Here is a 111,385-nt window from a genome sequence, read left to right on the forward strand (position 1 = left end):
GTGTTGCGGGAATGCGCCCGGTCGTTCAACGCGCGGGTACCGGCTCGGGTGCCCGGCGCGCTCGTTCAGCGGTCAGCACGTCCCGGCTGTGTTCGCGTGCCGGCAGGACAACGGTGTAGGTGACACCCATCGTCGGCGCGGGACCCTTATGAAATTGATCCGTGAGAGGACCATTTCCTCAGCGGTATGGGATTGATCGCTCACTGTGTGAGCCTCAGGCACCTTATTCGCGCCGAATAACGTGCCTGAGGCTCACATAGCCACAGTGGACGATCGACTCCGCCGTCAATATGGCGAAATTTCGGGCGCGAAGCGCCCGGGATTCGTGCTGTGGTCGACCGGGAAGGTGTGGTGGGCCGGGTCTGCGCTGGGGCGGCCCTTGCGGCACGCGGATGGCTGCGATCGGCCGGGACGACCGCGGCGGTTGGCTGGGCCAGCGCGGTCGGCCGGAACCGCGGCGGTTGGCTGGGCCGGCGCGGTCGGCCGGAACCGCGGCGGTTGGCTGGGCCGGCGCGGTCGGCCGGAACCGCGGCGGTTGGCTGGGCCGGCGCGGTCGGCCGGAACCGCGGCGGTTGGCTGGGCCGGCGCGGTCGGCCGGAACCGCGGCGGTTGGCTGGGCCGGCGCGGTCGGCCGGAACCGCGGCGGTTGGCTGGGCCGGCGCGGTCGGCCGGAACCGCGGCGGTTGGCTGGGCCGGCGCGGTCGGCCGGAACCGCGGCGGTTGGCTGGGCCGGCGCGGTCGGCCGGAACCGCGGCGGTTGGCTGGGCCGGCGCGGTCGGCCGGAACCGCGGCGGTTGGCTGGGCCGGCGCGGTCGGCCGGAACCGCGCGGTGGGCCGGGACCGCCGGGTGGGCCGGGACTGCGCGGTGGGCTGGGACCGCCGGGTGGGCTGGGACCGCGCGGTGGGCTGGGACCGCCGGGTGGGCTGGGACCGCGCGGTGGGCCGGGACCGCCGAGTGGGCCGGGACTGCGCGGTGGGCTGGGACCGCGCGGTGGGCTGGAACCGCGGGGTGGGGCCGGGACCCGCGGGAGGGTGGGGACCGACGGCGGGAATGGCAGGGAGGAGCGCCGGCGACGACCGGTGCCCGCGGGAGCATGCGGGCAGCGGCCACGCCGGGAGCGGGAAGAGAAGATCTTAAGAGCTGCCCGGGTGGAAGGCCCGCACCTCGACCGGCAGCGTGAGCGCCGTGGAGAGCCTGGTGGCCCAGTGCAGGGCCGCGTCCAGGTCCGGTACGTCCAGGATGGTGAGCCCGCCGACGTGTTCCTTGGCTTCCACGTAGGGGCCGTCGGTGATGAGGGAGTCGCGGACCACGGTGGCGGAGGCGGCGTCGGTGAGGCCGCCGGCGAAGACCCAGACGCCGGCGTCGCGCATGGCGGTGTTGACGATCTCGACGTCGCGCATGATGGGGTCGAGGACCTCGGGGCCGGGTGGGGGGCCGTCGGGCTGCTGGATGCTGAGCAGGTAGTGGGGCATGTCGTCCTCCTGGTAGTCGGTGTCACCACCTATACGAACGAGCGGGGGCGGGATCGACATGCGGGGGAAGAAAAAAGGGGCCGCCGGAGATCGGCGGCCCCACGCGCAGATCAGATCAACGGGCGCTGACGACGACCGTCTTCATGATCTTGTCGGCGAAGGTCTGGTTCTTGTCGTCCCAGATCGGCCACAGGTAACCGATGTAGCAGGGGATGCCGTCCAGGATGTGGCAGATGCCACGGACGAAGACGAGCAGCGGGCCGATCGGCTGGCCGTCGTTCTCGCTGATCAGCTTGATGCCGAGGGCCTTCTTGCCCCAGCTCTGGCCGGTCCGGCCCTGGAGCCAGATCTGGTTGTAGACGCTGAGCAGCACGCCGAGCAGGACGAGAACCCAGTAGATCGGGCCGGGGGTGGTCGGGGTGACCAGGCCGGTGGCCGCGTCGGTCTGGGTGCCGGGGCCGTCGATCAGGTAGGCGAGGATGCTGAACGGGGCGACGATCAGGCCGTCGACCAGCGTGGCACCGACGCGGTGGAACCAGCTGGCGTAGGACGCGGGCGCCCCGTAACCGCCGCCGTAGCCTCCGCTCTGCGGCGTGCCGTACGAGGGCTGCTGTCCGTACGCCGGCTGGCCGTACGCGGGCTGCTGAGGCTGGGGCTGCCCGTACGACGGCTGCTGCGGCTGCTGCTGACCGTAGGAGGGCTGCTGGCCGTAGTTCGGCTGCTGCTGGCCATAGCCGGGCTGCTGCCCGTACGGCTGGCCCTGGTTGGGCGGGTATGTCACGAAAAGCTCCTTGAAGGGATCAGCTCAGAACGAGCCGGTTCAATTGGAACACCCAGCTCGCCGCGGCGAGGAGAGCGACACTCCACTCCACGCGCCGTCGCGCACGTGCCCCGAGGCGATCGGGCGCCGCCAGCACCCCGGCGGCCCGCAGCGCCAGCAACGGCACCACGGCGACCGCCAGCGCCGCCAGGGCGAGCACGCCCGGGTTGGCGGCGGCCGCGCCGGCTACGTCACCGTGGACGAGCGCGACGGATGCGGTCGTCAGGCCGCAGAACGGGCAGGGCACGCCGGTCACCGCGTACGTCGGGCACGGCGCACCCAAGCCGGTCGCGGAGGTGAACGTGGGCCAGGCGAGCGCCGCGGCTCCGGCGGCGAGGCCGAGGAGGCCGAGCCGTTCCGGCACCGAGACGTACCTTGCTGTCACGTTCATCCGTCCTGCTCAGGGTGGAGGGGGCGACTGATAGTAGGACAACGATCACTACATCGGCCACCCCGATCCACGAGATCAGGTCAGGGTGCCCGGCGCAGCCACTGCTGGTTGGCCCCACCATTACAGCCGTACTGCGCAAGCCGGGCGCCGTCCGAGGCCGAAGCGCTGATCACATCGAGGCAGCGGCCGCTGTGCCGGGCCACCAGGCGTGCGTATCCGGAGCCGGCGTCCTGCACCTGCCACTGCTGGTTGGTGCCGAGCCCGCAGGCGTACTGGATCACCCGGGCGCCGTCCGCGGTGTCGCCGGACGTGACGTCGAGGCAGCGGGCGCTGTGCCGGGCCTGCACCTGGACGTACCCGTTGCCGAGGTTCTTCAGGTAGAACTGCTGGTTGTGGCCGGTGCCGCAGGCGTACTGGACGGCCTCGGCGTTGTTCGCCGGGTCCCCGTTCACGATGTCGGCGCACTTGCCGGAGTGCCGGGCCACCAGGTTGACGTAACCGCTGGTCAGACCGGTCACGCTGCCGGCGGCGGCGTCGATCGACAGCTCCGGGTAGTAGGACAGGCTCATCGTGGTCGCGGACGGGAACGAGATCGGCAGCCACACGTACTGCGAGTCGTTGACCGTGCCGCCGATCGAGTTGCCCCAGCGGTCGCCCAGGTAGAGGAACGAGTCGCCCAGCGGCAGCACGAACGTGCTCTGCGAGCCGAACGTCACGCTGTCGCCCACGTTCTGCCAGGCGCTCCACGTGCCGGTGATGGAGGTGGCGGTGGAGTAGCGCGCCTGGTTGGGGTTCCAGCCGGTGGCGCCGGAGGTGAGCATGAAGTAGACGCCGTTGCGCTTGAACAGCGCCGGGGCCTCGCGGTGGTCGCCCGGCCAGGACCGCACCAGCGCGGCCGTGTTCGTGTAGTCCGCGGTCAGCCGGTAGACGTGCAGGTCGTAGTTCTCGTTCGCCGCGGAGATCATGTAGCCGGTGCCGTCGGTGTCCACGAACGCGGTGATGTCCCGCGACATGTGCTGGCCGAGCGGCCGGAAGCTGCCCCGGTAGGTGTAGTCTCCGTCGACCGTGGCGGACACCGCGACGGCCGCGCGCGCCTCCCCGTAGTCGACGCCGTTCTCCTTGTGCATCCACATCACGAACTGTCCGGTACCCGCGTTGTAGATGACCTTCGGGCGTTCGATGTTCGCGACCTGGAGTTCCGCGGCGGACGACTGGGTCAGCACGTCGTTGCGGAACTCCCAGTTCCTCAGGTCCGTGGAGCGGTAGACCGACACGGCCCGGAACGTGTTGTCGGCGTTGCGGTTCTCGCCGAACCAGTAGTAGTAGGAGCCGTGCTTCAGGATGCCGCCGCCGTGCGCGTGCACGGGATTCCCGGCGGTGTCCCGGAACTGCACCGCGTTCGTGATCGTGACGGGCGCGGCCGAGGCGGGAGCGGGCGGGGCGAGGAGCGCCGCTGTCGCGGCGAGGACCGCGAGCGCGGCGAGGGTGCGGATACGGGCGGACACGCCGACCTCCAAGTGGGCGTCATGGGACGGTCGGATCCCAGGTGATGGACGGCCCGCCGCCCGGTGGAGGACGGCGGGAGTATCGGGGGGCCGCACCGAGGCGCACGCGGATCTCCTCCCCGTCCGGGAGGACCGCCACCACCTCGTCGCGGTCCGCGCTGACCGCCGGCGCGACGTCGGTGACCGGGCCGGCCAGCGTGACCAGTGCGACGTACACGGCGGTGCCGCCCGGGTGCGGCGCGCCGGTCAGGTACGGCGTGGCCGAGCGGGTGCCGAACGCGTTGGCGCCGGACATCCGCTGCACGCCGGCCGACGACCAGCCGTGCAGGCCCACGATCCGGCTGGTCAGCCCCGCGGGACCGACGACCTCGGCGGTACGGTCGTGCGCCCGCGCCGCGGGCGTCGACGCACCCGCGACCGCGAACCCGCCGGTCCGCGGCACCCACCCGGCCGGCGCGGTGATCCGGTCGATCCGCAGCTCGCTCGCCGCGCCGCAGAGCACGCTCGCGGTCTCCACGGTCACCTCGCCGTCCACGTACCGGGACGCGGCGAACCGGTCGGCCACGCCGATCCGGTGGATGCGCCGCCGGCGGGTGACCGGCCCGCCGCCCGGCGGCTCCAGCCCGGTGTGCCCGTCGGTGTTCCGCTCCCAGGCGCGCGTCTCCGTCTCCGGCGCGGTGTGCGTGCTGTACGCGAGCTTGGCGTAGTGCGGGTCGTCGCGCTCCGGGTCGTCGCCGAGTTCCGCCGGCACCTTGATGTGGTCGCTGCCGTGGTTGTAGAGCCGCACCACGCCGTCCGCCCGGGTGCCGCGCAGCAGCCAGCCGGGCGCGGGCAGCGCCCGGTCGACGTCGCCGCGCTCGACCGCGGCCGGCTCCTCGGTCGCGGTCCAGACCGGGTGGCCGGCCGGGAGCAGCAGCCCCAGGAAGCCCTTCGCGGCCCAGTACGGCGACGCCGGCCCCGAGTACGGCTGCGTGATCGGCGGGAACTGCCCGTGGTAGCCGAGCCGCAGCAGCCCGGCCTCGTCCGGCGCGCCCCGGTCCGCGAAGTAGCGCAGCGCGCCGGAGGCCAGCCGCCGCGTCTCGCCCGGCGGCAGCGGCGTCGCGTCCGCCAGCGCGCCGGTCCACAGCGCGGCCGCGGCCGCGTACCGGTAGGTCAGCGACCGGCCCTGGTGCATCGGCGCGCCGTCGCGGGCGAACATCAGCCGGAAGTCGTCCAGGAACGCGTGCAGCCGCTCCCGGTACCGTGCCACGCGGTCGGAGCCGGCCGCGCCCGGCATCCGCGCCCAGAGCAGCGGGTAGAGGTGCATGGCCCAGCCGGCGTAGTGGTCGTAGTGCTGGCCGGCGCCGTCGGAGTACCAGCCGCCGCCCCGGTACCAGCCCTCGATCGCGTCCAGGCCGCCGGTGATCTCGGCGGGGTCGTGCCGGCCGCCGGTGTCCGCCAGGAACTGCTCGACCACGACCTGGAACAGCAGCCAGTTGCACGGCCACGGGCGCGTGCCGACGATCCCCTCCAGCCAGCGGTGCACCGACCGGCGCACGCCGGCGTCGAGCCGGTCCCACAGCCAGGGGCGCGTCTCGGCCAGCATCAGCGCCACGGACGCGGCCTCGACGATCGGCTGCGAGTAGTCCTCGATCGGGGGCCACGCGTACCGGTGGCGCGGGTCCGTGCCGGTGGCCAGGCCCTCGGCGTACCGCTCGATCAGGATTTTCGCCCTGGGGGTCTCGCCGCGGTCGCCGGAGATGCGCATGCCGGCCAGCAGGAACGTGCGGGCGAAGCCCTCGAGGCCGTCGGAGGTGGCGCCGGCCCGGCTGGTGCGGCCGGGCAGCCGGATCTGGGCGAAACCGGGCACCGCGTACGGCACGACGGCCTCCAGCAGGTGGTCGGCCATCGCCTCCCAGTGCGCGCGGGTCCAGCCGGTGTGCGGCGAGCGGATCCGGTCTTCCGAGGGGAGCTCCACGACGGCACCTTAGTTCTCGGGCCCGAAACACTTCAATGCTTGACGAATGAAAGTCCATTGATTACCGTCCACATCCATGGATCGCCGATCTTCGATCGCCGCCATCGTCCGGGCGGTGCTCGCGGCGGGCCCGCTGCGCCGCGCCGACCTGGAGGCGCGCACCGGGCTGTCGCAGCCCACCATCGCGAAGCTGACCCGCGCGCTGATCGACTCCGGCTACCTCACCGAGACCACCGCCGGCGGTGCGCCCGGCCACATCGGGCGCCCGGCCGCCGCGCTCGACGTGCGCGCGCACCGCGCCTTCTTCGCCGGCGTCAAGGTCACCCCGGACGAGCTGATCGGCGTGGTCACCGACCTGCGCGCGGTGGTCCACGGCACCGCGCACGTGCCGCTCGGCGACGCCCGCACCCCGCCGGACGTGGTCGCCGCGATCGCCCGGCTCACCGCGCAGCTGCGCCGCGAGCACCCGGTCGGCGCGCTCGGCGTGTCCGTGGCCGGGGACGTCGACCGGGACACCGGCGTCGCGCGGTACGAGCCGTTCCTCGGCTGGCACGACGTGGCTTTGGCCGAGCTGTGCGCGGAGGCGACCGGGCTGCGCACGGTGGCGGACAACGACATCCGCGCGCTCACCGAGGCGGAGAACTGGTTCGGCGCCGGCGCGGACGCGCGGTCGTTCCTGCTGGTCGCGGTGGGGTCCGGCGTCACCAGCGGGCTGGTCGTGGACGGCCGGGTGCTGACCGGCGCGCACGGCGTCGCGGGCGAACTCGGGCACGTGCCGATCGATCGGCGCGGGCCGAAGTGCTACTGCGGGGCGCGCGGGTGCCTCGAGGCGGTCGCGTCGGAGCCGGCGCTGCTGCGGAGGGTCGCGGACGCGACCGGCGCGCCCGGGGTCACGCTGGATCGCGCCATCAGGCTGGCCCGCCTCGGCGACCCGCGGGTCGGCGAGGTATTCGCCGAGGCGGGTCGCGCGATCGGTCAGGCCGTCGGCGGGGTGATCAATCTGATCGGCCCGGAGCTGGTGGTCTTCTCGGCCGACCACCTCGACGGGTTCGCGCTGCTGGAGCCGCACGTGCGCGCGGCCGTGGCGGAGCACGCGTTCGGGGCGGCGGCGCGGGCCGAGATCGCGGTGCGGCCGCTGCCGTTCGAGCAGTGGGCCCGCGGCGCGGCCGTGGTGGCCATCGCGTCGTACGTGGCGTCCGTGCAGGTCTGAACCCAGCCCGCCGTTGACGGTCCCGGGACCGGCGAGAGGATCTAGGCTGGTCCCCGGAGCCGAGGTGCGGGGGTGGGACGCTGAGCGCACAGACGGGGGCGGGCGGCGACCGGTGGCGTAACCGGTTGTGGTGGATGTTCGCGCTCGTCGGCGTGGTCGCCACCGGGCTGTACGTCGCGGGCGTGGCGCAACTGGTCGACTTCGCGCTGATCGGCGCGGGCGCGGTGGCGGCCTGCGTGGCGGGGCCGTCGCTGCTCGACTTCCGGCCCGGGCGGGCCTGGCGCACGCTGGGCGCGGCCGGCGCGTTCATGCTGACCGGCGCGATCCTGCGGCCGCTGGTGGTGCCGCACGGGTCGGCGCTGCTGGCCGAGGCGTTCACCGTGCCCGGGTACGTGCTGGTGATCGTGGCGCTGGCCGACTTCGCGTACGGCCGGCGGGCCATCGACCGGCACTCGGTGGTGGACGGGCTGATCGTCTGCGTGGGCGCGGCGACCGCGTTCACGCTGCTGTTCGCGCTGCCGGCGATGTCGATCCCGGACCGGCCCGTGGTGCTGTCCGTGCTCGCCGCGCTGTACCCGACGTTCGACGCGATCCTCGTGCTGCTGGTGGTGATGCTGGCGTTCAGCACGGCCGCGCGCCTGCCGTCGTTCCGGCTGCTGCTCGGCATGATGGTGCTTATCTTCATCGGGGACCTGGCCTACGCGATCATCGGCAACCAGGGCGAGTACTACGCGTCCCCGGTGCTGGACCTGCCGTTCCTGCTGGCGTTCACGTTCGGCGGCGCGTCCGCGCTGCACCCGACCGCGCGGGAGCTGGTCCGCGCGGTGCCGCTGCCGGTGCAGCCGTGGTCGCTGGCCCGGCTCGCCGTGATCATCCCGGCGGTCGCGGCACCGTTCGTGCTCACCGTGGCCGTGGCGCCGCGCACCGTGCCGGAGCGGTGGATCGTCGGCACCGGCGGCGCCGTCATCGTGCTGCTGCTGATCCTGCGCGCGGTCAACGCGGTGCAGGCCAACGCGGAGGCGCAGGCCCGGTTCGAGTACCAGGCCACCCACGACGAGCTGACCGGCCTGCCGAACCGGCGCCGTCTCACCGGCATCCTGGAGGACCTGCTCGCGGACCCGGCCGGGCGCGGCGCGGTCTGGGTGTTCTTCCTCGACCTGGACGGCTTCAAGTTCGTCAACGACTCCTGGGGGCACCCAGCCGGCGACCGGCTGATCCGCTCGATCGGGCAGCGGCTGCGCGACACGCTGCCGGCGGACGCCACCATCGCGCGGATCGGCGGCGACGAGTTCGTGGTGGTCCGGCGCGGCACCGAGGCCGAGGCGCTCGCGCAGGCGCAGCAGATCGTGGACTGCGTGGAGCCGCCGACCCGGGTCGGCCCGGCCGAGGTGGTGATCACCGCGTCGATGGGCATCGTGGCCGCCACCCGCGCCGACGACGACGCCGAGTCGCTGCTGCGCGACGCGGACACCGCCATGTACCGGACCAAGGCGGCCGGGCGCGGGAAGTGGACCGTGTTCGACGCGTCCATGCGCCAGGCCGTGCAGGAGCGGCTGGAGGTGGAGAGCGCGCTGCGCACCGCGCTGGCCGAGGACGAACTGCATCTGCTCTACCAGCCGATCGTGGACCTGGAGTCCGGGCGGCCGCGCGGCGCCGAGGCGCTGCTCCGGTGGGAGCATCCGGAGAAGGGACCGATCGGGCCGAACGTGTTCATCCCGGTCGCGGAGGAGTCCCGGCTGATCATCGGGATCGGCGCGTTCGTGCTGCGCGACGCGGTCCGGCAACTCGCCGCCTGGCGGGCGGCCGGCGTGGTCGGCGACGACTTCTGGATGTCGATCAACGTGTCGCCGCGCCAGCTCACCGAGCCGGGCTTCACGGCCATGGTGGCGGAGACGCTGCGCACGCACGACGTTCCGGCCCGGTGCGTGGCCCTGGAGATCACCGAGTCGGTGATGGTGGAGGGCGGCGACATCAGCGAGGGCGCGCTGCGCGACCTGCGCGCGCTCGGCGTCTCCATCTCGGTGGACGACTTCGGCACCGGCTTCTCGTCGCTCGGCTACCTGCGCCGGCACCCGGTGACCAGCGTGAAGATCGACCGCTCGTTCGTCTCCGGCCTGGGCGGCAGCGCCTCGGACGAGGAGATCGTCCGCGCCGTGGTGGCGATGAGCGCGGCCCTCGGCCTGGCCGTGGTCGCGGAGGGCGTGGAGACCACGGAGCAGCGGGACGTGCTCGGCCGGCTCGGCGTGCGCCTCTGCCAGGGCTGGCTCTGGGGCCGGGCCGTCGACGCGCGCGCCTTCGCCGACACCTGGGGCAGTCGTGAGCAGGCGGCAGTCTCATGATCACTGCCTGAATCCGCGCTCAGAGAACGCTCTCAGATTTAGGGTTCCTTAGGGTGCAGATCCGTTGACCAGCAGATGTGCCGTTGGACAGACTCGCTTACGTCCAATTGAGCTGAGTCGCCGGCAATATGGCGACTTGTGTGGGTACGAGGCGGTTTGCACATGGCGTCCCGGAGAAAGTTCCTCGGTCTCGCGGCGATCGGCGCGGTGGCGGTCGGCGCCCCGCTCGTGGCGACGGCGATCAACTCGCGGGCGTTCGCCGCCGACGGCCTGCCGATGACGGTGGTCAACTCGTCCGGGACGTTCGGCAACGGCGAGATCTTCATGTACATCGTCGGCACCGAGCTGGCCACCGGCCGCCAGGGCTACGTCAAGCAGAGCGGCGTCTTCACGCCCTGCTCGCCGGCGGACAACGGCGCGGACGGTTTCGCCGACCTCGCGGTCCCGCTGAACGCGACCGGCACCACCACGATCAACCTGCCGAAGATGTCCGGCCGGGTGTACTTCGCGATCAAGAACAAGCTGAAGTTCAAGGTGGTCACGGACGGCGCGGGCAACAGCGCGCTGCAGTACCCGGCCGGCTGGGTGGCCAACGACCCCAGCTACACCGTGCTGCACGACTGCGTGGAGTTCACGCACAGCGACGCCGGCATGTTCTGCAACTCCACCATGGTGGACATGTTCAGCATCCCGCTGGGCATAAAGCTCACCGGCGCCAAGGAGCAGGTCACCGGCGTGCTCAAGCCGGGCGGCCGGGACAAGATCTTCGCGGCGGCCCGTGCGCTGCCGGACTTCAGCCGCCTGGTCGTCGGCGACAACCTGCGGGTGATCGCGCCCGGCCACGGCATCGGCGCGGGCCTGTTCTCGGCGAACTACTTCGACCCGTACATCGACGAGGTGTGGGCCAGGTACGCCACCACCGACCTCAGGGCCACCACCAACGCGGGCACGTTCACCGGCCGGGTCACCGGCGGGCTGTTCACGTTCGACAAGGGCGTCAAGGCGTTCGCCAAGCCGACCACCAAGGACGTGCTGTTCTGCGACGGCGCGCTGGCCGCCCCGAACGACGGCGTCACCGGCCCGGTCGCGGCGATCCTCGGCGCCGGCTTCAACCGCGGCACGCTGGTCAGCCAGCCGAACCAGCCGAGCACCGACCCGGCCACGTTCTACCGGACGCCGATCGCCAACCACTACTCGCGGATCATCCACGAGCAGACCGTGGACGGTAAGGCGTACGGCTTCGCCTTCGACGACGTGGTGGACTTCGCCTCGTACATCCAGGACACCGCGCCGCGGGCGTTCGAGGTGACCATCGAGCCGTTCGGCGCCTCCCACCCGAACCCGGGCCCGTCCGCCGTCGCGACCGCCACGGCCACCGCCACCGCGACGGCCACCGCGACCGCCGCCGCTCCGGCCGGCGCCCGCGGCGCGTTCGCCGCGATCCGGGCGGAGACCGCGGACGCGCAGGCCGGCACGCGGGTGGAGGGCAGCGCGGTGGCGTACATCGCCAACGGCGACTGGCTGCGCTTCGACAACGTGGCGTTCGGCACCGACCCGGTCCGGCAGTTCACCGTCCGGGCCGCGTCCGGTGCGCCGGCCGGCGTCTCCGGGCTGATCGAGGTGCGCCTCGACTCGCGTACCGCGGCGCCGGCCGGCACCGTCGCGGTCGGCAACACCGGCGGCTGGCAGTCCTGGCGCTCCGTCGCCGGCGCGCTCGGCACCGGCGTGACCGGCACCCACACGGTCTTCCTGACGTTCACCAGCGGCCAGCCGGCCGACTTCGTGAACGTCGACTGGCTGCAGTTCGCCCGCTGATCACGGGCACCCGCCGGGACTCGGCCGCAGTGGGCGGCGGCCGGTCCCCACGCCACGACTGTGGGCAGTGGCCGGCCCCGACGGGGTGGCGGGAGCACGTGGAGCGGGGTTGATGGCGGCACCCGGTCGCGCCGATCGGTCAGGATCGGCGAGGCCGGGTGCCGCCCCTTTTTTCGCACCCGGGTTATCTTTCTTCCTCCGGCGGTGTCCGGTCCCGGCCGGCGGCTCCGACGTCTCCCGCGAAACCGTCACCACGGCATGCGAGGAGACCATGATGAAGTACATGATCCTGACGTACGGCACCCAGCTCGACTACGACGAGATGGGTGGCGCGGAGACCGGCCGGCCCGCGTGGACGCCCGAGGAGGCGGCCGCGATGGGCGAGTTCATGGCCGCGTTCACCGCGAAGCTGGCCGAGTCCGGCGAACTGGTCGAGACGCGCGCGCTGGCCGCGCCGGTGCTCACCCGCCGGGTCGCGCCCGACCTGCGGTCCGGGCTCCCGGTCGTCACCGACGGGCCGTACGCGGAGACCCAGGAGGTCCTCGCCGGGTACTGGATCGTCGACGTGGACGGCATCGACCGCGCCACCGAGATCGCCGCCATGCTCAACGACACCCCGGCGCCCGCGCACGTCCGGGCCGGCGCGTACGCGGACGTGCGTCCGCTGATGGACGAGCGCGCCGAGCTTCTCGAGTCGTGATCGCCCCGCTCGGGGACCTGCTGCGCGAGCTGGCGCCGCAGGTCCTCGGCGCGGTGGTCCGCCGGTACGGCCACTTCGACACCGCGGAGGACGCGGTGCAGGAGGCGCTGCTCACCGCGGCCCGGACCTGGCCGGTGCGCGGCCTGCCGGACAACCCTCGCGCCTGGCTGATCACCGTCGCCGCCCGCCGGCTGACCGACCTGCTCCGGGCGGACGAGGCGCGGCGCCGTCGGGAGTGGACGTTCGTGGCGCTCCGCGACGAGCCGGCACCGCGGGACGTGGACGACTCGCTGGTGCTGCTCTTCCTCTGCTGTCACCCGGCGCTGTCCGTACCGGCGCAGCTGTCCCTGACCCTGAAGGCGGTGGGCGGGCTGAGCACGGCCGAGGTGGCCCGCGCGCTGCTGGTGCCGGAGCCGGCGATCGCCCGCCGGATCACCCGCGCCAAGGCCGCGATCCGGGACAGCGGCGCGCCGTTCCGCCCGCCGTCCCGCGCCGAGTGGGACGACCGGCTCGCCGTCGTGCTCCGCGTGCTCTATCTGATCTTCAACGAGGGGTACGCCAGCACCGCCGGCCCATCCCTCCAGCGCGCCGAACTGGCCGCCGAGGCGATCCGCCTCGCCCGGCTCGCGCACCGGCTGCTGCCCACGGACGCCGAGGTCACCGGCCTGCTCGCGCTGATGCTGCTGACCCACGCGCGGCGCGCCGCCCGGACAGCGGCCGACGGCGCGCTGATCCCGATGGACGCACAGGACCGGACGCTGTGGAACGCCGGGGAGATCGCGGAGGGCATCGCGCTGATCACCGCCGCGCTGCCGTCCGGGCCGGTCGGGCCGTACCAGCTCCAGGCCGCGATCGCGGCCGTGCACGACGAGGCGCCGGACGCCGCCGCCACCGACTGGCCGCAGATCGAGGCGCTCTACGGCCTGCTGCTGCGCATCGACGCCTCGCCGGTGGTGCGGCTCAACCACGCGGTCGCGGTCGCCATGGCCCGGGGCCCGGCGGCCGGGCTGGCGCTGCTCGACGACGTGCCCGCGGCCTCCCACCGCTGGTACGCCGCCCGCGCGCACCTGCTGGAGCGGGCCGGCGACCCGGCCGGCGCCCGCGAGGCGTACCTCGCCGCCGCCGCGCGCACCGCGAGTCTGCCGGAACGCCGCTACCTGCGGGAACGCGCGGGCCGGCTGACCGGCGAGTGAAAGCCGGTCCCGGTGGGTAACCTCCTGGTCACCCTCACACGCTGACCATCCGAGGTGGCGACCATGGCCACGGACCGAAACGGGGATCCCGTCCCACCGACCAGCCCCACACCCCCCACGGACGACGACGACCTCGACGAGGTCCGTCGTCGCGCCGCCGAGCGCGCGGGCGAGATCGAGCGTCTCAGCGCGCGCATCGACGACCTGCACGGCCAGATCGAGGCGTACCGCCGGCGGCGCGGCTCATGAGGTGCCCCGGGCCGCGTCCGGCGCCGGACGGTGACGAACCATAATCACCGGCATGAACGCACGGCAGTCGGAGGCGGACGCGCTCTGTGCGGCGCGGGACCTGGTGGCGCTCACCGCGCTGCTGCGCGCGCCCGGCGAGGCGCTCGACGTCGACCTGCGCGGCGCCACGCTGCCGGAGCTGGACTGGTCCGGCTGCCGGTTCGGGGCGGCGCGCTTCGACGACGCGCGGTTCACCGGCGCGGCGCGGTTCGACGGTGCGGAGTTCACCCGGGACGCGGTGTTCGCGCGCGCGGTGTTCGACGGGCCGGCCACGTACCGCCGCGCGCTCTTCGGCGCGGAGGCGGTGTTCGGGCGGGTGCGGTTCCGCGGCCCGGCCGAGTTCGACGGCGCGGTCTTCGGCGGTGCGGCCTGGTTCGGGCGCGGCGAGGACACGCTGTGGGAGGACGACGACGAGGGCTGGGCGTACGTGGAGCGCGCGCGGCAGCAGCCCTGGGACGAGCCGCTCGAGGCGGACCCGCACTGGCCGGTCGCGGTGCTGATCGAGGACTACCAGGACTGGGAGGAGGGCGGCGTCGGCGCGTCGTTCCGCGGCCCGGCCTCGTTCCGGGACGCCCGGTTCCGCGACGCGGCCTGGTTCTACAACGCGCGGTACGCGGCCGGCGCGGACTTCCGGGGCGCGGAGTTCGGCGCGCGCGTCCACCTCGACCATCCGGCGACCGCGCTGGCCGGCGCGTCCTGGCCCGGCGCGGACGCCGCGGTGGCGTACTGGCCGCTCGGCTGGACCGTCACGGACGACGGCGCGCTGGTCGAGGACCCCGGCACGTCGGCGCTGGCGGCGGCCGATTTCGGCGACGTGGCCGACCACGGCCTGCGGCAGCGGGTGATCGACGCGCTGTGCGCGCGGCTGCGCGAGCCGGCCGGCCCGGACGTGGCCACGCGCCGGCTGGTGCAGGCCGCGCTCGCGGACCGGCTGCGCGAGTGGCCGGGCCTGGTGGTGAACCTGTGCGGCGCCGTGCTGTTCGACGTGGACCTGACCGGCTGCCGGGCGGCCTACGCGGACGTGTCGGGGGCGCAGTTCCACGGCACCGCGCGGATCTCCGGCGCGCTGTTCGACCGGATCGCCACCGACCTCGGCGGTGCCCACGGCCGCGCGGTCTTCCACGGCGCGCACGTCTGAGGCGCCGGTGCGCGTCCTGCTCTTGGGGCGCGGCTCCACGCGGCCGCGGGGAGTGGGGTTCAGTCGTGCCAGACCGTGGCGACCTCGGGCGCGACGCGCCGGCCCTGCGCGACCGCGGCCTCCACCACGGCGTCCCAGCGTTCCGTGTCGAAGACGTTGGGGCCGATGGCGGCCATCGCGTCGTCGTCCGGCGCGATCAGCGCGACCCGGGAGCGGCGGCGCAGCGCGTCGATCTCGGCCGCGGGCGCGCCCCGGCCGCGGATCGGGGCGAGCGGCGCCAGCACCACGATGCGCCTGGCGTCGGCGGCCAGGTCCGCGTTGGTGCCGGAGCGCACGCCGCCGTCCATGTAGCGCCCGCCGTTCACCGTGACCGGCGGGAAGATCGCCGGCACCGCGCAGCTCGCGGCCACGGCCCGGTCCAGCGGCACGCCGGAGGCGCGGTCCCAGGCGACCGGGTGCCCGGACGCCGCGTCCACCGCGGTGATCAGCAGGTGCTCCGGCCAGTCGCGCAGCGGCAGCCGCCGGCCGAGCGAGGCCACGTACGGGTCCTCCTCGACCACGTCCGCGGCCAGCGCCAGCTCGCCGACCGCGGCCCGGATCGACGCCGGCTCCATCCGCTCGTCGTTGAGCAGCGTGAACACCGCCGTCCCGCGTTCCCAGTCCGGGCGGAACGGCGGGTCGACGTGGTCCAGCCGGGCCTCGATGCGCGCCGCCTCCTCCGGGTCGAGGCCGGACGCCAGCAGCGCCCCGGCGACCGCACCGGCGGAGGTGCCGACGATGACGTCGGCACCGGTGAGGTCGACGCCGCTCGCACGCAGGCCGATGGTCAGTCCGAGATGCCAGGCGATGCCGGTGAGCCCGCCGGCGCCGAGCACGAGCGCGGAGTCCATGCCTCCATGATTAACACGCCCGGCCGGCGATCGTCAGACCGCCGGTCCGGCGAGCCCGATCAGGTTTCCCTCCGGGTCGGTGACGTGCGCGACGACCAGGTCGCCACCGGGCGTCCGCTCCGGGCCCATGACCCGGGTGCCGCCCAGCGCCACCGCCCGCTCCAGCGCGGCCGGGACGTCCGGCACGCCCACGTAGAACAGGCTTCGGGGCGCGTGGTCCGGGCCGCCGCCGATGCCGCCGGGGATCGGGCCGGGCTCGGTGAAGCCGTACCGCCCCTCGGCGGACACGCCCGGCGCGGTGTCACCACCGACCGCGAACGTCCAGCCGAACAGCGTGCCGTAGTACTCCCGGAGCTTGCCGGGGTCCCGGCCGATGATCTCGAAGTGCACAACGGGATGCGTCATGTCCGCGACCGTACCATCGTGGTTGCGAAAAACAACCAGTTAGGATCTCGTCGTGCCGACCAGCCGCAGCTATCAGGACCCGTGCGGGATCGCCCGCGCGCTCGACGTGGTGGGCGAGCGGTGGGCGCTGCTGGTCGTCCGCGAGCTGCTGCTCGGCGGTCGCCGCTTCTCCGACCTGCGCCGCGCGCTGCCCCGGGCCAGCTCCAACATGCTGGCCGACCGGCTGCGCGAGCTGGAGTCGCACGGCGTGGTGCACCGGCCGCGGCCGCCGCTCTACGAACTCACCCCGTGGGGTCGTGACCTGGAGCCGGTGCTGCTGTCGCTGGGCTCCTGGGCGCTGCGCGAGGTCCCGGTGCCGGACGGGCCGCTGCACCTGAGCGCGGTCTCGATCCTGCTGTTCCTGCGCGGCTCGCTGCGCTCGCCGGTGCCGCTGACGCTGCGCGTCGACCTGGACGAGACCCCGTGGACGGTGCGCACCTCCGGCGCCGGCACCGAGGTCGAGCAGGGCGCGCCGGAGACCGCGGACGCCGCGCTGGCCACCACGCCGCTGATCCTCAACGACCTGGCCGCCGCCGGGTTCGGCGCGGCACTGGACGCGGCGCTCGCGGACGGCCGCGTCACCGCCACCGGCGATCTGCCCGCGCTGCGCGGCCTGCGGGTGGCGTGACCGGGGCGTCGTTCCCGCCGACGCCCCGGCGACTTCCCCGACGCCTCAGGCGATGACCCGCAGCCGTACGGTCTGGGGCAGCGCGGCGAGCTGGTTCACCAGGTCCGGCGTGAAGTCGATGCCGATGTCGGTGAGCAGGTAGCCGTACTCGCCCTTGGTGGCCAGCAGCTGACCCTCCACGTTCACCGCGTGCTCCGCCAGCACCCGGTTGACCTGCGCCAGCACGCCCGGCGTGTTGCGGTGCAGGTAGACCAGCCGGTGCCCCTCGCCGTGCGGCGGCAGCGCCACGGACGGCAGGTTCACGCTGAGCGTGGTGTTGCCCTCGGTCAGGTAGGTGACCAGCTTGTTCGACACGAACGCGCCGATGTCCGCCTGCGCCTCCTCGGTGGAGCCGCCGATGTGCGGCGTGAGGATCACGTTCGGCAGGCCGCGCAGCCCGGACTGGAACTCGTCGCCGCGCCCCTTCGGCTCGACCGGGAAGACGTCCACGGCCGCGCCCGCGATGTGCCCGTTCTCCAGGTGGCGGCGCAGCGCCTCGTGGTCGATCACCATGCCGCGGGACAGGTTGAGGAAGATGCTGCCCGGCTTCATCCGGGCGAACTGCTCGTCGCCGAAGAAGCCGCTGTTGCCCGGCCGGCCGTCCACGTGGATCGTGACGATGTCGGCCACGTCCAGCAGCTCGTTCAGCGTGCTGCATCGGCGCGCGTTGCCCAGCGACAGCTTGTCCGCGCTGTCGTAGAAGTAGACCCGCATGCCCAGCGCCTCGGCGAGCACGGACAGCTGGGTGCCGATGTTGCCGTACCCGACGATGCCGAGCCGCCGGCCGCGGACCTCGTGGCTGCCGTCGGCCGCCTTGTCCCACACGCCGGCGTGCATGCCGTTGTTCTTCTCGGTGAGCCGGCGGGTCAGCGCGATGATCTCGGCGAGCGCCAGCTCGACCACGCTGCGCGTGTTGGAGAACGGCGCGTTGAACACCGCGATGCCGGACTCGGACGCGGCGGCCTGGTCGATCTGGTCCGTGCCGATGCAGAACGCGCCGATCGCGGCCAGGTCCTTCGCCGCGTCGATCACGCGCGCGGTCACCCTGGTCTTGGACCGGATGCCGAGCAGCCTGACCCCGTCGATCCGGGAGATGAGCTCCTCCTCGTCGAGCGCGGAGGAGACAGCCTCGACGACATAGCCCTCGGACTCGAACCGGGCCACCGCGTCGGGGTGGATGTTCTCCAGGAGAAGGACTCGCGCCTTACCGTCGTCGATCATCGGGGTTGGTTCCTCGGTTTCCCTGCTGCGTGGTGCGGTCGACTCCACCTTAGCGAGGCCCGCATGCGGGTTTCCGGCACCGGCCGACCGGGTCCCACATTGCGGCCCCGGCACATTTGCGTGAGTCGATATAGCGTCGCCTGGTATGCGCAGCGTGCCGGCACTTGTCGCGTCGCTGCTCCCGGTCGCGCCCGCGCCCGCGCCGGCGGCGCCGCCGGTCACCCGGATCGGTGACACCGAGCCGGACCCGGCCGCGCGGGCACGGTCGCCGGCACCACCGGCGGCCCACGCGTCGCCGTCGGCACCCCGGCCTGATCGTCGACCCGCCCGGCGTCGACCACGGCGCTCCCGCATCCCCGTCGACGGCGTGCTGTCGATCCTCTACCAGCGCCGCTCCACCGGCACCGCCCCGTCCGCCATCCGCGTCCTCGACCTCCGCCTCGGCTGACCCCCGGTTCCGCCGACTCCGCCCGACCCGGTGATCAGGCGACGTCCACGGTGTTAGACAGAGATGTCACACATGTGGCGAAGGGGGAAAACGGTGAGAAAAGGACTCCGCGGGATCATGAGCGCGACGGCGACGTGCGCACTCGGTGCCGCGCTCAACGTCGCGGCGACGGCCGCTCCGGCGCGGGCGTCGGTCGCCGAATGCACCAACGGAGCGAACGGCTTCGTGAGCATTCCCTACCACCAGTCCGGGACCGTGCGCCGCTCCATCCACCTCGGCGCGAACGACCGGGCCCTGATCACGCTGCAATCGGCCACGATCCAGGGCCTGACCCGCGGATACGCCAAGATTTCCGGCAGTACCCGGGTGGGCGACCAGGTCTGGATGGACTGGACCACGACCGGCGGCAACGGCTGGCTCCAGTGCGGCCCGTGGTACGTACGGTCCGACGGGGCGCCGAACACCAGCGCCGCTCAGCGCACCGACCCGTCGTCGCAGTGGCTGTTCCGCGCCTGCGGGCTGGTGGACGGCGAGGGCGGCTGCACCGGCTGGTGGTGATCGCCGCCCGGCCCGGGCGTCAGGCGGCGTCGGGGGAGAGGTATCGCTGGGCCCACTCCGGGACGCGCTTGGCCTTCTTGTAGCGGCGCGTGACGCGGACGCGGGGGGACTCGATGCACTGGCCGCTGATCGACAGCTGCTGGAACTCGCCGTCGTCGAAGACCACGGTGATGTTGTCGGGTGCGATGGTGCGGCCGGGGTGGTCCGTCTCGACGGCGGGGGCGCCGGTGACGGGGTAGTGGTACTCGTCGGTGGTGCTCACGTGAGGGGTCTCCCGATCAGTCGAACCAGAGATTCACTCTACGACCGTCACGTGGGTCCTGGCGACGGCATCGGCGCACTCGCCCGGGCGCGCCGCCGCCGGACGAGCGCGGGCAGCCACGGGGACACCGCGACGAGCAGCGTCAGCGCGAGCAGGGGAGCGCGCCACCAGCCGGAGACCGCGGGTGGCGGCGGGCCGGGGACCGGCGTGGTCCACGGGCGGGCCGTCTTCGACCAGGCCAGGAAGGCATCGCCGATCGGGAGCAGGCCGAACGCGTACCGCTTGGTGGTGAACGACTCGGCCGGCAGCCCGGCGAACTCGCCGAACGAGGCGAAGCCGGCGGCCAGCGAGGTGTCGCCGTGGGACTGCGCGGCGCCGAGCGCGACCACGGTGGTGGAGAGGCTGATGCCGAGCGGCAGCGGGCCGGAGTCCACGTCGGCGGGACCGTCCACGCCGTGCGGATACTCCCGGACCGCGGGGCCGAGCCCGAGCGGGCGGTCCAGGAACAGCGTGCGGAACCGCAGGTACTGCTCGCGGGCGAAGGCCGGGTCCACGTCGATCAGGAACCGCTGGATGATCGCCTGGGAGGTGCCGCGCGAGCCGGTCCGCACGGGGGCGACCGCGTGCGGCATCAGGCCGGTCGCGGGGTCGAGCCGCTCGCGGGCCTGGGCGACCCAGCGGGAGACCACCGGCGCGTGCCGGGTGGTGCCGGAGAGCGTGTCGGCCAGGCGCAGCGAGGCGATCGCGACCGTGGAGTCGCAGGGCCAGGCCTGGCCGGGGTACGCCTCCAGGAACGGCGTGCCGGAGGACCGGAACGCGGCGGCGAGCGCGTCGGAGCCGGCGGTGAACCGGGCGCGCTCGGCGGGGTCGTCGCGCAGCGTCAGCAGGCCGCCGCGCAGCCAGTTCGTCCAGCCGGCGTAGAAGACGCCGTACGGCGGGGTGGCGCCCGGGTCGAACGGCGCGCGGCCGGGCGCCGACTCGACCCGCGCGAGCGCCCACGCGGCCTGGTCCGCGGCCTCGGTGACGGCGACGCCGCGCTGGCCCAGCTCCACCCAGGACAGACCGTAGAGCACGTGCAGGAAGTAGTAGCCCTCCGGGAACAGCGACTGCGCGTGCGTGGCCGCGCCGCCGTCCAGCGCCTCGCGGATGAAGGCGAGCTGGCGGCGTACCCCCGGCGGCTCCTGATCGTGGCCGTCGGCCAGGGCCGGCAGCGTCAGCCGCGCCGCACCGCCCAGCGCCAGCAGGGTGAGCAGGGCCGCGAGGACGCGGCGGATCACGAGGAGAGGTCGGCCGCGGCGGCGTGCAGGTAGGCGTCGACCGCGGCCCGGTCGAAGCCGCGCACCACCTCGTGGAACGCGGCGCCGCGCACCTCCGCGGCCACGGCCGCGCGCAGCCCCGGGTCGGCCGAGGCGCGCGCGGCCTCGATCCGGGCGGACAGCGCTCGCACCTCGCCCATGTCGTATCCGCGCAGCACCACCACGAAGTTCGGCGTGGATCCGGGCGCCGGCGGGACCGGGACGCGCCGGCGCGCCGAGTCGTCGGGGAGCCGCTTCACCACGTTGCCCAGCGCGATGAACCAGATGAGCGCGACGCCCGCCGAGATCAGGTAGCTCTCCGTGAGCACGGCGAGGCCGTACATGACGACGAAACCGGCCAGCAGGCCGACGAGGAGCACAACGATCGGTTTCACGCGCACCGCGCCAGCCTAGCGGCGCGCGTCAATCCGCGAGCAGCGCGCGCACCCGCGGGATCACCTCGGTGCCGTACAGCTCGATGGACCGGCTCATCGCCTCGTGCGGCAGCGTGCCGTTGGAGTACTTGAGGTCGAAGCGCTGGATGCCGAGCGCGCGCACGGTCCGGGCGATCTTCTGCGCCACCGTCTCCGGCGAGCCGACGTGCAGCGCGCCCTCCGCGATGTCCGAGTCGAACCGGCGCCGGGTCATGGGCGGCCAGCCGCGCTCCCGGCCGATCCGGTCCATGATCACACGCAGGTGCGGCCAGAGCGTGTCCGCGGCCTCGGCGTCGGTGTCCGCCACGAACCCGGGCGCGTGCACCGCGACCGGCAGCTCCGGCGCGCCCAGCTCGCCCAGCGCGCGGTGGTACAGCTCGACGTAGGGCGCGAACCGGGCCGGCTCGCCACCGATGATCGCCAGTACCAGCGGCAGCCGGTGGCTCGCCGCGCGGATCACCGACTCCGGGCTGCCGCCCACGCCGATCCACGTGGTGATCCGCCCGGACTCGGTCTTCGGGTAGACCTGCTGCTCCGCCAGCCCGGGCCGGACCGAACCCGTCCAGGTCACCGGGCCCTCGTCGAGCAGCCTCACCATCAGGTCCAGCTTCTCGGAGAACAGCTTCTCGTAGTCGCGCAGCTCGTAGCCGAACAGCGGGAACGACTCGGTGAACGAGCCGCGGCCGAGGACGATCTCGGCGCGCCCGCGCGACACCGCGTCCAGCGTCGCGAACCGCTCGAACACGCGCACCGGGTCGTCGGAGCTGAGCACGGTCACGGCCGTCCCGAGCCTGATCGTCGAGGTGCGCGCGGCGATCGCGGCCAGCACGATCTCCGGCGCGGACACCGCGAAGTCGTCCCGATGGTGCTCGCCGACGCCGAACGCGTCCACGCCCACCCGCTCGGCCAGCACGGCCTGCTCCACCACGTCACGGATGACCTGTGCGTACGGCAACCGTTTCCCGTCCGGACCGACGGTCACGTCGCCGAAGGTGTCCAGCCCGAATTCCACGCTCTGCTCCTCGCTCCGGCCCCTCGGCGGGGCGTCCGGGGCCAGTCAACCGCATCGGCCCCCGGCCGATTCCCGGGACCTGCACATCCAGATCAAACGCATGCACCGGTACGAACAGCGCGCGCCGGATACCGTACCGATGCAGGGGTTTTAGGGTTGTGTTCATGTCTCTCGATGTGATCAGGTCGACGCTGGGTGACCGTCTCCCCGCCCTGCTGTCCCGCTTCCAGGTGCCCGGCGCGGTGCTGGCGGTGGACGCGGGCGGCGAACGGTTCGCGCTCGCGCACGGCGTGCTCAACACGCGGACCGGCGTCGAGGCGACCACCGACGCGCTGTTCCAGGTCGGCTCGATCACCAAGGTCTGGACCACCACGCTGATCATGCAGCTGGCCGACGAGGGTCTGCTCGAACTGGACACGCCGGTCCGCCACTACCTGCCGGAGCTGCGGCTCGGCGACCCGGACGCGGCGGAGACCGTGACCGTCCGGCAGCTGCTCTGCCACACCGGCGGCTTCGAGGGCGACCTGTTCACGGACACCGGCCGCGGCGACGACTGCGTGGCCCGGTTCGTCGCCACGCTCGGCGACACGCCGCAGCTGTTCCCGCCCGGCACCATGCTGTCCTACAACAACGCCGGGTTCGCGGTGCTCGGCCGGGTGGTGGAGGTGCTGCGCGGCCGGCCGTTCGACGTCTGCCTGCGCGAGTCGCTGGCGGTGCCGCTGGGCGTGACCGCGTTCGCCACCGACGCGTACGAGGCGATCCTGCACCGCACCGCGGTCGGCCACATCCGCCCGTCCGCGGACGCGCCGCTCGCGCCCGCGCCGGTCTGGTCGCTGCCCCGGTCCAACGCGCCGGCCGGCAGCATGCTGGCGATGAGCGCGGGCGACCTGCTGCTGTTCGCGCGGATGCACCTGTCCGGCGGCGCCGGCCTGCTCTCGCCGGACGGCGTCAAGGCCATGCAGCAGCGCGCCGCCGACCGTCCGGCGCCCGGCATGCCCGGCGCCGGCTGGGGACTCGGCTGGGAGATCATGAACGACGCCGGTACGGTCATCGGCCACGACGGCGGCACCATCGGCCAGGCCGCGTTCCTGCGCGTCGTCCCGGACCGCGACGTGGCCGCGGTGCTGCTCACCAACGGCGGCGACGCGGTCTCGCTCTACCTGTCGCTGCTCCCGCCGCTGCTGCGCGAGCTGACCGGCATCGCGCTGCCCGCGCCGGCCGAGGTCCCGGCCGACCCCGCGCCGTTCGACGCGGCCCGCTACCTCGGCGTCTACTCCTCCCGCGTCGCCGAGCTCACGGTCTCGCGGGACGGCGACGGCCGGGTCTGGCTGCACGACGCGCCGAAGGGCATCTTCACCCAGCTCGGCCCGCCCGCCCCGGCCCAGGAACTCGTCCACCTGACCGGCGACACGCTGATCGTCCGCGACCACCCCGGCCTCGCCCACCCGGTCTACGCCTTCCTCGGCGACGACGGCCACGGACGCTCGCTCTACCTGCACGGCGGGCGCGCCACGCGTCGCAGGGCGGTGCGGCAACCATGATCAGCCCGGGTACCACACCGCGGGACTGCCGGGAACCGCGCGCACGTCGTAGCCCCAGCGGCGCAACGTCCCGACGAGCCGTGCGACGCCGGGCGGGTTCGCCGAATGGACGTACACCACGCCGACGTCGAACGGGGCGCCCTCGAAGGCCGCGCGTTCGAGCACCTCGACGACCGGCCAGCTGGTGTCCGTGCCGCCGAGGTCGTGGTCCAGCCACAGCTCGTCGATGCGGGCGCCGCGGTGCCGCTCCAGCAGCGCGATGCCCTCCGCGCTGGTCCGGGCGATCAGCGCGGCGCGGTCGTCCGTGAACGACCGCAGGTCGTCGATCAGGAGAGTCAGCATGTGCCGGGGGACGAGATCCGGGTGCCCGGGGGCACCCGGGGTCTCAGATGAGCGTCGCGGCCTGGGTGAGCAGTTCGCCGGTGCGCGGGTCACGGCACAGGTATCGCTGTCCCTCGTGCATCCAGCCCCAGATGTCGTCCTGGACCAGGGGCTCCTTGCAGTGCAGGCACCGCGGATCGGTCGGCTGCGCGGTCGAGCCACCGGCGCGCACGGATGAGGTGGGCGTCAAGGTCGGCTTCCCTTCGGGTCGTCTGGTCGGGGCCGTTCCATGTCCCCCCGGAGATCAGTTGCAATACCGCACCGTAGCGGATCGCGCGGAATCCGCTGACATGGGCATTGACCTCGGGCAACGTCAATCACCATTAGTGTGACCGGGGTCTCAGTTGGTGGTAATTCCTCCGCATGCCCTAGGTTTGGCCGAAGGGCCCCGCACGATCGGCGGTTACGCCGACCGGCCGGCACGAAGGAGGCGCGGCTTGTCGACCAGCGGCGTCACTGAGGCTGACAGACGGCCGTCGACCGCGACGGAGCTGTACGAGGAGGCCGAGCGCGCGCGCACGCGCGGCGACTACCGGTCCGGCGTCGCGCTCGCCCGGCGCGCGGCCGACCTCAGCGCGCGGCACGGCGACGTCGCCGGCCAGGCCGCCGCGCTGCGGCTCGCCGCGAACCAGCTCCTCCGGGTGGGCGAGCAGGAGGCCGCGATCACCGCGTGCACCGAGGCGACCGGCCTGTTCGAGTCGATCGGCGACGAGCGCGGCATCTGCGAGACCCTCACCGTCCAGGCGATCCCGTTCAACGACCTCGGCCTGCACGAGGAGGCGCTCGACGCGCTGGACCGCGCGCGCCGGATCGCGCAGCGGCTCGACGACCGCGCGCTGCTCTACTGGGTGCACAACCGCACCGGCGTGGTGCACGCGGCCATGGGCGACCTCGCCTCCAGCAACGAGTGCCTGCGGCACGCGCTGGCCGTGGTCGACCCCGGCGACGACGAGGCCCGCTTCTGCGTGCTGAACAACCTCGGCGACAACGCGGTCTACCGCATCCCGCAACTGCGCGAGCTCGGCCGCGAGGACGAGGCGGACGAGCTGCTGGAGACCGCGCTCGGCCACGTGCGCACCGCGCTGGAGCTGGCCGAGGCCGCCAACCACCCGTACCGGCAGTCGATCGTGCTGGACAACTTCGGCATGCTGATGGCGCACCGCGGCGAGTACGGCGAGGCCTTCACGCTGGTGGAGAACTCGCGCATGATCGCGCTGGCGCACGGCTACCGCTCGCTGGAGTCCGCCGCGCTGCAGCACCAGGCGCAGATCCGGCTGCTCCGCGGCGACTGCGCGATCGCGGTGCTCGGCCTGCTGGAGGCGCTGGAGCGCGCGAAGGAGGCCAAGGAGAAGCCGATGACCATGGCCATCCACCTCCAGCTCTCCCAGGCGTACGAGCGGATCGGCGACTTCAAGGCCGCGCTCACCCACTACCGCTCCTACCACGCGCTGGAGCGGGAGTCGCACAACGACGTCGCCGCGGTCCGCGCCCGGATGATGGTGCACATGTTCGAGCTGGACAACGCGCGGCTGGAGGCGGACAACGCGCGCCTGGAGTCCGAACTGCACCGCATGCGCAGCGCCGAACTGGAGCAGCAGGCGCTCACCGACGCGCTCACCGGCCTGGCCAACCGCCGCGCCGTCGACCAGCGCCTCCCGGAGCTGGCCACACTGGCCGCCGCCACCGGCCGCCCGTTCTGCCTCGCCATCGCGGACGTCGACCACTTCAAGAGCGTCAACGACCGCTTCGGCCACGCCGCCGGCGACGACGTGCTGCGCCGCCTCGGCGCGCTGCTGCGCGAGCACGTCCGCGGCATCGACCTGGTCGCCCGCCTGGGCGGCGAGGAGTTCCTGGTCGCGTTCGAGGGCGTCGACCTGCCGGAGGCGACCCACCTGGCGGAGAAGCTGCGGCTGATCATCCAGAACCACGACTGGTCCACGCTCCAGCCCGGCCTCGCCGTCACTGTCAGCATCGGCGTCGCCGAGTGCGAGGACGGCGACCACACCGCGCTGCTGCCGCGCGCGGACGCCCGCCTCTACGCGGCCAAGCGCGCCGGCCGCAACCGGGTGACGGCGGAAGGCTGAGCCGTTTTCCCGCTTCCGGCGTGGTCGCGGTCCCATGCTCCCGCGGGCACCGGTCGGCCGCGGGGCGGCCTCCCTGCCGGTTTCGTCGTGGCTCAGAGCGTTTTGCGCATCTGCTGCGTGATGACCTCGTAGCCGGACGACCGGTACAGCGCGGTCGCGGGCGCGTTGAAGCCGAACACGTGCAGCTCCATCGCGCGGGCGCCGCGGGCGCGGGCCTCCGCCTCCACACCGTCGAGCAGCGCGTGCCCGAGGCCGTGGCCGCGGTGGGCCGGGTCGACCAGCAGCATGTGCAGGAACGCGCACCCCTCGACGCCACGCGGGTGCCGGATGCCGAACCAGGCGGCGCCGACGCGCGCGCCGTCCACCTCGCCGACCAGCAGCACGTGCTCCGGCGTGTCGAAGCCGAGCGGGAGCGAGGTCCGGACGCCGTCGACCGCCTGCGCGCGGGCGGCGTCCCGGCCGACCCCGATGGCGGTCACCATCGACTCGACCATCGTGTCCACCACCGAGGCCCGGAACGCACCGAACTCGCCGGCGTGCATCGCTCGCATCGTCATCGTGGCCATCCGCCTCACCCCTGCCACCACGCTATGACGCGCCCATCCGGGACGAAAGGGCGAACTCGGCGAAACTCGCCTCCATCCGCGCCATCGACCGCACCAGCGGCATCAGCGTCAGCGCGAAGAACAGTCCGCAGGCGGTGAAGAACCAGATCCGCGTCTCGGTGGCCGAGCCCAGCCCGATCAGCGCCGGCAGCCCCTCGTACCGGGGCTCGTACGGGATCGCCCAGTCCCACAGCGCCGTGCTGAGCCCGCCGATCGCGGCCGCCCACCAGGTCACCACCAGACCGGAGGCGACCGTGTTCGGCACGAACCGGACCAGCGCGTACGCCAGCGCCCGCCACGCCTCCGCGCTCGCCAGCCGCGACCCGCGCCGGGCCGGGTACGGCGCCGGCACCGGACGGCCGAGCACCCGCGCGGCGCGGCGACGCTCGGCCGCGGCGACGCGCGAGGCCGCCGCCAGCGTCCCCGCCAGGATCGGCACGCCGACGACCAGCACCGCGGTGCCGGCGCCCAGCGCCAGGCCGGCGACGGCGCCGGCGAACGTGAGGATGCCGATCGGGAACCCGGTCAGCACGTAGCGCGTGTCGGCACCGAGTTGCCGCAGCGCGGTGTCGTTCCGGAAGGCGGCAACGGTCGCGGTCGTCATGCCGTCGACGCTATCGACCGCGGCCGCCGCACCCCATACGGCGAGCCCGCGTCCGCGGGGTAGGGCCGGCCCTACCTATGCCAGGCCGAGCGCCCGCCGCCACACCGTCTCGTGGCGCGCGATGTAGTCCGTGTCGTCGCGCCACGCGTCGCCGTGCCCGGTCCGCCAGTGCGTGGTCCACGGCTCCACGCCGAGCGCCGCCTGGTCGCGCAGGAAGTCGTGCATGGACGAGGTCCGGCGGGCCAGCAGCGGCACCAGCGCCTCCCGCTCCCCGCCGTCCAGGCCGTAGGCGTCCGCGAAGATCCCGAGCCGCCGCCCGTGGTCCCAGTCCGACCAGGTGGCCAGCGGCATGAAGCCGTGCGCCGCGTACGCCAGGTCCCACAGCCGGGAGCCGGGCGCGGTGCCGTCCCAGTCGATGAACGTCAGCCGCTCGCCGATCACCAGGTTCCACGGCGCCAGGTCGTTGTGCGTGATCAGCTCCGCCCGGTCCGGCGCGATCAGCGTGTTCCACACCGCGTCCGCCGGCGGCACGAAACCGGCCGCCGCGTCGTGCAGCTCGCGGATCACCCGCGCCACCGCCCGGACCGCCTCGTCGCCCGCGAGCAGCGGGAGGTCGTCGCCCCACGGCACCGTACCCTCGGCGAACGTCAGCACCTCCCGCCCGCGCTCGTCGAACCCGAGCGGCCGGGGCGCGTGCGCGAACCCCTGCCGGTGCAGGTGCTCCAGGAACGCGTGCACCGACCGCGTCCACGGCCCGGCCGGCCGCCGCACCGTGTCCCCGACCCGCACGATGTCACCGCTCACGTTGCCGCGCGGCAACAGGATCTCCTCGTCCACGTCCCGATCCTCCCGCGCCCCGCCACCGGTTTACGATCTCCGGATGGCCGAGCTGCGTACCGAACGACTGCTCCTCCGGCGCTGGCGGGCGACGGACCGGAAGCCGTTCGCGGCGCTGAACGCGGACCCCGAGGTCATGCGGCACTTCCCCGCGCCGCTCAGCCGCGAGCAGTCCGACGCGATGATCGACCGCATCGACGGCGACCTGGCACGCCAGGGCTACGGCCTCTGGGCCGTCGACGCCCCCGGCGGCTTCATCGGCTTCGTCGGACTGGCCCGCCCCCGGTTCGAGGCGCACTTCACGCCCGCGCTGGAGATCGGCTGGCGGCTGGCCCGGCACGCCTGGGGTCACGGCTACGCCACCGAGGCCGCGCGCACCGTGCTCACCCACGCGTTCACCACGCTCGGCATGGACGCGCTGGTCAGCTTCACCGCGCACACCAACACCCGGTCCCGCGCCGTGATGGAGCGCCTCGGCCTCACCCGCGACCCGGCCGAGGATTTCCTGCACCTCCAGATGCCCCCGGACCACCCCCTCCAGCCGTGCGTCCTCTACCGCCTCGACGCCACCACCTGGCGCGCCGGTCAGTGAGCCGGACCCGCGCGCGGCTTCGGCCCGCGGACCAGTGTGCCGGCGCCGGCCGGGTTGCGCCGGTCCGGCCACGGCCGACGGGGGCGATCGCGTGTTCGGGCTGACCCGGCCCGTGCTGGTGGCGCCGATGGCCGGCGGGCCGTCCACGGTCGCGCTGGTCGTGGCCGCGGCGCGGGCGGGCGGCCTGGGGTTCCTGGCCGCGGGCTACAAATCGCCGGAGGTGACCGCGCGGGAGGTCGGGGAGGCGCGCGCGGCCGGCGTACCGTTCGGGCTGAACATCTTCGTGCCGGAGGCCGCGCCGGCGGACGAGGCCGCGGTCCGCGGATACCGGGCCCGGCTGGAGGCGGAGCACGGGCCGCTGCCGCAGCCGCGGCTCGCCGACGACGACCACTTCGCCGAGAAGCTGCGGATCGCGGCCGACGCGCCGTTCGTCAGCTTCACGTTCGGGCTGCCACCGGCGGACGCGATCGCGGCGCTGCGCGCGTCCGGCAGCACCGTGCTGCTCACCGTGACCAGCGCGGACGAGGCGCGGCGCGCGCTCGCGGCCGGAGCGGACGCGCTGATCGCGCAGGCCGGCACCGCCGGCGGCCACTCCGGCACGTTCGACCCGGCCGGCTACCGGGGCACCGGCACCGCGGCCGAACTGCTGCGGTCGCTGCCGGCGAGGGTCCCGATCGTCGCGGCCGGCGGCACCGGCACCGCGGCCGACGTGCGCGCGCTGCTCGACGCCGGCGCGAGCGCGGTCCAGGCCGGCACCGCGTTCCTGCTCGCCGAGGAGGCCGGCACCCGGGCCGCGCACCGCGCCGCGCTCGCCGAGCGGCGGGAGACCGTGGTCACCCGCGCGTTCACCGGCCGGCCCGCCCGCGCGCTGCGCAACCGCTTCACCGACACCTACGGGCCGCACGCGCCGCTGGCGTACCCCGCGGTCCACCACCTCACCGCGCCGATCCGCGCGGCCGCGGCGGCCCGCGGCGACGCCGAGTCGATCAACCTCTGGGCCGGCACCGGGTACGCCGCCGCACGCCCCGGCCCGGCCGGGGTGATCCTGCGCACGCTGGCCGGTTGCAATTAGTCACAACCCGCCCCTGAACTGGTAGTTCTCAGGAATCATCCAGGTAAGGCCCATATGGTTGCGCGTCGAGGGGAGTACCCCACAAAGATCGCTCCGGTCAGTACGGGTGCACCCATGTGACCCCCGGGCGATCGCCGTGCCGAGATCTCGGTGCGGCGGGGGAGACCTCAGGCGATTTCGCGTGCGCCTGAGGAGGCACACCCGTGGAAGTCCTGTCCGCTCCGCTCCAGACGATCGGATCGCCCGCGCTCTGGACGGTCACCCTCGTCATCCTGTTCGGCCTGCTGGCCGTGGACTTCGTCATCACCCGCCGGCCGCACGACGTGCACATGAGGGAGGCCGTCGGCTGGACGATCTTCTACCTGGCGTTGCCGGTCGCCTTCGGCCTGATCATCTGGCCGCTCTACGGCGCCACCCCGTCCATCGAGTTCTTCACCGGCTACGTCGTCGAGAAGTCCCTCTCCGTCGACAACCTCTTCGTCTTCATGCTCCTGCTGGCCGCCTTCGCCGTGCCGAAGGAGCTGGCCCAGCGCGTCCTGCTCTACGGTATCGTCGGCGCGCTAGTCCTCCGCGCCATCTTCATCGCCATGGGCGCCGCCGTGCTCAGCACCGGCACCTGGGCCTTCCTGCTCTTCGGCGGCATCCTGCTGGTCACCGCCGTCAAGGTGATGCGGGACGCGATCCGGGGCACCGACCACGAGGTCGACATCGACGGCATGCGCAGCGTCAAGCTGCTGCGCCGCCTGATGCCGGTGACCACGACGTACCACGGCTCCAAGCTGTCGATCGTGGAGCACGGCAAGCGCACGCTCACCCCGATGGCGCTGGTCGTCGTGGCCGTCTTCATGACCGACGTGGTCTTCGCGGTCGACTCCGTGCCCGCGGTCTACGGCGTGACCGAGGACCCGTACCTGGTCTTCGCCACGAACGCGTTCGCGCTGCTCGGCCTGCGTGCCCTCTACTTCGTGCTGCAGAACGCGCTGAGCAAGCTGCGCCACCTCAACCACGGCCTCGCCATCATCCTGGCGTTCATCGGCTTCAAGCTGGTGCTGCACTGGGCGCACACGGTCTGGTCGTGGATTCCGGACGTGCCGACGCCGCTGTCGCTCGCGGTCATCATCCTCACGCTGGTCACCGTCACGCTCACGTCGCTGGCCGCCAACCGCCGCGCGGAGGCGGCGGCCGTCGAGTCCTCGGAACCGTCCCGGCCGTCCGCGCACGTCTGACGTCGCCGCATCGTGGCCGGGGCCCGGCGGCCCGCGTGCTTCGCGCGCGGGCGGAAGGCCCCGGCCACGATACGGGCGATCTACCGTGACCGATCCCGCGGGCGGGGTGGCGCCGCGGTGAAGGTGCGTGTGTACTGGGCGACGGGCACACCAGGGAGGGAGCGTCCGTGGACTACACGGAGAACGATCCGGCCAGAGAGCTCGGCGCGATCGTCGGGCGCGGGATCTGCGCGCTGCTCTGCATCGCGCTGGTCGCGCTGATCGCGTTCGGCATCTACAAGCTGGCGACGAGGAACCGCGCGGGCGCCGCGCCGCAGCCCGGCCAGCCGCCGTATCCGGGCCAGCCGCCCTACCCCGGCCAGCCGCCCTATCCGGGCGCGCCCGGCTATCCGGGCTATCCGCAGTCGTCGTACCCGGGCCAGCCGCCCTACCCCGACCAGCCGTCCCATCCGGGTCAGCCGCCCTACGATCCGCAGCAGCCGGGCCCCGGCCAGCCCTACGAGCCGCCGCCGTCGCACCCCGGCCAGCCGCCGTACCCGGGCCAGCAGCCGTACCCCGGCCAGCCGTATCCGGGCCAGCAGTCGTATCCCGGCCAGCAGTACCAGGGCCAGTCGCCCTACGACCCGCCCGGCCACCCGGGGCCGCAGTCCCACCCGTCCCAGGATCCGCCGTCCCCGGGCCCGTCCTCCGACTCCTCGCCGCCGGACTCCGGCTCGTCCTCGTCGTCGTCCTCCGGATCGTCCGACTCCTGAGGGAGCGTCACGACAGCGCGGCCAGCGCGGCGACGACCGTGGCGAGATGCGCGTCCGTGTGCGCCGCGGTCGTGGTGATCCGGAGCGAGCAGCGGGCGGCCGGCGGCACCACCGGGTTGACGTAGACGCCCGCGGCCAGCAGCCCGTGCCAGGCGGCGAGCGTGGCCGGCAGGTCCGGCATCGGCAGCGACACGATCGGCCCGGTCCCCGGCGGCACCGCGTGCCCCATCGAGATCAACGCCGCGCGCAGTGCCGCCGCCGCGGCCACCGCCCGTGCCCCGCGCCACGGCTCCGCCGCCGCGATCCGGAGCGCGGCCAGCGCCGCCGCCACCGACGACGGCGGCGCGACCGCGCTGTAGATCTCCGCGCGCGCGTGGTGGCGCAGGTAGTCGATCACCTCCGGCGGACCCAGCACCGCGCCGCCCACCGACGCCAGCGCCTTGCTGAACGTCACGGTCAGCAGGTCCACGCCGTCCACGTCCAGCGCGCGCACACCGAACCCGTGGGCGTCGTCGACGAGCAGCCGGGCCCCGTACCGGCGGCAGGTGGTGATCATCGAGGGGAGTGGGCAGGACTCGCCGCTCATCGAGTAGAGCCCGTCGACCACCACCAGACGGGCGGCGTCGCCGGACTGCGCCGCGAGCAGCCGGTCCAGCGCGGCCGGCGAGTTGTGCCGGAACCGCGCGGCGCGCCCCGGCCCCAGCGCCGCCCCGTCGTACGCGGAGGCGTGCGCCTCCGCGTCCACCAGCACCGCGTCCCGCCGCCCGGTCAGTCCCGCGATCGTGCCGACGTTCGCCTGGTAGCCGGTGGGGAACAGCAGCGCGTCCGGCATCCCCGCGTACGCGGCCAACTCCCGCTCCAGCTCCGCGTGCAGCGGCGTCCCGCCGTTCAGCATCCGCGAGCCGGCGCGCGACGTGCCGTAGGCCGCTGCCGCGTCCTGCGCCGCCCGGATCACCCGTGGGTCCGCGGCCAGCCCCAGGTAGTCGCTGGACCCGCACATGATCACGGTGCGCCCGTCCAGCACCGCGGTCGCCCCGCATGGCCCGGAGAACGCCTGGTAGTACGGGTACACCCCGGCGGCGCGCGCGGCCCGCGCCACCTCGTAGTCCCGGCACCGCGCGAAGAGATCGACCCCCATGCGTGCCAGCGTGGCACCGGCGCGCCACCGTGACCCCGGTGGCGCGCCCTGCCCGGTCAGCGCCAGACGTACGTGCCCGCGGTGGCCAGCGACCCCGCGAACGCGGCGTCGACCTGGCGGATCTCCGCGCTGTTCGGGTTCGGGTTGGTGCACGACACCGGCGCGCTGGAGCCCGACATCAGGTCCCCGCACAGCCCGGTCCGCCGGTCCGGCAGCCCGAGCAGGTGGCCGAACTCGTGCGCGGCGATCCGCGGCTGGTAGTACCCCTGGCTGGTCGCCTCGCGGCCCATGTACCAGCGCCCGTTGCCGAGCGAGGTGACGTAGGCGCGCGGCCACCCGTTGTCCGCGTACACCCGGATGTTCGGCGTGCGCCCGGCCGGGACCGGGTCCAGCCGCACGTTGGTGACGCGCGCGTTCCAGATCTGCGCGCCCTGGTGCACCACGGACGCGAACTCCTGCGCGGTGCTCGCGTCGTAGTAGAGCACGCGCACGGCGGCCTGGGCGGGTGACGCCGCGACCAGCACGCCGCCGAGCAGCAGCGCGACGGCGGCGGCCAGGGCGGACAGTCGTCGTAGGACCATCGCGGAACCTCGCAATCGGATCGATCGATGCGATCGAGTGACGAACGGTTCCTCGACGCTAACCACCGTAGAGATGATTGTGGATATATCGGTTTCGGCCTACCGTCCGTGTGATACGCCGGTAAAGCGATCAACCAGGGGGTACGCCGTGCGCGCTGTCCAGATCACCGAGTTCGGCGGTCCCGAACTGCTCACCGTCTCCGAGGTGCCGGAGCCGGTGCCGGGCGACGGCGAGGTCGTGCTGGACGTGCTCGCCGCCGGCGTCAACTACGCGGACACCCACCAGACCGAGGACTCCTACCTGGCGAAGCAGACGCTGCCGCTGATCCCGGGCGGCGAGGCGATCGTCCGCGGCCCGGACGGCCGGCGCTACGCCACGCTGGTCGGCTCCGGCGCGTACGCGGAGCGGGTGCTCGCCCGCCCCGACCGGCTGATCCCGGTCCCGGACGGCGTCGACGACGCCGCCGCGCTCGGCACGCTCGTCCAGGGCTCCACCGCGTACCTGCTGATCCATCGGGCCGCGCGCCTGGAGCCGGGCGAGTCCGTGGTGGTGCACGCGGGCGCGGGCGGCACCGGCTCGCAGGCGATCCAGCTGGCCCGCCGCGCCGGCGCCGGCCGGGTCATCGCGACCGCGTCCACGCCGGACAAGCGCGCGATCACCCTCGACCTGGGCGCGGACGCGGCCGTGGACGTCACCGGGGACGACCTGCGGGACCGGCTGATCGAGGCGAACGGCGGCGCGAAGGTCGACGTGGTGCTGGAGATGTCCGGCGGCCCGGTCTTCGACGCGAGCCTGCGCGCGCTGGCGCCGCTCGGCCGGCTGGTGCACTTCGGCATGGCGTCCCGCACGCCGGCCACGCCGGTGCTGCCGTCCGCGCTGATGCGGGCCGGTCGCAGCGTGATCGGCTTCTGGCTGTTCCACGTGATCCGCAGCCGCCCCGACCTGTACGCCGCGGCCGTCGGCGAACTGCTCGGCGCGCTGGCGGACGGCTCGCTCCGGTCGCTGCACGGCGGGGAGTTCCCGCTGGAGAAGGCGGCCGACGCGCACCGGGCGCTGCTCGGCCGGACCACCTCGGGAAAGCTGATCCTGCGGCCGTGAGGCCTCAGCGGTCGATCGAGTCCGCGGGCGCCATCACGCGCAGCGCGTTCGCGTCCAGGCCGATCCGCATCGGCGTGCTCCCGCACGGCTCGCCGTCCACCTCGACCGGCGCCGGCCGGCCGGTCTCCAGCCACAGCTCGCCCACGGCCAGGAACGGGTCGTCGCCGAGCGTGCGCCGGTGCCCGAGCGTGGCGTTCCGCGCGGTCTCCCGCAGCAGGCCGAACCGGCCCTCACCGCCCACCGGGTACGCGATCAGCAGCCGGTCGTCCGCGTCCGCGTCCTTCGTGATCGGCCGTCCCGCGTGGAACCCGCCGTTCGCCACGTAGAGCTGGTGGGTGCGGAACTCGTGCTCGCGCCCGTCCGCGCGCACCACCACGCGCATCGGCCGGTGCCCGAACAGCAGGGCGAGACCGGTCATCGGGTACGCCCAGCGCCCGGCGACCCGCTTCAGCGGCGGCGGGGCCGCGTTCATCACGGCCGCGGACAGCCCGACGCCGACGTGGTTGGTGAACGGCATGTCCCCGGCCAGGCCCAGGTCCACGTCCACCACCTTGCCCTCGACCAGCGTGCGGATCGCCTCGTCCAGGTCGATCGGCACCCGTACCGTGCGGGCGAAGTTGTTCGTGGTGCCGAGCGGCAGCAGGCCCAGCGCGTTCTCCCGGTGCGCCATCATCCGCGCGGCCGTGCTGATCGTGCCGTCACCGCCGCCGGCCACCACCAGATCGGCGCCGGACTCGCGCGCCCGGATCAGGGTCTCCTCCAGGTGGCGCGGCTTCTCCACCGAGTACGACGCGATCAGGTCGAACCCGGCGCCGAGCAGCCGCGACCGCGCGCCCTCGTAGAGCAGCCGGCCGCGCCGGGAGTGCGTGTTCACCACCAGCACCGCTCGCCGGTCCCGGTGGATGTCCTCGGTCAAGCGTTGCTTCGTCCGCATCGGTGCGCAGCCTACCCGCTGATCATCTTCGTCGCCGGGTCACACTCCCGCGGCGAAGAAGCGCGCCGCCACGATCGTGTGCAACGGGAATCCGAGCTCGGCCGGGCCGTCCAGGACATGGTGACCGAGCGACTCCTCGTTCGGGTGCGACGCCGGCAGCGCCACGGGCGAGATCGGCGGCAGCAACCCGAAGATCAGCACGGTGCCGTCCGGTGCGCTGTGCACGTCGAAGAGCGTGACCGCGTCCGGGTCCGCGACCACGCCGGTCTCCTCGCGCAGCTCCCGCGCGACCGCGTCCTGCCAGCGCTCGCCCACGTCGATGTAGCCGCCGGGCAGCGCCGGCGCACCGTACGCCGGTGGCACGCCGCGCCGGACCACCAGCAGCCCGCGGCCGACCGGCTGCACCGCGACCGCGACCGGCACCGGATTGCGGTAGCTGGTCCGGCCGCACCCGGCGCAGAGCCGCGGCCAGGGCTGGTCCGGCGCGAACGCGGCGCCGCAGAACGAACAGTGGGCGTGGGGGACGGCCATGGCGACGAGCCTCCCACGAAACGCCGGACGGGCGGCGTACCGGCTGGGATCATGGGGTGGTGAAGGCACCGGTGCCCGTCGACGAACCGCAGCGGGTGGCGGCGCTGCGCGAGACGGCGATCCTCGACACGCCGCCGGAGACGGAGTTCGACGACATCGCCGTGCTCGCCTCCGAGATCTGCGGCACGCCCATCGCGCTGGTCAGCCTGGTCGATTCGGACCGGCAGTGGTTCAAGGCCCGGATCGGCCTGGACCTGCCGCAGACCAGCCGGGACGCGGCCATGTGCGCCTACCCGGTGGCGGACCGCGGCATGCTGGAGGTGGGCGACGCCGCCGGGGACGCGCGGTTCGCGGACAGCCCGCTGGTCGCGGAGGAGGGCGTCCGGTTCTACGCGGGCGCGCCGCTGCTGATGCAGGACGGGCACGCGGTCGGCACGGTCTGCGTGATGGACCGCGAGCCGCGCGAGCTGACCGGCGACCAGCGGCGGGCGCTGCGCGCGCTGGCCCGGCACGCCGCCGCCCACCTGGAACTGCGCCGGTACGCCCGCCGCGTGGTGGCCGCCGCGGACCGGCTGCGCGAACTGGACCGGCTCAAGGACTCGTTCCTGGCCAGCGTCAGCCACGAACTGCGTACCCCGCTGTCGCTGATCCGGGGTTATCTGGAGGTGCTGCTGGACGACGACGCCGACCCGGACACGGCCCGCCGCTTCCTCGCCGTCATGCAGCGCAACGCGGACCGGCTGCTGCGGCTCATCGACGACCTGCTGCTGGTCGCCCGGCTGCACGAGGACGGGCTGGAACTGTCCAGCACGTCCGCGGACCTGTCCGAACTGGTCTACCAGGTGACCGTGGCATCCCGGCCGCTGGCGGAGCACAAGGGCATCACGGTGGTGGAGCACACCGGCGCGCCGATCCCGATCTCCGGCGATCCGCAGCGGCTGTCCCAGGCGTTCAGCCACCTCATGTTCAACGCGATCAAATTCACTCCGGAGGGCGGCCGGATCGCGGTGGCGACCAGCGGCGACGAGGAGCCGACGCTGACGATCATGGACACCGGCGTCGGCATCCCGCGCGCGGACCTGCCGTACCTGTTCGACCGGTTCCATCGCAGCAGCACCTCGGACCTGCTGGCCACGCAGGGCTCCGGCGTCGGGCTGACGATCGTCAAGGCGATCATCGACGCGCACGGCGGCACCATCGCGATCGAGAGCGAGCCGGACGAGGGTACGACCGTGTGCGTGACGCTGCCCCGGCACCCGGTGGCGCCGTGCGGGTGACCGGCCGGGTGCAGCGGCCGGAGCGGCTGGCCGCCGTCTCCGCCACCGGGCTGGCGGACCGCCGCGACGTGCCCGGCCTGGACCGGCTGGCCCGGCTCGCGTCCCGGCTGCTCGGCACGCCCACCACCCTGGTCTCGCTGGTCACCGCGGACCGTCAGGTCTTCCCCGGCCGGGTCGGGATGGAGGTGGGCGGGACCCCGCTCTCCCACTCGTTCTGCCAATACGTGGTCGCGGACGACGAGCCGCTGGTCGTGACGGACGCGCGCGCCGATCCGCGACTCAGCGACAACCTGGCCATCCCGGACCTGGGCGTGATCGCGTACGCCGGCATACCGATCCGGGTGGACGGCGAGACGCTCGGCGCGTTCTGTGCGATCGACTCCCGGCCGCGTGCCTGGACCGGCACCGACCTGGCCGTGCTGGAGGACCTGACCGCCGCGGTGGAGTCGGAGATCGCGCTGAGCCTGGCCGCCCGCGACGCGGAGCGGTCCGCCGCCGCGTTCGCGGCCGTGCTGGACGTGGCGCACGACGCGTTCGTCTCCATCGCGCCGGACGGCGTGGTCGTGGAGTGGAACCAGGCCGCCGAGGCGATGTTCGGCTGGTCGCGCGCGGAGGCGACCGGCCGCGAGCTGACCGGCCTGATCATCCCGCCCGAGTACCACGCCGCGCACGACGCCGGCCTGATCCGGGTGCGGGCCACCGGCGTCTCCGCGCTGGCCGGCCGGCGCGTCGAGCTGACCGGGCAGCACCGCACCGGCCGCCGCTTCCCGGTGGAGCTGACGCTCCAGGTCACGGCCGGCCATTCGGGACTGCGCCTGCACGGCTTCCTGCGCGACATCAGCGAGCGGCGCGCGGCCGAGGACGCGCTCACCGACCGCAACCGCCGGCTGGAGCAGGCCAACCTGCTCAAGCTCGACCTGATGGGCATGCTCTCGCACGACATCGGCACGCCGCTGGCCACCATCATCGGGTACGGCGAGGTGCTCGCCGAATCGCTGAGCGAGCCACGCCAGCAGACCATCCTGGACAAGATCCTGAACGGGGCCCGCCGGATCGACCAGCTCCGCCAGAACGTGCTGGCCATGTGCACGATCGACGCCGACCGCCTGCAGGCCCGCCGCGAGCCGGTGCCGCTGGCGCCCGCGCTCCGGGAGGCGCTGCTCGCCGCGGACCTGGCCGTGCCGGTCGCCTGCCCGCCCGGCGTCACCGTGCTGGTCAACCCGGCGCACCTGCAACAGATCGTGGTCAACTTCCTGAGCAACGCGGCCAAGTACGGCGGCGGCCCGACGCTGATCGCCGTGACCGCCGGCGAGGACGCCGTCGGCGTCTCCATCCACGACGAGGGCCCCGGCGTGCCCGCGGCGATGCGCGCGCACCTCTTCGAGCGCTACACCCGCGCGGCCGGCGTCACCGCGAAGGGCCACGGCCTGGGCCTGCACATCGTGGCCAGCCTCGCCGAGGCCAACGGCGGCTCGGTGTCGCACCGCGACAACACGCCGGCCGGCAGCGTCTTCACGCTCACTCTCCAGCCGGCCCGGCCGGAGCCCGGCCACTGACCCCGGCCAGCCACGCCTCCAGCCCGTCCAGGATGCGGTCCAGGCCGAACGCGAAGTTCTCGTCCCAGGCGGAGGCGTCCATCGGCACGGCGCCGACCGACTCGCGCCACGCCCGGTGGTGCGGATAGTCGTCGCCGACCCGGTCCAGATAGGGCGTGACCCGCTCGGTGACCTCCGCCGGCGTCAGCCCGGACGCCGCCGTGCCGGCCGAGACCGCGGCGGTGGCCAGCGCCGCCCCGATGGAGTGGTTGGTGATCACCGAGCTGGCGTGCGACAGCGCCAGCCCCTCGAAGCCGCTCGCGACCAGCAGCGCCACGATCCGGTCGCCGACGCGCAGCGCGTTCGGCCCCAGGTTGGGGCGGGTGCCCAGCAGCGGGATCGCCCACGGGTGGCGCAGCAGCATGGCGCGCAGGCCGGTGGCGTACACGGACGCGCCGATCCGGAAGCTGACGTCGCCCGGCTCCGGGACGTAGAGCTCGCCCATGATCTCGTCGACCGCCAGCTCGAGCAGCTCGGTCTTGTTCGTCACGTGCCAGTAGAGCGACGTGGCGCCGGAGCCGAGCCGGGTGCCCAGCCGCCGCATGCTCAGGCCCTCGGCGCCCTCGGCGTCGAGCAGCTCGATCGCGGTGCGCACGATCTGCTCGCGGGTGAGCGTGGGCGCGCCGCCGCGGGTGCGGGCCGGCGGCCGCAGCCAGACCGAGTCGGTGTACGGATCGGACTTCTGCGGCGCCATGCCGCCCAGTCTACGGCCGCGACACACCGGCAACAGACCTCGATGGTACGGTGTTCGAGTGACTAGTACACCGTTCGAGAAGCCGCGTGATCCACGGCGCTGGGTGATCCTCGGCGTCCTCTGCCTGAGCCTGCTCGTGGTCGTCATCGACAACATGGTGCTCACCATCGCGATCCCGTCCCTGATCAGCGACCTGGGCGCGAGCACCGCCGAGGTGCAGTGGATCGTCGACGCGTACATCCTGGTCTTCGCGGGCCTCCTGCTCACCGCCGGCTCGCTCTCCGACCGCTACGGGCGGCGGCGCGGCCTGATCATCGGCCTGGTGGTGTTCGGCGGCGCGTCCGTGCTGGCCACGCTGGCCCGCACGCCGGAGCAGCTGATCGCGGTGCGCGGCCTGATGGGCGCGGGCGCCGCCTTCCTGATGCCGGGCACGCTCTCCGTGCTCACCACCGTCTTCGCCGAGGACGAGCGGAAGAAGGCGATCGCGATCTGGAGCTCCGTGCTGATGCTCGCCTCGCTCGGCGGCCCCACGCTCGGCGGCCTGCTGCTGGAGCACTACTGGTGGGGCTCGGTCTTCCTGCTCAACGTGCCGATCGCGGCGCTCGGCATCGTCGCCGCGTGGCTGCTCATCCCGGAGTCGCGCGGGCCCGCGTCCCGGCCGGACGTGCTCGGCGCGCTGCTCTCCACCGCCGGGATGGCCGCGCTGGTCTGGGGCGTGATCAACGTGGCGTCGCACGGGTGGGCCGCGGGCCGTACCGTCGCGGGCTTCGCGCTCGGCGCCGCGCTGCTGGCAGCGTTCGTGTGGTGGGAGCGCCGGGCACCCGAGCCGATGCTGCCGCTGTCGCTGTTCCGCGACCGTGACTTCGGCGGCGCCAGCCTCTCCATCGTGCTGCTGTCCTTCTCGGCCGGCGGCATGATGCTCGCGCTCACCCAATACCTGCAGTTCGTCCTCGGGTACGGCCCGATGCGCGCCGGCCTCGCCTTCATCCCGATGCTGGTCACCACCATGGTCTTCAACGGCATCGGCGTGGTCGTCGACAGGCGGTCCGGGGCCCGCGTCGCCATCGCGGCCGGCCTGCTGCTGATGGCCGCCGGCTTCACGATCCTGGCCACGACCGGCCCGGACGACGGCTACCTCAGGCTGGCGCTGGCGTTCGTGGTGATGGGCGCGGGCAGCGGCATCGCGGCCCCGCCCGCGGTCGGCACGCTGCTCGGCGCGCTCCCGCCCGACCGCGCCGGCGTCGGCTCCGCGGTCAACGACACCGTGCAGCAGGTCGGCGCCGCGCTCAGCGTCGCCGTCATCGGCACGGTGCTGACCACGGTCTACGGCTCCGCGATGCCGGGCGACGCGGCCGAACCGGCACGCCGCTCGATCGGCGAGGCGCTCTCCGTCGCCGCCACCACCGGCGACGCGGCCCTGATCACGGCGGCCCGCGAGGCCTTCGTCGCCGCGCTCTCCGCCACCTCGTGGCTCGGCGTCATCGGCGCCACCGCCGCGGCCGGCGTGGCCGCCACGGTCCTGCGCGCCAAGCCCACCCCTCCTCCACCGGCGTCCGCGCCGGAGCCGGCGTCCGCGCCGGAGTCGGCCTCGGCGCGGGAGTAGGCCGCCGCGCTGGAGGCGGGCTTCGCGCCGGGTTCGGTTTCCGCGTTGGAGACGGGTCTTATGTCGCGTTCGGCTCCCGCGTCCAGGTCGGCTTCCGCGTCCGAGGCGGGCCTTCGCGTCGCATTCGGCTTTCGTGCCGGGGTCGGTTTTCGCGCGGGCGTCGGTTCCCGTGCCGGGTCGGCTTTCGCGCGGGAGTCGGTTTCCGTGCCGGGGTCGGCTTTCGTGCCGGGTCGGCTTTCGCGCGGGAGTCGGTTTCCGTGCCGGGGTCGGCTTTCGTGCCGGGTCGGCTTTCGCGCGGGAGTCGGTTTCCGTGCCGGGGTCGGCTTTCGTGCCGGGTCGGCTTTCGCGCGGGAGTCGGTTTCCGTGCCGGGGTCGGCTTTCGTGCCGGGTCGGCTTTCGCGCGGGAGTCGGTTTCCGTGCCGGGGTCGGCTTTCGTGCCGGGTCGGCTTTCGCGCGGGAGTCGGTTTCCGTGCCGGGGTCGGCTTTCGTGCCGGGGCCGACCTTCGCGTGGGGAGTCGGCTTTCGTGCCGGGGTCGGCTTTCGCGCGGGGGTCGGCTTTCGCGCGGGAGTCGGCTTTCGCGCGGGAGTCGGCTTTCGTGTCGGAGGCGGGCCTTGCGCCGGAGGCCGGTGTCCCCACCCGGGTCGGCTTCCGGGCCGGAGGCGGGTCTCGCGTCGGAGCCGGCCCGCGGCCGAGGCCGCGCCCGGCACACGCGACGAACCGGCCCGCCGTGATCCGGCGGGCCGGGAGGTGATCGACGCGGCCGGTCGCGGCGGTCAGGCGGGCGTGGTGACCGCCGCGTCGCGGGTGGCGGGGAGCGTCTCCGGGACCTCGTCGCCGGCCGGCGCGGAGGGGCGGGCCGGGCGGGTGGACAGCCAGCAGCCGGAGGCGATCAGGGCGAAGCCGGCCACCGTGGCGACGCCGATCGGCTCGCCGAGCAGCGCGACGCCGAGCAGCACCGCGACCACCGGGTTGACGTAGGTGACCAGGCCGGCGCGGGACGGGCCGGCCTCCGCGATCAGGCCGTAGAAGGCGAGCAGCGCGACCGCGGTGCAGAGCACGCCGAGCCCGGCCAGCGCCAGCCAGGACACCGGCCGTACCGGCGCGACCGGCAGCGCGAACAGCGCGAACGGCAGCAGCACCAGCGAGCTGATCGTGGTGGTGCCGGCGGTCAGCGCGACCGGCGGCACGTCCGCGGCCCAGCGCTGCACCAGGATGGTCGCGACCGCGTAGCCGATCGTGGCCAGCAGCACCATGCCGGCGCCGATCAGGCCCAGCCGGTCGCCGGAGATGTCCGCGCCGACCAGCACCGCGACGCCGGCGAAGCCCAGGCCCAGGCCGGCGGCCCGGCCGAGGCTGAGCGGCTCGGTGCGCAGCAGGAGCAGCGTGACCACGGCCGGCTCGATCGCGATCAGCAGCGCGGTCAGCGAGGAGCTGATGTGCACCTCGCCGTACGTGATGAGCAGGAACGGGCCGACGATGTGCACGAACGAGATGGTGGTGATCACCAGCAGCCGCCCGCGCAGCGCGGTGAGCACGCCGCGCGCGGCCGCGATCGGCAGCAGCACCAGCGCGGCGATGGCGAGCCGGCCGAAGACCACCGCCAGCGGCGACAGGTCCTCGATCGCCACCTTGATCAGTAGGTACGGCATCCCCCACAGCAGGGAGACGGTGAGGAAGAGAAACCAGGCACGTCTGTTCACGACGTCAGCCTCTCGCCGTACCGTTGTAAGCGGTAGTGATGATTCGCTGGGGTTGTTTTAAGGAGCACTGATGATCGACGTGCACCGGCTCAGGGTACTGCGCGAGGTGGCGCGGCACGGCAGCTTCAACCGCGCGGCGGTCGCGCTGCGGATGACCGCGTCCGCGGTCTCCCAGCAGATCGCCGCGCTGGAGCGCTCGGTCGGCACCCCGGTCGTCGCGCGCAGCACGCGCGGTGTGCGGCTGACCGACGCGGGCCTGATCCTGACCGAGACCGCGGACGCGGTCACCGCGGAGCTGGATCGGGCCGTGCACGACCTGGCCCGGCTGTCCGGCGACGCGGACCGGCACCTCGCGGTCGCCACGTTCACCAGCGGCGGGCAGCGGCTGCTGCCGCCCGCGCTCGGCCGGTTCCACCGCGAGCACCCGGACGTGCTGCTCAACGTGGTGGAGGCGGACACCGAGGAGAGCCTGCCGCGGGTGAGCACCGGGGAGGCGGATCTGGCGATCGCGTACCACTTCGACGGCCCGCCGCCGTCCGTGCCGGGCCTGGCGTGGACGCCGCTGCTCGACGATCCGATGTGGGTGGTGCTGCCGTCCGGCCATCCGATGGCCGGCCGGGACACGGTCACGCTCGGCGAACTGGCCGAGGAGCGCTGGATCCTCGGCTGCGTCGGCCTCGACGACATGCTCGGGCAGCACGCGGCGCTGGCCGGGTTCGCGCCGGTGATCGCGTGCCGGAGCACCGACTACGTGTTCGCGCAGTCGATGGTCCGGGCCGGCATCGGCATCAGCCTGGTGCCGCAGGTGGCGCTGGCCGCCGACCGCGGCGGCCTGTCCGTGGTGCCGCTGATGGGCCCGGGCCCGATCCGGTACGTGGGTGTGGCCACGCCGCGGCGGCGGGTGCGCCCGGTGGCGGCCGCGCTGCTGCGGGCGCTGCAGGAGACGGTCGCGGGGCTGCCGGTCGCTTGACCCGTGCCGCCATCCTGAGACGGTAGTCGATAAAAGGGGTGACGGCGATGGCGCGGTTCCTGTTCTCGGCCACGGCGCTGGCCGGGCACGTGAACCCGGCGCTTCCGCTGGTCGCGGCGTTGACCGCGGCCGGGCACCGGGTGCGGTTCATGACCGGCGCCGAGTTCGGCGACGCGATCATCCGGGCCGGCGCCGAGTTCCACCGGGCGCCGCCGGAGGCCGAGGTCGGCGACTCCAACCTGGACCGGCGGTTCCCGGAGCGGGCCGCGCTGCGCGGGCTGCGCAAGCTGCGCTGGGACCTCGCGCACCTGTTCGTGGCGCCGGCCGTGCCGGTGGCCGCGGAGTTGGGGCGGCTGCTGGCGGACGAGCCGGCGGACCTGCTGGTGGCGGACGTGCTGTGTCTCGGCGCCGGGCTGGCCGCGGAGGCCGGTGGCCCGCCGCTCGCGCTCTACGGCATGAGCGTGCTGCCGTTCCCCAGCGTGGACGTGGCGCCGACCGGGCTGGCGCTGCCGCCCCGGTCCGGCCCGCTCGGCCGGCTCCGCAACCGGGCGCTGCACGCGCTGGTCCGGCGCACCGTGTTCGGGTTCACGACCGGGCTGATGGACGCGCAGCGTGCCCGGCTCGGGCTGCCGCCGGCCGGCCGGACCGCGCTGGAGATCGCGCCGCCCGCCGCGTACCTGCAGCTCTCGCCGCCCGGGTTCGAGTATCCGCGCGGCGACCTGCCGGGCTTCGTCCACTTCGTCGGGCATCCCCGCCCGCGGCCGCCGGACCCGGGCTGGGCGCGGCCGGCGTGGTGGTCCGAGGTGGAGTGCGCGCGGCGGCCGGTCGTGGTGGTCACCCAGGGCACGGTCGCCACCGACCTCGGCCAGTTGGTCCGGCCCGCGCTGGCCGCGCTCGCCGGCGAGGACGTGCTGGTGGTGGCGCTGACCTCGGGCGCGGACCCGGCTGAGCTGGGCGCGCTGCCGGCGAACGCGCGCACGGCCGCCTGGGTGCCGTTCGGCGCGCTCTTCCCGCACGCGTCCGTGGTGGTGACGAACGGCGGCTTCGGCGGCGTGCAGACCGCGCTCGGCTTCGGCGTGCCGCTGGTGGTGGCCGGCCGGACCGAGGACAAGGCGGAGGTGGCGGCGCGCGTGGCGTACAGCGGCGTGGGGGTTGATCTGCGCACCCAGACGCCGGCGCCGGCGGCGATCCGGGACGCGGTGCGCCGGGTGCTGGCCGGCCCGTCGTTCGCGGCCCGGGCCCGCGCGCTGCGCGACGAGACCGGCGGCCAGGACCCGGCCGAGCGCGCGTCCGCGCTGCTCACGGCGCTGGCGAACGGCCGTATGTAAAAAATTGTAGACATCATGTCCAGTAGACCTTACCTTGGTGATGTCAAAGATTTTGTACATCACGGGAGGGACGGTGCCATGTCGCTGGAGGAGAGGCGGGCCTGGATCAGGCTCGTCGTCGCGGTGATCGCCTACGGGGTCTACGTGGCGGTGGTGGCCGCCGGCGCGCCGTACGGCCCGGCCCTGCTCTGGTCCGTCGGCGGCGCGATCGCGGCCGGCATCCTCGGCGAGATCCTGCTCGGCGGCCGGTCCCGCGAGATCGACGAGCGGGACCGCGAGATCGGCCGCGCCGGTGACCACATCGGGCAGTCGCTGCTGGTGGTCGGCGCGCTCGCCGGCATGCTGATGGCGATCGCGGGCTGGGACCACTTCTGGATCGCCAACGCGATCTACCTCGGCTTCGTGCTCTCCGCCGTGCTCGGCGGCGTCGCCAAGGCCATCCTCTACCGCACGGGCATGCCGTGGTGAAGCCGACCCGGGTGACGAACAGCATCCGCGCCCTCCGCTTCGCCCACGACGAGATGACCCAGGCCGACCTGGCCCGGCGCATCGGCGTCACCCGGCAGACCGTCATCGCCATCGAGCAGGGCCGCTACTCGCCCTCGCTGGAGATCGCCTTCCAGATCGCGCACGTCTTCGGCGTCCCCCTCGAGGACGTCTTCCACTACCCCTCGTCACCCGGAGAGTCGTGATGAAAGCCCTGATCAACCGGCGGTACGGAGATCCGTCCGCGGTCCTGGAGCTCGCCGACCTGCCCCGCCCGTCGCCGGCCCGCGGCGAGGTGCTGATCCGCGTCCACGCCGCCGCCGTCGACCCCGGCGTGTGGATTCTGGTCACCGGCCGCCCGCCCGCCATGCGCCTGATGGGCTTCGGGGTACGCCGCCCGAAGCACCCGGTCCGCGGCCGTGACCTGGCCGGCGTGGTCGTCGAGACCGGCCCGGACGTGACCACGCTCGCGCCCGGCGACGAGGTGTACGGCACCTGCGACCGCGGCTCCTACGCGGAGTACACGGTGGCGCCGGTGACGTGGCTGGCCCGCAAGCCGGCCCGGCTGTCGTTCGCCGAGGCCGCGGCCGTGCCGGTCTCCGGCCAGACCGCGCTCGCCGCGATCCGCGCCGCCGGTCCGCTCACCGGCCGCCGCATGATGATCACCGGCGCGGGCGGCGGCATCGGCGTCTTCGCGGTGCAGCTCGCGATCGCGGCCGGCGCGCGCGTCACCGCGGTCTGCGGCCCCGGCAAGGCCGCGCTGATGGAGTCGCTCGGCGTGGACCGCGTCATCGACTACACGCGCGACGAGGTCGACCGGGACGGCCCGGTCCACGACGTCATCCTGGACACCGCCGGCTGCCGCCCGTTCCCGCTGCTCCGCCGCGCGCTCACTCGCACCGGCCGGGTCCTGCTGGCCGGCGGCGGCCACGACGCCCCCGGCCTCCTCGGCGGCTTCACCCGACAGCTGCGCGCACCACTGCTCACCACCTTCGCCCGCCAGCGCTTCCGCCCGGTCGCCGGCCGGGAGAGCACCGCCGGCCTGGAGGACCTCTCCCGCGCCATCGACGCCGGCACCCTCACCCCGGTCATCGGCCGCACCTTCCCCCTCGAATCCGGCGCCGACGCGATCACCCACCTGGCCGGCGGCCACCCCACCGGCAAGACCGTCATCACGATCTGACGGCACCGTGCCTCGCCACAGGATTCGCCCGGCATGAGCTTCGGCACGTGCGCGCGAGGTCCGGCCGTCTCAGGCCGCGATGGTGGCGATCTCGGCGGCGGTCAGCGGGCGGTCGTAGGCGCGGACGTCGTCGATGGCGCCGCCGAACGGGGCGGTCCAGACGCCGTCGATCAGGGTGCGGCCGGCGAGGAGCGGGCCGGTGGCGTTCCAGCGGACCGGGTGGTGGACGGTGGCCTCGGGGCGGCCGCCGACGAACAGGGTGACGGTGCCGGTGGCGGCGTCGTGAGTGACGGCCAGGTGGGTCCAGGTGCGCAGTTGCGGCGTGGAGGTGCCGGTGGCGACGTCGGCGTCCGGGGCGGTGGAGTCGGTGCGCGGCAGGAGGGCCCGCCAGGCGTCCGCGGCCCGGTCGTACCGGAGGATGAAAGCACTGCCCACGGCGCCCGGCTGGCAGAGGATGCCACGGTCGGCACGGCGGTCGGTGAGGTAGGCCCAGGCCATGACCGTGAAGCTCCGGTCGGTACGCACGGCGGGACGCCCGGCACTGGCCTGACCGTCCGGGGTGGACGCGCTGAACCGCATCGCGGAGCCGGTGCCGTCGTGGCCGCCCGCGACCCGGCCGGCGGTGCCGGACAGCGTGGCGGTGTTGCCGGTGCCGGAGGCGTCGGCCAGCGTACGGCCGGTGGTCTCGTCGGCCGGCCACCAGAGCTGCAGCCCGCCGGTCACGCCGTCGGGCGGCAGCGGTCGCGCGGCGCGCAGCGGGGGAGCGGAGGACCGGGGCGGCGACGGTGCGCCGGTGGGGGCGGGCGTCGGGGCCGGCTCCAGTTCGCCGGCGAGGAACGAGCGGGTGGTGGGGATCGCGGCGACGCCGATCAGCAGCGTGCCGGTGGTCAGCGCGGCGACCGTGATGCGGCGGCGGCGCGACTCCCGGCGGTGCATGAGGTCGATGGGGGAGAGCTCCGGCGGGCCCGAGCGGTCGGCCTCCGGGGAGTCCTCGCCGGGCTCCACCTCGGCGGGGGCGGCGGGCTCGTCCTCCCGAGGATCGTCGCCCTCCGGATCGGCGGCGGCGTCCACCTGGCCGACCGCCTCGGCCGCCTCGGCCGCCTCGGCCGCCTCGGCCGCCTCGGCCGTCACGGCCGGACCGGCGGGTTCCGCCCCGGTGCGATCGGCCTCCGCCTCGCCCGCGTCCGGAGTGGACGGCTCCGTCTCGCGGCTCCGCTGCCGCCCCGGCCCGCACCCCGCGCCCGGCGCGCGCTCCACGGCCGGCACCCGGTCACCCTCGGCGGCGGACCCCAGCTCCAGCGTCCGCCGCGCGCCCGGCACCGCGGCCGGGGCGTCCAGCCACGGGTCCGGCGGCGACACCGCGAACCCGGCCGCGGCCTGCAGCTCGCGCAGCCGCTCGCCGAACTGCCGCGCCGAGTCGACCTCGACCGCGGACGGCACGCCCAGCACCGCGCCGAGCACGTCCGCCAGCCCGGGCACCGCGAGCACGCCCGGCGTGGCCAGGCCCGCGTACACGCCGAAACCCGGCTGCGGCACCGCGCCGGTCAGCAGCGCGAACAGCACCTCACCCAGGCCGGCGAGGTCGTCGCGCGGGGAGAGGTACGCCGTACCGACGCTGAAGTCGGACAGCAGCGGCCGGCCCTCCAGATCCAGCAGCACGTTCGACAGCCGCACCGCCCCGTGCGGCACGGCCAGCCCGTGCGCGTAGGCGAGCGCGTCCGCCAGCCGGACGGCCGCGGCCAGCACCCACGCCTGGTCGACCGGGCCGGTGCGCAGCAGCGCCTCGGCGAGCGTGCCGCCCTCGCCCAGGCGCATCGCCTGCCAGGCCCGCCCGGTCGGGGTCACGCCCACCGCGTGCACGGCCGCGATCGACGGGTGCCCGCCGAGCCGGCCGACCGCGCGGCACGCGTCCTGGTACGCGAGCACGGCCGCCTGGCTCCGTACGTACCGGTGAAACAGCTTCAGGGCGACCCAGCGCGCGCCGCGTTCGTCCCACGCCCGGTAGACGGTGGCGCCGCCGCCCGAGCCGATCCGATGGGTGCCGGTGTACCCGGCGGGGGTGTCGATCCCCGGACCGCTCATCACGTCCACGTGCTGCTCCGCCCTTCCGAACGTCTGCCGACGAAGGAAACGCGACACCCCGCGCTCCGGCAACGGCCCCGCAGGGTGGGGAAGGCACAATACCGGGAATGCGCCCGGAGCCCGGACAGGTCCTCCACTTCTCCGAGGACCCCGCCATCGCCCGGTTCATCCCGCACGTGGCACCGACCAGCACCCGGGCCGAGCCGCTGGTCTGGGCCGTCGACCACGATCGGGCCCCGGACTACTGGTTCCCCCGCCAGTGTCCGCGCGCCCTGGCCTGGACCACACCGGACACCACCGCCGCCGACCGCGACCGCGTCCTCGGCCCGGGCGGCGGCGATCGCGTGCACGCCATCGAGTACGGCTGGCTGGAGGCGATGCGCACGGTGCGCCTGTACGCGTACCGGCTGCCGGCCGACCGCTTCGCCCCGATCGGCGACCCGGTCCCGCACGCCCACGCCGCCCGCGAGCCGATCACCCCGCTCGGCCCGCCCGAGCCGGTCGGCGACCTCTTCGCGCTGCACGACCGGGCCGGCATCCAGCTTCGCGTGCTGCCCACCCTCCACCCGTTCTGGGACGACGTGATCACCACGACGCTCGGCTTCAGCGGCATCCGGCTCCGTAACGCCCGCCCCCGCACCTGACCGCCGCCCGGCCTGCACGCCGGACTCCGCGCCCGGCACATACCTGGCGAGGAGGTCAGTCATGCAACCAGCTGATCGGGAACCGGGCCGCACCGACGCCACCACACTGATCATGCTCGCCAACGCCGGCCTGGTCGGCGTCCCGGCCGCCTACGCGACGTCCGGCTCGGTGCTGGTCACGATCGTGGCCGCGCTGGCGGCCGCCGCCATGGTCGCGGTGCACCTGGCGCGCCGGCGCCCGAAGTCCTGAGGCGGGCGAGAAATCCGGCCCGGCCCTTGCACGTTCCGGCCGGGCCGGTGCACTACTGGCTAAGGAAACAGCGACAGGAATGCACGTCCGCGACGGACGGCGGTGACTCGGCGCAACCGTCACCTCCGCCCCGCATGCACGGCAGGCCATGGGCAACCGGCGGCAACCGGCGGCAACCGGGTGCCGACGATGCCGGGAGCATCCCGTCACTGAGGCACTCGCGAAACGGGGGAAGCGCTGATGTCGAGAGGCACGGCGCGGTCACGAGACCGACCGAGTGAACGGAGTCCAGTCCCATGGATCAACGTACGGCCACGCAGCCGGCCGCGGAGCGGCACGCCGGCTTCGACGAGTTCTACCGCGGCGAGTTCCTGCCGCTCACCCGGACGCTCATGCTGACGGGTGCCGGCCGGGCCGAGGCCGAGGACGCGGCACAGGAGGCGATGCGGACCGCGCTGCAGCAGTGGGCGCGGATCGATCACCCGCCGGCGTTCGTGCGCACGGTCGCGCTGCGCGCGCTGTGGCGCGGCCGGTCCCGGACCGGCCGGGAGATCGCCGGAACCGCCGACCGCCCGGTGTGGGCGGACGGTACCGAGTTCGAGTTCGACGCGGACACCCGCTACGTGCTCGGGCTGCTCGGTGCGCTCTCCGCGGAGCAGCGGACCGTGATGGCGCTGCGGGTCGACCAGTACAGCACGACGGAGATCGCCGCGATCACCGGGCAGCCACCGGCGACCGTCCGGTCCAACCTGCGCCACGCACGCCGCCGGCTCGCCCGGATGCTCGACCCGGCCATGCTCGGCGAGGCCCGGAGGAGGGAGGTGGAGCGATGGAGAACGACGAGCACCTCGAGGTCGACCGGCTGATCGACCTGGCCGGCGACTCGATGCTGCGGAGTCTGACGCGCGGCGTGGACGTCGAGCGGCGACTCCAGGAGCTGTACGGGATGCCGGAGCCGGACGACCACGCCGAGGCGGTCAGCGCCCGGGGCTGACAGGTGACGCGGGGTGGCCACCGGCCACCCCGCCTCGCATCAGCGGTCCTCCAGGTCGCCCTCGGTGCGCAGGTAGACGTCGCGCAGGGCGTCCAGGGTGGGCTGGTCCGGGTGCTCCCACATGCCGCGGTCGGCGGCCTCGAGCAGGCGTTCGGCGATGCCGTGCAGGGCCCAGGGGTTGGACTGCTCGAAGAACTTCTGGTTCTCCTCGTCGAGCACGTAGGTCTGGGCCAGCGTGTCGTACATCCAGTCGGCGACCACGCCCGCGGTGGCGTCGTAGCCGAACAGGTAGTCGACGGTGGCGGCCAGCTCGAACGCGCCCTTGTAGCCGTGCCGGCGCATGGCGGCGATCCAGCGCGGGTTGACCACGCGGGCGCGGAACACGCGGGCGGTCTCCTCGGACAGCGCGCGGGTGCGTACCGCGGCGGGCTGGGTGCTGTCGCCGATGTACGCGCGCGGGGCCGTGCCGGTCAGCGCGCGCACCGTCGCGATCATGCCGCCGTGGTACTGGAAGTAGTCGTCGGAGTCGGCGATGTCGTGCTCGCGGGTGTCCACGTTCTTCGCCGCGATCGACATGCGCCTGTAGACGGTCTCCATGTCGGCGCGCGCGGCCACACCGTCGAGCCCGCGCCCGTACGCGTAGCCGCCCCACACCGCGTACACCTCGGCCAGGTCCGCGTCGCCGCGCCAGTTCCGGCTGTCGATCAGCGGCAGGATACCGGCGCCGTACGCGCCCGGCTTCGACCCGAAGACGCGCAGCGTCGCCCGCCGCGGGTCACCGTGCGCCTCGAGGTCCGCCGCCACGTGCGCCCGCACGAAGTTGAGATCCGCGGGCTCGTCCAGCTCGGCCACCAGGCGCACCGCGTCGTCCAGCAGCGCCACCACGTGCGGGAACGCGTCCCGGAAGAAGCCGCTGATCCGGACGGTCACGTCCACCCGCGGCCGTCCCAGCTCGGCCAGCGGGACCACGGCCAGCCCGTTCACCCGGCGCGACGCCTCGTCCCAGGTCGGCCGCACGCCCAGCAGCGCCAGGATCTCCGCCACGTCGTCGCCGGCCGTGCGCATCGCGGCGGTGCCCCACACGGACAGCCCGACCGAGCGCGGCCACTCGCCGGTGTCCGCGCGGTAGCGGGCCACCAGCGACTCCGCCATCGCCTGCCCGGTCTCCCAGGCCAGCCGGCTCGGAATCGCCTTCGGGTCGACGGAGTAGAAGTTCCGCCCGGTCGGCAGCACGTTGATCAGGCCGCGCAGCGGCGACCCGCTCGGCCCGGCCGGCACGTAGCCGCCGTCCAGCGCGTGCAGCAGATGCGCCATCTCGTCCGTGGTGCGATCCAGCCGCGGCACGATCTCCGTGGCCGCGAAGATCAAAACCTTTTCCACGACCTCGGGGGTACGTACGGCCGCGCGCGACACCACGCCCGGGACCGCCGCCGGGTCCCACCCCCGCGCTTCCATCTCCTCGACCAGGGACTTCGCCACCGCCTCCACGGCGTCCACCTCGGACTTCGGCGCGGACCCGTCCTCGGCCAGGCCGAGCGCCTCGCGCAGTCCGGGCAGCGCCGCGACCCGGCCGGCCCACATCTGCCGCGCGCGCAGCATCGCCAGCACCAGGTTCACCCGGGCCTCGCCGCCCGGCGCCTCGCCCAGCACGTGCAGCCCGTCGCGGATCTGCACGTCCTTGACCTCGCACAGCCAGCCGTCCACGTGCAGCAGGAAGTCGTCGAACTCCGCGTCGTGCGGCCGGTCGGTCACGCCCAGATCGTGATCGAGCTTTGCGGCCTGCAGCAGCGTCCAGATCTGCGCGCGGATCGCCGGCAGCTTCGCCGGGTCCAGCGCCGCGATGGTCGCGTGCTCGTCCAGCAACTGCTCCAGCCGGGCCATGTCGCCGTACGACTCCGCGCGCGCCATCGGCGGCACCAGGTGATCGACGAGCGTGGCGTGCGCACGGCGCTTCGCCTGCGTACCCTCGCCGGGGTCGTTGACCAGGAACGGGTAGATCAGCGGCAGGTCGCCGAGCGCCGCGTCCGGCCCGCACGCGGCGGACAGGCCCACGGTCTTGCCGGGCAGCCACTCCAGGTTGCCGTGCTTGCCGAGGTGCACGACCGCGTGCGCGCCGAAGTTCGCCGCCAGCCAGCGGTAGGCGGCCAGGTAGTGGTGGCTGGCCGGCAGGTCCGGGTCGTGGTAGATCGCGACCGGGTTCTCGCCGAACCCGCGCGGCGGCTGCACCATCACGACCACGTTGTTGCCGCGCAGCGCCGCCAGCACGATCTCGCCGTCCGGGTCGCCGCTCCGGTCGACGTAGAGCTCGCCCGGCGCCGGCCCCCAGTGCCGCTCGGTCTCCTCGCGCAGCTCCGCCGGCAGCGTGGCGAACCAGGCGCGGTACTCCGCCGCGGGGATCCGGATCGGGTTGCCCTCCAACTGCTCCTCGGTCAGCCAGTTCGGGTCCTGGCCGCCGGCCGCGATCAGCGCGTGCATCAGCGCGTCGCCGTCCTGCGCCGCCACGCCGGGGAACTCGCCCACGTCGTACCCGCGCTCGCTCATCGCCCTGAGCAGGCGCACCGCGGAGGCCGGCGAGTCCAGGCCGACCGCGTTGCCGATCCGGGAGTGCTTGGTCGGGTACGCCGACAGCATCAGCACGATCCGGCGCTCCGCGGGCGGGACGTGCCGCAGCCGCGCGTGCCCGGCCGCGATGCCCGCCACCCGCCGCGCCCGCTCCGGGTCGGCCACGTAGACGGTCAGCCCGTCGGCGTCGGTCTCCTTGAACGAGAACGGCACCGTGATGATCCGGCCGTCGAACTCCGGCACCGCCACCTGCGTGGCAGCGTCCAGCGGTGACAGCCCGTCGTCGTTGCCGTCCCAGGTCGCCCGGTCGCTGGTCAGGCACAGCCCCTGCAGGATCGGCACGTCCAGCCGCGCCAGCTCGCCCACGTCCCACGCGTCGTCGTCGCCCCCGGCCTGCGCCGCCGCCGGCACGATCCCGCCCGCGCCGCCGGCCGCCAGCACGGTCACGATCAGCGCGTCGGCCTCGCGCAGCGCCTCCAGAAGATCGTCATCCGGGGTACGCAGCGAGGCGCAGAAGATCGGCAGCGGCCGCGCGCCGGCGTCCTCCACCGCGTCCGCGAGCGCGTGCACGAACCCGGTGTTCCCCGCCATGTGGTGCGCGCGGTAGTACAGGATCGCGATCGCCGGGCCGTGCGGGTTCCTCGGCTCCGGCCGTTCCAGCCGCCCCCACGCCGGTGCCGGCTCCGGCGCCGCGAACCCGTGCCCGGTGAGCAGGATCGTGTCGCTCAGGAAGTGGTGCAGCTCGGCCAGGTTCGCCGGCCCACCGTGCGCCAGGTACATGTGCGCCTCGGCCGCGAGGTTCGCCGCCACCGTGGACAGCCGCATCAGCTCCGCGTCCGGCGCCTGCTCCCCGCCGAGCACCACGACCGGCCGCTGCTGGGCCAGGAGCGCGTCGATGCCCTCCTCCCACGCCCGGTGGCCGCCCAGAATCCGGACCACCACCAGATCCGTACCCTCGGTAAGCCCGTCCAGATCCTCGACCGCGGTGCGGGCCGGGTTCGCCAGCCGGAAGTCCGCGCCACTGGCACGGGCACTCAGCAGATCGGTGTCGGACGTCGACAGCAGCAGGACGCGGGGCACCGCGGGCTCCTCCCCGGGGTCCTCGCCCCAGATCGTGACGGTTGACGCGGCGACCGGAGTCTCCTGGCTCCCGGATCGGCGCTCGCCCCGACCTTCCCGCCATCACGGCCGTGGTCGTCCTGGGGTCCGCTCCCCGGTGACAGTGGCGGGACCGCGCCGGACTCCCACCGGCTTCCTCCACCGTCGCCGCGCGCTCATTGTGCAGCCCTCCCACTCTCCCGATCCTCGCCCCCACCCGTCAAGCCACCCCCAGTGATCTTGCTCGCCCTCCCCACCCTCGCCTCTGGTCGCCTCATCTCTGATCGCCTCGCCTCTGGTCGCGTCGCCACGCCATGCGTCGCCAAGCCATGCGTCGCCACGCCACGCGTCGCCACGCCACGCCACGCCACGCGTCGCCACGCCACGCGTCGCCACGCCACGCGTCGCCTCCCGCCGCCCGACCTCGGGTGGCCTGGCCTCGTATTGCGTCGGGTCCGCCCGTTCCCGACTCGCCCGACTCCGCCTCGCATCTCTCCGCCTCGCTCAGGTCACATACGGCATTCCCGATATGCGGCCTTTGCCGATCGGGCGCGGTTGACCGATAGCTAACCGCCTCGTGGTCCACCTGCGAGTTGTATGCGGGCATTCATGTCGTGCGCGCGCTCATAAAAGATGAAATATCGGGCGCGGAGCGCCCGATCGAGACTGCTGAGCGTGTCCCGCCGAAGTGGCGGCTTCGCCCGCGTTGCGTCCTGCGCCCACGCTGGCGTGCCTCGCTCACGCTGGCGTGCCTCGCTCACGCTGGCGTGCCGCGCTCACGCTGGCGTGCCGCGCTCACGCTGGCGTGCCTCGCTCACGCTGGCGTGCCTCGCTCACGCTGGCGTGCCTCGCCCACGCTGACGTGCCGCGCCCACGCTGACGTGTGGCTCCGTTTGCCGGCGCCGTGCGCGTCGCGTCGGGCGCGCGTCCCTACGAATACGTCCCCCGTCCCCGCGCGGCGGGTGGGGGCGGTTGTGACGCACGTCGGGCTTGCGTGGCCGAACGTGAAGCGACCTCCGCGACAACCCGTAGTATCCGCCGCATGTCCCCGACTCCCGTCCCCGGCCGGCCGGCCGCGCCCGTGGTGGCGCGCACCGCGCCGTCCGGCGGCGTGGTGGTGCGCACCGGGCCGGATGCCTGCCCGACCGCGCTGCAGGTGCACGCCGCCGCGGACGGTGGTCTGGCCCGGGTGCGCATCCCCGGCGGGGTGGTCACCGCGGACCAGGCCCGCGTGCTCGCCCGCGCCGCCCGTGAGCTCGGCGACGGCCACCTCGACCAGACCTCGCGCGGCAATCTTCAGCTCCGCGCGCTCCCGCCCGGAGCCGAGACGGAACTCGGCGCCCGCCTGGCGGAGGCCGGCCTGCTGCCGTCCGCCACGCACGAGCGCGCCCGCAACATCGTCGCGTCGCCGCTGAGCGGCCTGGACGGCGCCGGCCTGGCCGACGTGCGCCCGCTGATCGGCGAGTTGGACGCCGCGCTGTGTGCCGCGCCCGCGCTCGCCGCGCTCTCCGGCCGCTTCCTCTTCGCGCTCGACGACGGCCGCGGCGACGTGGCCGCGCTGCACGCCGACATCTGCCTCGCGGCCGTCGCCGGCGGCGGGTTCGCGCTGCTCCTCGACGGCGTCGACCACGGCGTGCGCACTCCGGCGGGCGACGCGCCCGGGCTCGCGGTCGCGGCGGCCGAGGCCTTCCTCGCGGAGCGTGCCGCACAGGGCTCCGCCGGCTGGCGAATGTCCGAGATTGATCAGGGTGCGACGCGCGTCGCCGCCCGCCTCGGCGCCACCGCCGCGCCCGTGCGCGAGCGGCGCGACCCACCCGCCCCGCCGGCCGGCGTGATCGGGTCGGGCGCCGCGCTCGCCGTGATCGTCCCGCTCGGCCGGATCTCCGCCGGACAGCTCGACCTGCTCGCCGACCTCGCCGCCGAGGGCGCCGGCGAGCTGCGTTTCACGCCCTGGCGGGGCGTGGTCGTCCCCGGACCGGCGGACGCCGCCCGCCCGGCCGCCGCCGGGCTCGTCACCGGCACGGATTCCCCCTGGTACGGCGTGACCGCCTGCGCCGGCCGGCCCGGCTGCGCGAAGTCCCGCGCCGACGTCCGCGCGGACGCCACCGCCGTGGTCGCGCTCGACCCGCCGCGGGTCGCGCCGCGCGCGCTCCCGGTCCACTGGGCCGGCTGCGAGCGCGCCTGCGGCCACCCCGCGACGCCGCACGTGCTCGTGCTGGCCACGCCGGGCGGCTACCGCGTCGACGGGTCCGACGATCAGACCGCCGCCGACCTCGACCGGCTCGCCGCCGTGGTCGCCGGTGCCCGCACCAACCCGACGTACCCCGCACAGGAGACCGGCGCGTGACCGTTTACGACTATGTGCGCGACGGGGCGGAGATCTACCGCCGCTCGTTCGCCACGATCCGCGCGGAGGCGCGGCTCGACGGACTGCCGGACGACGTCGCGCGCGTCGCGGTCCGCATGATCCACTCCTGCGGGATGACCGACCTGGTGGACGACCTCGCCTACTCGCCCGGCGTGGTGGCCCGGGCCGGGGAGGCGCTGCGCGCCGGCGCCCCCATCCTCTGCGACGCGCACATGGTCGCGGCCGGGGTCACCCGCCGCCGGCTGCCCGCGGACAACGAGGTGATCTGCACGCTGCGCGACCCTCGCGTACCGGCGCTGGCCGATGAACTCGGCACCACCCGATCCGCGGCGGCGCTGGAGCTGTGGCGGGACCACCTCGGCGGCGCGGTCGTCGCGGTCGGCAACGCGCCCACCGCGCTGTTCCGGCTGCTGGAGATGCTGGACGCGGGCGCGCCCCGGCCCGCCGCGATCATCGGCATCCCGGTCGGCTTCATCGGCGCGGCCGAGTCCAAGGCGGCGCTGGCCGTACACCCGGCGGGGTGTGAGTTCCTGGTGGTGCACGGCCGCCGGGGCGGCAGCGCGATGACCGCGGCGGCGCTCAACGCCATCGCCAGCGAGGAGGAGTAATGGGCACCGGCCGGCTCTACGGCGTCGGACTCGGACCGGGCGATCCGGAGCTGGTGACCGTCAAGGCCGCCCGCCTGATCGGCGCCGCCGACGTGATCGCCTTCCACAGCGCCCGGCACGGGCGCAGCATCGCCCGCGGGATCGCGGCGCCCTACCGGCGTGCCGGGCAGATCGAGGAGGCGCTGGTCTACCCGGTGACCACCGAGACCACGAACCACCCGGGCGGCTACCGCGGCGCGCTGGAGGACTTCTACGCGGACGCGGCCGGCCGGCTCGCCGCGCACCTGGACGCCGGGCGCGACGTGGTGGTGCTCTGCGAGGGCGACCCGTTCTTCTACGGCTCCTACATGCACATGCACAAACGCCTCTCCACCCGGTACGAGACGACGGTCGTCCCGGGCGTCACCTCGATCGCCGGCGCGTCCGCGGAGCTCGGCCGCCCGCTGGTCGAGGCGGAGGAGACGCTGACCGTGCTGCCCGGCACGCTGCCGCCCGCGGAGCTCGCCTCCCGGCTGGCCGCCGCCGACTCCGCCGCGATCATGAAGCTGGGCCGCACGTTCGGCGCGGTACGGGACGCGCTGGAGTCGGCCGGCCGCCTCGACGACGCCTGGTACGTCGAGCGCGCCAGCACCCCACAGCAGCGGATCGCGCCGCTGGCCTCGGTGGACCCCGCGACCGTCCCGTACTTCTCGGTGGCGCTGCTGCCCAGCCGGGTGCACGCCACCACGGCCGCCGCGCTGGCCGGCGCCGCGGCGGAGCCGGCCGGCACCGGCGCGGTCACCGTGGTCGGCCTGGGCCCGGCCGGCCGGGAGTGGCTGACGCCGCAGGCGCAGGAGGCGCTGAGCGCCGCGACCGACCTGGTCGGCTACGGCCCGTACCTGGATCGGGTGCCGGCCAACCCGCGGCAGGCCCGGCACCCCAGCGACAACCGGGTGGAGTCGGAGCGGGCCGAGTTCGCGCTGGCGCTCGCCGCGCGCGGCCGGCGCGTCGCCGTGGTCTCGTCCGGCGATCCGGGAGTGTTCGCGATGGCCAGCGCCGTGCTGGAGGTGGCGGCCACGGAGCCGTACGCGTCGATCCCGGTGCGGGTGCTGCCCGGGCTCACCGCGGCGCAGGCGGTGGCCAGCCGGGCCGGCGCGCCGCTCGGGCACGACTACGCGGTGATCTCGCTCTCCGACCGGCTCAAGCCGTGGGACGTGATCGAGGAGCGCGTGACCGCGGCCGCCCGCGCCGACCTGGTCATCGCGATCTACAACCCGGCGTCGAGGTCCCGCACCTGGCAGGTGGAGAAGGCGCGCGACCTGATCCTGGAGCACCGGGGCCCGGACACGCCGGTGGTGCTGGGCCGCGACGTGGGCGGTGCCGGCGAGTCGGTGACCGTGGTCCGGCTCGCCGACCTGGACCCGGACGCGGTAGACATGCGTACCCTCCTGATCATCGGCTCCTCGCAGACCCGGCACGTGAACGGGACGGTGTTCACGCCGCGCCGCTACCCGGCGGGCTGACCCAGGCCACCGCCTCCGCCACCGACGCGACCGAGGCGACGCCGGGCGGCGCGGGCGGCCGGTCGATCATCAGGACCGGAACGCCCAGGTCCCGTGCCGCGTCGAGCTTGGCCGCGACCGCGGGGCTGCCGCTGTCCTTGGTGACGACCACGTCGACGCGGTGCTCGCGCAGCAGCGCCCGCTCACCCTCCACCGTGAACGGGCCGCGGTCGAGCAGCACCGACATCCGCGCCGGGAACGGCGGTGCCGGCGGCTCGACCGCGCGGACCAGGAACCACACGTCGGACAGCGGCGCGAACGCGGCCAGCGTCTGCCGCCCGGTGGTCAGCAGCGCGCGCCGCCCGATCGCGGGCAGCGCGGCCACGGCGGCGGGAAGCGACGGCACCCGGTGCCAGACGTCGCCCGGCCGCGCGGTCCAGCCCGGCCGGCGCAGCAGCAGCAGCGGGGTGCCGGTGTCCGCGCAGGCCGTGGCCGCGGACGCGCTGATCGTGCCGGCGAACGGGTGGGTGGCGTCGACGACCGCGCCGGCCCGGCGCTCGCGCAGCCACGCGGCCAGCCCCGGCGCGCCCCCGAAACCGCCGATCCGGACCTCGCCGGGCGGGAGCAGCGGCGCGCTGGTGCGGCCGGCCAGCGAGCTGACCACGGTGAGCCCGGGGAGCGCGTGCAGCGCGGTGGCGAGCCGGCGGCCCTCGGCCGTGCCACCCAGCACCAGCACCGTCATCCGATCTTGAGGGGCCGACCCTCCCGCGTTCGCGCGCACGTCACCAGGCATGCTGAATACCGTGACATCGGCAGCGACCCCACCGGACGGCACCCCCGGGAAGCTGCGCTACGGCTGGACCACCGGGGCCTGCGCCACCGCGGCCACCACCGCGGCCTACCAGGCGCTGCTCACCGGCGACTTCCCGGACCCGGTCACCATCACGCTGCCCAAGGGGCAGCGGCCCGCGTTCGCGCTGGCCACGGAGGAGATCACGCCGGGGTACGCCCGCGCGGCCGTGGTGAAGGACGCCGGCGACGACCCGGACGTCACGCACGGCGCGCTGGTCCAGGCCACGGTCCGGCGGGCGGCGCCGGGCAGCGGCGTGACGTTCCGGGCCGGCCCGGGCGTGGGCACGGTCACCAAGCCCGGCCTGCCGCTGGCGGTCGGCGAACCGGCGATCAACCCGGTGCCGCGCGCCATGATGACCGCGGCGGTGGGCGAGCTGGCGGCGCGGTTCGGCGACCCGGGCGACGTGGAGATCGAGATCTCCGTGGCGAACGGCGCGGAGCTGGCCCGCAAGACCTGGAACCCGCGGCTCGGCATCCTCGGCGGCCTGTCCATCCTGGGCACGACCGGGATCGTGGTCCCGTACTCGTGCGCGGCCTGGATCGACAGCATCCGGCGCGGCGTGGACGTGGCCCGCGCGGCCGGGCGCACCCACGTGGCGGGCTGCACCGGGAGCACGTCCGAGCGGGTCGCGGCGGAGGTGCACGGCCTGCCCGAGGACGCGCTGCTGGACATGGGTGACTTCGCCGGCGCGGTGCTCAAGTACCTGCGCCGCCATCCGGTGCCGCGGCTGACCATCGCGGGCGGCGTCGGGAAGCTGTCCAAGCTGGCGGACGGGCACCTCGACCTGCACAGCGGCCGCAGCCAGGTGGATCTGGGCGCGCTCGCGGCGCTGGTCCGCGGCGCGGGCGGCCCGGCGGACCTGGCGGCCGGGATCGAGACCGCGAACACCGCGCTGGACGCGTTGCAGCAGAGCCGGGCGCGCGACTTCCCGCTAGGCGATCTGATCGCGGCCGGGGCGCGGCGCACCGCGGTCGGCGTCCTGCGGGAGGCGCCGGTGCGGGTCGACGTGATCGTCATCGACCGGGCCGGGACCATCGTCGGCCGGGCCGGCTAGCACCCGCCAGTCGGCGGCCCGGACCAGCGCGCGGGCCACCCTGCCGTACCGGCCGGGGTTGGTGCTGGAGAAGATCTTGACGGCCGATCCGCGGTGGTCGGCCCACAGCTCCCACGGGCGGGGGCGGCGCGCGACCAGCAGCGCGGCGGCGAGCAGCACCAGCGTCGCGACCAGCACCGCGGTGCCGATCGCCGGCCCGGCGGCGAACCAGGACACCGGCGTGGCGAACGCGAGGAACAGCGTGAGCGCGACCAGGCGGGGGAGCGCGCGGGGCAGCGGAGAGCGGGCGGTGCGCGGCGTCTCCAGCTCGTCCAGCGGCCAGGACCGCCCGCCGGTGGTGATCGTGTCGGCCGTGACGCGCACCCCGTCGCCGGGGTCGTCGAAGAAGACGATCATCGGGATCCCTCAATCCGGTTTCGCGTGACGTTACCGTCTCGACATGAACCGGAAAACGGTTGGCTCGCCGGGCGGAGCGACGCGAATACTCCGCGCATGGACGTACCCGAGAGCTTCCGCGACGTCCGGGAGCGGTTCGAGGCCGGCGTGGCCGGTGGCGAGGAGGTCGGCGCCTCCTTCTGCGTGATGGTGGACGGCGAGGTCGTCGTGGATCTGTGGGGCGGGCACGCGGACCGCGCGCGCACCCGCCCGTGGCAGCGGGACACGATCGTCAACGTCTGGTCCGCGACCAAGCCCATCGCGGCGCTGATCGCGCTGTTGACCGTGGACGAGACGCGGCCGGTGGCGCACTACTGGCCCGAGTTCGCGGCCAACGGAAAACGCGACATCACGGTCGCCCAGGTGCTGAGTCACTCGTCCGGCCTGTCCGGCTGGCGGGAGCCGATCACCACCGAGGATCTCTACGACTGGGAGAAGTGCACGTCGCTGCTGGCCGCGCAGGAGCCGTTCTGGCAGCCCGGCACCGCCTCCGGATACCACGTGATCACCCAGGGGTACCTGGTCGGCGAGGTCGTCCGGCGCGTCACCGGCGAGACGATCGGCACGATGCTGCGCGAGCAGACCGCCGCGGACTTCCACATCGGACTGGCGGAGAGCGAGGACGTGCGCGTCGCCGAGCTGGTCCCGCCGGAGAACCCGCCGTTCCGCGAGGGGCAGATCAGCGAGATCCAGCTCAACGCCGCGCGCAACCCGCCGCTGCCGCCGGAGACCACGGCCACCCGGGCCTGGCGGGCGGCGGAGATCCCGGCCGGCAACGGGCACGGCAACGCGCGGTCGATGGCGCGGGTGCTGTCGATCCTGACCGAGCCCGGCCGGGCGTCGCTGGCCGCCCGGATCGAGCGGGAACAGATCGCCGGTACGGACCTGGTGCTCGGCATCCCGCTGCGCTGGGGCCTCGGGTTCGCGCTCGGCCGGGACTTCCTGCCCGGCCCGCGCACACTGTTCTGGGGCGGGTCCGGCGGCGCGTTCGTCGCGGTCGACCTGGACGCCCGCGCGGTCCTCGCGTACGCCATGAACCGGATGGGCGACGGCATCGGCGACCTGCGCGGCCTCCTGCTGGCCACCGAGGCTTGGGCGTCACTGCACTCTTCTCGACCCGGCGCACCCGGGCCGTCGAGCGGCGCCAGGCCGTCCGGCCGACCGGGCCGGGCCGGGAACGGCTCAGTCGAGAAGTGACGGGAGCAGCGCCGCGATCTGCGCGATCGCGGCGCGGGCCGCGTCGAAGACCGCGAGCTTGCGCGGGAAGTTGTGCGGCAGCCCGGCGTAGCGCACCGCGGTGGTCGGCACGCCGGCCGCCAGCAGCGCCTCCGCGTACCGGTCCGCCTCCGGGCCGAGGATGTCCAGCCCGGCGGAGATCACGATCGCGGGCGGGAGCCCCCGGAGGTCGGCCGCCAGAAGATCCAGATCGGCGTGGGTACGGACCGGCGCGTACACGTCCCAGAAGAAGCGCATCTCGTCCCGGTGCAGCCCGTACTCGTCCAGCGGCGGGTAGTCCATGGCCGGCGACACGACCGGGCAGATCAGCACCTGCGCGGCCAGCGCGCGCCCGGCGTCCCGCTCCCGGCGCGCCGCGGCCGCGGCCAGGTGACCGCCCGCGGAGTCGCCGGCGACCACGATCGGGCGGCCCTCGCCGCGCACCGTGGCGATCGCCCGGGTCACGTCGTCCAGCGCCGCCGGATAGGGATGCTCGGGCGGCCGGCGGTAGTCGACGGACAGCACGGTGCAGCCGGTCGCGTCGGACAGCGTGCGGCACAGCCCGTCGTGCGTGTCGAGGTCGCCGAGCGCCCAGCCGCCGCCGTGCGCGTAGACGATCACGCCCGGCCCGCCGTCGCCGTACCGGCGGCCGCCCGGCACGTCCGTGACCGGCACGGACGGCCCGGGTCCGACCTCGTCGAGCGTGGCGGCGCGCATGCTCTCCCGTACCGCCGGAAGGTTGTCGATGGTCAGCGGTGAACGGCGCTGAAGCCGCAGCGCGGCGGCGGTCTGTGGATGCACGACCGAAAGACTATGCTCGATCCCATGGCTGAGCTGCCCGAACTGCCCGAGGACTGGGATCGCTGCCTGGCCGTGGTCGCGCACCCGGACGACATCGAGTACGGTGCCGCCGCCGCGATCGCGCGCTGGACCGCCCAGGGCAAGACCGTCACCTACCTGCTCGCCACCCGCGGGGAGGCCGGCATCGACTCGGTCCCGCCCGCGGAGGCCGGCCCGATGCGCGAGGAGGAGCAGCGCGCCGCGGCCCGCGAGGTCGGCGTGGACGAGGTCCTCTTCCTGGACCACCCCGACGGCGTGGTGGAGTACGGTCCGGCGCTGCGCCGCGACATCGTCCGGGTGATCCGCCGGCTGCGCCCCGAGGTGATCGTGACCGGCCCGTTCGCGCTGCGGATGACCGGCGGCCTGGTCAACCAGGCCGACCACCGCGCGGTCGGGCTGGCCGCGCTGGACGCCGCCACCGACGCCGGTAACCGCTGGATCTTCCCGGAGGCGGGCGAGCCGTGGGACGGCGTGCGCTACGTCTGCGTCAGCGGCTCCGCCGACGAGACGCACGGCGTCGACGTGAGCGGCGAGCCGCTGGAGCGCGGGATCGCCGCGCTGGAGGCGCACGCGGCGTACCTGGAGGGTCTCGCGGACATGCCACCGGCCCGGCCGATCCTGACCCAGTGGCTGGGCCAGGCCGGCGCCGCGATCGGCGCGGAGGCCGCGGTCCTGTTCGAGGTGTTCGATCGCAAGCCCCGGTAAAATCCACCGATGGCGCACTTCTTCGAGACCCTGGTCGACCGGAAGATCCGTGAGGCGCTGGAGCGCGGCGAGTTCGAGAACCTGCGCGGCGCCGGGAAGCCGCTGCCCGGGCACGGCGACGAATACGACGAGGACTGGTACGTCAAGGAGCTGGTCGACCGCGAGCAGGTCGGCGGCGCGGTGCTGCCCGGCACGCTGGCGCTGCGCAAGGAACTGGAGGACCTGCCGGAGACGCTCGCCCGGGTGCGCACCGAGGCCGAGGTGCGGCGCATCGTGGCGGAGCTGAACGAGCGGATCGCCGACAACCACCGCGGCCTGCTGTCCGGGCCACCCACGATCATCAAGCGGTTGGACGCCGAGCGGATCGTGCGCGAATGGCGCGGCGCGTAGGGTAGGCTGTTCCGTCGGGCATCAGCGACGTGTGGGCACGCCAAAGCTAATCTAAGGCGTGCTGCCCGTTGCATAGTAGACAAACAGGGGGCGGTTTTGTCAAGCACCGTGGCGCAGAAATCCTCGACCGGTGAGGAACAGGCCTACCTCGACGGGCTGTACCGGCGGCTCGACGGCATGCGCGCCGAGGCCTCCGCGCGCCTCGCGGAGAGGCTCAAGGAGTCCGGCGGCACGCTCCAGGAGCGGTCCCAGCGGGACAGCTCCGTCTCCATGTACACCGACCAGGTCGCGGTCCTCGGCGCGGTGGAGGAGGGCCTCTGCTTCGGCCGGCTCGACTTCGAGGACGAGGCCGAGCGGCGCTACATCGGCCGGATCGGCATCTTCGACGACGAGGGCGACTACGAGCCGCTGCTGGTCGACTGGCGCGCCCCGGCGGCCCGGCCGTTCTACCTGGCCACCGCCGCCGCCCCGCTCGGCGTGGTGCGCCGCCGGCACATCCGCACCACCGGCCGCACCGTGGTCGCGCTCGACGACGAGGTGCTCGACCTGGAGGACGCGGGCGACGGCGCACACGACCTGACCGGCGAGGCCACGCTGCTGGCCGCGCTGGACGCCCGCCGCACCGGGCGGATGAAGGACATCGTCGAGACCATCCAGGCCGAGCAGGACCGGATCATCCGCGCCGACCTGTCCGGCACGCTGGTCGTGCAGGGCGGCCCCGGCACCGGCAAGACCGCGGTCGCGCTGCACCGCGCGGCCTACCTGCTCTACACGTACCGGCAGCAGCTCTCCAAGCAGGCCGTGCTCATCCTCGGGCCGAACCCGACGTTCCTCAGCTACATCGGCCAGGTGCTCCCGTCGCTGGCCGAGACCGGCGTGCTGCTGCGCACGCTCGGCGGCATGTTCCCCGGCGTGCTCGCCCGCCGCCCGGAGTCCCCGGAGATCGCGGAGATCAAGGGCCGCGCCGTGATGGCCGACGTGATCGCCGCCGCCGTCGCGGACCGCCAGCGCGTGCCGGACGAGCCGGTCGAGATCATGATCGACGGCGAGACCCGGCTGCTGCTGCAACCGGCCGTGATCCGCTCCGCCCGCGACCGCGTCCGCCGCACCGGCAAGCTGCACAATCTGGCCCGCCCCGACTTCGACACCGAGATCATCCACTCACTGTCGCTGCAGTACGCGGAGAAGGTCGGCACCGACCCGTACGCGGACGACCCGCTCGGCGGCGAGGACGCGCCCGGTGACCCGATCATCTTCGACGAGGCCGACCTCGCCCAGATCCGCCGCGAGCTGCGCCGCGAGCCCGAGGTGCTGGCCGTGCTCGACTGGCTCTGGCCGCGCCTCACGCCGCAGCAGATCGTCGCCGGCCTCTACGCCTCGCTGTCCCGGATGACCGCCGCCGCGTCCGGCCTGCTCACGCTGGACGAGCAGGAGGCGCTGCTCCGCGAGCCCGAGGGCGGCTTCAGCCCCGCGGACGTACCGCTGCTCGACGAGGCCGCGGAACTGCTCGGCGAGGAGGAGAACACCCGCCGCGAGCGCATCGCCACCCTCGAGCGGCTGTTCCAGCTGGAGTACGCGCAGGGCGCGCTGGACATCGCGCTCGGCTCCCGCTCCGTCGACCTCGAGGACGAGGACGACCCCGAGCTGCTGACCGCCACCGACCTGCTCGACGCCGGCCGGATGGCCGAACGCCAGCAGTTCGACGCCGCGCTCACCGCGGCCCAGCGCGCCGCCGCGGACCGCACCTGGGCCTTCGGCCACGTCATCGTGGACGAGGCACAGGAACTCAGCCCGATGGCCTGGCGCCTGCTGATGCGCCGCTGCCCCAGCCGCTCCATGACCATCGTCGGCGACGTCGCCCAGACCGGCGACCTCGGCGGCACCTCCTCCTGGGACGCCGCGCTCTCCCCGTACCTGGAGCGCCGCTACCGCCTCGCCGAACTCACCGTCAGCTACCGCACCCCCGGCGAGATCATGGACCTCGCCGCCGCCGTCCTCGCCCGCGTCAACCCCACGCTCGCCGTCCCCCGCGCCGTGCGCCACACCGGCGCACCCCCCTGGCGCGAACTCGGTGACCTGTCCACCCTGGTCAAGGCGGTCGCCCGCTGGAACGGCGCCGGCCGCCTCGGCATCATCGTCCCGTCATCCCTCCTCGACGAGGCCGCCGCCGCCCTCCCGGACACGGCCTCCGGCGACCGCGCCGACCTCACCACGCCGGTCGTCCTGCTCACCGTCCGTCAATCCAAGGGCCTCGAATTCGACGACGTCATCGTCTACGACCCCGACCGCATCGTCGCCGAGTCCCCACGCGGCGACGGCGACCTCTACGTCGCGCTGACGCGCGCCACCCAGACCCTGGGCCTGATCTCCCCGGAGCCGATCACGTCCCTGCCGTCGTAGATCTCTTTCACTGACCCGCTTCCGGCGTGGCCGGGGCCCGCATGCTCCCGCGGCCCCCGGTCCCGCACCCCCTGCCCGCCGCTGCCGCTGCCGCCGCCGCCTGCCGCCGCCTGCCGCCGCCTGCCGCCGCCTGCCGCCGCCTGCCGCCGCCTGCCGCTGCCGCCGCCTGCCGGTGCCGCCGCCTGCCGCTGCCGGTTGCCCGCCGCCGCCCGTCCCCACCCCGCCCGCCTCCGGCGGCGCACCCACCTCGCCCGCACCCACCGGCGGCGCCCCGACCCGCCCCAGCCCGCCTCGGCCGCGCCCACCCCGCGCGTCGATCTAGGCCGGATTCGCGTGATTGGTGATCGACGCGCGGGAATCCGCCCTAGATCGGCGCGGGGGTTGGTGACGCGGGGCGCCATCGGTGGAGCGTCGGTGCGTGCGGTGTCCGCCGGTGTGGCGTGCGCCGACCGTGCGCGTCGATCTAGGCGGGATTCGCGTGATCGGTGATCGACGCGCGGGAATCCGCCCTAGATCGGCGCGGGGTAGCAGATGGTCGGGCGCTTCGCGTCCGAAAACGTCATATTGAGGGTGGGGCCGGTCGTCCAGTGTGACTGTGAGGCTCAGGCACCTTATACGCGCGGAATAAGGTGCCTGAGCCTCACAAAGTGAGCGATCGGGCGGAGCGGGCGAGATCGCTCGTGATCCGTGGACCGGCCGGCCCGGCTCCCGGCATGACCGCGAAGGACTCCGCCGCCAAGGCCGGTGCCGCCGAGCCCGGTGATGCTGAGCCCGGTGATGCTGAGCCCGATGCCGTCGAAATCGCTGACGCCGAGTCCGCAGGCCGGGCTACGACCGGCCGCCGGCCGAGGTCGCGCCCCGCCGCGGCGGGAGGGCGGCGGCGACGCTGATGGGGTCGTCGCCGCCCGCGCGGACCCGGATCACCAGGTGTGCCAGCGGAACCAGGAGCGGGCCGCGCGCGTGTTCAGCAGCAGCAGGTAGAGCGCCGGCCCCACCAGACCCGCTGCCTGTGCCGGGTCGTTCGTGGTGGCGACCGCGACCACGACGCTTCCCACGGCGACCAGGTTCAGCATGATCATCAGAACCCGCGCCCACTGGCGCCCCCGCTGAAGCTTGCGGCCGATGAAGACCGAGATGAGCGCGGACGCGGCCAGTACGCCGGCCACGGTGTAGGCGATCGGGGTCAGGCGGGCCGGGTCCGCGAACTGGCTGTCGCCGGCGAACGGGTCCGCGGGCATGGTGAGCAGCACGGCGGCCGCCGCGAGCTGCAGCGCGGCGCCGAGGTAGTGCAGGATCGCCAGCGTGTGCACGCTCGGCGGTGCGGACCGTCGCACCGGCTGCCGCAGGGGCGCGGCCGGGTACGCCGCGTAGTGGGGGTGGGCGTATCCGTACGACATCGTGTCGCTCCTCCTCGTTGGGGTGTCCGCTACAGCCTCGCGGGACCCCGGGCCCGGCGAATCCCGGGAAGATGCCACGTCAGGAGCGGCAGCGGTCCGCGCTGTAGAGGTGGCTGTCCGGGAACGCGGCGGCGGTCAGCGCCGGACCCACGATGATCACGGCGGTACGCCGGATGCCGGCGGCGTGGACCAGCGGCGCGACGGTGCCGAGCGTGCCACGCACGATCTCCTCGTCCGGGCGGGAGGCGCGGGCGACCACCGCCACCGGGCAGTCCGCGCCGTAGTGCGGGATCAGCTCGCCGACCAGGTGGTCGATGCGCTGCACGGCCAGATGCAGCACCAGCGTGGCGCCGGACGCGGCCAGCGTGGGCAGCTGCTCGCGGGGCGGCATCGCGGTCGCGCGCTCCGCGGTACGGGTGAGGATCACGGTCTGGGCGACCTCCGGCACGGTCAGCTCGCGGCGCAGGCTGGCGGCCGCGGCGGCGAAGGCCGGGACGCCGGGGACCACGTCGTACGGGACGCCGGCCGCGTCCAGGCGGCGCATCTGCTCGGCCATGGCGGAGAAGACGGACGGGTCGCCGGAGTGCAGGCGGGCCACGTCGAGACCGGCCTCGTGCGCGGCGACCAGCGCGGCGATGATCTCGTCGAGCGACATGCGGGCCGTGTCGACCAGCCGGGCGCCGGACGGGCACCAGGTGAGCATCTCCGGCGGTACCAGGCTGCCGGCGTAGAGGCAGACCGGGCTGGCGGCGATCAGGTTCCGCCCACGCACGGTGATCAGGTCGGCGGCGCCCGGGCCGGCGCCGATGAAGTGCACGGTCATGAGCTGCGTACCGTCCATTGGGTCACGGGGAGCGCGGGGCGCCAGGCGGTGAAGCCGCCGACCGCGCCGGCGCGGGAGATCTCGATGCGGGTGAGGTCGCCGCCGAGCCGGTCCCGCGCGGCCGTGACCACGCGTTCCGACTCGAGGGTGACCGCGTTGACGACGAGCCGGCCGCCGGGGCGCAGCGCCGACCAGCAGGCGTCGATCATGCCGGGCGCGGTGACGCCACCGCCGACGAAGATCGCGTCCGGGCGTTCCAGGCCGTCCAGCGCGGCCGGTGCCGCACCACGGACCACGGTCAGCGACGGCACGCCGAGCGCCGCCGCGTTCCCGGTCAGGCGCGCGGCCCGCGCCTCGTCCGCCTCGATCGCCACGGCACGGCAGGCCGGGTGGGCGCGCATCCACTCGATCGCGATGCTGCCCGCGCCCGCGCCGACGTCCCAGAGCAACTGCCCGGGTACGGGTGCGAGCCGGGCCAGCGTGATCGCGCGGACCTCCCGCTTGGTGAGCTGGCCGTCGTGCTCGTAGGCGTCGTCCGGCAGGCCGGGCACCGCGGGCAGCAGCGCGGCGTCCGGGTCGGCCACGCACGTCACGGCCAGCACGTTCAGCGGCGCGGCGGGGGAGGCGGGCCAGGTCGCGGCCGTGCCGGTGACGTGCCGTTCGCCGTACCCGCCCAGGTTCTCCAGCACGGTGAGCGTGCTCCCGCCGTACCCGCGCCGGGTCAGCAGCCCGGCCACGGCGGCGGGCGAGCGGCCGTCGGCGCTCAGCACCAGCAGGCGCCGGCCGGGCTGGATCCTGGCGTGCAGCGCGTCGAGCGGCCGGCCGACCACGCTCACCACCTCGGTCTCCTCGACCGGCCAGCCCATCCGGGCGCAGGCCAGCGAGATCGCGGACGGATGCGGCACGACGCGGAACCCGCGCGACCCGGCCAGCCGAACCAGCGTGCCGCCGATGCCGAAGTGCATCGGGTCGCCGCTGGCCAGCACGCACACCGCGCGGCCGGCGTACCGGTCCAGCAGGCCCGGGAGCGCGGGGATCAAGGGCGCCGGCCACGGTACGCGTTCGGCCGCGACCTCCGCGGGGATCAGCGCCAGCTGTCGCGCGCTGCCCAGCAGCACCTCGGCCGCGTGCACGGCCTCCCGCCCCGGCGGCGCCAGCCCGTCCCACCCGTCCGCCCCGATCCCGACCACCGCGACGGTCACGCCGAACCCCCGCTCGCGCCGCGGTGGCGTGGCGGGCGGCGCCGAGCCACCGCGGCGCTCGCAAGCGGGCGTGCGCCGGGTGTTGCGGCGGCCGTCCGGTGGCGTGGTGGGCGGCGCTGAGCCGCCGATTCGCTCGCACGCTCACGTGTGCCGGGTGTTGTGGCGGTCGTCCGGTGGCGTGGTGGGCGGCGCCGAGCCGCCGATTCGCTCGCACGCTCACGTGTGCCGGGTGTTGCGGCGGTCGTCCGGTGGCGTGGTGGGCGGCGCTGAGCCGCCGATTCGCTCGCACGCTCACGTGTGCCGGGTGTTGCGGTGGCCGTCCGGTGGCGTGGTGGGCGGCGCTGAGCCGCCGATTCGCTCGCACGCTCGCTCATGTCACGTTGCCGAGTACGCGGGTGATGGTGATCTCGAGGATGACGCGGGCCGGGTTGACGCGTGGGGTGCGGTAGCGCTCGGCGTAGCGGCGTTCCGCGTCCGCGATGAAGTCCGGCTCGGCACGGACCCGGGCCCGGCCCTCGACCGTCGACCAGTGGCGGCCGTCCACGGAGCAGAGCGCGACCGTGCCGGTGGCCGCGGCGTTGCGCGCCTTGGTGCTGGTGCCGGACGTGAGGACCAGCGCGGTCCCGGCCTCCCAGTCGATCACGGCGCCGACCGGCGTGACGTGCGGCGTGCCGTCCCGGCGCAGCGTGGTGAGCGTGCACAGGTGCCGCTCGGTCCAGAACCGGCGGAAATCGTCCCCGACGTCGGCCAGCCCACGCCGGCGTTGCACGCTGCTCACCCGCACGAGACTGTCAGATCCGGCGCCGGCCGGTGACCGGCCCCCGCCCGGTGGTGACGAAGAACCCAGCGCTCAGGTGGTGGGGCGGCGGCCCGGGCGCGGGTGGAAGCCGCGGCCCGGCCGGATGATCCGGCGCCGGGTGCCGCCCGGCACCGCGCAGGAGGGCAGGCCGCGCTGGCCGACCGCGATCTGCGCGCGCCGCCGGCCTGGAATGGTCACGGACCGCGACCGCTGCGCCGGCCCCGCCGTGGCGGAGGCGGTGGTCGCCGGCCCGGGGGACGCGACGCCGGGCTCGCCGGACACGTCGCCGGGCCCGGGGACGGCGGGGGAGCCGCCGCCGGTCTCCGGCGCCTCGGCGAGCTCGGTGTCGTCGCCGTCCGCCGGGCGGGTGAGCAGCAGCACGCCCCAGATGGCCAGCGCGCCCCCGGTGGCCGCCACGCCGCCGCCGGCCAGGCCGCCGACGAACCGCTCGTCCAGCAGCAGCATGCCGATCACCGCGGACGCCACCGGGTTGGACAGCGACACCGTGGCCAGCGGCGCGCCGAGGCCGCCGTCCCGGTACGCCGCCTGGGACAGCAGCACGCCCGCGGACATGAACGCGGCCAGCGTGAACGCGGCCGGTGAGACGACCGCCAGCGGACCGTCCGCCGCGACCTGCAGCGACACGGTCTGGGTCAGCGCCGAGGAGCAGGCGAACGCCACGCCGGACGCCACCGCGTACAGCAGGCCGGACTGCGTGGCCGCGTGCAGTTGCCGGGCCAGCGTCGCCACCCCGATCACCACGCCGCCGCCGAGCATGGCGACGGTCAGCACCTCGGTGGAGTCGAGCGCGCGGGCGCTGCCCAGCGGCGCCGTGATGACCAGCAGCGCGAGGCCGGCGATGGTGAGCCCGGCGCCGCGCCAGTGCACGGCGGCGACCGTGCGGCCGATGACGGCCGCACCCATCGGCAGCGCGAAGACGAGCGTGAGCAGGCCGAGCGGCTGCACGATGCTGAGCGGCCCGAACGCGAGCGCGCCGACGTGGAGCCCGGCACCGGCGCCGTTGAGCGCCACGGACAACCACCAGTGGGGGACGCGGAGCGAGGCGAGGATGCCGGCGCCGTGCGCGGCGACCCGCTCCTGCACCACCGCGCCCGCGGCGTAGGCGCCCGCGGACGCGACGCTGAGCGCGATGGCGATCGCCAGTGCGTTCATCTCGCTATCCAGTCCGGGCCATGCGACGTCATGCCCTCAACGATCCCGCATCGATCGGCGGGAGTCGTCCGGATAACGAGTGAATGTTGCGTACAGCACCCGTCGTACGCCGGATCGTTACCGTCATGCCTGAGGATGACGCCGCCGGCGGTTGCGTGGTGGTCGGCGCTGCACCGATGCCTCGCTCGCGCGCTCGCTCATCCTCAGGTCGGACACCGTTCACGTCCACTCGTGGACCGGGCGGTTCGTGTGCATGTTGTCCAGGTACCGGCCGAGCATCTCGTGCAGCGCCGCCCGCCGGTCCAGGTTGCCGCGCTCCTCCAACTCACGCACGGTCTCCACCTGCCAGGTGGCGCCGTTGGCCGAGGCGAGGCAGCGGGCCTCGATCACGCCGAGCAGCCGGTCGCGCTCGTCCGGGCGTACCCCCCAGGCGTTAAGACCCTGGTATGCCAACGGCAGCAGCCGGCGTAGCACCAGCTCGGTGACCGGCACCGTGCCCGCGTCCGGCCAGTAGACGGACGCGGAGATGCCGTGCCGGGAGGCGGCGTGGAAGTTCTCCTCCGCCGCGCCGAAGGACATCCGCGACCAGAGCGGGCGTTCCGACTCGGCCAGCGCGCGGGCCAGCCCGAAGTAGAACGCGCCGTTCGCCAGCGTGTCGACCACGGTCGGGCCGGCCGGCAGCGTGCGGTTCTCCACGCGCAGGTGCGGTACGCCGTTGACCACGTCGTACACCGGCCGGTTCCACCGGTAGATGGTGCCGTTGTGCAGGCGCAACTCCGGCAGTGACGGCGTCTCGCCGCGGGCCAGCGTCTCGACCGGGTCGTCGTCCTCGCAGACCGGCAGCAGCGCGGGGAAGTACCGGACGTTCTCCTCGAACAGGTCGAACACGGACGTGATCCACCGCTCGCCGAACCAGACGCGCGGCCGTACCCCCTGGGCCTTGATCTCTTCCGATCTGGTGTCCGTGGCCTGCTCGAACAGCGGGATCCGGGTCTCCCGCCACAGCTCGCGGCCGAGCAGGTAGGGGGAGTTGGCGCCGAGCGCGACCTGCACGCCGGAGATGGCCTGGGCGGCGTTCCAGTACGCGGCGAAGTCGTCCGGGCTGACCTGCAGGTGGAACTGCGTGCTGGTGCAGGCCGCCTCCGGCACCACCGTGTCCGCGGTCAGCTCCAGCCGCTCCGGCCCGTCGATGCGGATGTCCAGGTCCTCGCCCCGGGCCGCGAAGATCTGCTCGTTGAGCAGCTGATAGCGCGGGTTCACGGAGAGCGAGTCCAGGGTGAGGTGCTCCGGCCGCAGCGTGGGCAGGATGCCGATCATGGCCATCCGGGCGCCGACCGCCCGCGCCTTGGACTCCGCCTCGTTGAGGCTGTCCCGCAGGTGCTTCTCGAACCCGGTCAGGCCCCCGTCGGAGAGGCCCAGCGGGGGTACGTTTATCTCGATGTTGAACTGGCCCAGCTCGGTCTGGAACGCCGGGTCGGCGATCGCGGCGAGCACGTCCGCGTTGCGCATGGCCGGGTCCGCGCCCGGGTCGACCAGGTTGAACTCGATCTCCAGGCCGGTCAGCGGGTGATCGGCGTCGAAGCGGTGCTCGGACAGCATCTCGGCCAGCACGTCCAGGCAGCGCCGGATCTTCTGCCGGTACCTGGCACGGTCCTCGCGGGTGAACTCCCGGGGCCCGACCTCCTCGCCCATACGCGCCGCCGCCCTCCGCCGTACGTCGTGGTTACTATCCGCTCTATCTCATTTCCAACCGGCGGAGGAATCATGCGACGCGCCGCGCTGTCCCTGTTCTCGATCGTGGCGATCGCCGAGGCGTGCTCCTGGACCGGGCTGCTGATCGGGATGTTCTTCAAGTACGTGGTGGTCGGCACCGAGATCGGCGTGAAGATCTTCGGGCCGATCCACGGCGGGCTGTTCGTGGCCTACGTGGGGCTGACCCTCGCGGTCGCCCGGCTGAACCGGTGGCGCTGGACGACCGCGCTGGTCGGGCTGGTCTGCTCGATCCCGCCGCTGGCCACGCTCGCCTTCGAGCGGTGGGCGCGGCGGCGCGGGCTGCTCGCGCTAAAGCGCCACCCAGACGCCCACCACGAGCAGGATGATCACGACGCCGGCGATGGCCTGGAGCAGCATGCCCGGGCCGAGGTGTGACCAGATGGTCGGCGGGTGCGGCACTATCACCTGCTGCGTGGTGATGTTGACGATCCGCTCGACCCGCGGCTGAAGCTGCGGGTCCTTCTGCCGGCGCACGGTCACCTGGATGTGATCCTGCCGGATGATCGCGCTCTGGCCCACGTGCCCGTGCAGCTCCATCTCGTAGAGCTGGCCGTCGTCGCCGCGCATGCGCATCGGCGTGACCAGGAACTCCGGCCCCTTCTTCAGCTCCTTGAACTTGCGCCGCGTCGCGCCCTTGCCCGCGGCGCCCCGGACCAGCGTGAGCAGCGCGGTCCCGACCAGTTGCGCGGTGGTCGCGGCCACGAAGACCGCCATCAGGATCGGCTGGTCGACCTTGAGCTCCCGGGTGTAGCCACCGAGGTAGGTGAGGAACCGGCCGGTCACGACGGGACCGAAGCGGCGGACCACGGGCTCCGGGAAGAGTTCCTTGTCCCAGACTGCCTCGGGCATGGGTGTCACTCCGTTTCTGCTGCCACGGGCTGAACGCTGGGTGAGCGTGGCACCTCTCGATTCTACTTTTGGTAGCCAGTTGGCGACATTGAGTGAATCGCGCGTGATAACAAGCCCTCAAAGGCATAAACCGCCCATACGGTACGGCCGGATGGCGCGCGGTTCACCGCTTCCGCCGCGCCGGTGGCCGGTTGCGGGGGAAGATATCGGGCATAGGCCGCGGATCGCAGGGGGAAACGTGATGAGCAGCCACTCGTACATCAATCCGGAGAGCGTGTTCGCGCAGACGGCGCTGGAGATGGTGGCCACGCACGGCCCGGACAGCGGCGCCCCGGACGACCACATGTGCGACCGGTGCCAGTCGCCGCTACCCTGCCCGCCGGTGCGCAACGCGATCCTGGTCCTGGAGGGCGCCGGCCTGCCGGTCCACCCGGCCGGCAGCGCGGAGGCGCGCCGGGCCGCGGCGCAGTCCGCGCTCGGCCACCCGGCCTCCCGGCTCGGTGGCAGCCTGCTCGGCACGGGCTCCCGCGACGTCACGCCGCCCGCGCCGGACGCGGGCGACGCCGCGCTGCCGGACCGGCTGTCGGAGCCGGCCGGCGAGCCGGCGGACGCGGCCCCGGCGCGCGCGATCGCCTAGGGTCACTCCGCGTCGGCGCGCAGCGCGGCCCAGACCACCTTGCCGCCGTCCGGCAGCGCGAGGCTGCCCCAGGCCTGCGACATCTCACCGACCAGCAGCAGTCCGCGGCCGCCCGGCGTGTGCGGGCTGGGCCGGGCCGGGATCGCCGGCCGGGGACTGCGATCCCGGACCGCGAGCAGGAACTTGCCGTCCGCGATCGCGAGCGTCATGTCCATCGGGGTGCCGGCGTGCCGTACCGCGTTGGTGACCAACTCGCTGGCGATCACGCAGGCGACGTCCGCCAGCGCCGGCACGTTCCACCGTTCGCAGGCGTCGACCACCAGGTGGCGGGCGGTGCGGCTGGAGTCGGCGACCGGCGGCAGCGACGCCCGGACCGTATGGTGCGAGGGCTGGGCTGTCATGGCTGGCAACGGTCTTCCCGCTCGGCGGTGCGCTTCGGAGCAGGCTTCAGTTACCCACGATGACGGAACGTGAAACAAAACGTCATTCAGTAACTATGCGTACTTTCACCACCACGTGGCGTGCCTGTGGTTTCGCTGAGGGCGGAGGGCGGATTCGAGCCCTCCGTGGCTAGCGTGGATCGCATGACGGGGGAGACCGCACCGGTCGGGCTGCGCGCGCTCGCGCCCCACCTGCGCTCGCACTGGCCCACGCTCGCCGTGGTCGCGGTGCTGTCCATGGCCGGCGCCGCCGCGTCGCTGGTCCAGCCGCTGCTCACCCGCGACCTGCTGGACGCGATCGGCGCGTCGCAGGCGGTCGGCGGCACGGTCGCGCTGCTGGCCTCGCTGGTGCTGCTCGCCGCCGCGATCGACGCGGTCCGGGACTACCTGCTCCAGCGCACCGCCGAGGGCGTGGTGCTCGGCACCCGCCGCCGGCTCGCCCAGCACCTGCTCCGGCTGCCGATCGCGGAGTACGACACCCGCCGCACCGGCGACCTGCTCTCCCGCGTCGGCGCGGACACCACGCTGCTGCGCGCGGTCGTCACGTCTGGACTGTTCGAGATCGTCACCGGCGCCGTGATGGTGGTCGGCGCGGTCGGCGCCATGGCCGTGCTCGACCCGCTGCTGCTCGGCGTCACGCTGCTGGCGCTGGCGTTCGGCATGACCGTGGCGATCGTCGCGTCCCGGCGGGTGCGCGCGCTGTCCCGCGCCACCCAGGCGCGGATCGGCGAGATGACCTCCACGGTGGAGCGCGCGCTCACCGCCGCGCGCACGATCCGCGCCGCGCGCGCCGAGGGGCGCGAGGCGGACCTGGTGGTGGCCAGCGCGGAGGGGGCGTACGCGGCGGGCCTGCGCGTGGCGCGGCTGCAGGCGCTGATCTCCCCGGTCACGGCCACCGCCACCCAGGGCGCGTTCCTGGCCGTGCTGGGCGTGGGCGGCGCCCGGGTCGCGGCCGGTGACATCACGGTCGGCGACCTGGTGGCGTTCATCCTCTTCCTGTTCTTCCTGATCCTGCCGCTGGGTCAGGCGCTCAGCGCGTACACCCAGCTCCAGACCGGGCTCGGCGCGCTGGAGCGGATCGAGGAGGTGCTGCGCATCCCGGCGGAGGAGAACGGGCGGTCCGCGCCGGGCGAGCCGAGCGAGATCGCGGTCGAGTTCGACGGCGTCGGCTTCGCCTACCCGTCCGCCGAGGACCCGGTGCTCACGGACGTCAGCTTCGCCGTGCCGTACGGGACGCGCACCGCGCTGGTCGGCCCCTCCGGCGCGGGTAAGTCCACGCTGCTGGCGCTGGTCGAGCGGTTCTACGAGACCACCGCCGGCACCATCCGGGTGGACGGCCGCGACGTGCGCGAGCAGGGCCGCGACGCGCTGCGCGCCCGCCTCGGCTACGTCGAGCAGGAGGCGCCGGTGCTGGCCGGCACCATCCGGGAGAACCTGCTGCTCGCCGCGCCGGACACGGACGACGCGCGGCTGCTGGAGGTGCTGGAGTCGGTCAACCTCTCCGGCATCGTCACCCGCACCGAGCAGGGCCTGGACGCGCAGGTCGGCGAGGGCGGCGTGCTGCTCTCCGGCGGTGAGCGGCAGCGGCTGGCGATCGCCCGCGCGCTGCTCACCGACGCGCCGATCCTGCTGATGGACGAGCCGACCAGCAACCTGGACGCGCGCAACGAGGCCGCGCTGCGCCGCGCGATCGACGCCGCGGCCGAGTCGCGCACGCTGCTGGTGGTGGCGCACCGGCTCTCCACGGTCGTCGATTCCGACCAGATCGTGGTGATGGACGGCGGCCGCGTGGTGGCGACCGGCCGCCACGACGAGCTGGTGGCGACGAATCCGCTCTACCGGGAGCTGGCCGCGCACCAACTGCTGGTGCCGGATTTGACAGATGCCCCTCACCACTCTGTGGCGTGATGAAGTAGCGTTTCGCACCATGGGTGTGTCGTCACGGTTGAAGAGCCGCTTCCAGAAGTTCCTGCAGCGCCCAGGGACGACCGTCGATCTCGCGCCGCTGCAGAAGCGGCTGCCCGCGGTCGAGGCGCTGGAGGAGGAGCTCAAGGAGCTCGACGACGCCGCGCTGACCGAGCGGGCCGGCGAGGCGAGTGAGACCGTCGAGATCTGCGCGATCGGCCGGGAGGCCGCCCGGCGCGGTCTCGACCAGCGGCCGTACGACGAGCAGATCCTCGGCGTGATGGCGCTGCTGGCCGGCAGGGTGGCCGAGATGGCGACCGGTGAGGGCAAGACGCTCACCGCCGCGATCGCCGCCTACGGCCACGTCCGCCAGGGCCGCGGCCCGGTGCACGTGCTCACCGTCAACGACTACCTGGCCGCCCGCGACGCCGACTGGATGCGCCCGGTGCTGACGCTGCTCGGCCTCACGGTCGGCTCGGTCACCGAGGCGTCCACGCCGGAGGAGCGCCGCGAGGCCTACGGCTGCGACGTCACCTACGTCTCCGTCTCCGAGGCCGGCTTCGACTACCTGCGCGACCAGCTCGTGGTGGACATCGACGACCGGGTGCAGCGCGAGCTGTCCACCGCGATCGTCGACGAGGCCGACTCCATCTTGATCGACGAGGCCCGCGTGCCGATGGTGCTGGCCGGCACCGTCCCCGGCGAGCAGGACCCGGTGCACGCCGCGGCCGCGCTGGTCAAGGGCCTGCGGCGCAACCGGGACTACGAGGTCGCGGAGGACGGCCGGAGCGTCGCGTTCACCGCCGAGGGCACCGAGAAGATCGAGAAGAAGCTGGGCGGCGTCGATCTGTACGCCGACGAGAACTTCGACCAGCTCTCCGCGCTCAACGTGGCGCTGCACGCGCACGCGCTGCTGCACCGCGACGTCGACTACATCGTCCGCAACGGCGTGGTCGAGCTGGTCGACGAGTCGCGCGGCCGGGTGGCGCAGCGTCGCCGCTGGCCGGACGGTCTCCAGGCCGCGGTCGAGGCCAAGGAGGGGCTCTCCGCGACCAGTGAGGGCGAGGTGCTGCAGACCATCACGGTGCAGTCGTTCATCGCGCTCTACAAGACGGTCTGCGGCATGACCGCCACCGCGGTGCTCGTCGGTGACCAGCTCCGCGAGTTCTTCAAGCTCGAGGTCGCGGTGATCCCGCCGCACAAGCCGAACATTCGCGAGGACCTTCCCGACCGCATCTACGCGACGCGGCAGGAGAAGGAGGACGCGCTGGTCAAGGAGATCGCGGAGGCGCACGAGACCGGCCGCCCGGTGCTGATCGGCACGCGCGACGTGAAGGAGTCGGAGAGCCTGGCCGCCGCGCTGGAGGCGGCCGGCGTCCCCTGCGTGGTGCTGAACGCGAAGAACGACGCCGAGGAGGCCGCGATCATCGCGGAGGCCGGCAAGCGCGGCGCCGTGACGGTCTCCACCCAGATGGCCGGCCGCGGCGTCGACATCCGCCTCGGCGGCAGCGACGAGGCCGACCACGACGAGGTCGCGGAGCTGGGCGGGCTCTACATGATCGGCACCGGCCGGTTCGACAGCGGCCGCATCGACGACCAGCTGCGCGGCCGGGCCGGCCGGCAGGGCGACCCGGGCACGTCCGTGTTCTACGGCAGCCTGGAGGACGACCTGCTGGTGCGGAACGCGGGCGACATGATCCCGCCGTCGCCGCACATGGACATGGAGGGCGTGGTCACCGACGAGCGCGTGGACTACGCGGTCGGCCACGCGCAGCGCGTCGCCGAGGGCGTCGGCCACGAGATCCACCGCAACACCTGGCGGTACAACGTGGTGATCGAGCAGCAGCGGGTGGCGCTCTCCGAGCGCCGCGAGCGGCTGCTCACCACCAACGTCGCGGCGGACATGCTCAAGTCGAAGTTCCCGGACGAGACCGAGGAGATCGACGACGAGGTGCTGGACAAGGTGTCCCGGTCGATCGCGCTCTACCACCTCGACCGGCTGTGGGCCGAGCACCTGTCCTACCTGTCCGAGGTGCGCGAGGGCGTGCACCTGCGCGCGCTCGGCAAGCTGGATCCGCTGGACGAGTTCCACCGGGCCGCGGTGCCGGCGTTCAGCAAGATCATGCCCGAGATCGAGGACCGGACGGTCGACACGTTCGCCGAGATCGACGAGGTGACCGACACCTGGGAGCCGGCCCAGGCCAACCTGGTGCGCCCGAGCGCCACCTGGACCTACCTGGTGCACGACAACCCGTTCGGCTCCGAACTGGACCGGCTGATCGCGGCGGTCGGCCGGCGCCTCGTTACCGGACGGAAATAAACGACATACCACGCACGGGTGAAGCCCGCCTTGTCCGGTTCTAGGCCGGTAAGGCGGGCTTCATGCTGTCCGATTCATTACGCACCGCATCTCACCCCTTCGCCGTGAGTGATGTGGTTGCCGCCTCAGGAAATTTCTCCAATCTCTTTAATCCTTCCGCACCTACCGGTGCGTACATCGTGGCGAACACAGCAGGCGTGCGGATGGCCCCGCGCGCCGGCCGGCTCACATGGGTTTCACCGGGTGATGGGGACATGGGGATGACCGTGGGTTGCGCGAGACGACTTCATAGCTAGGGCCGTACGAGGAACGCGCGGACCGGCCGGGATCCGGCCGCGCGGCAGCGGTGGTAGCGCGAATGCAGAAGATCGAGGAGCGATGGCTAAACGCAAGCAGGTTCAACGGTCCACCCGTGAGACGGCTCCCGAGGCCGCACCGGGCGACGGCGAGAAGAGGAAGGGCCTGTCGGCCAGGATGTCCTGGCTGCTCATCGGCGGCGGCGCCGTCGTCGCGCTGTGGGCGATCGGCAGCCTGACCAACGCGGGGGTCAAGCCCGCCGCGTACCTCTTCGCGTACCTGGACTTCTACGCGGGCGTGGTCGTGCTGGTCTCGCTGTCGATCACGGTCATGGTCGGGCTCGCCGCCACGGACCGGCTGATCCTCACGCCCCGCCATCGCGTGCTCGTCCAGGGGCTGCACCGCACCACCGGCACCATCGCGATCTCGTTCCTGCTGCTGCACGTGACGGTCAAGATCCTGGAGGCGCACGCCTCGGTGATCGACCTGGTGGTTCCGTTCATGAACCCGAACACGCTCTACGTCGGCATGGGCACGCTCGCCGCCTGGGGACTGATCGCCGCGTTCTGGAGCGGCATCGCGCGGGTGGCCTTCGCCGGCAAGGGCAAGCCGTGGGTGTGGCGCGCCGTCCACTCCGTCGGCTACCTCGCCTGGCCGCCCGCGCTCGGTCACGGCCTGCTCGCCGGCCGCGCGGCCGCCACCTGGGTCATCGTCTCGTACATCCTCTGCGTGGTCGGTGTGATCATCGCGCTGCTGGTCCGCGCGATCACCGCGTACGGCAAGCGGATCAACCAGCCGAAGGCCGTGCCGTCCGCCGCGAAGGCCGCGGGCAAGGCGCAGACCGGCCCGCTGGAGGCGGCCACCGGGGCGCGCGGCGGCGCCGCCCGCCCGATGTACCGCGGCGCGGTCCGCAACCAGCCGTCCGCCGATGAGTCGCTCAGCGCGCCGCGCGGCGCGGCCTGGGGCGGCTTCTCCGACGAGAACGCCGAGCAGCGCCGCCAGCGCCAGACGCCGCTTCCGGCGAACGCGCTGGAGGAGACCCAGCTCATGTCCAAGATCTCCCGGGACGTGGTGGAGGAGGCGGAGGAACTCGTCCAGGCCGCGGCCCGCCGCGCGCCGGCCACGGCCATGCTGGACGAGGACCTGATCGAGACCCGGCCGGCCCGCCGCGCGCCCGCGCCGCGCGAACCGGAGCCGATCGAGGACTACGAGGACGAGGCGCCGCGCCGCCCCGCCCGCCGGCCGCTGGTGCCCGAGCTGGTGGAGGAGGAGCCGGTCGCCCGCCGGCCCCGCCGCACCCCGCCGCCGGTCGAGGACGACTACGACGAGGTGCCGGTGCCGTCCCGCCGGACCCGCCGCGAGCCGGAGCCGGAGCTCGACTACGACGACGAGATCGAGGAGGAGGCGCCCGCGCCGCGCCGCACCCGCCCGGCCGCGGAGGCGCCGGCCAAGCCCGCGCCGCGCCGCTCCCGCCGTACCGACGACGAGGAGGAGTTCGGCGAGGCGCAGATCTCGGCCGCGGCCACGCCGCCGCGCCGTACCCGCCGGGCCGTGGAGGAGCCGGAGGAGACGGCCGCGCCGCGCCGCGCCCGCCGGGCCGCGGAGGACGAGGACGACGCGTACCCGACCGGCGAGTACGAGACCGTGTCCCGCCGTGCCCGCCGCGCGGTCGAGGAGGACGCCGAGGACGAGGTCGCGGCCGCCACCCGCCCGCGCCGCGCCCGCCGGGCCGCCGACGAGGACGCCGAGGACGAGGTCGCGATCGCCACCCGCCCGCGCCGCGCCCGCCGGGCCGCGGAGGAGGACGAGGAGGAGGCGCGCCCGCGCCGCTCGCACCGTGCCGCCGAGGACGTGGAGCCGGAGGTGGCCGAGGTGGCCCCGCCGCGCCGCGCCCGTCGCGCCGCGGAGCCGGAGGACACCGAGGAGCGCGCCGCCGTCGACGAGTACTGGCGCCCGCCGGCCAACCCGGTCAGCCGGTACGAGGAGGAGGAAGCCCGTCCCGCGGCCCGCCCCGAGTTCGTCGGCGACGACACCCCCACGCTGGTCGACCTGGCCTCCCGCCGGGCCGCCCGCTCGGCCCGCCCGGCCAAGGACGCGGCCCGCACCCGCCGCCCCGGCCGCGCCGCCGCGGACGAGGTCTCGGACGAGGAGTTCTGGGCGCGCATGCGTGGCGAGGCCAAGTAGAGTCTCTCTCTTCCTCCGCACGACCCGTACAGCACATGAAGGAGACGAACGGTGAGCACAGGCGTTGTGCCTCCGGTGGGGTGCATCGGCCCGGCCCGGTTGACGGCGGGATTCGAGGACTTCGGGCGCCTGGACCTCTGGGCCCACCTGGAGGTCCACGGCGACCTGCGCCCGCTGTCCGCCGATGATCTGATCGACCTGGCCGAGAAGATCAAGCTCACCGGCCGCGGCGGCGCCGGCTTCCCGTTCCACCGCAAGGTCAAGGCCGTGGTCGAGTCCGCGGACCGGCAGGACCGCGCGCCGGTCGTGGTGGTCAACGCCACCGAGGGTGAGCCGCCCTCGTGGAAGGACAAGATGCTGCTCACCCGGGCGCCGCATCTGATCCTGGACGGGGCCGCGCTGACCGCGTGGGCGCTGGAGGCCGAGGAGATCGTCATCGGCGTGGCCGACGACGGCGTCGGCCAGAGCTCGCTGGAGGAGGCGCTGGCCGAGCGCCGCATGCCGGCCCCGACGCGGATCGTGACCGTGCCGCACCGGTTCATCGCCGGCGAGGGCGGCGCGCTGGTCCGCGGCATCAACGGCGAGGCGCACATCCCGCCCGGCATCAAGCAGCGCTCCTCGGAGAGCGGCGTCAACGGCCAGCCGACGCTGCTGTCGAACGCGGAGACGTACGCGCAGATCGCGGTCGCGGCCCGGCTGGGACCGGCGGAGTACACCGCGGTCGGCACGAAGAAGGAGCCGGGCACCGTCCTGCTCACGGTCGGCGGCGCCGCGGCGCAGCACATGGTGCTGGAGTGCCCGACCGGCGTGCCGCTGCGCGAGGTGCTGGACATCTGCGGCGCCACCGAGGGCCCCGGCATCCTGGTCGGCGGCTACCACGGCAAGTGGATCACCTGGGAGAACGCGCAGCAGGCGGAGATCTCCCGGGAGGGTTTCGCCGCGGTCGGCGGCACGCTCGGCGCCGGCATGATCATCCCGCTGGGCAACGACACCTGCCCGCTCGGCGAGGCCAGCCGCATCGTCCGCTACCTGGCCGGCGAGTCCGCCGGCCAGTGCGGCCCGTGCCGACTGGGCCTGCCCGACGTGGCCAACCAATTCCAGCTGCTCACCGCGTCCGGCTCGGCCGCGGCCGAACAGGCGGTACGGAACGCGGCCGGCATGGTCCGCGGCCGCGGCGCGTGCAGCCACCCGGACGGCACGTCCCGGTTCGCGATCACCGCGCTGGAGGTGTTCGCCGAGGACATCAAGCGGCACCGGCTCGGCGAGGGCTGCGGCAAGCCGGTCAAGAAGCTGCTGCCGATCCCGAACGAGCTGCCCGGCGGCCCGAGCATCGGCAAGCTGAAGCTGGACTGGGCGCGCTGCGACGGCCACGGCCTGTGCGCCGAGGTGTTCCCCGAGCTGATCAAGCTGGACGGCAACGGCTACCCGACGTTCCCGGACGCGCCGGTGCCGATCTGGCTGGAGCAGAACGCGCGCAAGGCCATCCTGGTCTGCCCGGCGCTGGCGCTGCACCTCGACAAGGGCGGCAGCGAGCGGGGCGGCGACCGCGGCGGCAAGCAGAAGCCGGCCCCGCGGCGGCGCTGAGTTTAACCATTCGCCGCAGCCGGGTACACCCTCCTCAACCGGACGAACTCGCACCCCTGAGGAGGGCCGTACCCATGGCTTACCAGACCGGTCGCCGCAGCACCGTATCCACCGCCCGCGTCTTCACGATCGCCGCGTTCGTCTGCGCCGTGGTGGCGCTGCTGTTCGCGCCGCTGGCGTTCGCGCTCGCCGCCATCGTGCTCGGCGCGGTCGGCTCCTACCTGGGCGACCGCCCGCTCGGCTGGTACGCCATGGGCGCGGGCGGCCTGGCCCTGCTGCTGGGCTACCTGTTCACCATCGCGGCGCTCTGACGCCCCGACGCCGCGCGAGCCGGTCGTGAGGTCACCTCACGACCGGCTCTCCGTGAGCAGCGCCCGCATCTCGGGCAGCGAGAAGAAGTCCGCGGTCGCCAGCGCGCTCGGCGAGCCGTCCTCCGGGCGGGCGCCCGCGCCGAGCAGTATCCGCACGGTCTCCGCGTTCTGCCGGAACACCGCGGCCGCCAGCGCGGTCTGCCCGCGATCGTTGACCCGGGCCGGGTCGGCACCGCGGGCGAGCAGCGCCGCCACCGTCTCCGGGTGGTTGTGGTACGCCGCCAGGATCAGCAGCGTGTCACCCTTGTCGTTGGTCAGGTTCGCCGGAACACCGGCGTCCACGTTGGCCGCCAGCTCCCCGGTGCCGCCGCCGCGGGCCAGGTCGAACATCCGGTGGGCGAACTCCAGCGTCGCCTCGTCCAGCTCTCCAGTCACGCCACCACAGTAGGGCCTACTCCCGGGGCGCGCCGATGTTGACCAGCCAGCCGACGCCGTACCGGTCGGTGAGCTGGCCGAACTCGTCGCCCCACATCTGCTTCGCCAGCGGCGTGTGCACGGTCGCGCCCTCGGAGAGCTTCTCCCAGTAGCCGCGCAGCAGCTCCGCCTCGTCGCCGCTCAGGCTGATCGTGATGTTCGACCCCGGCGTGGCGTCCATGTCCGGCGGCGTGTCCGCGACCATCAGCGTCATCCCGGCCGGCGTCTCCAGCTGCCCGTGCATGACCTGGTCGGCGAGCGGGCCCTCGGTGCCCATCTGACCGAAGGTCATCACGTCCACCTCGCCGCCGAGCACCTCCCGGTAGAACTCCAGCGCCTCCCTCGCCTGCCCGCGGAAGTTGATGTACGGGTTGAGCCGCGCGACCATGCCAAGCCCTCCTGACCTGCGTGGATGTCGTCGACCGGAGCGTAACCCCGGCCGTGGCCCCGGCGTGTCAACCTCGCCGTCCCGGGCCGCGCCGGGCACAGTCGGCGCATGACGGTCTACGTGGGAAACGCCGGCACGGACGCGCCCGCGGAGCGCGGCTGGCTGCTCGGCCACTTCAAGCCACCGGGCGGCCCGCTGCACAGCACGGACGTGGAGATCAAGTGGGGCGTCCACCCGGCCGGGGACCGCCGCGCCGCCTGGGCCACGGGGGAGACCCGTACCGCGCTGCTGCTCCTGATCAGCGGCCTGTTCACGCTGGAGTTCCGGGACCGCGAGGTGACGCTGTCCCGGCAGGGCGACTACGTGGTCTGGGGTCCCGGCGAGGACCACTCCTGGCACGTACCGCGCGACGCCGTCGTCCTCACGGTCCGCTGGCCGTCCGTGCCCGGCTGGCGGCTCCCGGCGGATTCCGCTGCCGGCTGATCACCCTTTGGCCGTACGACGCCTAGATTGGGGGTATGAGCCTTCCGGTGTGGTGCGAGGCGCTCGGCGCCGGCCCTGCGATCATCTTCCCGTGCCGGACCCGCCGCGAGCACGCCGACCTCGCCGAGCGGCTGTCCGACCGCTTCCGCGTGATCCGCTACATGCCCCGCCACGTGACCGGCCTCGACGCCCCGGCCGGCGACGCCGGCGACTGGGTCACCTGGGAGGAGCAGGAGGACGGCCCCGCGTTCTGGGGCGGCAAGCCGATCGAGGACTTCCCGGTCGACCTGGAGATCGCCGACCTGCACCGGGTCGCCGACGAGGCCGGTGCCGACCGTTTCGTGCTCGCCGGCTACTCCGGCATGGCCGCGCTCGCCGCGTTCCTCACCCCGCTCACCCCGCGCGCCGCCGGCCTGCTCGCCGGCGGCTTCCCCATCCTCGGCCCGAAGGAATACTGGATGGGGTCCGCCGAGGGCGCCCGCCTCGCCTATCTGACCGCCGGCATGCGCGCGCTGGCCGACAACGCGTTCGCCACCGCACTCATGTACCGCGCCTGGCACGACCGCGACGATCGCGCCGCCCTCACCGCCCTCCCCGGCCCCAAACTCCTCTGGTACGGCTCCGACGACGGCGAACCCGGCTGTCTCCTCCGCGAGTCCCGCCCCGGCGCCCGCCTCGCCGCCCGCGTCCGCGCCACCCGTCCCGACCTCGAGGCCTGCGGCTTCGCCGTCCTCGAACTCCCCGGCCTCGACCACATGTCCGTCCAGGCCAGCCCCGATGCGGTCGCCGCCCGCCTGCGCGTCCTGCTCGCCGACCGTTCCTGGTGACAAACCCTTTATATCTGCCCACTCCCGGCGTGGCCGGGGTCCGCATGCTCCCGCGGGCCCCGGTCCCGCACCACTCACCTTTCGACCAGGTCCGCGACCCGGCCCCGATCCAGCGTCCGTCTGCACCGAATACCCGCCGGCCGCGCCGACTCCGGTCGGTGAATCCACGTCCCCGGGCGCCGCACGCCCGAACGTTCGGCATTGGCGACTCTCGGCCGTGGTGGTGTCAGGCGTGGGCACGTCATGTGCCGGAATTCCGTGCCCGGGCCGCGCACAGTGAGTGATCGATCGAAAGGTCGCGCTCTCCCGAGAGGAGCTCGGCCGCGGATCGGAACAGCTGCTGGCCGGAAAGGCTGTAACCGGTTACTCGGTGGCCGACTCGCGTTGCCAGAGGCGTTCGCAGACGCGCTCGATGCCGCGGTGCAGGTGCCGGCGGTAGGTGCTGAACGACAGGCCGAGCCGCTCGGCCGCCGCCACCTGGGTGGGAAGCCGATGGAAGAACGTCGTCGCCACCACGCGGTGCAGGCGCGCGTCCTGCGGGTCCTCGCGCAGCCCGTCGACCGCGTCGATCAGCAGCTCGCGCAGCGCCTCCACGGACTCCTCGGCCGACGCCGACGCCGACGCCGACTCCGCCTCGAAGCCCGGCGTCGCCCGAAGTCCCGCCTCCGGCTCCCGGGCGAGGTCTCGGCGTGCGGCTCCCGGGCCGTGAGCCGGGTCGGCGCGGTGGCCGAGGCCCCATCCGTCGTCGGTATCCGCACCGGAGCCGGAAACCTCCGCCGGACCGGCGCGGTGGCCGGGTTCCGGGGCGGTGGCGGGGTCGGCGGACCGTGCCGGGGCGGCGCGGTGGCCGGGTGCCGGGTCTGCGGCCCGGGCCGGGACGGGACGGTGGGCGGAGTTCGCGTCGGGAGACGGCGGCGGCGTCGCGCGGCGGGCCGGGTGCCGTCCGGCGCCGGGAACCGGCCCCGCACCGGAGCGGGCGTCCACAGGGGAGGCCGGCCGGGGGGAGGCGGCGATCATGCGGGTACGCAGGAGCGGGCTGGAGGCCAGCGAGGCGGGGCGGTGGAAGTCGCGGAGGGCGTCGCGGACGGCGGCGTCGAAGTCGGGGCGGGAGAGGGCGGTGGCGGACTGGGTGGGGGAGGAGGTGGAGGTGGCCGCCGGGGCGGTGAGGCCGAACCAGACGTGCGACGCGGTGACGCGCCAGTCGCAGCCGAAGAGCGTGTAGTGGCGGCCGCCGATGGTGGCGGTGGCGTCGACCGGGTGGTGGCCGACCAGGGCGAGCAGGGGCTCCCACTTCGCGGCGCTGACGGCGGGCACGTACGTCCAGGCCAGGCGGTCGGAGCGAATCCACATGGCGTAGACGCGCTGCTGGAGCACGTGCATCGCGGACGTCAGCGCGTCGTACGCGGCACCGTCGATCATGAAGCGGGTGATGCCGACGTGTTCGCCGGCGCCGAGCGGGCGGGTGCGTTCCGCGTGGGCCCAGGCGGCGGTCGCGACCGGGTCGGCGGCGACCGCGTCCGGGCTGCCGGCCGGGAGGCGGAGCCAGAGCAGGAATCCGGCGGGGGCGTCGTCGGCGGAGTGGCGGTAGACGCGGAACGACTCGGGCTGGACGCGCAGCCAGTGGGTGACGATCGCGGCGGATTCCTCGCCCTCGGCGGCGCGGGTCATCTCCACGATCGCGGCGTGGTCGCCGGGGCGCAGGCCGTCCTCGTAGCCGCCGCCGTGCTGCGGGAGCATGGCCTGCCAGGCCGCGGCCGGGCCGTACCGCTGGAGGTGGACCAGCGCGCGGGTGGCGGTGAGCGTCTCCGCCGGGGTGGCCGCGTCCCGTACCAGCGTGAGCAGATGATCTCCGATCGCGTGGTGCATCCGCTCGTATCCGGTGGGGTCGCGCCAGCGCAGGTCCGCGTCGATCGCCTCGCGCACCATCTCGTGCAGCGCCACGCCGTGCCGGCCGGTCTCCGCGAACGGCAGCGACCGCAGCCAGGCCAGCAGCGCGCCCGCGTCGACGCCGCCCAGCACGGCCGCGAGCAGCGCCTCCGTGGTGTGCGGCGCGTGCGCGCAGATCTCCAGCGCGCGCCGGTACGCGCCGGACGGCACCTCGCCGATCAGCGTGCCGAGCAGCGAGGCGAGCACCTCGGGCCCGGGGCACCAGGGCGGGCCGGCGGACGGCAGCGCGTCGGGCGGCAGCGTGGCGGCGAGGCTGAGCGCGAGCGGGTGACCGCCGGTGAAGGAGAGCACGGCGGCGCGGGACTCCGCCGGTACGCCGCGGACCTCCAGCAGCCGCGCGGCCTCCTCGGCGCTGAGGTCGCCGAGCTCCCGCGACGTGGCGGAGAACGGCTCGCGGCCGGCGATCACCACCACGCTGCGCTCCGGCAGCCGGGGCAGGAACGCCTCGCGCAGCCAGCCCTCAAGGCCCTGGCAGTGCTCGAACGCGTCGACGAGCAGCACCGGCGCGGGACCGCCGGCCCGGGACACCTCGGCCGCGAACGCGGCCGGCGTCGGGTCCAGCGTGCGGCCGTCGACCTCGGCGACCGCGCGGCCGGCGTCGCGTGCCTCGTCCGCGAGCCGGCGCAGCAGTGTGGACTTGCCGATGCCGCCGGGGCCGTGCAGGCAGAGCGTGCCGCCGTCGCGCAGCAGGGACCGGAACGCGGCCAGCTCACGCTCCCGGCCGACGAAGACGCGGTCGCGGGCGGCGCGCAGCCGCTCGCCGAGACTGCCGGGCCGTACGGTGGCAGGACGCGGTCGGGGAATGACGAGGTGGCCGCCGGTGTCCATGGATGCGCATCCTAGACCGGCCTCGACACGCCGAGGATTGCGCAGAGTGACGGACTATCCGGCGGCGGAGCGGCTGCCCCGGACCTCGATCGAGTCGAGCAGCGCGCGGGTGGCGGCCGCGACCGCGTCCACGGCGGCGTCGAACGCCTCCCGGTTGTGCGCGGCGGGCGCCCGGAAGCCGCTGATCTTCCGTACGTACTGCAACGCGGCGGCGTGCACGTCGTCCTCACCGGCGTCCTCGACGTACGGCGGACGGAGGGTCTTGATGCTTCGGCACATGGGCACAGGTTATCGGCGTTTTCAGGGGCGGCGGGGCTATCGGGTTCCGCGGCGCAGGGAGCGGGTCCGGCGGCCGCTGGTGCGGTGCCGGGCGCCGGCCGCCTCCGCCAGGATGTCCGCCAGGTCGTCGAAGCCGTCCCGGATCAGCCCCACCGTGATCCGGATGTGGTCGCCGTCCAGCGGTTCGACCTCGAACGGCGCGCCCGGTGCCACCCCGATCCCGTGCGCGGCCAGGCTGAGCATCGCCACCTGCTGGTCCCGCACGCTCACCCACATGTTGATCCCGTCCCCGGCCGTCGCCCGCACGTCCCGGGCCTCGAGCGCGGACAGCATCGCCGCGCGCCGCGCCGCGTACTCCTTCCGCGCGGCCGACACCTGCTTGACCGTGGCCGAGTCGGTGAGCAGGTCGAGCAGCACGGCCTGGAGGATGCGGCTGGACCAGCCGGGCCCGAGCAGCCGCCGGTCGGCCACGGCCGCGATCAGCGCGCTGGGCCCGCCGACCGCGGCCAGCCGCAGGTCCGGGCCGTGCGACTTGGAGAAGCTGCGCACGTGCGCGGTCTGCTCGGGCAGCCAGGCGCCGATGCTGACCGCGGTGGCGGTGGCGATGTCGCCGGCGTGGTCGTCCTCCACCACCATCACGCCGCCGCCGAGCGGGTGCCCGGCGAGCACGGCCGCGAGCCGCTCGGCGCGCTCCGGCGTCATCGACGCGCCGGTCGGGTTGTGCGCCCGCGGTTGCAGGTAGAGCGCGGTCGGGCCGACGTCGAGCGCCGCCTTCAGCGCGGCGGGCAGCAGCCCCGCGGCGTCCATCGCCACCGGTACGGCCACCGCGCCCACGGATTCGAGCAGGTCCAGCACGGGCGGGAAGGCCGGGTTCTCCACCAGCACGTGGTCGCCGAACCGGACCACGGCGGAGGTGAGCCGGTCGATCGCGTCCAGCGCGCCGTCCACCACGGTGAGCTGGTGCGGCGGGAACGGCCACCGCTCGCGCAGCACGGATTCCAGCCGGGGCAGCACCGGCTCCTCCAGGTACGAGGTGGTGAACCGGGTGTCGCCGATCCGGCGCAGCGCACCGGAGAGGTCGGGCAGCAGGTCGTGGTCGGGCACGCCGGTGGAGAAGTCGTGCGGCAGCGCGGCCGGCCCGGCGGTGATCCGCGCGTAGCGGAGCTTCTGCCGCGGGCGGCCGGGCGTGAGCACGAACGTGCCGGACCGGCCGCGGGTCTGGATCGCGCCGGCGGTGGCGAGGCTGCGCCAGGCCTCGCTCACCGTGGTGGGGCTGATGCCCAGCTCGCGGGCGACGGACCGGACCGTGGGCAGGCGGGTGCCGGCCGGTAGCTCTCCGGTGTGGACGAGCCGGCTGACCGCGGCCGCTATTCCGCGTGCGCTGCGGTCATTGACCGCTCCGGCAATGAGCTGCAGCATGTTACTTCTCCGCAATAGGCTGTAACAAATTGGCCATTGTCCGCCCGAACCTGTGTCGTTAAAGTCCTACGCCATCGGCATTGGCGAACACAAGACTGCCCTTGGAGGTAAACCCATGGCAGACGTCGTTCGAGCCGCCATCGTCCAGACGAACTGGACGGGCGACAAGGAAAGCATGATCAAAGCCCATGAGGAGTACGCACGGCAGGCCGCCGCGCAGGGCGCCAAGGTCATCTGTTTCCAGGAGCTGTTCTACGGGCCGTACTTCTGCCAGGTGCAGGACGCGGAGTTCTACTCGTACGCGGAGTCGATCCCGGGGCCGACCACCGAGCGGTTCCAGGCGCTCGCCGCGGAGCTGGGCATGGTCATGGTCCTGCCGATGTACGAGCAGGAGCAGCCCGGCGTGCTCTACAACACCGCCGCCGTGGTCGACGCGGACGGCAGTTACCTCGGTAAATACCGAAAGAACCACATCCCGCAGGTGAAGGGGTTCTGGGAGAAGTTCTACTTCCGCCCCGGAAACCTGGGATATCCGGTCTTCGACACCGCGGTCGGCCGGATCGGCGTCTACATCTGCTACGACCGGCACTTCCCGGAGGGCTGGCGCGCGCTCGGCCTGGCCGGCGCCAAGATCGTATTCAACCCGTCCGCCACCAGCCGCGGCCTCTCCGCCTATCTCTGGCAGCTGGAACAGCCGGCCAGCGCGGTGGCGAACGAGTACTTCATCGGCGCGATCAACCGCACCGGCATCGAGGAGCTCGGCGACAACGACTTCTACGGCACGTCGTACTTCGTCGATCCGGAGGGCAAGTTCGTCGGCGAGGTCGGCGACGCGCACAACCCCGAGCTGATCGTCCGCGACCTGGACCTGAGCCTGCTCGACACGGTCCGCGACCGGTGGCAGTTCTACCGCGACCGCCGCCCGGACACCTACGACGGGCTGGTGCGGCCGTGAGCGGCCTCGCGAGCGAACCGGTGGCTCGCTGCGTCCCACGGCGGAACCGCGGCGCAGAGGGTGGGCGAGCGTCATGGCCACGCTGATCAAGGGCGGCTCCGTCGTCTCCGCGACCGGCCGGCACCCGGCGGACGTGCTGATCGACGGCGAGCGGATCGTCGCGCTGTTCGCGCCCGGCACCGGCCCGCAGGACGTGGAGATCATCGACGCGACCGGGAAGTACGTGATCCCCGGCGGCGTGGACGCGCACACCCACATGGAGCTGCCGTTCGGCGGCACGCATGCGTCCGACACGTTCGACACCGGCACCCGCGCGGCCGCGTTCGGCGGCACCACCACGATCGTCGACTTCGCGGTCCAGCGCACCGGCGAGGTGGTGCAGGACGGCCTGGCCGCCTGGCACGCCAAGGCCGACGGCGAGGCGCACGTCGACTACGCGTTCCACATGATCCTCGGTGGCGTGGACGACGACGCGCTCAAGGCGATGGACGTGCTGGTCGCGGACGAGGGGATCACCAGCTTCAAGCTGTTCATGGCGTACCCCGGCGTGTTCTACAGCGACGACGGGCAGATCCTGCGCGCGATGCAGAAGGCCCGCGACAACGGCGCCATGATCATGATGCACGCGGAGAACGGCCCGGCCATCGACGTGCTGGTCCAGCAGGCGATCGCGCGCGGCGAGACCGCGCCGTACTACCACGGCGTGACCCGGCCGGAGGCCCTGGAGGCGGAGGCGACGCACCGGGCGATCCAGTTGGCCAGCGTGGCCGCGGACTGCCCGCTCTACATCGTGCACCTGTCCGCCAGCAAGGCCCTGGAGGCGGTGGCGGAGGCGCGCGACGCCGGCCGCAACGTGTTCGCGGAGACCTGCCCGCAGTACCTCTACCTGTCGCTGGAGGATCAGCTCGGCGCGCCCGGGTTCGAGGGCGCGAAGTGGGTGTGCTCCACGCCGCTGCGGTCCAAGCACGAGAACCACCACCGGGACCTGTGGAAGGGCCTGCGCAGCAACGACCTGGCCGTGGTCTCCACCGACCACTGCCCGTTCTGCATGAAGGACCAGAAGGAACTGGGCGTCGGCGACTTCTCCAAGATCCCGAACGGGATCGGCGGCGTCGAGCACCGCGTCGACCTGCTCTACCAGGGCGTGGTCGACGGCAAGCTGTCGCTGGAACGCTGGGTGGAGACCATCGCCACCACCCCCGCCCGGATGTTCGGCCTCTACCCGCGCAAGGGCGTCATCGCGCCCGGCTCGGACGCGGACATCGTGCTCTACGACCCGGCCGGCCGCACCCGGATCAGCGCCGAGACCCACCACATGAACATGGACCACTCCGCCTGGGAGGGCTGGGAGATCGCCGGGAAGGTCGACACCGTCATCTCCCGCGGCACGGTCCTGGTGCGCGACGGCGAGTACCACGGCCGCAAGGGCCACGGGCGGTACGTCAAGCGCGGACTCTCCACCTACCTGCACTGAGAGGGCGGTACATGGACATCGGTGTCGTCTTCCAATGCGATCCGCCGGCCCGCCGCGTGGTGGAGCTGGCCCAGCGGGCCGAGGCCGCCGGCTTCAGCCACGTCTGGACGTTCGACTCGCATCTGCTCTGGCAGGAACCGTACGTGATCCACTCCCGGATTCTGGCCGCCACCGAGCGGGTGATCGTCGGCCCGATGGTCACCAACCCGAGCACGCGCGACTGGACCGTCACGGCCAGCACCTTCGCCACGCTCAACGAGCTGTACGGCAACCGCACCGTCTGCGGCATCGGCCGCGGCGACTCCGCGGTCCGCACGCTCGGCCTGAAGCCCACCACGCTGGCCGAGCTGCGCGAGTGCGTGCGGGTCATCCGCGACCTGGGCAGCGGCCGGCACGCCACGATCAACGGCAACGACGTGCACTTCCCGTGGATCCCGGACGACGCCGCGCTGGAGGTGTGGGTCGCCGCCTACGGCCCGAAGGCGCTGGCGCTGACCGGCGAGGTCGCGGACGGCTACATCCTCCAGCTCGCCGACCCGGACATCGCGGCCTGGATGATCAAGTCGGTGCGGGACGCGGCCGCGGCGGCGGGCCGCGACCCGGACGCGATCACGTTCTGCGTGGCCGCGCCGGCCTACGTGGGTGACGACCTGGCGCACCAGCGGGAGCAGACGCGCTGGTTCGGCGGCATGGTCGGCAACCACGTGGCGGACATCGTGGCGCGCTACGGCGCGGACGGCGCGGTCCCGCAGGCGCTCACCGACTACATCAAGGGCCGTCAGGGGTACGACTACCGCGAGCACGGCCGGGCCGGGAACAGCCACGCCGAGTTCGTACCGGACGAGATCGTGGACCGGTTCTGCGTGCTCGGCCCGGTCGAGGCGCACCTGGAGAAGCTGGCCCGGCTGCGGGAGCTCGGCGTCGACCAGTTCGCGGTCTACCTCCAGCACGACGACCAGGAGCACACGCTCGCCGAGTACGGCAAGCACGTCATCCCGGCGTTCACCGCATGACCGCATGGTGGCGCACCACGCTCGCGGCCGGCGCCGGGCTGGCCGCGGGCGTCGCGCTCTGGGAGGGCTACAAGGCGGTCGGCGACCCGCGCGGCACCGAGCTGTTCGGCGTCCGGGTGCTGCCCCGGGCGAGCGACGCCGCGATGCCGCACGTGTGGGACGTGCTGGAGCGCTTCGGCCGCGCGGAGCTGACCGGCGGCGACCCGATCTGGCTGGTGGTGCTGGCCGCCTGCCTGTTCACGCTGCGGAACGTGGCGGTCGGGTTCGCGGCCGGCGGCGCGATCGGGATGCTGCTGGCCGTGCTGATGCAGCGGTTCCGGATCGCGGAGCGCGGCCTGCTGCCGTACGTGATCCTGTCCCAGACCGTGCCGCTGATCGCGCTGGCGCCGGTCATCGCGGGCTGGGGCGGGCGGCTGGCCATCGGCCCGTACCCGTGGCAGCCCTGGATGTCCGTCTCCGTGATCGCGGCCTACCTGGCGTTCTTCCCGGTCGCGGTGGGCGCGCTGCGCGGGCTGCAGAGCCCGGCGCCGATCGCGGAGGAGCTGATGCGCAGCTACGCGGCCGGCTGGTGGCGCACACTGTGGACGCTGCGGCTGCCCGCGTCCACGCCGTACCTCTTCCCGGCGCTGCGGCTGGCGGGCGCGTCCGCGGTGGTCGGCGCCGTGGTCGGGGAGATCTCCACCGGCACGCGCGGCGGCATCGGCCGGCTGATCATCGAGTACTCGCGCGAGGCGACCAGCGACCCCGCGAAGGTCTACACCGCCATGATCGGCGCGGCTCTGCTCGGGCTCGCGGTGGCGGGCGCGCTCGCGCTCGCCGAACTCCTCCTGACCCGCCGCACCGCGCCGACGCACTGAACCCCCACCCCGGTACGCCACGGAAGGCGCTTCCCTATGACCGCACCCGAGACGGCCGTGGAGCTGAGCGGCGTCGACAAGATCTTCAACCAGGGCCGGGCCGGTGAGGTCACCGCGCTCACCGGCGTCGACCTGAGCATCGCGCGCGGCGAGTTCGTCGCGCTGATCGGCCCGTCCGGCTGCGGCAAGTCCACGCTGCTGCGGCTGGTCGCGGACCTGATCGAGCCGAGCTCCGGCACCGTCACCGTGGCCGGCAAGCCCGCCCGGAGGGCCCGGCTCGACCAGGAGTACGGCATCGCGTTCCAGCAGGCCGGGCTGTTCGAGTGGCGGACCGTGCTGCGCAACGTGGAGCTGCCGCTGGAGTTGCGCGGGCACGGCCGGAAGGAGCGCCGCGCGCGGGCCGGGGAGATGCTGGAGCTGGTCGGGCTGGCCGACTTCGCGCGGCACTATCCGGCGCAGTTGTCCGGCGGCATGCAGCAGCGCGTCGCGATCGCCCGCGCGCTCGCGGTGCACCCGCCGCTGCTGCTGATGGACGAGCCGTTCGGCGCGCTGGACGAGATGACCCGCGAGCGGTTGCAGGACGAGTTGCTGCGCGTCTGCGCGGCCACCCGGACCAGCACGATCTTCGTGACCCACTCCATCCCGGAGGCGGTCTACCTGGCCGATCGCGTGGTGGTGATGAGCCCGCGGCCGGGCCGGATCACCGGCGTGATCCCGATCGAGCTGGGGGAGCGGACCGAGAGCACGCGCCAGTCGCCCGGGTTCTTCACCGGCATCACGAAGGTCCGCGCGGCGCTGCGCGGCACCCGCGTCCCGGAGGAGACCGTGGGGGCGGAGCGGTGACCGTGCGGGTGGATCACACGCTGGCGGCGGATCCGGCCGGGCCGGCGCGCGGGCGGCGCCGTACCGCGAAAGGGTTGCGGGGTGTGGCTTCCGGGGTCCTTCCGCCGCTCGTCGTGGGCGTCGCCGGGCTGGCCGCGTGGGAGGCCACGGTCACGCTGGGGCGGGTGGCGCCGTTCGTGCTGCCCGCACCGTCCGCGATCTGGGAACAGTTCACCCTCAATCTGGACACGATCATCAAGACCGGACTGGCCAGCGGTACGAACGCGCTGGCCGGCCTGGTGCTCGGCACGGTCGTGGCGCTGCTGGCCGCGATGACGGCGAGCCGGTTCCGGTTCGTCGGCGAGGTGTCCGTGCCGGTCGCGGCCGCGCTCAACGCGCTGCCGATCATCGCGCTGGCCCCGATCCTGAACAACATGTTCTCGGCCACCAGCACCATCCCGCGCCGGCTGGTGGTCGCGATCGTGGTGTTCTTCCCCGTCTTCATCAACACGCTGCGCGGGCTGCGCGAGGTCGACCCCACCCACCGGGAACTCATGGACAGCTACGCCGCGAGCGGCTGGACGTTCACCCGGCTGGTGCGGTTGCCCGGCGCGCTGCCGTTCGTCTTCACCGGGCTCCGCCAGGCGTCCTCCCTGGCGGTGATCGCGGCGGTGGTCAGCGAGTACTTCGGCGGTCTCCAGGACGGCCTCGGCTCGCGGATCACCTCGGCGGCGGCCAACACGGCGTACCCCAGGGCATGGGCCTTCGTGCTCGGGGCGTGCCTGCTCGGACTGGTCTTCTACCTGATCGCACTGCTGGTGGAGCGTTTCGCGACCCCCTGGAGGACACCATGAGGAAACGTCTGTTGATGAGCGCGGTGCTGGCCGCGAGTCTGACGCTGACCGGCTGCGGCACCGCCGACTCCGGCAGCCCGGCGCCGGGTGGCAGCGGCGGGCTGACCCCGGTCAAGCTGCAGCTCCAGTGGTTCGTGCAGGCCCAGTTCGCCGGCTTCCTCGCCGCCGTCGACCAGGGCTTCTACCGCGAGCAGGGGCTGGACGTGCAGATCCTGGAGGGCGGCGTCGACATCGTGCCGCAGACCGTGCTCGCGCAGGGGCACGCCGACTACGCGGTCGCCTGGGTGCCCAAGGCACTGGCCTCCCGCGAGCAGGGCGCCGGGATCACGCAGGTGGCGCAGGTCTTCCAGAAGTCCGGTACGTACCAGGTGTCGTTCGCGTCGTCGAACATCAAGTCCCCGGCCGACCTGCGCGGCAAGAAGGTCGGCAACTGGGGCTTCGGCAACGAGTTCGAGCTGTTCGCGGCCATGACCAAGGCCGGGCTGGACCCGGGCCGGGACGTCACGCTGGTGCAGCAGCAGTTCGACATGCAGGCGCTGCTCGCCGGCGACATCGACGCGGCCCAGGCGATGAGCTACAACGAGTACGCGCAGCTGCTTGAGGCGCGCAACCCGGACACGGGTCAGCTGTACCAGCCGTCCGACTTCACCGTGCTGGACTGGAACACGGCCGGCACCGCGATGCTGCAGGACGCGGTGTGGGCGAGCTCCGAGCGGCTGACCGACCCGGCGTATCAGGACACCACCGTGAAGTTCCTGGCCGGGTCGCTGAAGGGCTGGGCGTTCTGCCGGGACAACCCGGAGAGGTGCCGGGACATCGTGGTGGCGAAGGGCTCCAAGCTCGGCGCCAGCCACCAGCTGTGGCAGATGAACGAGGTCAACAAGCTGATCTGGCCGTCCGCGTCGAGCGTCGGCCTGATCGACGAGGCGGCCTGGAACGCCACGGTCGACCTGGCACTGACCACGAAGAACCAGGACGGCCAGACCGTGCTGACCGCGCGGCCGGAGGGCACCGCGTACACCAACGAGTTCGTGCGGAAGGCGGTCGACTCGCTGACGGCGTCGGGCACGGACGTGGTGGGCTCCGGCTTCACGCCGGCCACGGTGACGCTCACGGAGGGCGGCGCCTAGATCACGGCGCGAGGGGGGCGTTCGGCGCGGTGTGCCGGGCGCCTCTTTTTCGTGTCGGTGTATCCCTATCAAACCTATAGGGTTTATCGTCTACACTCGGCGGTGTTCGGTTTGTTCCGACGAGTTCCGAAGGACCTCAACGATGAGTGCACTTGATCTGGAAGCCCCCGGCCGGGTGAGCCGGCTGCGCGACATCGCCCGGCGCGTCGCCGCCGAGCCGTCCTCGTGGGGCGTGACGCCGCGCTTCGACGCCGCCGCCCGGTGGTACGCGCGGTTGTTCGCCGCCGCCGACCACGAGGCCTGGCTGCTGACCTGGCTCCCCGGGCAGGGCACCGACCTGCACGACCACGGCGGGTCGGCCGGCACGTTCGTGGTGGTCTCCGGCGCGCTCACCGAGGAGACCGTGCACGCGGGCACCGACGGCGCCGTGCTGCGGTCCACGCCGTACACGGCCGGCGACGCGCGCCCGTTCGGGTCGCAGCACGTGCACCGGATCGTGAACACCTCGGCCGAGCCCGCGATCAGCCTGCACGTGTACGGCCCGGCGCTGACCCAGATGACCCGCTACCGGCTGGCGGACGGCGCGCTGCGCGTGCTGGAGATCGACCGCGCGGGGGTGGCCTGGTGATCACGCCCTGGGACGTCTCCGCGCTCACCTGCTGTACCACCCCGCCGCCCGGCTCGCGCGGCATCGCCGAGGTGCTGGAGGAGGCCCGCCGCCGCCTCATCCGGCTGGAGCCCGAGGCCGCGCACCTGGCGGTCCGCGCCGGCGCGCTGCTGGTCGACATCCGCCCGGCCGCCCAGCGCGCGGCCACCGGCGAGATCCCCGGCGCCCTGATCATCGAGCGGAACGTGCTGGAGTGGCGCCTCGACCCGCGCTCCGACGCGCGCCTGCCGTTCGCGGACCGGTACGACCTGCCCGTGATCGTGTTCTGCCAGGAGGGCTACACGTCGTCGCTGGCCGCGGCCGCGCTCCAGGACCTCGGCCTGCACCTCGCCACCGACCTGGCCGGTGGCTTCCGCGCCTGGCGGGGCGCCGGGCTGCCCGCCTTCCCGCCCGCCAACGCGCCCCGCCTGCAACCCAGCTATCAGCCCGCGTCGTAGTCCGGGCTCGTCGTTCGTCGTCCGTAGGAGGAAGACATGTCGGTCATCGCACTCGCCCCCCGTCAGCAGCGGCCCGTCCCCGGTCCCGCCCGTCGCCGCCCGGCCGTGACCGTCACGCTCTCCATCCCGCTGGGCGCCGGGGACAACACCCGCCTGCTGGAGGTGATCCGGGAGCTGGCCGCGCTGGGCGAGGCGCAGGTGTCGGTGCTGGACGCGCCGGCCGAGCCGGTGCTGACCGACCTGGGCGGGCCGGCCGCGGAGCCGGAGCTGCGGGTGGTCGCCGACCCGGCGGAGCTGACCGTCTACTCCGGCTCCCGGACCGTCTTCGTCGGCCCCGAGCCGCTGTTCCTCACCCGGCTCGAGTTCGACCTGCTGCACTTCCTGGCGAGCAACCCGCGCCGCGTCTTCAGCCGGGTGCAGCTGCTCTCCGCGGTCTGGGGCTACGAGCACGCCGGCGTCCGCACGGTCGACGTGCACGTGCGGCGCCTGCGGATGAAGCTCGGCACCGAGATCCCGCTGATCACCACGGTCTACGGCGTCGGCTACCGGCTGGCCGACGACGCGCGGGTGTCCGTGCGGACCGACGGCTGACCCCGCGTTGACGGCGGATAGAAGGGCTATCCATAATCGGATAGTCCGGCTATCCGAAGGGGTCCCGCCGTCATGCACCCGATCACGCTGATCACCACCGGCGTCACCGTCCTCACCGTCGTCACCATCGCGTTCGGCGGCACGTTCGTGCTGCGCGTCGTCACCGGCGGTCAACCCGCCAACGACCTCCAGAGGTCCTTCTTCCGCGCCGGCCACGCACACGCCGGCGTGCTGGTCACGCTCGGCCTGGTCTGTGCCCTGCTGCTGGAGACCGGCGGCGCCGACGGCGCCTTGCGCTGGTCCTACCTCGGCGTGCTCGCCGCCGCCGTGCTCATCCCGGCCGGCTTCTTCCTCAGCGTCCTCGGCCGCGACCCGGCCCGCCCCGGCCCGCCGATCGCCCTGCTCTGGGCCGGCGCCGCCGTCCTCACCCTCGGCCTCCTGCTCACCGGCACCGCCCTCATCGCCACCGGCCTCACCGCGGCCTGAAGGCGGCGGGGAGGTGTTCCCCTAGGGGAAAGGGCAGGGGCGCGGCACAGGTAATCATCAGGTTCGGTTGGCACGATGGGGCGCATGATGATCCGGCCCATCTCCCCGGCGAAGCTGGTGGAGGAGCTCGCCGACCGCCTCGCGGCGGACGCGCCGGGGGAGCGCCTGCGCGTCGCCGTGGACGGTGCGGGGGCGGCCGGTCCGGGGGAGCTGGCAGCGGCGCTGGTCGATCCGCTGCGGGTACGGGGCCGCGCGGCCCTGCACGTGCCCGCTGATGGGTTCTTGCGGCCCGCGTCGCTGCGGTACGAGTTCGGCCGGCGCAACCCGGACGCGTTCTACGAGGGGTGGCTGGACGAGGCCGGCCTGGTGCGCGAGGTGCTGGGCCCGGCCGGTCCCGGCGGCTCCGGCCGGGTGCTGCCCTCGCTGTGGGACGCGACGGCCGACCGGGCCACCCGCGCGCCCTACCGGCAACTCCCCGAGGACGGCATCGTGCTGGTCAGCGGGCCGTTCCTGCTGGGCGGCATGCTCACGTTCGACGTGGCCGTGCACCTGACCCAGTCGGCCGCGGCACTCGCCCGGCGGACGCCCGACAGTGAGCTGTGGACGGTCCCGGCCTTCGCTCGTTATGACGACGAGGTCGCGCCCGCCACGTTCGCCGACGTCGTTGTCCGGATGGACGATCCGCGGCATCCCGCGCTGGTCGAAAATGCGTGATCTTCCCCCGGCGGATCCGGTTTGGAGGACGATTACGCGGGGTACCTGGCCGACCTCACCACAGCGACGGCAGCGGGCTCCTCGTGCGGGGGACGAAGGCCGGGCGAAGTTACGACCCGAAGAGAAGGCAAGAGGGGGGACCATGCTCGTCAACAGCGTCATGACCGGTGGCACCAAGACCGCGCGCCCGGAGCACGAGACCGACCAGATCCGGCAGAGCCTGCAGGACCGGTTCGACGAGCTCAACGCGGAGTACGAGCAGGCGCTGGCGGACAGCCAGGCGCTGCGCCTGGCCGAGATGGATGACGCGGCCGGCGACGACAGCGCGGACAGCGGCACCAAGGTCGCCGAGCGGGAGGCCGCCTCCCTGCTGCTCCAGACCGTGCTGGACCGCCGCGACCAGTTCGCCCGCGCGCTGGAGTCGCTGGACGCCGGCACCTACGGCTACTGCGAGTCCTGCCGCGAGCCGATCGCGGTGGAGCGGCTGGCGATCTTCCCGTCCGCCACCACCTGCGTCGCCTGCAAGAGCAACCGCGAGCGCCGCTCGTTCTGATCCACCGCATGCGAAAGGCCCCGGGAGACCGGGGCCTTTGGATCGTCCTCGGTCAGGCGACGACCGCGCGCGGCGCGCTGCACGCCGTGACGATCTCGTCGAGCACCCGCGCCGCCTCCTCGTGCGGCACCTGGCAGGTCCCGGCCGCGAGGTGACCGCCGCCGCCGTACCGCAGGCAGATCGAGCCGACGTCCACCGGCGAGCTGCGGTCCACGATCGACTTGCCGACCGCGAACACCGTGTTCAGCTTCTGCCGTCCCCAGATCACGTGCACGGAGACCCGCGCCTCCGGATAGAGCGCGTAGACCATGAACCGGTTGCCCGCGTGGATGATCTCCTCGTCCCGCAGGTCCACCACGACCACGTCGTTGGTGATCGTGCTGACCCGCTTGAGCTGTGCCACGAAGAGTTCCGACTGGTCCCGGTAGAGCCGCACCCGCTCGGCCACGTCCGGCAGCGCCAGGATCTGCTCCACGTCCTGGTGGTGCAGGCAGGCGTCGATCAGCTGCATCATGAGCTGGTAGTTCGAGATCCGGAAGTTCTGGAACCGGCCCAGTCCGGTGCGGGAGTCCATCAGGTAGTTGAGCAGCGTCCAGCCGGTCGGCCGGAGGATCTCCTCCACGCTGTACGCGGCAGAGTCCGCCTTGTCGACCGCGTCCATCAGGTCGAACGACAGGTCCGGGAAACGGGCCACGCCGCCGTAGTAGTCGTAGACCACGCGCGCGGCCGACGGCGCGCTCGCGTCGATGACGTGGTTGGCCGGCTTGCCCTCGACCCGCAGCGTCTCGGAGTGGTGGTGGTCGAAGACCAGGTGCGCCTGTGGTGCGTACGGCAGGTTGGTCAGGATGTCGGTCGGCCGGATGTCCACGACGCCGTCCTGCACGTCCTTGGGGTGCACGAAGAGCACGTCGTCGATCATGTCGAGCCGGCGCAGCAGCACCGCGCAGACCAGGCCGTCGAAGTCGCTCCGGGTCACCAGCCGATGCCTCACGTGGGTCCCTCCGGGCCGCTCGCAGTATTCACCACGGCTCCCATCGGCCCGTTCAGTGACGTCCTGAGCGCTTTTGCTCCCTCCTTCCGGCGACCCGGGCGGCCGTCATCGCGTCCCCGACCGCGGCCCCGCCCTGGTCGTTGTTGAGGAACAGGTAGGCGTCGTCGTCACCGAACGTCTCGTCCAGCCGCCGCACCCACGACCCGAGCGCGTCCCGGCCGTAGTGCGGCCACGGCGACGCCCGCCCCTCGTGCAGCCGCAGGTAGCCGAAGTCCGTGGTCCGCCAGCGCGGCGTCAGCGGCCGGCTGCGCCGGTCCGCCCAGCACAGCGCGGCCCCGCGCCGCTCCAGCAGCCGCCGCGTGGCCGGCGTCCACCAGCTCGGATGCCGCGGCTCGACCGCCACCCGCACCCCGCGCGGGAACTGCCGCAACGTCTCGTCCAGCGCGTCCAGGTCGATCTGCAGGTTCGGCGGCAACTGCACCAGCACCGGTCCCAGCTTCTCGCCGAGCGCCTCCGCCCGTCCCATGAACCGCGCCACCGGCTCGGCCGGCTCCCGCAGCCGCTTCACGTGCGTCAGGTACCGGCTCATCTTCACCGCCACCCGGAAGTCCCGCGGGGTGCGCGCCCGCCAGTCCGCGAACGTATCCCGCTCCGGCAGCCGGTAGAACGCCCCGTTCGCCTCCACCGCCCCGAACCGCTCCGCGTAGTGCTCCAGCCAGAGTCGCTGCGGCAGCCGCATCGGATAGAACCGGCCGCGCCAGTCCTTGTACTGCCATCCCGACGTCCCGACGAGGATCACCTTCGGTGATTACCCACAAACCATGATTTTCCCACTCCCGGCGTGGTCACCCCCGCGTGCTCCCGCGGGCACCGGTCGTCGCCGGCGCTCCTCCCTGCCGGTCCCGCGGCGGTCCGGTCCGGTACCCGGGGCCTTCTCGACCACGGATTTCGCCGTGCATCGGCCCCGCACGCCGCCACCGGGCGGGCATGGAACGGGTCTCAGGCCGTGCCGCGGGGGACGAGCCGGGTGGGGAGCGTGATGGGCGGTGGGGGAGCGGTGTCGGGGCTGGATTGGATCATGGAGATGAGGGCCTCGGCCGCGGCGGTGCCGAAGCCGGCGCGGTCCTGGGCGATCGTGGTGAGGCCGGGTGGCAGGAGCGCGGCCAGCTCGATGTCGTCGAAGCCGACGATCGCGAGGTCGCCGGGGACGCGGAGGCCGGCGTCGGTGGCGGCCTGGAGCGCGCCGACCGCCATCTCGTCGCCGGCCGCGAAGACCGCGGTGGGGGGCGTGTCGAGCCGCAGCAGGCGGTGCGTGGCGGCCCGGCCGCTGTCCAGGTAGTAATCACCCTCCACCACGTAATCCGGCGGTAGCGGGACGCCGTGCGCGGCCAGCTCCGCGCGGAAGCCGGCCAGCCGGTCGGCGCCGGGGCCGGGGCGGGACGGGCCGGATATCGTGGCTATCCGGCGGTGCCCGCGGTGCAGCAGGTGGGCGACGGCCTGCCGGGCGCCGCCCGCGTTGTCGGACGTGACGTAGGTGCAGCACGGCCCGGTCAGCGGCAGGTCCAGCGCCACGCAGGGGATGCCGGCGTCGGCCAGGGCGAGCACCGCCGGGTCGCGGCTGCCGTTGTCGATCAGGACCACGCCGTCCAGGTTGTGCCGCCGGACCGCCGCGAGATGCCGGTCGGGCGCGTCCGCGCCGGTGGCGAGCAGCAGCAGGTGCAGGCCGTGCGCGGAGAGCGCGGTCTTCAGCGCGACCAGGATCTCCTGGAGGAACGGGTGCCGCCAGCCGCTGCGCCGGTGGTCGGTGTCCCAGACCAGGCCGATCATGTTCGACTTCTTGGTGGCGAGCGTGCGCGCGGACTCGTTCGGCAGGTAGCCGATCTCGGCGGCGGCGGCCTCGACGCGCTGCCGGGTGGCGCGGCTGACCACCTCCGGCGTGTTGAACACGCGCGAGACCGTGGCGACGGAGACGCCGCAGTGCCGGGCCAGTTCGCGGATCGTCGCCATGACCACCACCTCACCACAGGAAGGCTATGTAACCGGTTTCAGGCAGCGTACCATCGTGCCCATGAGCCTGATGGAGATAGATGAGCGTGAGAAGCCGAGGCTACCGGACGTGCCGGCCGGCTTCGTGTGGGGCACGGCGACGGCCGCGTATCAGATCGAGGGCGGTGCGGCCGAGGACGGGCGCGGGCCGTCGATCTGGGACACGTTCACCCGCGTGCCCGGCGCCATCGCGGACGGCAGCAGCGGCGACGTGGCGTGCGACCACTACCACCGCTGGGCCGAGGACGTGGACCTGCTCGCCGAGCTCGGCGCGGACGCGTACCGTTTCTCGATCTCCTGGTCCCGGGTCCTGCCCACCGGCAGCGGCGCGGTCAACCAGGCCGGGCTGGACTTCTACCGGCGGCTCACCGACCGGCTGGCCGAGCGCGGCATCCGCCCGTTCGTGACGCTCTACCACTGGGACCTGCCGCAGGCGCTGGAGGAGCGCGGCGGCTGGCGGTCCCGGGACACCGCGGAGCGGTTCGCCGAGTACGCGGGCGTGGTGGCGGACGCGCTCGGCGACCGGGTGCACGACTGGATCACGCTCAACGAGCCCTACTGCTCCAGCATCACCGGGTACGCGGAGGGCCGCCACGCGCCCGGCACGCGCGAGGGCCACGGCGCGCTCGCCGCCGTGCACCACCTGCTGCTCGGCCATGGCCTGGCCACCCGGGTGCTGCGCGAGCGCCGCCCGGACGCGCGCGTCGGCATCACGCTCAACCTCTCGCCGGCCGTGCCCGCCAGCGGCGACGAGGCCGACCTGGCCGCCGCCGCCCGGCAGGACCTGCTGGTCAACCGCCAGTTCACCGATCCGGTGCTGGCCGGCGCGTACCCGGCGGGCCTGACCGAACTCTACGACGGCGTCACCGACTTCGGCTTCCGCCGGGACGGGGACCTGGAGATCATCTCCGCGCCGCTGGACTTCCTCGGCGTCAACTACTACTACCGCATCCACGTGGCGGACGCGCCGTTCGCCGAGCCGGACCCGGCGCGGCGCTCCGCGTACGACATCGGGGTCCGCACGTTCAAGCCGGACGGCGTGCCGGTCACCGACCTCGGCTGGCCGATCGAGCCCGAGGGCCTGCGCGCCACGCTCACCGGCCTCGCCGACCGCTTCCCGGCCCTCCCGCCGATCTACGTCACCGAGAACGGCCGCGCCGAGCTGGCCCCCGGCCCGGTCCCGGACCCGGAGCGCATCGACTTCGTCGCCGGCCACCTGGCCGCCGTCCGCGCCGCGATGGACGCCGGCGTCGACGTGCGCGGCTACTTCTACTGGTCCCTGATCGACAACTTCGAGTGGGCGCGCGGCTACGGCCCCCGCTTCGGCCTGGTCCACATCGACTACGCGACCGGCACCCGCACCCCCAAGGAGAGCTTCCACTGGCTGCGCGCCGAACTGCGCTCCCGCCGTACCGGCTGATGGCGTGCGGGTCCTGCTCCTCGTGCGGGGGGAGCAGGGCCCGGCGGTGCCGTCACGCCGGCGGGCGGACGGGTGGGCGGCCCAGGGTGGTGGCGATCGTCGCGATGGCGGCGGGGCCGACGCGGCAGCAGCCACCGATCAGGTGGGCGCCGGTGGGGATGCCGGCCGGCAGCGTGACCGGGCCGGTCCAGGCGCGGGTGGTCGCGTCCCAGGTCTCGCCGCTGTTGGGGTAGACGACGACGGGTTTGCCGCCGCCGGCCGCCCGTGCGACGGGGACGGCCGCGGCCGCGTCGGCCGGGGTGCAGCAGTTGACGCCGGTGGCGATGATCGCATCCACTCCGCTGACCAGGGCGAAGGCCTCGGACAAGGGCTGGCCGGCGCGGGTCCGGGAACCCTCGACGGTGTAGGACAGCCAGGCCGGTACGCCGAGGCCGTCCAGCGCGAGCAGCAGCGCCTCGGCCTCGCGGGTGTCGGGGACGGTCTCCAGGGCGAGCACGTCGGGGCCGGCCTCGGCGAGGATCTCCAGGCGCGGGCGGTGGAAGGCGGCCAGCCGGCGCACGCTCAGGCCGTAGTCGCCGCGGTATTCGGAGCCGTCGGCCAGCATCGCGCCGTACGGGCCGGCGGACGCGGCCACCCAGGCGGCACCGCCGGCGGCCTCGCGGGCCAGCGCCACGCTACGGCGCAGCAGGGCCGCGGCCTCGGTGGAGCCGATGCCGGCGCGGGCGAAGCCGGGCAGCGTGGCCTGGTAGCTGGCGGTGGTGAGCACCTGCGCGCCGGCGCGCAGGTAGGCGGTGTGCGCGGCGACGATCGCGGCCGGGTCGTCGCGCAGCAGCCGGGCCGACCACAGGCCGCCGGACAGGTCCGCGCCCGCGGCCTCGAGCTGCGTGGCGAGGCCGCCGTCCAGCACCACCGGGCCCGCGGCCAGCGCGTCTGCGAGTGTCACCCGACGTTCTGTACCACGATCGCCAGGCCGGCCGCCACCAGCGCGGACACCACCAGCACGGTCACCGAGCCGGGTTCCAGCACGGCGCCGCGCCGGTCCGCGTAGACCTTCGCGGCCAGCAGCGCGATGATCGGGCCGAGCGCGAGCGTGAGCAGCAGCGCCAGCACCGGCAGCACCACGGCGAGGTCGCCGCCGAGGGAGCGGCCGGCGGCCCGCACGCCGAAGCCGGCCAGCCCGGCCAGCACGCCGCCGAGCACGCCCAGCGCGACCAGCACGTTCCGGGTCTGCTCGGGCAGCCCGGGGCGGCGGCCGGAGCGGGCCAGCTGCGCGTGCGCGTCCAGCAGCCACTCCTCGGCGCCGCGCGGGTCGCCGTCCGGCGGCGTCAGCGGCGTGGGGTGGTGACCCACGCGGCCGAGGCGTGCGCGGGCCTCCTCCCAGGCGTCGTAGACCCGCATGTCGATGTCCTGGAAGTGGTGTTCGGCGGCCCGCATCCCGGCCTCGGCGTCGGTGGCGCGCTGCTCGGCCTCGCGGTACTTCGTCTCCGCGTTCGCCACGGTGCGTGCGTACCACTCGTGCGCCTCGGCGCGGTGCGTGTCCACCTCCGCGTCGATGCCGGCCAGGCCACGGATCAGCTCACGGTAGGAAGCCATCAGGTCCATCCGTACGGGATGATCGCCTCGGCGACGCGGTGCACCGCCCGGTCGAAGAACAGCCCGCGCCACGGCCGCGGATACCAGGCCGGGCCGCGGCCGTCCGGGTAGAACTGGGACAGCTCGCTGCCGTGCACGTCCAGCGCCAGCCACGCGCCGATCGCGTCCGTCCGCGAGCCGATGCCGCCCAGGTCGTCGCGGAGCCGGCCGGGCTGCCGCCACCAGCCGAGCACGTGCGTGTGGTGCTCCGGGCCCGCGGTGAGGATTCGCCGCAGGTCGTCGAGGCCGGTCGGGGCGGCGGCCGGTTGATCGGGGCCGGCGGGTTTCGGCGCGGCCCCGGCGTGCGCGCCGACCGGCGGGATGATGCCGCGCCGCTGAGCCGGGGCCGGACCCGAGCGGGCCAGCCTGGGGGTCACCGCGTCCACCGCGTAGAGCAGCAGGAAGTGCGGTTCGTCGCCCTCGTCCTCCAGCCCGGCCGCGGTCGCGCGCAGCAGCGCGGTCACGTTGTCCGCGTGGTAGACCGCGGTCCGGTCCGGCGGCAGGATGCCGTGCAGCGCGTCCACGGCCAGCGCGGCGGACGCGTCCAGCACCGCGACGGAGAAGCGCGCGCCGCCGTCCGGGTACTGCGCGGCCAGCGAGCGGGCCGCCGCGTTCAGCACCGCGCAGGCCTCGTCCGCCCGGGTGCCGAGCACGGCCAGGTTGCGGCCGGGCGCGCGGTTCAGCGCCAGCCGCGCGGACCGCGCCTGCACGTCGATCGCCTCGCCGAGCAGCGCGACCGGCATGCCGGTGGCCCACCGCCGCCCGGCCGGGTCCGCGCCCGGGGCGAGCGACACGAAGTCCGGCGCGGTCTCCAGGCGCGGGATCGCGTCGCCGTCGAACAGGCGCGGGGCCAGCGAGCCTTCGGGCCGCCGGGTCCACAGCTCGCGTTGCAGCGAGCCCCACGCCTCCCGGTCGCCGGCCGGCGGCACGCGCAGGATCCGGTTCGCCTCCGGCGCGCCGGAGTCCGGGTTGACGATCGCGTGGTGGCGGGGCAGCGTGTCCGCGGCCGTGTTCTGCTCCGGCAGCACCTTGCGCGCCTTGGGCAGTGCGATCCGCAGCGAGAACTGGGCGACCAGCGACGGCCGGCCCCACAGCGCCTCGATGCCGGAGACGTCCTGGCTGGCCAGGACCAGGTGGATGCCCTGCGAGCGGCCGCGGCGGGCCAGGTCGTCGAGCAGGTTGACCGACTCGGTGACCACCGCGTCGCGGCCGTTGAGCAGCACCTGGAACTCGTCGATCACGGCCACGATCCGCGGCCAGTGCCCGGCCGGGTCCTCCGCGCGCAGCTCCGGCAGCTTGGTCGCGTCGAACGCCTTGGCCGCGTCCGCCCGGCGCCGCAGCTCCTCGCCGAGGAACCGCAGCAGCGCCAGCCCGAACTCGCGGTCGGTGTTCACGTTCACCCCGACCAGGCGTACGTGCGGCAGCCAGCTCGGGTCCCGGCGGCCCGGCGCGAACCGGGCGAACGACACGCCCTCCTTGAAGTCGAGCAGGTAGAACTCCAGCTCGCCGGGGGAGTAGCGGGCCGCGAGCGCGCCCATCCAGGCGTAGATCAGATTGGTCTTGCCGGTGCCGGACGGGCCCGCGATCAGCGCGTGCGGCGGGTAGTCGGCCAGCGTCACCGGCACCGGGCGGCCCTGCGCGTCCTCGCCGACCGGCGCGACCAGGCCCTCCGCGGAGGACTCCCGCCAGAACTCGGCCGGGAGCAGGTCGGCGAACCGGACCGGGGCCGGACCCTCGGCCGCCCGCCGGGCCAGCGCCGTGGACGTCTCGGTGACCAGCCGCGCCGGCGGTGGCGGGTCGAGCACCACGGGCAGCCCGCGCAGGCCGCCGACGCGCACCCGGCCGCCGGTGCCGGTGCGTACCCGCTCCACGGCCGGGCCGGACGGCATCGGCAGGCCGCGCACGATCAGGTGCACGCCGCAGGCCACGCCGGTGCGCGCGATGCGTTCCAGCTGCGCCTGCTCGTGCGGGGTCAGCTCGTCCTTGCGGCCGGCGCCGAGCAGCACCGCGATCCGCCACGGCTCCGGGCGGCGGCCCTCGGCACGGGCCAGCTCGCGCAGCGACGTGTACGCGCCGGCCAGCACCTTCTCGTTGATCCGCCGGATGTGGTCGACCAGGCCGTCGAGCAGCCCGGACAGGCCGCCGGGACCGACGAACGTGAGCAGTCCCGCGTTCGCCAGCGCGGCGAAGCCGGCCAGGCCGCCGCCGAGCTGCTCCGGGTCGTACCCGGTGATGTGCACCTGGCCCGGCGGGGCGGTGCCGAGCGCGCGCAGCAGCAGCGTGGTGACGACGCGGTCGCCGGTCTCGGCGTATCCGGGCGCGTGCGCCGGCTCGGCGTCGCCCGCGGCTATCTGCCGCGCGGTCGCGGCGTCCTCCGCCTCGGGCAGCGTGGACAGGTGCACGTGCGCACGGTCAAGGAGCGGGACCAGCGCGGGTACGGGTGTGGTGCGGGCGATCCGGACCGCGCCGATCCGCAGCTCCGGCGCCACCTGCCCGCGCTCGGCCGGCGTCGGCTTCCACTCGTCCCAGCCGTCCCCGGCCGCGCCCGGCGCCTCCCGGTCGCCGGCCTCCGCCGCCTGCCGGGTCAGCGTGGCCAGCTTCGTCGCGTACAGCTCGTCGATCTCGGCCAGCCGGGCGTCGCGCTGCCGGGCCGCGCGCACCGGCACCTCGTCCGCGACCGTGCCGAGCCGGTCCAGCCGGGCCAGGGCGGTGTCCAGCTCGCGCTCCGCGTCGGCCAGGTCGCCGCGGGCGCGGCCGAGCGCGTAGGACAGCGCACGGCGCACCTGGTCGACGGAGGTGGTCCGCGAGTCAGGCATCGGCGTCGGGGTCCCGGTACGTCGGCACCGTCTCCGGCGCGGACGGGTTCAGCGAGCCGGGGTCGCGGCCGAGGCGCTTGAGCAGCACGCCGGTGAGCACCGCACCGGCCACGGCCGCGTCCGCCGGGTGCGCGCGCTCGGCCTCGTTGCGCCGGCGCCCGTCCTCGGTGCGCTGCTCGCCGTCGCCGTCCGGCTCGTCCTCCCGGGACTTGCGCTGCTCCGGGGGCACCCGGCAGACCCGCTCGGCCAGCGTGTCGATGGTGGTGGCGGGCAGGCCGGGGAGCAGTTCACGCAGCTGCTCGGCCTCCTTGCGTACCCGCGGCAGGTCCTCGGGTCTGGGCTCGTGTCCCAGCAGGTCCGCGGTCAGCCGGTGCAGCAGCGCGGGGGTGAGCGCGGCCAGGCCCAGCCCGACCGGGGGCTCGACCTCGCCCAGCTCGCGGCGCATGCGGCCGGGGCTGTCCGCGCCGACGGACGCGGCGACGCGACGCATCAGGTCCGCGCTGTCCGTGGCCGCGTCGCGGTCGTGCCGGTCCCGCTCGCCCGGCGTGGCCCGGCCCGGGCCGCCGGCCGCGCCGGCCGACTCGTCGGCGCTCGCCTCGCCGCCGGTGAGGACCGTGACGCGCGCCTTCCACCAGCGGCCGAGCGGCGCGGCGTCCGGCGTCCGGGGCTGCTCTTGCGGACGGTCGCGCTCCTCGAACGCGACCGCGTCCCGCCAGCTGCCGTCCGCGCCGCGGG

The 111,385-nt window shown here is 74.0% G+C and carries 107 protein-coding genes, 1 pseudogene and 1 riboswitch (1 of these 109 cut by a window edge); of the genes and pseudogenes, 60 read left to right on the forward strand and 48 right to left on the reverse strand.

The genetic code is table 11. The annotated features are described in order from the left end of the window. Positions 1–1,134 precede the first annotated feature (1,134 nt). The 5 genes from J2S41_RS06065 to J2S41_RS06085 form a co-directional block, all read right to left on the reverse strand. Positions 1,135–1,533: a YciI family protein gene (locus J2S41_RS06065; RefSeq protein ID WP_310364130.1), complete on the reverse strand. Its 399-nt coding sequence runs from the start codon at positions 1,531–1,533 to the stop codon at positions 1,135–1,137. A gap of 55 nt (positions 1,534–1,588) precedes the next feature. Further along, a complete protein-coding gene (locus tag J2S41_RS06070) occupies positions 1,589–2,254 on the reverse strand; it encodes an RDD family protein (protein ID WP_310364132.1) in 666 nt (221 codons plus the stop codon). 19 nt (positions 2,255–2,273) lie between these two features. Beyond that, positions 2,274–2,684, reverse strand: a complete 411-nt coding sequence (locus J2S41_RS06075; protein WP_310364135.1) for a DUF2752 domain-containing protein — start codon at positions 2,682–2,684, stop codon at positions 2,274–2,276. 80 nt (positions 2,685–2,764) lie between these two features. Beyond that, positions 2,765–4,189 carry an RICIN domain-containing protein gene (locus tag J2S41_RS06080; RefSeq protein WP_310364138.1) on the reverse strand — a complete coding sequence of 475 codons (1,425 nt, stop codon included), beginning with the start codon at positions 4,187–4,189 and terminating at the stop codon, positions 2,765–2,767. 19 nt (positions 4,190–4,208) lie between these two features. Further along, complete coding sequence (locus J2S41_RS06085; RefSeq protein ID WP_310364140.1) at positions 4,209–6,146, reverse strand: DUF2264 domain-containing protein; 1,938 nt, start codon at positions 6,144–6,146, stop codon at positions 4,209–4,211. A gap of 76 nt (positions 6,147–6,222) precedes the next feature. On the opposite strand from J2S41_RS06085, the gene J2S41_RS06090 reads away from it, so the two are divergent. From J2S41_RS06090 to J2S41_RS06120, 7 genes are all read left to right on the forward strand, one after another. Continuing rightward, on the forward strand, positions 6,223–7,356 hold the full coding sequence (locus J2S41_RS06090; protein WP_310364142.1) for an ROK family protein: 1,134 nt from the start codon (positions 6,223–6,225) through the stop codon (positions 7,354–7,356). A gap of 134 nt (positions 7,357–7,490) precedes the next feature. Next, complete coding sequence (locus J2S41_RS06095) at positions 7,491–9,695, forward strand: putative bifunctional diguanylate cyclase/phosphodiesterase (protein ID WP_310364145.1); 2,205 nt, start codon at positions 7,491–7,493, stop codon at positions 9,693–9,695. 162 nt (positions 9,696–9,857) lie between these two features. Further along, positions 9,858–11,510 carry a beta-1,3-glucanase family protein gene (locus J2S41_RS06100; RefSeq protein ID WP_310364148.1) on the forward strand — a complete coding sequence of 551 codons (1,653 nt, stop codon included), beginning with the start codon at positions 9,858–9,860 and terminating at the stop codon, positions 11,508–11,510. Positions 11,511–11,784: 274 nt separating this feature from the next. Beyond that, the gene (locus J2S41_RS06105) at positions 11,785–12,210 is read left to right on the forward strand and encodes a YciI family protein (protein WP_310364150.1); all 426 of its coding nucleotides are present in this window, start codon (positions 11,785–11,787) and stop codon (positions 12,208–12,210) included. Continuing rightward, positions 12,207–13,403: an RNA polymerase sigma factor gene (locus J2S41_RS06110; RefSeq protein ID WP_310364153.1), complete on the forward strand. Its 1,197-nt coding sequence runs from the start codon at positions 12,207–12,209 to the stop codon at positions 13,401–13,403. The genes J2S41_RS06105 and J2S41_RS06110 overlap by 4 nt, the downstream gene beginning before the upstream one ends. 63 nt (positions 13,404–13,466) lie before the next feature. Then, complete coding sequence (locus tag J2S41_RS06115; RefSeq protein WP_310364155.1) at positions 13,467–13,652, forward strand: hypothetical protein; 186 nt, start codon at positions 13,467–13,469, stop codon at positions 13,650–13,652. 52 nt (positions 13,653–13,704) lie between these two features. Continuing rightward, on the forward strand, positions 13,705–14,829 hold the full coding sequence (locus J2S41_RS06120) for a pentapeptide repeat-containing protein (RefSeq protein ID WP_310364156.1): 1,125 nt from the start codon (positions 13,705–13,707) through the stop codon (positions 14,827–14,829). Between the two features lie 59 nt (positions 14,830–14,888). Here the strand turns inward: J2S41_RS06120 and J2S41_RS06125 are convergent, their stop codons facing one another. Both J2S41_RS06125 and J2S41_RS06130 read right to left on the reverse strand, forming a co-directional pair. Continuing rightward, entirely contained in the window at positions 14,889–15,719 is an 831-nt protein-coding gene (locus J2S41_RS06125; protein WP_310364158.1) for a patatin-like phospholipase family protein, read from the reverse strand. Positions 15,720–15,752: 33 nt separating this feature from the next. After that, positions 15,753–16,124, reverse strand: a complete 372-nt coding sequence (locus J2S41_RS06130; RefSeq protein WP_310364161.1) for a VOC family protein — start codon at positions 16,122–16,124, stop codon at positions 15,753–15,755. Between the two features lie 52 nt (positions 16,125–16,176). Here J2S41_RS06130 and J2S41_RS06135 point away from each other — a divergent pair, with 52 nt between their 5' ends. Further along, complete coding sequence (locus tag J2S41_RS06135) at positions 16,177–16,791, forward strand: winged helix-turn-helix transcriptional regulator (protein ID WP_310364164.1); 615 nt, start codon at positions 16,177–16,179, stop codon at positions 16,789–16,791. Positions 16,792–16,836: 45 nt separating this feature from the next. On the opposite strand, the gene serA is transcribed toward J2S41_RS06135, so the two are convergent. Continuing rightward, positions 16,837–18,051, reverse strand: coding sequence for a phosphoglycerate dehydrogenase (gene serA, locus J2S41_RS06140; protein WP_310364166.1), 1,215 nt, complete (start codon positions 18,049–18,051; stop codon positions 16,837–16,839). 145 nt (positions 18,052–18,196) lie between these two features. Here serA and J2S41_RS06145 point away from each other — a divergent pair, with 145 nt between their 5' ends. Together J2S41_RS06145 and J2S41_RS06150 are read left to right on the forward strand one after the other, a co-directional pair. Beyond that, positions 18,197–18,499, forward strand: a complete 303-nt coding sequence (locus J2S41_RS06145; protein WP_310364169.1) for a hypothetical protein — start codon at positions 18,197–18,199, stop codon at positions 18,497–18,499. 117 nt (positions 18,500–18,616) lie between these two features. Next, positions 18,617–19,057, forward strand: coding sequence for a hypothetical protein (locus J2S41_RS06150; protein ID WP_310364172.1), 441 nt, complete (start codon positions 18,617–18,619; stop codon positions 19,055–19,057). Between the two features lie 19 nt (positions 19,058–19,076). On the opposite strand, the gene J2S41_RS06155 is transcribed toward J2S41_RS06150, so the two are convergent. The 4 genes from J2S41_RS06155 to J2S41_RS06170 are packed head-to-tail and all read right to left on the reverse strand — an operon-like array spanning position 19,077 to position 22,060. After that, positions 19,077–19,319: a hypothetical protein gene (locus tag J2S41_RS06155; protein WP_310364176.1), complete on the reverse strand. Its 243-nt coding sequence runs from the start codon at positions 19,317–19,319 to the stop codon at positions 19,077–19,079. A 47-nt stretch (positions 19,320–19,366) separates the two neighbouring features. Then, positions 19,367–20,596, reverse strand: a complete 1,230-nt coding sequence (locus J2S41_RS06160; protein WP_310364178.1) for a hypothetical protein — start codon at positions 20,594–20,596, stop codon at positions 19,367–19,369. Beyond that, a complete protein-coding gene (locus tag J2S41_RS06165; protein WP_310364181.1) occupies positions 20,593–21,009 on the reverse strand; it encodes a hypothetical protein in 417 nt (138 codons plus the stop codon). Before J2S41_RS06165 ends, J2S41_RS06160 begins: the two co-directional genes overlap by 4 nt. A gap of 28 nt (positions 21,010–21,037) precedes the next feature. Further along, complete coding sequence (locus tag J2S41_RS06170) at positions 21,038–22,060, reverse strand: LLM class flavin-dependent oxidoreductase (protein WP_310364184.1); 1,023 nt, start codon at positions 22,058–22,060, stop codon at positions 21,038–21,040. A 164-nt stretch (positions 22,061–22,224) separates the two neighbouring features. Here J2S41_RS06170 and J2S41_RS06175 point away from each other — a divergent pair, with 164 nt between their 5' ends. Further along, a complete protein-coding gene (locus J2S41_RS06175) occupies positions 22,225–23,601 on the forward strand; it encodes a serine hydrolase domain-containing protein (protein ID WP_310364188.1) in 1,377 nt (458 codons plus the stop codon). Here the strand turns inward: J2S41_RS06175 and J2S41_RS06180 are convergent, their stop codons facing one another. Both J2S41_RS06180 and J2S41_RS06185 read right to left on the reverse strand, forming a co-directional pair. After that, positions 23,602–23,943, reverse strand: coding sequence for a cyclic-phosphate processing receiver domain-containing protein (locus J2S41_RS06180; RefSeq protein WP_310364191.1), 342 nt, complete (start codon positions 23,941–23,943; stop codon positions 23,602–23,604). A 43-nt stretch (positions 23,944–23,986) separates the two neighbouring features. Beyond that, positions 23,987–24,172 (reverse strand): hypothetical protein, encoded by a 186-nt coding sequence (locus J2S41_RS06185; protein ID WP_310364193.1) that lies wholly within the window; start codon positions 24,170–24,172, stop codon positions 23,987–23,989. Positions 24,173–24,419: 247 nt separating this feature from the next. Here J2S41_RS06185 and J2S41_RS06190 point away from each other — a divergent pair, with 247 nt between their 5' ends. Continuing rightward, entirely contained in the window at positions 24,420–26,066 is a 1,647-nt protein-coding gene (locus J2S41_RS06190) for a tetratricopeptide repeat-containing diguanylate cyclase (RefSeq protein ID WP_310364196.1), read from the forward strand. Between the two features lie 92 nt (positions 26,067–26,158). Here the strand turns inward: J2S41_RS06190 and J2S41_RS06195 are convergent, their stop codons facing one another. The 3 genes from J2S41_RS06195 to J2S41_RS06205 all read right to left on the reverse strand — a co-directional run bounded on the left by J2S41_RS06195 (position 26,159) and on the right by J2S41_RS06205 (position 28,112). Continuing rightward, positions 26,159–26,623: a GNAT family N-acetyltransferase gene (locus J2S41_RS06195; protein ID WP_310364198.1), complete on the reverse strand. Its 465-nt coding sequence runs from the start codon at positions 26,621–26,623 to the stop codon at positions 26,159–26,161. A gap of 31 nt (positions 26,624–26,654) precedes the next feature. After that, entirely contained in the window at positions 26,655–27,275 is a 621-nt protein-coding gene (locus J2S41_RS06200) for a sensor domain-containing protein (protein WP_310364199.1), read from the reverse strand. A 75-nt stretch (positions 27,276–27,350) separates the two neighbouring features. Then, positions 27,351–28,112, reverse strand: coding sequence for a phosphotransferase (locus J2S41_RS06205; RefSeq protein WP_310364201.1), 762 nt, complete (start codon positions 28,110–28,112; stop codon positions 27,351–27,353). A 43-nt stretch (positions 28,113–28,155) separates the two neighbouring features. On the opposite strand from J2S41_RS06205, the gene J2S41_RS06210 reads away from it, so the two are divergent. From J2S41_RS06210 to J2S41_RS06225, 4 genes are all read left to right on the forward strand, one after another. Beyond that, on the forward strand, positions 28,156–28,704 hold the full coding sequence (locus J2S41_RS06210; protein ID WP_310364204.1) for a GNAT family N-acetyltransferase: 549 nt from the start codon (positions 28,156–28,158) through the stop codon (positions 28,702–28,704). Between the two features lie 91 nt (positions 28,705–28,795). After that, complete coding sequence (locus J2S41_RS06215) at positions 28,796–29,776, forward strand: nitronate monooxygenase (protein ID WP_310364206.1); 981 nt, start codon at positions 28,796–28,798, stop codon at positions 29,774–29,776. Between the two features lie 203 nt (positions 29,777–29,979). Then, positions 29,980–31,002, forward strand: a complete 1,023-nt coding sequence (locus J2S41_RS06220) for a TerC/Alx family metal homeostasis membrane protein (RefSeq protein WP_310364208.1) — start codon at positions 29,980–29,982, stop codon at positions 31,000–31,002. Positions 31,003–31,169: 167 nt separating this feature from the next. Then, positions 31,170–31,754, forward strand: coding sequence for a hypothetical protein (locus J2S41_RS06225; RefSeq protein WP_310364211.1), 585 nt, complete (start codon positions 31,170–31,172; stop codon positions 31,752–31,754). Positions 31,755–31,761: 7 nt separating this feature from the next. On the opposite strand, the gene J2S41_RS06230 is transcribed toward J2S41_RS06225, so the two are convergent. Both J2S41_RS06230 and J2S41_RS06235 read right to left on the reverse strand, forming a co-directional pair. Then, the gene (locus tag J2S41_RS06230) at positions 31,762–32,892 is read right to left on the reverse strand and encodes an aminotransferase class I/II-fold pyridoxal phosphate-dependent enzyme (protein ID WP_310364214.1); all 1,131 of its coding nucleotides are present in this window, start codon (positions 32,890–32,892) and stop codon (positions 31,762–31,764) included. A 56-nt stretch (positions 32,893–32,948) separates the two neighbouring features. After that, positions 32,949–33,473 carry a snapalysin family zinc-dependent metalloprotease gene (locus J2S41_RS06235; protein ID WP_310364216.1) on the reverse strand — a complete coding sequence of 175 codons (525 nt, stop codon included), beginning with the start codon at positions 33,471–33,473 and terminating at the stop codon, positions 32,949–32,951. Between the two features lie 148 nt (positions 33,474–33,621). Here J2S41_RS06235 and J2S41_RS06240 point away from each other — a divergent pair, with 148 nt between their 5' ends. Beyond that, positions 33,622–34,572: an NADPH:quinone oxidoreductase family protein gene (locus tag J2S41_RS06240; RefSeq protein WP_310364220.1), complete on the forward strand. Its 951-nt coding sequence runs from the start codon at positions 33,622–33,624 to the stop codon at positions 34,570–34,572. Positions 34,573–34,576: 4 nt separating this feature from the next. Here the strand turns inward: J2S41_RS06240 and J2S41_RS06245 are convergent, their stop codons facing one another. Together J2S41_RS06245 and J2S41_RS06250 are read right to left on the reverse strand one after the other, a co-directional pair. Continuing rightward, complete coding sequence (locus J2S41_RS06245) at positions 34,577–35,506, reverse strand: diacylglycerol/lipid kinase family protein (RefSeq protein ID WP_310364223.1); 930 nt, start codon at positions 35,504–35,506, stop codon at positions 34,577–34,579. Between the two features lie 39 nt (positions 35,507–35,545). Further along, positions 35,546–36,037: an NUDIX domain-containing protein gene (locus J2S41_RS06250; protein ID WP_310364225.1), complete on the reverse strand. Its 492-nt coding sequence runs from the start codon at positions 36,035–36,037 to the stop codon at positions 35,546–35,548. Positions 36,038–36,096: 59 nt separating this feature from the next. On the opposite strand from J2S41_RS06250, the gene J2S41_RS06255 reads away from it, so the two are divergent. Both J2S41_RS06255 and J2S41_RS06260 read left to right on the forward strand, forming a co-directional pair. Further along, entirely contained in the window at positions 36,097–37,314 is a 1,218-nt protein-coding gene (locus J2S41_RS06255; protein WP_310364227.1) for a GAF domain-containing sensor histidine kinase, read from the forward strand. Next, positions 37,272–38,870 carry a sensor histidine kinase gene (locus tag J2S41_RS06260; RefSeq protein ID WP_310364229.1) on the forward strand — a complete coding sequence of 533 codons (1,599 nt, stop codon included), beginning with the start codon at positions 37,272–37,274 and terminating at the stop codon, positions 38,868–38,870. The genes J2S41_RS06255 and J2S41_RS06260 overlap by 43 nt, the downstream gene beginning before the upstream one ends. Here J2S41_RS06260 and J2S41_RS06265 read toward each other — a convergent pair. Beyond that, entirely contained in the window at positions 38,833–39,603 is a 771-nt protein-coding gene (locus J2S41_RS06265) for a TetR/AcrR family transcriptional regulator (RefSeq protein WP_310364231.1), read from the reverse strand. The genes J2S41_RS06260 and J2S41_RS06265 overlap by 38 nt on opposite strands. Before the next feature lie 58 nt (positions 39,604–39,661). Here J2S41_RS06265 and J2S41_RS06270 point away from each other — a divergent pair, with 58 nt between their 5' ends. Then, positions 39,662–41,206: an MFS transporter gene (locus J2S41_RS06270; protein ID WP_310364235.1), complete on the forward strand. Its 1,545-nt coding sequence runs from the start codon at positions 39,662–39,664 to the stop codon at positions 41,204–41,206. A gap of 774 nt (positions 41,207–41,980) precedes the next feature. Here the strand turns inward: J2S41_RS06270 and J2S41_RS06275 are convergent. Beyond that, positions 41,981–42,907 carry a DMT family transporter gene (locus J2S41_RS06275; protein ID WP_310364237.1) on the reverse strand — a complete coding sequence of 309 codons (927 nt, stop codon included), beginning with the start codon at positions 42,905–42,907 and terminating at the stop codon, positions 41,981–41,983. 70 nt (positions 42,908–42,977) lie between these two features. On the opposite strand from J2S41_RS06275, the gene J2S41_RS06280 reads away from it, so the two are divergent. The 5 genes from J2S41_RS06280 (at position 42,978) to J2S41_RS06300 (ending at position 46,874) form a co-directional block, all read left to right on the forward strand. Beyond that, positions 42,978–43,877, forward strand: coding sequence for a LysR family transcriptional regulator (locus J2S41_RS06280; RefSeq protein ID WP_310364238.1), 900 nt, complete (start codon positions 42,978–42,980; stop codon positions 43,875–43,877). Between the two features lie 47 nt (positions 43,878–43,924). Next, positions 43,925–45,205, forward strand: a complete 1,281-nt coding sequence (locus tag J2S41_RS06285; RefSeq protein ID WP_310364240.1) for a glycosyltransferase — start codon at positions 43,925–43,927, stop codon at positions 45,203–45,205. A 78-nt stretch (positions 45,206–45,283) separates the two neighbouring features. Beyond that, positions 45,284–45,673, forward strand: a complete 390-nt coding sequence (locus tag J2S41_RS06290; RefSeq protein ID WP_310364242.1) for a hypothetical protein — start codon at positions 45,284–45,286, stop codon at positions 45,671–45,673. After that, on the forward strand, positions 45,577–45,897 hold the full coding sequence (locus J2S41_RS06295) for a helix-turn-helix transcriptional regulator (RefSeq protein WP_310376305.1): 321 nt from the start codon (positions 45,577–45,579) through the stop codon (positions 45,895–45,897). Before J2S41_RS06290 ends, J2S41_RS06295 begins: the two co-directional genes overlap by 97 nt. Further along, entirely contained in the window at positions 45,897–46,874 is a 978-nt protein-coding gene (locus J2S41_RS06300) for an NAD(P)-dependent alcohol dehydrogenase (RefSeq protein ID WP_310364243.1), read from the forward strand. Before J2S41_RS06295 ends, J2S41_RS06300 begins: the two co-directional genes overlap by 1 nt. Before the next feature lie 69 nt (positions 46,875–46,943). On the opposite strand, the gene J2S41_RS06305 is transcribed toward J2S41_RS06300, so the two are convergent. Next, complete coding sequence (locus J2S41_RS06305; RefSeq protein WP_310376307.1) at positions 46,944–48,956, reverse strand: LamG-like jellyroll fold domain-containing protein; 2,013 nt, start codon at positions 48,954–48,956, stop codon at positions 46,944–46,946. A 107-nt stretch (positions 48,957–49,063) separates the two neighbouring features. Between J2S41_RS06305 and J2S41_RS06310 the strand changes: the two genes are divergently transcribed. The 4 genes from J2S41_RS06310 (at position 49,064) to J2S41_RS06325 (ending at position 50,844) form a co-directional block, all read left to right on the forward strand. Beyond that, positions 49,064–49,600 carry a DUF6886 family protein gene (locus tag J2S41_RS06310; RefSeq protein WP_310364244.1) on the forward strand — a complete coding sequence of 179 codons (537 nt, stop codon included), beginning with the start codon at positions 49,064–49,066 and terminating at the stop codon, positions 49,598–49,600. A 61-nt stretch (positions 49,601–49,661) separates the two neighbouring features. After that, positions 49,662–49,850, forward strand: a complete 189-nt coding sequence (locus J2S41_RS06315; protein WP_310364246.1) for a hypothetical protein — start codon at positions 49,662–49,664, stop codon at positions 49,848–49,850. A 296-nt stretch (positions 49,851–50,146) separates the two neighbouring features. After that, on the forward strand, positions 50,147–50,716 hold the full coding sequence (locus J2S41_RS06320; RefSeq protein WP_310364250.1) for a sigma factor-like helix-turn-helix DNA-binding protein: 570 nt from the start codon (positions 50,147–50,149) through the stop codon (positions 50,714–50,716). Next, positions 50,680–50,844, forward strand: a complete 165-nt coding sequence (locus J2S41_RS06325) for a hypothetical protein (RefSeq protein WP_310364252.1) — start codon at positions 50,680–50,682, stop codon at positions 50,842–50,844. The genes J2S41_RS06320 and J2S41_RS06325 overlap by 37 nt, the downstream gene beginning before the upstream one ends. Before the next feature lie 39 nt (positions 50,845–50,883). On the opposite strand, the gene cobN is transcribed toward J2S41_RS06325, so the two are convergent. Continuing rightward, on the reverse strand, positions 50,884–54,486 hold the full coding sequence (cobN, locus tag J2S41_RS06330) for a cobaltochelatase subunit CobN (protein WP_310364254.1): 3,603 nt from the start codon (positions 54,484–54,486) through the stop codon (positions 50,884–50,886). A gap of 57 nt (positions 54,487–54,543) precedes the next feature. After that, positions 54,544–54,663: riboswitch (cobalamin riboswitch) on the reverse strand. 883 nt (positions 54,664–55,546) lie between these two features. On the opposite strand from cobN, the gene cobG reads away from it, so the two are divergent. Genes cobG through cobJ form a run of 3 tightly spaced genes read left to right on the forward strand, consistent with a single transcriptional unit; the run spans position 55,547 to position 58,982 of the window. Then, a complete protein-coding gene (cobG, locus tag J2S41_RS06335) occupies positions 55,547–56,851 on the forward strand; it encodes a precorrin-3B synthase (RefSeq protein ID WP_310364255.1) in 1,305 nt (434 codons plus the stop codon). Then, complete coding sequence (locus J2S41_RS06340) at positions 56,848–57,480, forward strand: precorrin-8X methylmutase (RefSeq protein WP_310364257.1); 633 nt, start codon at positions 56,848–56,850, stop codon at positions 57,478–57,480. The genes cobG and J2S41_RS06340 overlap by 4 nt, the downstream gene beginning before the upstream one ends. Then, the gene (gene cobJ / locus J2S41_RS06345; RefSeq protein ID WP_310364260.1) at positions 57,480–58,982 is read left to right on the forward strand and encodes a precorrin-3B C(17)-methyltransferase; all 1,503 of its coding nucleotides are present in this window, start codon (positions 57,480–57,482) and stop codon (positions 58,980–58,982) included. Before J2S41_RS06340 ends, cobJ begins: the two co-directional genes overlap by 1 nt. On the opposite strand, the gene J2S41_RS06350 is transcribed toward cobJ, so the two are convergent. Then, entirely contained in the window at positions 58,954–59,754 is an 801-nt protein-coding gene (locus tag J2S41_RS06350) for a cobalt-precorrin-6A reductase (RefSeq protein ID WP_310364263.1), read from the reverse strand. The two genes, cobJ and J2S41_RS06350, sit on opposite strands and share 29 nt — an antisense overlap. Positions 59,755–59,764: 10 nt before the next feature. On the opposite strand from J2S41_RS06350, the gene J2S41_RS06355 reads away from it, so the two are divergent. Next, on the forward strand, positions 59,765–60,868 hold the full coding sequence (locus J2S41_RS06355; RefSeq protein WP_310364266.1) for a cobalt-precorrin-5B (C(1))-methyltransferase: 1,104 nt from the start codon (positions 59,765–59,767) through the stop codon (positions 60,866–60,868). Positions 60,869–60,895: 27 nt separating this feature from the next. On the opposite strand, the pseudogene J2S41_RS06360 reads toward J2S41_RS06355, so the two are convergent. Beyond that, positions 60,896–61,264: pseudogene (locus J2S41_RS06360) on the reverse strand (DUF6232 family protein); the annotation flags it as partial. Positions 61,265–61,360: 96 nt separating this feature from the next. Here J2S41_RS06360 and J2S41_RS06365 point away from each other — a divergent pair. After that, the gene (locus tag J2S41_RS06365) at positions 61,361–62,500 is read left to right on the forward strand and encodes a serine hydrolase domain-containing protein (RefSeq protein ID WP_310364269.1); all 1,140 of its coding nucleotides are present in this window, start codon (positions 61,361–61,363) and stop codon (positions 62,498–62,500) included. Here J2S41_RS06365 and J2S41_RS06370 read toward each other — a convergent pair. Continuing rightward, entirely contained in the window at positions 62,486–63,319 is an 834-nt protein-coding gene (locus tag J2S41_RS06370) for an alpha/beta hydrolase (protein WP_310364272.1), read from the reverse strand. The two genes, J2S41_RS06365 and J2S41_RS06370, sit on opposite strands and share 15 nt — an antisense overlap. Positions 63,320–63,343: 24 nt before the next feature. Between J2S41_RS06370 and J2S41_RS06375 the strand changes: the two genes are divergently transcribed. The 3 genes from J2S41_RS06375 (at position 63,344) to J2S41_RS06385 (ending at position 66,853) form a co-directional block, all read left to right on the forward strand. Then, positions 63,344–64,063: a PIG-L deacetylase family protein gene (locus tag J2S41_RS06375; protein WP_310364275.1), complete on the forward strand. Its 720-nt coding sequence runs from the start codon at positions 63,344–63,346 to the stop codon at positions 64,061–64,063. Between the two features lie 9 nt (positions 64,064–64,072). Further along, a complete protein-coding gene (locus J2S41_RS06380) occupies positions 64,073–64,453 on the forward strand; it encodes a DnaJ family domain-containing protein (protein ID WP_310364279.1) in 381 nt (126 codons plus the stop codon). 108 nt (positions 64,454–64,561) lie between these two features. After that, complete coding sequence (locus J2S41_RS06385; protein ID WP_310364282.1) at positions 64,562–66,853, forward strand: HelD family protein; 2,292 nt, start codon at positions 64,562–64,564, stop codon at positions 66,851–66,853. 920 nt (positions 66,854–67,773) lie between these two features. On the opposite strand, the gene J2S41_RS06390 is transcribed toward J2S41_RS06385, so the two are convergent. From J2S41_RS06390 to J2S41_RS06415, 6 genes are all read right to left on the reverse strand, one after another. Next, complete coding sequence (locus J2S41_RS06390; protein WP_310364284.1) at positions 67,774–68,250, reverse strand: hypothetical protein; 477 nt, start codon at positions 68,248–68,250, stop codon at positions 67,774–67,776. A 79-nt stretch (positions 68,251–68,329) separates the two neighbouring features. Then, positions 68,330–69,073: a precorrin-4 C(11)-methyltransferase gene (gene cobM / locus J2S41_RS06395; protein WP_310364286.1), complete on the reverse strand. Its 744-nt coding sequence runs from the start codon at positions 69,071–69,073 to the stop codon at positions 68,330–68,332. Continuing rightward, the gene (cbiE, locus tag J2S41_RS06400) at positions 69,070–70,275 is read right to left on the reverse strand and encodes a precorrin-6y C5,15-methyltransferase (decarboxylating) subunit CbiE (RefSeq protein WP_310364287.1); all 1,206 of its coding nucleotides are present in this window, start codon (positions 70,273–70,275) and stop codon (positions 69,070–69,072) included. Before cbiE ends, cobM begins: the two co-directional genes overlap by 4 nt. Positions 70,276–70,645: 370 nt before the next feature. Beyond that, positions 70,646–71,053: a TIGR03618 family F420-dependent PPOX class oxidoreductase gene (locus J2S41_RS06405; RefSeq protein ID WP_310364290.1), complete on the reverse strand. Its 408-nt coding sequence runs from the start codon at positions 71,051–71,053 to the stop codon at positions 70,646–70,648. Between the two features lie 72 nt (positions 71,054–71,125). Then, positions 71,126–72,247, reverse strand: a complete 1,122-nt coding sequence (locus tag J2S41_RS06410; protein WP_310364293.1) for a DMT family transporter — start codon at positions 72,245–72,247, stop codon at positions 71,126–71,128. A gap of 219 nt (positions 72,248–72,466) precedes the next feature. Next, the gene (locus J2S41_RS06415; RefSeq protein ID WP_310364295.1) at positions 72,467–73,939 is read right to left on the reverse strand and encodes a glutamate-cysteine ligase family protein; all 1,473 of its coding nucleotides are present in this window, start codon (positions 73,937–73,939) and stop codon (positions 72,467–72,469) included. A gap of 72 nt (positions 73,940–74,011) precedes the next feature. Here J2S41_RS06415 and J2S41_RS06420 point away from each other — a divergent pair, with 72 nt between their 5' ends. Then, positions 74,012–74,395: a DUF3817 domain-containing protein gene (locus J2S41_RS06420; protein ID WP_310364298.1), complete on the forward strand. Its 384-nt coding sequence runs from the start codon at positions 74,012–74,014 to the stop codon at positions 74,393–74,395. Here J2S41_RS06420 and J2S41_RS06425 read toward each other — a convergent pair. Next, positions 74,309–74,869 (reverse strand): hypothetical protein, encoded by a 561-nt coding sequence (locus tag J2S41_RS06425; RefSeq protein WP_310364300.1) that lies wholly within the window; start codon positions 74,867–74,869, stop codon positions 74,309–74,311. The genes J2S41_RS06420 and J2S41_RS06425 overlap by 87 nt on opposite strands. Before the next feature lie 241 nt (positions 74,870–75,110). Between J2S41_RS06425 and J2S41_RS06430 the strand changes: the two genes are divergently transcribed. Continuing rightward, entirely contained in the window at positions 75,111–75,506 is a 396-nt protein-coding gene (locus J2S41_RS06430; protein ID WP_310364302.1) for a hypothetical protein, read from the forward strand. 2 nt (positions 75,507–75,508) lie between these two features. On the opposite strand, the gene J2S41_RS06435 is transcribed toward J2S41_RS06430, so the two are convergent. Continuing rightward, entirely contained in the window at positions 75,509–75,907 is a 399-nt protein-coding gene (locus J2S41_RS06435; RefSeq protein WP_310364305.1) for an ATP-binding protein, read from the reverse strand. Positions 75,908–76,090: 183 nt separating this feature from the next. On the opposite strand from J2S41_RS06435, the gene J2S41_RS06440 reads away from it, so the two are divergent. From J2S41_RS06440 to J2S41_RS06460, 5 genes are all read left to right on the forward strand, one after another. Further along, positions 76,091–77,854, forward strand: a complete 1,764-nt coding sequence (locus J2S41_RS06440; protein WP_310364308.1) for an ABC transporter ATP-binding protein — start codon at positions 76,091–76,093, stop codon at positions 77,852–77,854. A 19-nt stretch (positions 77,855–77,873) separates the two neighbouring features. Further along, on the forward strand, positions 77,874–80,171 hold the full coding sequence (gene secA2 / locus J2S41_RS06445; RefSeq protein ID WP_310364311.1) for an accessory Sec system translocase SecA2: 2,298 nt from the start codon (positions 77,874–77,876) through the stop codon (positions 80,169–80,171). Positions 80,172–80,549: 378 nt separating this feature from the next. Beyond that, on the forward strand, positions 80,550–82,652 hold the full coding sequence (locus J2S41_RS06450; protein WP_310364313.1) for a ferric reductase-like transmembrane domain-containing protein: 2,103 nt from the start codon (positions 80,550–80,552) through the stop codon (positions 82,650–82,652). Between the two features lie 51 nt (positions 82,653–82,703). After that, positions 82,704–84,236, forward strand: a complete 1,533-nt coding sequence (locus tag J2S41_RS06455) for a ferredoxin (protein ID WP_310364316.1) — start codon at positions 82,704–82,706, stop codon at positions 84,234–84,236. 74 nt (positions 84,237–84,310) lie between these two features. Continuing rightward, a complete protein-coding gene (locus tag J2S41_RS06460) occupies positions 84,311–84,547 on the forward strand; it encodes a hypothetical protein (RefSeq protein ID WP_310364319.1) in 237 nt (78 codons plus the stop codon). Positions 84,548–84,583: 36 nt separating this feature from the next. Here the strand turns inward: J2S41_RS06460 and J2S41_RS06465 are convergent, their stop codons facing one another. Together J2S41_RS06465 and J2S41_RS06470 are read right to left on the reverse strand one after the other, a co-directional pair. Beyond that, positions 84,584–84,982: an ankyrin repeat domain-containing protein gene (locus J2S41_RS06465; protein ID WP_310364323.1), complete on the reverse strand. Its 399-nt coding sequence runs from the start codon at positions 84,980–84,982 to the stop codon at positions 84,584–84,586. Between the two features lie 16 nt (positions 84,983–84,998). Continuing rightward, a complete protein-coding gene (locus tag J2S41_RS06470) occupies positions 84,999–85,409 on the reverse strand; it encodes a VOC family protein (protein ID WP_310364325.1) in 411 nt (136 codons plus the stop codon). 108 nt (positions 85,410–85,517) lie between these two features. Between J2S41_RS06470 and J2S41_RS06475 the strand changes: the two genes are divergently transcribed. Continuing rightward, positions 85,518–85,892: a signal peptidase I gene (locus J2S41_RS06475; protein WP_310364327.1), complete on the forward strand. Its 375-nt coding sequence runs from the start codon at positions 85,518–85,520 to the stop codon at positions 85,890–85,892. Between the two features lie 35 nt (positions 85,893–85,927). Further along, positions 85,928–86,719, forward strand: coding sequence for an alpha/beta fold hydrolase (locus J2S41_RS06480; RefSeq protein WP_310364329.1), 792 nt, complete (start codon positions 85,928–85,930; stop codon positions 86,717–86,719). Positions 86,720–87,082: 363 nt separating this feature from the next. Here J2S41_RS06480 and J2S41_RS06485 read toward each other — a convergent pair whose 3' ends face one another. The 3 genes from J2S41_RS06485 to J2S41_RS06495 are packed head-to-tail and all read right to left on the reverse strand — an operon-like array spanning position 87,083 to position 91,192. Continuing rightward, positions 87,083–89,494: an AAA family ATPase gene (locus J2S41_RS06485; RefSeq protein WP_310364330.1), complete on the reverse strand. Its 2,412-nt coding sequence runs from the start codon at positions 89,492–89,494 to the stop codon at positions 87,083–87,085. Positions 89,495–89,548: 54 nt separating this feature from the next. Next, complete coding sequence (locus J2S41_RS06490) at positions 89,549–89,773, reverse strand: DUF2277 domain-containing protein (RefSeq protein ID WP_310364331.1); 225 nt, start codon at positions 89,771–89,773, stop codon at positions 89,549–89,551. Positions 89,774–89,809: 36 nt separating this feature from the next. Continuing rightward, positions 89,810–91,192 carry an aminotransferase-like domain-containing protein gene (locus J2S41_RS06495; protein ID WP_310364332.1) on the reverse strand — a complete coding sequence of 461 codons (1,383 nt, stop codon included), beginning with the start codon at positions 91,190–91,192 and terminating at the stop codon, positions 89,810–89,812. Positions 91,193–91,307: 115 nt separating this feature from the next. Here J2S41_RS06495 and J2S41_RS06500 point away from each other — a divergent pair, with 115 nt between their 5' ends. The 13 genes from J2S41_RS06500 to J2S41_RS06560 all read left to right on the forward strand — a co-directional run bounded on the left by J2S41_RS06500 (position 91,308) and on the right by J2S41_RS06560 (position 101,745). Then, on the forward strand, positions 91,308–92,147 hold the full coding sequence (locus tag J2S41_RS06500; RefSeq protein WP_310364333.1) for a nitrilase-related carbon-nitrogen hydrolase: 840 nt from the start codon (positions 91,308–91,310) through the stop codon (positions 92,145–92,147). Between the two features lie 73 nt (positions 92,148–92,220). After that, positions 92,221–93,621: a dihydropyrimidinase gene (hydA, locus tag J2S41_RS06505; RefSeq protein WP_310364334.1), complete on the forward strand. Its 1,401-nt coding sequence runs from the start codon at positions 92,221–92,223 to the stop codon at positions 93,619–93,621. 11 nt (positions 93,622–93,632) lie between these two features. Next, complete coding sequence (locus J2S41_RS06510; protein WP_310364337.1) at positions 93,633–94,634, forward strand: TIGR03842 family LLM class F420-dependent oxidoreductase; 1,002 nt, start codon at positions 93,633–93,635, stop codon at positions 94,632–94,634. After that, positions 94,631–95,491, forward strand: coding sequence for an ABC transporter permease (locus J2S41_RS06515; protein ID WP_310364339.1), 861 nt, complete (start codon positions 94,631–94,633; stop codon positions 95,489–95,491). Before J2S41_RS06510 ends, J2S41_RS06515 begins: the two co-directional genes overlap by 4 nt. A 36-nt stretch (positions 95,492–95,527) precedes the next feature. Beyond that, on the forward strand, positions 95,528–96,334 hold the full coding sequence (locus J2S41_RS06520) for an ABC transporter ATP-binding protein (RefSeq protein WP_310364342.1): 807 nt from the start codon (positions 95,528–95,530) through the stop codon (positions 96,332–96,334). Positions 96,335–96,417: 83 nt separating this feature from the next. After that, entirely contained in the window at positions 96,418–97,167 is a 750-nt protein-coding gene (locus J2S41_RS06525) for an ABC transporter permease (protein ID WP_310364344.1), read from the forward strand. Then, a complete protein-coding gene (locus tag J2S41_RS06530) occupies positions 97,164–98,297 on the forward strand; it encodes an ABC transporter substrate-binding protein (RefSeq protein WP_310364346.1) in 1,134 nt (377 codons plus the stop codon). The genes J2S41_RS06525 and J2S41_RS06530 overlap by 4 nt, the downstream gene beginning before the upstream one ends. Positions 98,298–98,439: 142 nt before the next feature. Beyond that, complete coding sequence (locus J2S41_RS06535) at positions 98,440–98,925, forward strand: cysteine dioxygenase (protein ID WP_310364348.1); 486 nt, start codon at positions 98,440–98,442, stop codon at positions 98,923–98,925. Continuing rightward, positions 98,925–99,401: a rhodanese-like domain-containing protein gene (locus tag J2S41_RS06540; protein ID WP_310376309.1), complete on the forward strand. Its 477-nt coding sequence runs from the start codon at positions 98,925–98,927 to the stop codon at positions 99,399–99,401. Before J2S41_RS06535 ends, J2S41_RS06540 begins: the two co-directional genes overlap by 1 nt. Before the next feature lie 36 nt (positions 99,402–99,437). Beyond that, positions 99,438–99,992, forward strand: a complete 555-nt coding sequence (locus tag J2S41_RS06545; protein ID WP_310364349.1) for a winged helix-turn-helix domain-containing protein — start codon at positions 99,438–99,440, stop codon at positions 99,990–99,992. 72 nt (positions 99,993–100,064) lie between these two features. Next, complete coding sequence (locus tag J2S41_RS06550; protein WP_310364351.1) at positions 100,065–100,478, forward strand: hypothetical protein; 414 nt, start codon at positions 100,065–100,067, stop codon at positions 100,476–100,478. Positions 100,479–100,562: 84 nt separating this feature from the next. Continuing rightward, positions 100,563–101,192: a nucleoside/nucleotide kinase family protein gene (locus J2S41_RS06555; RefSeq protein WP_310364354.1), complete on the forward strand. Its 630-nt coding sequence runs from the start codon at positions 100,563–100,565 to the stop codon at positions 101,190–101,192. Between the two features lie 142 nt (positions 101,193–101,334). Continuing rightward, entirely contained in the window at positions 101,335–101,745 is a 411-nt protein-coding gene (locus tag J2S41_RS06560; protein ID WP_310364355.1) for a TraR/DksA family transcriptional regulator, read from the forward strand. 52 nt (positions 101,746–101,797) lie between these two features. Here the strand turns inward: J2S41_RS06560 and J2S41_RS06565 are convergent, their stop codons facing one another. From J2S41_RS06565 to J2S41_RS06575, 3 genes are all read right to left on the reverse strand, one after another. Further along, positions 101,798–102,721, reverse strand: a complete 924-nt coding sequence (locus J2S41_RS06565; RefSeq protein ID WP_310364358.1) for an exopolyphosphatase — start codon at positions 102,719–102,721, stop codon at positions 101,798–101,800. 67 nt (positions 102,722–102,788) lie between these two features. Beyond that, complete coding sequence (locus J2S41_RS06570; protein WP_310364360.1) at positions 102,789–103,535, reverse strand: DUF72 domain-containing protein; 747 nt, start codon at positions 103,533–103,535, stop codon at positions 102,789–102,791. Between the two features lie 200 nt (positions 103,536–103,735). Continuing rightward, on the reverse strand, positions 103,736–104,743 hold the full coding sequence (locus J2S41_RS06575; RefSeq protein ID WP_310364363.1) for a LacI family DNA-binding transcriptional regulator: 1,008 nt from the start codon (positions 104,741–104,743) through the stop codon (positions 103,736–103,738). Between the two features lie 61 nt (positions 104,744–104,804). On the opposite strand from J2S41_RS06575, the gene J2S41_RS06580 reads away from it, so the two are divergent. Then, on the forward strand, positions 104,805–106,202 hold the full coding sequence (locus tag J2S41_RS06580; protein ID WP_310364364.1) for a GH1 family beta-glucosidase: 1,398 nt from the start codon (positions 104,805–104,807) through the stop codon (positions 106,200–106,202). Between the two features lie 52 nt (positions 106,203–106,254). Here the strand turns inward: J2S41_RS06580 and mmuM are convergent, their stop codons facing one another. The 4 genes in view from mmuM to J2S41_RS06600 are tightly spaced (each overlapping or abutting the next) and all read right to left on the reverse strand, a layout consistent with a single transcriptional unit that may run on beyond the window. Then, a complete protein-coding gene (gene mmuM / locus J2S41_RS06585) occupies positions 106,255–107,145 on the reverse strand; it encodes a homocysteine S-methyltransferase (RefSeq protein WP_310364367.1) in 891 nt (296 codons plus the stop codon). After that, entirely contained in the window at positions 107,142–107,795 is a 654-nt protein-coding gene (locus J2S41_RS06590; protein WP_310364370.1) for a hypothetical protein, read from the reverse strand. Before J2S41_RS06590 ends, mmuM begins: the two co-directional genes overlap by 4 nt. Next, positions 107,795–110,650, reverse strand: coding sequence for an FtsK/SpoIIIE domain-containing protein (locus tag J2S41_RS06595; RefSeq protein ID WP_310364372.1), 2,856 nt, complete (start codon positions 110,648–110,650; stop codon positions 107,795–107,797). The genes J2S41_RS06590 and J2S41_RS06595 overlap by 1 nt, the downstream gene beginning before the upstream one ends. Beyond that, positions 110,643–111,385 carry the 3' portion of a hypothetical protein gene (locus J2S41_RS06600; RefSeq protein WP_310364374.1) on the reverse strand. Its footprint extends 262 nt past the window's final position, so the window shows 743 of its 1,005 coding nt (coding positions 263–1,005); the start codon falls outside the window, past its right edge — the gene reads right to left on this strand; the stop codon is at positions 110,643–110,645. Before J2S41_RS06600 ends, J2S41_RS06595 begins: the two co-directional genes overlap by 8 nt.

Origin of the sequence: Catenuloplanes atrovinosus (assembly GCF_031458235.1) — a bacterium.
Lineage (GTDB): Bacteria > Actinomycetota > Actinomycetes > Mycobacteriales > Micromonosporaceae > Catenuloplanes > Catenuloplanes atrovinosus.

What these genes read in the sequence shown, in the direction of transcription:
- J2S41_RS06065 (WP_310364130.1), bottom strand. Translation starts at nt 1,533, where the DNA reads ATGTCGATCCCGCCCCCGCTCGTTCGTATAGGTGGTGACACCGACTAC.
- J2S41_RS06075 (WP_310364135.1), bottom strand. Translation starts at nt 2,684, where the DNA reads ATGAACGTGACAGCAAGGTACGTCTCGGTGCCGGAACGGCTCGGCCTC.
- J2S41_RS06090 (WP_310364142.1), top strand. Translation starts at nt 6,223, where the DNA reads ATGGATCGCCGATCTTCGATCGCCGCCATCGTCCGGGCGGTGCTCGCG.
- J2S41_RS06095 (WP_310364145.1), top strand. Translation starts at nt 7,491, where the DNA reads ATGTTCGCGCTCGTCGGCGTGGTCGCCACCGGGCTGTACGTCGCGGGC.
- J2S41_RS06100 (WP_310364148.1), top strand. Translation starts at nt 9,858, where the DNA reads ATGGCGTCCCGGAGAAAGTTCCTCGGTCTCGCGGCGATCGGCGCGGTG.
- J2S41_RS06105 (WP_310364150.1), top strand. Translation starts at nt 11,785, where the DNA reads ATGAAGTACATGATCCTGACGTACGGCACCCAGCTCGACTACGACGAG.
- J2S41_RS06115 (WP_310364155.1), top strand. Translation starts at nt 13,467, where the DNA reads ATGGCCACGGACCGAAACGGGGATCCCGTCCCACCGACCAGCCCCACA.
- J2S41_RS06120 (WP_310364156.1), top strand. Translation starts at nt 13,705, where the DNA reads ATGAACGCACGGCAGTCGGAGGCGGACGCGCTCTGTGCGGCGCGGGAC.
- J2S41_RS06125 (WP_310364158.1), bottom strand. Translation starts at nt 15,719, where the DNA reads ATGGACTCCGCGCTCGTGCTCGGCGCCGGCGGGCTCACCGGCATCGCC.
- J2S41_RS06130 (WP_310364161.1), bottom strand. Translation starts at nt 16,124, where the DNA reads ATGACGCATCCCGTTGTGCACTTCGAGATCATCGGCCGGGACCCCGGC.
- serA (WP_310364166.1), bottom strand. Translation starts at nt 18,051, where the DNA reads ATGATCGACGACGGTAAGGCGCGAGTCCTTCTCCTGGAGAACATCCAC.
- J2S41_RS06145 (WP_310364169.1), top strand. Translation starts at nt 18,197, where the DNA reads ATGCGCAGCGTGCCGGCACTTGTCGCGTCGCTGCTCCCGGTCGCGCCC.
- J2S41_RS06150 (WP_310364172.1), top strand. Translation starts at nt 18,617, where the DNA reads ATGAGCGCGACGGCGACGTGCGCACTCGGTGCCGCGCTCAACGTCGCG.
- J2S41_RS06175 (WP_310364188.1), top strand. Translation starts at nt 22,225, where the DNA reads ATGTCTCTCGATGTGATCAGGTCGACGCTGGGTGACCGTCTCCCCGCC.
- J2S41_RS06180 (WP_310364191.1), bottom strand. Translation starts at nt 23,943, where the DNA reads ATGCTGACTCTCCTGATCGACGACCTGCGGTCGTTCACGGACGACCGC.
- J2S41_RS06195 (WP_310364198.1), bottom strand. Translation starts at nt 26,623, where the DNA reads ATGACGATGCGAGCGATGCACGCCGGCGAGTTCGGTGCGTTCCGGGCC.
- J2S41_RS06200 (WP_310364199.1), bottom strand. Translation starts at nt 27,275, where the DNA reads ATGACGACCGCGACCGTTGCCGCCTTCCGGAACGACACCGCGCTGCGG.
- J2S41_RS06210 (WP_310364204.1), top strand. Translation starts at nt 28,156, where the DNA reads ATGGCCGAGCTGCGTACCGAACGACTGCTCCTCCGGCGCTGGCGGGCG.
- J2S41_RS06230 (WP_310364214.1), bottom strand. Translation starts at nt 32,892, where the DNA reads ATGGGGGTCGATCTCTTCGCGCGGTGCCGGGACTACGAGGTGGCGCGG.
- J2S41_RS06235 (WP_310364216.1), bottom strand. Translation starts at nt 33,473, where the DNA reads ATGGTCCTACGACGACTGTCCGCCCTGGCCGCCGCCGTCGCGCTGCTG.
- J2S41_RS06245 (WP_310364223.1), bottom strand. Translation starts at nt 35,506, where the DNA reads ATGCGGACGAAGCAACGCTTGACCGAGGACATCCACCGGGACCGGCGA.
- J2S41_RS06250 (WP_310364225.1), bottom strand. Translation starts at nt 36,037, where the DNA reads ATGGCCGTCCCCCACGCCCACTGTTCGTTCTGCGGCGCCGCGTTCGCG.
- J2S41_RS06265 (WP_310364231.1), bottom strand. Translation starts at nt 39,603, where the DNA reads ATGGCGCCGCAGAAGTCCGATCCGTACACCGACTCGGTCTGGCTGCGG.
- J2S41_RS06280 (WP_310364238.1), top strand. Translation starts at nt 42,978, where the DNA reads ATGATCGACGTGCACCGGCTCAGGGTACTGCGCGAGGTGGCGCGGCAC.
- J2S41_RS06285 (WP_310364240.1), top strand. Translation starts at nt 43,925, where the DNA reads ATGGCGCGGTTCCTGTTCTCGGCCACGGCGCTGGCCGGGCACGTGAAC.
- J2S41_RS06290 (WP_310364242.1), top strand. Translation starts at nt 45,284, where the DNA reads ATGTCGCTGGAGGAGAGGCGGGCCTGGATCAGGCTCGTCGTCGCGGTG.
- J2S41_RS06300 (WP_310364243.1), top strand. Translation starts at nt 45,897, where the DNA reads ATGAAAGCCCTGATCAACCGGCGGTACGGAGATCCGTCCGCGGTCCTG.
- J2S41_RS06305 (WP_310376307.1), bottom strand. Translation starts at nt 48,956, where the DNA reads ATGAGCGGTCCGGGGATCGACACCCCCGCCGGGTACACCGGCACCCAT.
- J2S41_RS06310 (WP_310364244.1), top strand. Translation starts at nt 49,064, where the DNA reads ATGCGCCCGGAGCCCGGACAGGTCCTCCACTTCTCCGAGGACCCCGCC.
- J2S41_RS06315 (WP_310364246.1), top strand. Translation starts at nt 49,662, where the DNA reads ATGCAACCAGCTGATCGGGAACCGGGCCGCACCGACGCCACCACACTG.
- J2S41_RS06320 (WP_310364250.1), top strand. Translation starts at nt 50,147, where the DNA reads ATGGATCAACGTACGGCCACGCAGCCGGCCGCGGAGCGGCACGCCGGC.
- J2S41_RS06325 (WP_310364252.1), top strand. Translation starts at nt 50,680, where the DNA reads ATGGAGAACGACGAGCACCTCGAGGTCGACCGGCTGATCGACCTGGCC.
- cobG (WP_310364255.1), top strand. Translation starts at nt 55,547, where the DNA reads ATGTCCCCGACTCCCGTCCCCGGCCGGCCGGCCGCGCCCGTGGTGGCG.
- cobJ (WP_310364260.1), top strand. Translation starts at nt 57,480, where the DNA reads ATGGGCACCGGCCGGCTCTACGGCGTCGGACTCGGACCGGGCGATCCG.
- J2S41_RS06350 (WP_310364263.1), bottom strand. Translation starts at nt 59,754, where the DNA reads ATGCCTGGTGACGTGCGCGCGAACGCGGGAGGGTCGGCCCCTCAAGAT.
- J2S41_RS06365 (WP_310364269.1), top strand. Translation starts at nt 61,361, where the DNA reads ATGGACGTACCCGAGAGCTTCCGCGACGTCCGGGAGCGGTTCGAGGCC.
- J2S41_RS06375 (WP_310364275.1), top strand. Translation starts at nt 63,344, where the DNA reads ATGGCTGAGCTGCCCGAACTGCCCGAGGACTGGGATCGCTGCCTGGCC.
- J2S41_RS06380 (WP_310364279.1), top strand. Translation starts at nt 64,073, where the DNA reads ATGGCGCACTTCTTCGAGACCCTGGTCGACCGGAAGATCCGTGAGGCG.
- J2S41_RS06390 (WP_310364284.1), bottom strand. Translation starts at nt 68,250, where the DNA reads ATGTCGTACGGATACGCCCACCCCCACTACGCGGCGTACCCGGCCGCG.
- cobM (WP_310364286.1), bottom strand. Translation starts at nt 69,073, where the DNA reads ATGACCGTGCACTTCATCGGCGCCGGCCCGGGCGCCGCCGACCTGATC.
- J2S41_RS06410 (WP_310364293.1), bottom strand. Translation starts at nt 72,247, where the DNA reads ATGAACGCACTGGCGATCGCCATCGCGCTCAGCGTCGCGTCCGCGGGC.
- J2S41_RS06415 (WP_310364295.1), bottom strand. Translation starts at nt 73,939, where the DNA reads ATGGGCGAGGAGGTCGGGCCCCGGGAGTTCACCCGCGAGGACCGTGCC.
- J2S41_RS06420 (WP_310364298.1), top strand. Translation starts at nt 74,012, where the DNA reads ATGCGACGCGCCGCGCTGTCCCTGTTCTCGATCGTGGCGATCGCCGAG.
- J2S41_RS06425 (WP_310364300.1), bottom strand. Translation starts at nt 74,869, where the DNA reads ATGCCCGAGGCAGTCTGGGACAAGGAACTCTTCCCGGAGCCCGTGGTC.
- J2S41_RS06430 (WP_310364302.1), top strand. Translation starts at nt 75,111, where the DNA reads ATGAGCAGCCACTCGTACATCAATCCGGAGAGCGTGTTCGCGCAGACG.
- J2S41_RS06435 (WP_310364305.1), bottom strand. Translation starts at nt 75,907, where the DNA reads ATGACAGCCCAGCCCTCGCACCATACGGTCCGGGCGTCGCTGCCGCCG.
- J2S41_RS06440 (WP_310364308.1), top strand. Translation starts at nt 76,091, where the DNA reads ATGACGGGGGAGACCGCACCGGTCGGGCTGCGCGCGCTCGCGCCCCAC.
- secA2 (WP_310364311.1), top strand. Translation starts at nt 77,874, where the DNA reads ATGGGTGTGTCGTCACGGTTGAAGAGCCGCTTCCAGAAGTTCCTGCAG.
- J2S41_RS06450 (WP_310364313.1), top strand. Translation starts at nt 80,550, where the DNA reads ATGGCTAAACGCAAGCAGGTTCAACGGTCCACCCGTGAGACGGCTCCC.
- J2S41_RS06460 (WP_310364319.1), top strand. Translation starts at nt 84,311, where the DNA reads ATGGCTTACCAGACCGGTCGCCGCAGCACCGTATCCACCGCCCGCGTC.
- J2S41_RS06470 (WP_310364325.1), bottom strand. Translation starts at nt 85,409, where the DNA reads ATGGTCGCGCGGCTCAACCCGTACATCAACTTCCGCGGGCAGGCGAGG.
- J2S41_RS06475 (WP_310364327.1), top strand. Translation starts at nt 85,518, where the DNA reads ATGACGGTCTACGTGGGAAACGCCGGCACGGACGCGCCCGCGGAGCGC.
- J2S41_RS06480 (WP_310364329.1), top strand. Translation starts at nt 85,928, where the DNA reads ATGAGCCTTCCGGTGTGGTGCGAGGCGCTCGGCGCCGGCCCTGCGATC.
- J2S41_RS06485 (WP_310364330.1), bottom strand. Translation starts at nt 89,494, where the DNA reads ATGGACACCGGCGGCCACCTCGTCATTCCCCGACCGCGTCCTGCCACC.
- J2S41_RS06490 (WP_310364331.1), bottom strand. Translation starts at nt 89,773, where the DNA reads ATGTGCCGAAGCATCAAGACCCTCCGTCCGCCGTACGTCGAGGACGCC.
- J2S41_RS06495 (WP_310364332.1), bottom strand. Translation starts at nt 91,192, where the DNA reads ATGCTGCAGCTCATTGCCGGAGCGGTCAATGACCGCAGCGCACGCGGA.
- J2S41_RS06500 (WP_310364333.1), top strand. Translation starts at nt 91,308, where the DNA reads ATGGCAGACGTCGTTCGAGCCGCCATCGTCCAGACGAACTGGACGGGC.
- hydA (WP_310364334.1), top strand. Translation starts at nt 92,221, where the DNA reads ATGGCCACGCTGATCAAGGGCGGCTCCGTCGTCTCCGCGACCGGCCGG.
- J2S41_RS06510 (WP_310364337.1), top strand. Translation starts at nt 93,633, where the DNA reads ATGGACATCGGTGTCGTCTTCCAATGCGATCCGCCGGCCCGCCGCGTG.
- J2S41_RS06515 (WP_310364339.1), top strand. Translation starts at nt 94,631, where the DNA reads ATGACCGCATGGTGGCGCACCACGCTCGCGGCCGGCGCCGGGCTGGCC.
- J2S41_RS06520 (WP_310364342.1), top strand. Translation starts at nt 95,528, where the DNA reads ATGACCGCACCCGAGACGGCCGTGGAGCTGAGCGGCGTCGACAAGATC.
- J2S41_RS06530 (WP_310364346.1), top strand. Translation starts at nt 97,164, where the DNA reads ATGAGGAAACGTCTGTTGATGAGCGCGGTGCTGGCCGCGAGTCTGACG.
- J2S41_RS06535 (WP_310364348.1), top strand. Translation starts at nt 98,440, where the DNA reads ATGAGTGCACTTGATCTGGAAGCCCCCGGCCGGGTGAGCCGGCTGCGC.
- J2S41_RS06545 (WP_310364349.1), top strand. Translation starts at nt 99,438, where the DNA reads ATGTCGGTCATCGCACTCGCCCCCCGTCAGCAGCGGCCCGTCCCCGGT.
- J2S41_RS06550 (WP_310364351.1), top strand. Translation starts at nt 100,065, where the DNA reads ATGCACCCGATCACGCTGATCACCACCGGCGTCACCGTCCTCACCGTC.
- J2S41_RS06555 (WP_310364354.1), top strand. Translation starts at nt 100,563, where the DNA reads ATGATGATCCGGCCCATCTCCCCGGCGAAGCTGGTGGAGGAGCTCGCC.
- J2S41_RS06560 (WP_310364355.1), top strand. Translation starts at nt 101,335, where the DNA reads ATGCTCGTCAACAGCGTCATGACCGGTGGCACCAAGACCGCGCGCCCG.
- J2S41_RS06575 (WP_310364363.1), bottom strand. Translation starts at nt 104,743, where the DNA reads ATGGCGACGATCCGCGAACTGGCCCGGCACTGCGGCGTCTCCGTCGCC.
- J2S41_RS06580 (WP_310364364.1), top strand. Translation starts at nt 104,805, where the DNA reads ATGAGCCTGATGGAGATAGATGAGCGTGAGAAGCCGAGGCTACCGGAC.
- J2S41_RS06590 (WP_310364370.1), bottom strand. Translation starts at nt 107,795, where the DNA reads ATGGCTTCCTACCGTGAGCTGATCCGTGGCCTGGCCGGCATCGACGCG.
- J2S41_RS06595 (WP_310364372.1), bottom strand. Translation starts at nt 110,650, where the DNA reads ATGCCTGACTCGCGGACCACCTCCGTCGACCAGGTGCGCCGTGCGCTG.